We start from the raw sequence: 113,606 nt of genomic DNA, 5'->3' as shown, positions 1-113,606 counted from the left end.
TAATATAAGTAAAAATATCCTTTATTATTTCCCATATAGCCCTATCGTTTGTCTTCATTTATATCTCCTTTAAAGTAAAGTGTACATCGAAACTAGCCTGCCATTTAATTCAACAAGTCCTACTCAATATGGCCCTATTGCTTAATACAGAACATTTATCCAACCACCATCATCTAGAAAGTCATCTCTCGTAAATAAACGATTCGAAATCAATTGTCGGTAAGATGTGATGGTTCCATCATGAGAAACAATATAGACGTTTCCCTTTGATTGTTGTTTACACCAACCAAGAAATCGCTCACCAAGAACTTTGAATTCCCGATCAGGCATAGTATTTATACCATTGGTCCATAATTCGGTGGACCAATGTTCCCCCAAGGCAAAGATGGGGAATTCGTTTCTAATGTCTTCTATCTCCATAATTTCGTCACACGGAAGCGTCAGCCCCTCCGTTTTTTGAGGAAACATCCTAGGTGATACCCTTGGATCTATAATTTTTCTACACTGTGTATCGTTACTCCAAATAAGAGCTGTTTGCAGCGTTCTCCTCGTTGGACTTATAATAATAAAATCGTTTTCCGACAAAGGGAACTGACGCCTTAATAATTTGGCTTGTTCTATGCCTTTCTGTGTTAAGGATGGATTTTTGATACGTAAGCTATCTGGGGGATTCAGTGTATGAATTCCCTGACCATGCCTTATAAATGTTAGATTCAAGTCTCCCACCAACCTTTATTTAAACTCAGCTCTTATTCCATGTAAGCGCCCGAATCGTTATTAGCCAAACATTTATTTTCTAGCTTTTGCTAATGACTTGATAATCAAATCAATCACTATAAGAAATAAATATGCAACAACAGCGACTATTATATTTTGAATCCATCTAATCTCTGGATCAAATATCCATTGCGTAATAGTTATAAGTACTAAGAAAATTAAACAAGTGGTTAGCCAATACTTAACAACCTTTTTTAACATACCCCAATCCCCTTAACTTTTCTCATTGATCTGGCCCATTCATTGAAGGAACCATCCCTTTGTAATCTACTTTATCATAAAATACTTTCTTGCCTTCAACGTTTTCATTTATTTCAAAACTACTTACGAAAAAAATCATTCCAACCTTCAATTAACAGGCTGACCGCCAGCACTATTGCATACACAATTCATCAATCTGGAGAATGAAAATATTGATTCAACGACAAAAACGAGGACGCAAATTCACCTGTGAATTGCGTCCTCATTTGCCATGTTTTTTAACGTTTCCTTCACATGTTCCGAATCCGTTAGATTAAGCACTAACGATTTTCAGTGAACACGCATTACTTATTCAAATCAATAATGCGTCCTTCAATCTCAGGCTTAACTGTTCCAAGCTTAACCATATGATCGCGCAAGTTGACCCAATCATCTAATCCCAGATCCACTACGCGACCTTTTTCATACGCTTCCCCAAGTAACTCGAAGCCATCTCCGCCCCTAGCTGTAAAGGCATTCGTTGACACAACATACTCTTGATCCATCTCAATATTTACATACTCACCATTCATTTTCACTTGCATTGTCTGAACGCGTTCACCAGGTTTTTTACTGCTGTCAAATGTCATTTTCATTCCAGACATATGCAAGAAACCGCCCTCTTCATTAGGAGAGTTACGCACACTATGCTCAAGTGTATTTTTAATTTCTGCACCTGTCAGCGTGACAAGAGATAATGTATTACCAAATGGTAGTACTTCAATTACAGCGCCCACTGTAACGGGCCCTTTATTCAAGTGATTGCGAATACCTCCACCATTTTGTAGAGCAATTACCGTTTTTGCATCATATTCTTTCGCTTTTTCGAGCATTCCGTCTGTTACTAAGTTACCAAGTGCTGTTTCATTGGCACGGACACTGTCAGTCGGACCTTCTTCTCCGCGACTTCTTGGATTTGGTAGATCTACTTCTAACGTTGCACCGATTTCTTTACCAAACGTTTCATCGATTTTACCTGAATACTTCAGAAGTGCTTTCGCTGCTTCAGCGTCATCCGCTTTATCTTTTAAGCTGATTAATTTACCCGCTTGTCCTGTAATTACACCGTTTTTATCAAATTCTACATCCAATGTTCCTAGATGAGTCAAGTACTGATCTGCTTGAACAATGACTGTAGGGTCCTTCTGATCTCCATTTGCTTTTTTATCGACAATAACAGGTTCAGATAGTTTCGTATGTGAATGCCCACCTACGATAATATCGATACCCTCAACCGCTTGAGCGAGAAGTAAATCATTCCCTACAGACGGATCACTGTCAAAGCCTAGATGATTTACGGAAATAATTTTATTGACACCTTGGCTCTCAAAATAAGCTACAGCTTTTTCAGCAGACTCCTTATAATCCAAGAACTCTACAGCACCTGGACTAGCAACGAACGCTGTGCTTTCAGTCGTCAATCCGAAGATTCCAACCTTTTCTCCGTTCACTTCCTTAATCAAGCCTTTATGAATTTCTCCCAATGCCGGTGTGCTTGTAAAGTCTGTTTTGCTTACAAGGCTTTTCAAATGAGCATCTTTAGAGAAATCTATATTACTACTGATTACAGGGAAATTAGCGCCTTTCACAAAATTCGCCAATGATTCGTGACCGTTTACACTATTCCCTAAATCAAATTCATGATTACCAAATACCATTGCATCTAGACCCATTAAATTCATCAGTTCTAGATCGGCTTGTCCTTCAAACTCTGAGAAATATAATGTTCCTGAGAATACATCTCCGCCGTGAAGAAGCAATGCATCTGGCTTTTCGTTTCGAACTTCTTTAATAGCGGTAATCGCTTTCGGCATTTCCGCTACACGCGCATGCGTATCATTCATATGCATCAATGACAATGTAAAGTCGCCTGACTCTGGTTGCAGTTGCTGCGCTCGGTGAATGAATGATGAAAATGCGCCGCGCGTGACAGGCTCATTCGGTCTAAAGTTATTTAGCTGATCTGTCAAACCAAGGTTCGCCATGATTTGTACACCTTTTTTATGTGATTCTCCTACATTCGATAAGTTGATTTGAACTTTTTCACCCGTATCATATTTTTCCAAATTAAGCGCTTTCACAAGTACGTTAGCCATTTGCTGACGCGTAAGCGCTGCTGTCGGATTGAAGTTACCTTTTTCATCACCATTGAACACATTTGCATTCGTCAGTGTAGCCATCTCTTTTGCATAATAACTAGTACCGGATACGTCTTTATACTTTTTTAATACTTCCCCTACATTAGTTGGTTCTTCAAAGTCGCCTAGCTTGGCTAAAATCAATGCCGCATGCCGACGCTCAATTGAATTACCTGGCTTAAACAGATTTTCAGAATACCCCTGGATAATGTTTTGATCTGTCAAAGCTTTAATTGCAGCATAATGTGTATTTTCCTTTGACACATCACTATACCACTGCTCCGCTGCACCAACTGATGCCCCTGCTACTACTACTGCACTAGCGACAACAAACGTCGCGCCAAACTTCCGGAATGTTCTTTCCTTCATTGGTCTTTACCCCCTATTATTTAGTAGTTTAATAGCTCTACATACTCATAATAGCAGAATATAGTTTGATATAGTAAATGGCTTTATAATTATTACTAAAAATAGTTGAAATTTCTATTTACTCGAATGGATGTTTTATAAAAAAAGAGTCGAAGCCAAAAGCTCCAACTCTCCTCAATCATTTCGCCAACTCCGCCAGCAAACTATGCGCTCGATGTTTGTTGTCCTTCTGCCCTGCTTCCTGTGCCCCGATACATACTGGGCATCCATACTCACATGGACACTCCGCCACGTGATCTGCAGATAGCATCAATAATTCTCGCCAACGACTGTAAATATTCTCGCTTAATCCAATTCCACCTGGATAACTATCATAAATAAAGAATGTAGGACGTTCCATATGAATCGCTTTCACTTGTGGAACTACGTGAATATCGTTGCGATCACATTTAATAAATAACGGTACTAACGACTGAATAACGTATGCTGCAGCAGTCATGGCATCCGTCAAGTCCGATTTCTCCCAGTCCTCTGGTACATCGAATGTTAGCCAAGTACCTGACGTATGCATTTCTTCTGCAGGTAACGAAATTGGACCTGAGCCGATATTATCATGTGTATCGAATTTTATTTTCTTGAAGATTGTCGGAATCGCTAGCACGGCTAAATCCCCATATGCTAGTGTTCGATCTCCGTCTTCCATGCGTTTGTCTTCACTTATAACTTTCAATTCCACTGCGAGATTTGCATCAGTGAAATAATCAACATCAACAACCGTTACATAGGCCTTCTTTTCTTCCCAGTCGAGCATCTCCACTTGATACTGCGTCCCTTGATGTAAATAAATGGCTTCTTCATGCAATAAAGTCATCGCGCTGAAACGATCCATTTCTCCAATTACGCGCGTCTCTTTTGGAAATGTTTGATCAATGATGATGACATTTTCTTGCGATGCGGAACGTAAACTGATTTCGCCTGCTGGAAAACGATCCGTCATCCAATGCCATTTATCAGACGTTTGTAATAAAACTCCTTCGCTCTGTAGAAATGCTAATAATTCCTGCACTTCAAACTCACCGTATGTTTCAGTGGAACTAAAAGGCAATTCAAATGAAGCACATTTTAAATGATCCATCAAAATCAACATATTATCCGGATGAATATGGATTTCTTCAGGCTGCCGTCCGAGCAAGTATTGCGGGTGTTGAATAATATACTGATCAAGCGGCATTGATTGCGCTACATAAATAATTAACGCGTCTTCCTGACGTCTACCCGCACGACCTGCTTGTTGCAAGGCACTCGCAATATTTCCCGGGTAACCTGTCATAATACAAGCTTGTAATTGTCCAATATCAATACCGAGTTCTAGCGCATTCGTACTTACTACTGTACGAATATCGCCGTTCTTTAAGCCACTTTCAATCGTTCTCCGTTCTGACGGAAGATAGCCGCCACGATAACCCATGACCGTTTTATCAAACAACTTTTTCTTCGTCAGTTCTTTCATATACGTAACAAGCATTTCTACACGCACCCGACTTCGTGCAAAAATGATCGTCTGAATATGGCGCTGGTATAAAAACGCACCTAAATCACGTACTTCAAGCACGGCACTTCTACGTATACCAAACACGTCATGGACGATGGGTGGATTGTAGAAAACAAAATGCTTCTTGCCGCGTGGTGCTCCGTTTTGATCGATCAATACCATGTCTTTGTTCGTTAAATTATCTGCCAGTTCCTTTGCATTCGAAATCGTCGCAGACGTACAAATGAAAATCGGATCACTGCCGTAAAAGTTACAAATGCGCTGCAACCTTCTTAAAACATGCGCCACATGACTACCGAATACACCTTTATACGTATGAAGTTCATCTACGACAATATATTTCAAGTTCTCGAACAATGAAATCCATTTCGTATGATGGGGTAATATGGCTGAATGCAACATGTCGGGGTTCGTCAAAATAATATGACCCGATTTTCTGACTTTCGTTCGTAAACCTGGAGCGGTATCGCCGTCATACGTGTGACTTAAAATCGTTTCTCCACTCGCTTCAATCAAGTCATGTAAATCAGCTAGTTGATCTTGTGCCAAGGCTTTCGTTGGAAACAAGTACAGTGCACGTGAAGATGGATCATCCAAAATCGACTGCAATACAGGCAAATGATAACAAAGTGATTTTCCTGATGCAGTCGGTGTAATGGCAGTAATAGAGTTCCCTTCGCTAACTGAGTCAAACGCTTGTCTCTGGTGACTGTATAACTGTGTAATACCTTTCATCGCCAAAGCTTTCCGAATGGAAGGATGCAACTTCGGAGGAAACTCCGCGATGACCGCCTCTTGCTCTTTTACTGTTTCTATATAGGCGATATTAGGACCAAAGCGAGAATCCGCAAATAGCTCTTGAATGGTATCCGGTATACTCTGTTTATTCATTCACGTGGTCCACTCCTTTATCTGCGTTCATCGCATCTAAAACCGTCTGTAATGTGTAGCGTGCTGCACGTATCGATAAGATAAAGCGCTTTTTACCGGTCGCTTTGTAAAAAGATTGTACGACGAATTGTGTCATCGAATCTTTCAATGAATCGATTTGGACCTCATGTACATAAAGAGGTTTTTCTTTCTTAATCCATACTTTCATTTCATCTGCCCAATCGGCAATGGCCTTGTGGCTACGATCCGCATATGGTTTTACTTCACCAAAGAAATCGGGTTCATGATCAGTTTCTCTCATTCTGTAAAAACGTTGCTCACATTCATCACAAATCGTAAGTAATAATTTTGTATCTGTTATCTTGTTCATCTATAGAAAACTCCTTTAGTGTCTATCATTAAAAACGTACTTCTATTCATTTTATCAGATATAGGAACACACCTCCACTTTCTGCGAACAAACATTCCAAGCTGTCACGAAATCGACTACTTTTAGTTCTCCTGAAACCTTCCTTTCGGTAACTCGTCCAGTAGTGGGTATGGTATGATGTAGAGTACGAGGTGGTCACAATGGCGATACGTTATCCAAACGGAAAAAAGTTTACTCCTCCCGTATCTTCTTCAAAAAAGAAAAAGTTTGACTACTCTTTTAGTAATCGGGGTAAGTCATTAGAGGACGAACTAAATGATACAAATGAATACTATTTAGCGCATGGTTTGGCTGTCATCCATAAAAAGCCTGTTCCTATACAAATTGTGAACGTGCGGTATCCCGCAAGAAGTGCTGCGGTCATTACAGAAGCCTACTTCCGTACTCCTTCTACGACTGACTATAATGGCATTTGGAACGGTTATTATGTGGATTTTGAAGCAAAAGAAACGAAAAATAAAACTTCGTTGCCATTGCAAAACATTCATTTGCATCAAGTGCAACATATGAAGCAAGTGATTGACCAATCAGGACTGGCTTTTTTTATCGTCAACTTTACTTTATTGGATCGATATTTCTTACTACCGTTTCAAGAATTCTATCCTCTTTGGCAACGAATGGAAAAGGGTGGAAGAAAGTCTATTACGTTAGTAGAAATCGAACAACGATCCATCGAGATCAATGCGGGTTATCAACCCCGGTTGGATTATATACAAGCTGTAGCGGATTGGATCAAGAGCAAGACAGATTAACGAGAGCGAAAGGCAGGAACTATTATGAGTGATAACATAAACTCGAGAACGGAAAGACGAAAGAAACAAGTAACAGTTAAAACAGAACGACAAGAACAGCCCCAAAGAAAGTTCCCAAAAGAGTTGTGGAAGAAAATTCTCCTGGGGATTGCTGCACTTTTCCTTATAGTATTAGTTGGCGGCGTTTCCTTATTTGCTTATTATGCAAGTACAGCGCCCGATCTAGATGAGGAACTGTTAAAAGATCCTTTGACGTCAAACTTCCTTACAAAAGATGGCGATATTTTCATGAAGTTCGGAGCTGAAAAACGGGAATTTGTACCATACGATGAAATCCCGGATCAGTTGAAAGACGCAATTCTAGCAACGGAAGATGTTCGTTTCTTCAAACACGGTGGTATAGACTTCTATCGTCTTGGCGGAGCCGTAGTTGCCAACTTCCGCAGTGGATTTGGAGCACAAGGTGCCTCTACTTTGACGCAACAAGTCATTAAAAACTCTTTCTTAAAAAACGAAAAAACGTTGAAACGTAAAGCACAAGAAGCATGGCTTGCGCACAAATTGGAAAAAGAATATACAAAAGAAGAAATTTTTGAAATGTATTTTAATAAAGTTTTAATGTCAGGTACACGTTATGGCATCGGTACAGGTGCAAACTTCTTCTACGGAAAAAAAGTAGGCGAACTGGAATTACCTGAAATGGCTTTGCTTGCAGGTATGCCGCAGTCTCCAAACGGCTATAATCCGTTTAAACATCCTGAACGTGCAGAAAAACGCCGTAATATCGTATTGACTCTTATGGAACGTCACGGCAAGATTACCACCGCTGAAATGAATGAAGCAAAGAAAGTACCGGTAACTTCTACTTTATTAGCAGAAGAAGACCGTGAAGTATTCGGTAAATATCCTGCTTACGTGGATGCGGTACTTGATGAAATTGAAGCTGCTGGCTATGCTGATCTTCTATCTGAAGGTGTGACAGTGCAGACAGCGCTTGATACAAAAGTACAAGAAACAGTAGAAGCGGCCATCAATGATCCGAGTTATTATGAATCGGATGAAATGGAAGCAGGTATGACGGTACTGGATACGAAAACTAGCGCTATCGTTGCAATTGGTGGCGGACGAAACTATTCAGGTCGAAATTTGAATTTCGCCGAAGTAAAACGTGCACCGGGCTCCAGTATAAAGCCAATTTTGTCTTACGGTCCCGCAATTGAAGAGCTAGACTGGTCTACAGGACAAAAAGTAGTTGATGAACCATACAGTTATAAAGGATCGGGTGATAAGATCCGTAACGCAGATGGTAAATTCCTTGGTACATTAACTATGCGACAAGCACTGTATTGGTCTAGAAACGTACCGGCAGTCAAGGCATTTGAAAAAGTAGGAACTAAGAAAGCAGAAGCCTTCGCGAATAAACTTGGGTTTACGTATGACAATATAGATTCATCTAATGCCCTAGGTGGCGGAGCTGAATTCTCTACAGTCCAAATGGCAGGCGCATATGCTGCTTTCGGTAATGGCGGTATTTACACAAAACCCCATGCCGTAACTAAACTAGTATTGCGTGACGGGAAAACAGAAAAGAATTTACGTCCGGATCCTGTAACTGCAATGAAAGATTCTACTGCCTATATGATTACAGATGTATTGCGTGATGTCCTTACCGAGTATGAAGCAACAGGTACTCGAGCAAATATCAGTAATATGGATATTGCGGGAAAAACTGGTACAACAAATTTTGATGCTAAAAAAATGCAAAAAGACAATATGAAGAGTCATTACGTGCCTGATACGTGGTTTACAGGTTATACAACCGAATATACAATTTCAACATGGGGCGGGTATGGTAAGTATCTACCTATCACGACATATGAGCACGGACGTTACGTTCCACAATATCTTTTCCGTGATGTCATGAGCAAAATCGCAAAAGATCCAGGTACATTCGCTCAACCCGACTCTGTAGAAGAGGCGGATATCGTCAAAGGCAGTGACCCTATCATGCTGGCGAGTTCATTTACGTATCGCAATCAGATTAGTACTGAATTATTTGTCAGGGGAACACTGCCCGACAGATCTGCAGTACCTGAAAAAATATCCATCCCAAGTCCGGAAGGTTTAACCGCACAATTCGATGCAAATTCCAACACCGTTCAATTGAATTGGAATTATGATGTATCGAATACGTATGATAGCCTAGGTAGTCCTACGTTCAACGTAAGCGTCTCTGTTGATGGTGGGGCAGCACAAAGTATTACCACTACTTCTGATCAGCAGACGACCTATTCAGGTGTAGAATACGGCAAGAGCTATACATTCTACGTGAGTGCCAATATGGGCGGCTATACGAGCGGATCAGCAACGGCTAGCCTATCGATAAAAGACGCAAATGAACCAGTAATTGAAGACGAGCCAATCATTGTGCCTGACGATAACGGGGATGATCAAAATAATCCGGACGATGATCCATCAGATCCTGATTCGAATTCAGATAATGAATCCGATAATGAAGATCAAAACCAATCGGATCAAAATAACCCCAATAATCCAGATGGCAACAATTCGAACAATAATGAGAACGACAATAACCAAAACAACCAAGATCAAAATCAAGGTCAAGGTCAAGGTCAGAACAATCAAGGACAAGGAAACCAAGGGAATCAAGGAGAACAAGGTCAAAATCAAAATGAACCCAACATCAACCCCTCTGATTAACCGATCAACTAAAAAAGAGCGAACCGACATGATGTCGATTCGCTCTTTTTATTTACTGTTGAACACGTATACGTGCCGCCTTCTTCTTCATCTCATCATACAGCATCGTCAGTTGAATCATCGCATAATGACTATTTTTTTGAAGTTTAATAAATTCGATTCGTTCCTCGTAATTATTCGGCTCAAGTGCATGGTGCACCTTACCTGTATGAGAATTCTCTGCTAGTTCACTCTGGCCGATCAACCATTCTAACTGCTCGATTGCTGGCTGTATTAATAGCAATTTACGTTCGTCGTTGACAGCATACGCTTCTTCTAATTCCGGCTTTTGCTGTTCCCACCGAGCAAGTACTTGTTGGACATGTTCTTTTAACTGTTCAGGTGTCATTTCGCTTCATCCTTTTCTGGCCTTCACGGCATAAATCCAACAGTGGACATTCTGGGCAGTTGGGATTTTGTGCTTTGCAGTGATAACGACCGAAGAAAATCATTTGATGATGAGTTTGAGTCCATTTTTCCATTGGTGTCCAACGCATGATTTTTTCTTCTACATCAAGCGGACGATCTTTCCAGCGATTCATGCCAAGCCTTTTCGCAACGCGCTCCACATGTGTATCAACAGCTAGAGCTGGAACACCGAATGCGTTTGATACAACGACATTGGCTGTCTTCCTACCCACACCCGGTAACGTCATCATCTCATCACGGTTTGGAGGTACTTCTCCACCAAACTCGTCAAGCAGTTGGAGACTAAGTGCCTGTATATTCTTTGATTTATTACGGAACAAGCCGATTGAACGTATATCGTCCTGCAATTCTTCAATAGGTACAGCAAGATAATCTTCTGGTGTTTGATATTTCTTAAACAACTCTGCTGTGACGCGATTGACTAGTACGTCTGTACATTGCGCTGATAAAAGAGTTGCGATTAGTAATTCAAAAGGATTCTTATGAACGAGTTCACAATGCGCTTCTGGAAACATCTCTTCGAACTTTTGCAGGCATATGTTCCATTGTGTTTTTGTCAGCATCGTTTCACCTACTCCCGTTCTTCAAGCCAATTATAGAAAGGTACATCTTTAATTGCTGTTTTTGCTTGCGGAGCTGTTGCTACAGTTGTCGGACGGAACGCTTTCGTCTGCTTTTCAACATCTCGCATAGTCTTGACATTTTTCTTTTTCCACTCAAATAAAATCCGGTCAATATAACGCAAGCTCATCTTTTGTGCCAAAACAGCTTCTCGTAATGCTGCACGGATAATTTCCGTAGAATGACCATCTTTATCAATCCACATACCGATTGTTTCAAATTCCATCGGTGATAAGAAGCGACCGAATTCTTGCTCAAATAACGAGAAGATTTCTCCCTCATCCTGCTTGACCACTTCTTCTTCTGACTGCATCTTCTGTTTTTCAACTTCTTCTATCAATCGTTTCCATAAAGGATAAAATGAAAACTTTTCATGCAATACTTTATTTTCATCGGTACTCTGTTCTATAGAAAATAATCCTTTTTGCATCATGCGCTGTAAGCAATTCGTAACATCTTTCTCTTGTTGTTGCATACGATTCGCGATATCGGTCGGCGTAGGAAAATAGTTCCCCGCTTCCTGAAATGCAATCATATGGAGTAATACCATGGCATCATTATCTGAAATCAATAGTTTTTTATAATGTTGAAAAAAGAGCTGGGAAATAGAAACATTCCCCTGCTCAATCCAGATTTCCAGCCGCTCATCTTGCTGCATATTTGAAACTTCCTCTCATCAGCAACTAATGGGTTGCTTCTGTTTTACGCTTTCCAGTGATCTCTTACAAATTGATCAATACGTGCAATTCCTTCTTCCAATTGATCGATTGACGTTGCATACGAAAGTCGAATCGTCGAATCAGAACCGAAGCCAGTACCTGGAATGACTGCTACTTTCGCTTCTGTCAATAACGCTTGTGCGAACACATCGACATTTGCAAAGCCAGTATTCTTCAATGCTTCTTGGACATCGGGCAAGAAATAGAATGCTCCTTGTGGCTTTAACACGTGGAAACCTGGGATAGCTGCAAGCTTAGGATACGCTTGATTCAAACGGGATTCGAAATCTTTTCGCATCACTTCCACAGCATCTTGCGGTCCGTTATAAGCTTCGATCGCAGCGTATTGTGAAGTCGTTGTCGGGTTAGACGTCGAATGGCTAGCGAGGTTCGTCATCGCACCTACTACTTCCGCGTCACCTGCAATATAACCAATTCTCCAACCTGTCATCGAATGGGATTTCGATACTCCATTTATAACGAATGTACGCTCTTTTGCATCTTCTGAAAGTTGCGCAATGGATACATGGTGTTGTCCATCATAAACGAGTTTTTCATATATTTCATCCGAAATGATCCACACGTCTTTTTCACGGCAAACTTCAGCAATTTCTTCCAGTTCTTCCTTGGAATAAATCATTCCCGTCGGATTACCTGGCGAGTTAATGATCACGGCTTTCGTTTGATCAGTAATTGCCTCGTTGATTTGCTTCGCAGATACTTTGAATTGATTGGCAGCCGTGCCTTCAATAAATACTGGCGTGCCTTCCGCTAATTTCACCTGTTCCGGATAACTCACCCAGAATGGGGAAGGAATGATGACTTCATCACCTTTATTCAGTAGGACTTGGAATAGTGTAAAGAGTACGTGCTTCGCTCCGATACCGACCAACACTTCCTTACGTGTATAGTCCAAGCCTTGATCTCTTTTCAATTTGTCAATTATGGCGTCTTTTAATTCTGGAAGACCGCCCGCAGGAGTATATTTTGTCTTTCCATCTTTCATTGATTGATACGCTGCTGCCAAAATGTTTTCAGGTGTATTAAAATCCGGTTCGCCTGCTCCGAGCCCAACAATATCGATGCCGGCTGCTTTCATTTCTTTTGCTTTTGCAGTAATCGCTAATGTTGTAGATGGTGTTAAAGTACTTACTCTGGACGCTAATTGCTTTCTCAAATTGACCGCTCCCTTTTAGTTCTAATTCCAACTCACTCTATAATTTTGTAATATGCTTAAGCCGCTTTCCATCCGTGAAGTTTAGATACGCATAGTTTAACGTATCCTCGCTATCGAGATAACCAACTTCCCAAAATGGTGTGTCATTTTCCAGACCTAATGATGCGTTCAGTATTTTCTTCACATCATCATCTCTTTTGACGTTAGCAATGGCTTTTTGCTCTGTAATACCATCTTTAATCGAAACGGCTTTTAGTATTTTCGTCGTTTGTTCTTCAACGAAAACTATTTTTTCATGTCCATTCTTATCTATTCCATAGACCGTGATCCATGATGTCTTTCCATGATAATGATTCGTCTTATTTACCTTTTCAAGAACATTATTTTCCAATACAGCTTTTTCCGCTACCTTACTCGATGCAGCGAACGGTTTCTCTGCTTGGTAGAAAACGATCAGTGTAATCGTGATTCCAAGTGTGAGTAAAAATAGAAATAGAAACTTAATCCAATTAAGCATAAGCGACTCTTCCTATCGAATGAACCGTTGATTTTTTTCGATTCATTTTACAACCTACTTTCTTTTGCTACATCCATCATTATAACAATTTTCGATCTCGTTAACTAGACCTTCAAGGGATACTTTTTTCACAAATGACTTTGGTAATGCCTCTAAAAAGGATTTACCATAGGATTTGGTATCGATACGGCGATCTAATATGATAAAGAACCCCTGCTGATCAGATGAGCGAATCAATCTGCCGAATCCTTGTCGGAAACGCAGTATAGCTTCAGGTAAACCTAGATGCATGAATGCGTTTTTACGCTCTGCGACCAATGCTTCAGAACGCGCTTTAAAGAGAGGTTCATCCGGTGAAGTAAACGGCAGACGAACAACAACTACCGCAGATAATTGTTCACTCGGTACATCGACGCCTTCCCAGAAGCTCGTCGTGCCGAACAACACCGCTTTCTCCTGCTGTTTAAATGTCTTTAACAGCTTGTGACGACTTCCGGAACTAACACCTTGTGCAATCAATACATAATCTTCTTGCAATGATTCACTGTCGATTACCGCTTGATGAGTCTTCTTCAACATGTCATGCGATAAGAACAATGCAAATACTCGTCCTTCAATCGCAACGGCCGTTTGAATTAGTGCATCCGCCACCGCTTCGATATACTCATCATTCGATACTTGCTGAATATCCGGCATATCTTCCACAATTAACGTATGTGCGCCTTCGTAAAAGTTAGCAGGTGCTTTAAATGTATATAATGGGACAGAAGGCGGCAGTCCCGCTTGATCCAGCACGAAGCGATCTTGCTGTCCGGCTGTTAGCGTTCCAGATGTCCAGACGATACCTGCCTCACCTTCGAGTGTATCAATGAAATCCCGGATGACTTCAGAACCGTTAACTGGGCTTTTCTTGATCTGTAAACTACCTGGCAAACTGCGGCTGTCTTTTTCCATCCAAACCGTCGAGCTCATTTTCGGCTTTTCCAAAAATAGTTCAACCCATTCTCCTGCTTTGACTTTCATTTCATTGACCCAATAAGACCATTCATTCAGTACAGCAAGCTCATGAACAGTTAATTCATTCGAGAGGTTTTTTAGTGGTGCAGCATATTTTTCAGACACGCTAATATATTCATTCATCTTACGCAAAACTTTAGTGAAAATTTCATTCGTCCTCAAACGCTTAGATAGTGGCTGTATCGTTTTTGTCACCTGTTTATCCCCGTTATTTGAGTTCGAGTTGATCAGTACGAGCATCGATTCATCGAATGCCAACATGAATTCGTCAAACGCGTGTTGTAAGCGTTCGGTGGAAGTTTTATGATTAAAATGAAATCGTATCAAGACATCTTGCATATCAAACAGCAACTGACAATTACTTAAGCCGTTCAACTGACTCATTACATACTTCCAATTTGTATAGGAAAACACTTGCTGATGCGTGCGAATAGCTGCTTGATTCATTTGATGCGCTTCATCCACCACCAAACCACTAATGGAATGGAATAACGGATCATAGCGCTGTTTGTCATTTAGTAACATCGAGTGATTCGTCAACAACACCATCGACTGCTGGCAGTTTTTTAATGTATGTGTATAGAAATCGGCTATTCGTTCATCTTTCTTCACGCGCATCGAACGCTTACGGATACGGTCGACAAACAGCTGACCGCCTCCCGATACATTCACCTCATCTAAATCTCCAGTAGTCGTTTCTGTCAACCAGACCAATAACTGCATGATCGTGATGGAGTCATCATACACTTCATCATTAAAATGCATAAGTTCTTCAAACTTTCCCAATGAAATATAATTTGACATACCTTTGATCACAGTCGTTGGAATCGTTATGTGCAAAGCCTTTTCAAGTTTTGCGACTTCCTCGGCTAGTGTATCGACCAAATGGTTTGTATACGTACTAATAACAACCGGTTGTTTCGTTTCAAATGCACGAATTAATGCCGGTACTAAATAACCGATCGTCTTGCCTGCACCCGTAGGAATCTCAACAGCCACTTGTTTCTTTTCAATGAATGATTGCCACGTCAAATCCATCAACTGTGCTTGACCTTCTCTAATATGATAAGACGGATGAATTTTCTGCATCACATGTTCTTTCGCCATCTCGTCTGCTGGAAATGCTATAGGCTGCGGCCATGCCATAGTACGGAGCTTCGATTTTACATACGGAATCCCTCGGAACAAAGCGTAGTCACTAGATGTTTCATGTCCTCGAGAGCGCTTAAGTGCTTCATAGAATAACGTCGAGATTTCAGATTTCATCGCAAATGAACGCTCATGCATACGACTTAATGTTTCTTTAGGTAACGTTTCAATTTTCTCAAGTGCCTTCAACAAGAACAACGCAGTCGCTTCCGCATCATCATCCGCACGGTGAGCTTGCTGTAAAGGGATCCCCAGAGATTCGGCTATATCCTGCAATCGATAACTTGGCAATGTAGGATACATAATCTTCGCTAGTTCTACTGTATCAATCGTCTTGCCATACCATTGTGACATGCCACATCGTATGAATTCTTTTTGTAGAAATGATACGTCAAAGTCTGTATTATGCGCGACAAAAATACACCCAGCAAGCAAATCTGCCACCTCTTCAGCGATCTCTTCAAAAGGAGCGGCGTCTGCAACGTCTTCATCTCCGATTGATGTCAATTGATGAATAAAGGGCGGAATCGAGCGCTGCGGATGCACATAGCGCATATATGTATCAATTATTTGATTGTTCTCAATAAAGACAATTGCTATTTGAATAATCCGATCTCCCTTTGAAGGCGAATGACCAGTCGTTTCCAAATCGACAACTGCATATTTGCTTGTAGACATACCATCATCAACTTCCTATTTGGTTTCTAAAGCAAATTGTATCACACTTACCACAGCGACTCACGTCTTGCATCGGAGTCAATGACAAGAAAAAATTAAAAGGAACATTGGGTAGTAGTTTCGGATTAAAGCTCTAGTTCGGAACGCAGATCAACGCTTCTTTCTCCTTCCCAACTCTCAAATTCTACAAACTAAACCCCCATTCAAATAACTCTCAAATGGGGGTTTAGTACTCTTTAGAATATAGCGACGCCAGGCTTTTCCGTAATAACTTCTTTCACACGATTATTCTCATCCATAATCAACACAGTCGGTCGATGCGTGCGTGCCTCTTCCTCGGACACATACACGTAGGATAAGATGATGACGATGTCGCCTGGCTGCACAAGACGCGCAGCAGCCCCGTTCACACAAATCACGCCGCTACCTGGCTCTCCTTCGATAATATACGTTTCGAAGCGCGCACCGTTATTATTATTGACGATCTGCACTTTTTCATTCGGCAACATACCCGCAGCTTCTAATAAAGCTCCGTCAATTGTAATGCTGCCTACGTAATTCAAGTCAGCTTCTGTGACAGTAGCGCGATGTAATTTTCCATTCATCATCATTCTAAACATTCTATTCATCCTTTATAGTTGACATAATAATATTATCTATCAATCTTGCGGAAGTAAACTGCACCGCTGCGGCTATGATCACTTCTGCCGCGTCGTTGATATTTTCATCCAATGATGGATAAGCCAGTACTTCGACATAATCAATCGTTCCTGACGTTTCCTCTTCAATCGTTCTGCGCACGATCTTCGCTACCTCTTGCAATGGAATGCCTTCATAATAACTGCGTCTTCCCAAGCTCAGTGCACGATAAATCGCGCTCGCTTCATTTCGTTCATGTTCAAGTAATCGGACATTACGAGAGCTTTTCGCAAGACCGTCTTCTTCACGCACAGTAGGTACACGAGTAATTGACGTACGCAAGTTGAAATCACGTACGAATGTTTCAATAATCGCAAGTTGCTGTGCATCTTTCATACCAAAATAGGATTCATCTGGATCAACGATATTGAATAATTTCAATACCACTTTCAATACACCATCGAAATGTCCTGGTCTAGAAGCACCACATAGTCGGGATGCCTGTTCACCTGGCAAAATACTGATTCCGCTTTTACGAGGATACATCTCTTCAGCAGATGGAATGAATAGATAATCCACTCCTGCAGTGGATGCAAGTTCCGCGTCATGCTGTTCATCCCGTGGATAGGCATCATAATCTTCACCGGGTCCGAACTGTGCAGGGTTAACGAAAATACTCATCACTACGATGTCATGATCTCTCCGCGCTTCCTTCGCTAATACCATATGTCCTTCATGAAGGAAACCCATTGTCGGTACGAAACCAACTGTGCGTCCGTTTCGTTGTCTTGGATTAAGAATATTTTTCAGTTCAGCGATTGAACGAACTATTTGCATAGTAGCACTGGCATTCATAGTGTCTTCCCCCCGTACAACGCATCCAGTTCTTCTTCCTTCATAGTGAAGCGGTGGCTCTCAGAGGGGAATGAACCGTTTTTCACTGCCGAGTTATATAACTTCATGGCGCCTTCGATATCTTTACCAACTTCCGCATAACTTTCAACGAATTTTGGTAATTTATGATTACCATAGCGAACCATGTCATGAAAAACAAGTACTTGTCCATCTGTTTCTGCGCCTGCACCAATTCCGATGATAGGAATAGAAACGGCCATAGAAACTTCTTTCGCTAATTGGAAAGGAATACACTCGAGCACGATCATGAATGCTCCTGCTGCTTCACAAGCTTTAGCATCATCAATCAGCTGTTTAGCTGCCGCTGCTGTTTTACCTTGTACTTTATATCCACCGGTGACTCCAGCAGACTGCGGAAGCAATCCTAAATGTGCACATACTGGCATACCCGCTGTCGTCAACAACTTGATTTTATCGATGACTGCACCACTGCCTTCTACTTTAAGCGCATTCGCAGAAGTTTCCTGGAATAACCGTAAAGCATTCTGTAAGGTTATGTCAGCTGAACCATGATACGTACCAAACGGCATATCTACGATGACAAATGTATCTTTTGCACCTCGGCGAACTGCTTTGCCGTGATGCGACATCTCGTCAAGCGTCACATGCGATGTCGAATCATAACCGAGTACGACCATACCAAGTGAATCGCCTACAAGAAGTACATCAATCCCCGCTTGTTCTGCAATTTGTGCTGTCGGATAATCATACGCTGTCAGCATACTGATTTTCTCACCGTTTGTTTTCATTTTCGAAAAATCTGTTGTCGATTTCACTGTTAATCTTCTCCTTTACGTCTGATTTCAGCAGGCGTTTGGTAGGCAAAATAACCAAAAATAAAACCCTACTGATCCAAATTTGGACAGAAGGGTTGCGTAAGCGTTTGATTTAGCTTCCTCCGTCCCTGTCTATAAAGATCAAGGCAGATTTCTTATATAATTCATTTGCCAAGCAGGTGCAGCTCCATAATTGATACCGCCCTATGCGTATACTATATCAAAACAGTCAGATTCTGTATAGTTTTAATTCTTAATCTCGATATCTGCGGAATAAATTCCGCGAATCGTTCCGTCTGCAAGTTGTAGTTCTAGCATGCCTTCATGTGATATACCAAGTGCGACTCCTTCAACTGTTTCATGGACCATGCTCGCTTTAATTTTCTTGCCTGTAATGGCGGCATAACTTTCCCATAAAATTTTAATTGGAGGAAATCCTTTTTCGACATATAAGTCCGTATATTGCTCAAGATACTTCAGGATGGCCGCCACTAATTGCGCTCGGTCAATCATTTCGCCTTTTTCGATACGTAATGATGTGGCAATCGTCTGTAATTCTTCAGGGAAATCGGATGGCTGTTGATTAGCATTGATGCCCATTCCCAAAATAACCGCTTTGACACGATCGGGATCCGACTGAAGCTCCGTCAAAATACCTGTAACCTTTTTACCGTTGATCAAAATATCATTTGGCCACTTGATGATAGGTTGAATATCTGCCACTTCCTCAATTGCACGAACAATGGCTACTGCCGCTACCAGTGTCAATTGAGGAGCATATTGCGGTGCCAGTTCGGGACGAATAATCAAACTCATCCAAATGCCTCGATTTGCTTTTGACGTCCAAGGTCTAGCCAAACGTCCTTTTCCAGCTGTCTGTTCTTCAGAAATAATCAACGTGCCATCTTCCGCTCCATTTTGTGCGTCTTCATGTGCAATCGTCTGCGTAGTAGGGACTGTTGTAAAATATTTAATAGTCCTTCCGTAGCGTTCTGTCGTCAAATACTCCGTGATGTTTCCTTGGTTGACCAAATCTGGGGCTTCAATTAAGTAATAGCCTTTCTTTCGTTGTGACCCAATTTCATAGCCTTCTTCTTCAAGCTCTTTAATGTATTTCCAAATAGCTGTGCGTGAGAGACCGAATTCATCGGCAATATCTTGACCCGATATAGGTTCACCTTGCGCCGCAAATAATCGTTTCAATAATTCACTTTTCACGGGTGATTTCATTTATAAACCAGTCCTTTATCGCCTGTGCGTCATTTTCAATTCGTCCGAAGACAATTGCTCGTTCGATTTTCTTGATCCAATCACTCGTCCATTTTCCACCACTTTTGCCTGACCACTTCAACAAGTCCGTTCCAGTAAATGCGAGATCTGCACGTGTTCTAATCGGTAATTGCTCTTTATATTGTTCAATTTGCTGTGTCATTAATTCATTATCTTCATGATTCACATGATACGCTTTTTCTACAACTTCTAAAACGTCGGTTGAATAGCTATAGAATTCCCATGGACCAAATACATGATTTCTACGGCTAGCAAATGCTTCCTCAAATTGTTTCAAAAAGCGTTTTTCCTCGTTCGACAATTTGAACTGTCTTGAGAGATTTGCGGCTTCTGTGTCCGTTACGGCAAGCATTGCTGCGAAGCCATGACGCGCGTGAAGAAACGGAGTGTAGCGATCCAGTGTATCAAATGCCGCAAGTAACTCCGGAAAAAGTTCGGGTAAGCTAATTTGACGTCCGTAATGAAATGCACGGGAAGGATTCTCTCCTAGAAACAGTTTATCCATTTCGGTTTTGATCCGTTCAATTGCGACATGCCGTAATGAAGGAGCTAGTTTTTTCATCGAATCCAATGTTTTTTCTTCAATTTCAAAATCCAAAACAGAGGAAAAACGCAAAGCGCGGAAAATACGTAGCGGGTCTTCCCCAAAGCGTTCTTCAGGATTCCCCACGCAACGAATGATCTTTTGCTTCAAATCCTTCAGTCCATCAAATAAATCTATGAGTTCACCATCCACTGTCATCGCAAGCGCATTGATCGTAAAGTCACGTCGTTGTAAATCTTCTTTCAATGAATTCACATAGATTACTTCATCAGGATGACGCTGGTCGCTATATGTAGATTCGGTACGGTACGTCGTCACTTCAATCGGCTCGCCGTGCATCATCACCAGAATCGTACCGTGTTCAATACCGATATCGATAGTATGCCTAAATACTTCTTTGACTTGGTGAGGTGTAGCAGACGTTGCTATATCGATATCGAGCGGCTTTTTGCCGAGTTCAGCATCACGTACTGCACCGCCGACAAAGACTGCTTCGTAGCCTGCTGTACTTAATTCTAGAATGACTTGCCGGCTCGCTGCGGAACCAAATGTAGACGTCATTTCATCGCCGCCACTTCATAATATAATTCCTCATATTGTTCTACAATCGAATCAGAACTAAATTCTTCTTGCACTGTTTGAATCGCATGTTTTTTCATTTGTTGATATAAAGCCGAATCGCTCAGCAACTGTGTGACACGATCTGCAACAGCTTGTACATCGCCTAGTTGCACTAAGAATCCGTTAACGCCATCCTGAACAACCTCCGGGATACCGCCGATTGCATTGGCTACGGCAGGCACACCGCACGCAAAAGCTTCGAGTAAGACGAGACCGAATGCTTCTTTCTCAGAAAGTAACAACATCACATCACTGATTGATAATAATTCAGGTAGATCATCCCGTTTCCCTAAGAACAGAATATCGTCTTGCAATCCAATACGTTCTACATACTCTTCCAAATCAAACTTTTCAGGACCTTCACCAACTAATAGCAATTTTGCTTTATGTTGCTTATCGATTAAACGGAAGCTTTCGATAATATCGGGAATGCGCTTCACTTTTCGGAAATTAGATATATGGATCAGTACTTTTTCATCTTCTGCAATACCTAGTTCTTCACGCAGATGCGCTACTTCACGTGGGTAATACTTTTCCTCGTCGATAAAGTTGTAAATCGTTCGTATTTCCGTCTTCGGTTGTAGCAACTCAATCGTTTCATTGCGTAATGAACGTGAAACAGCTGTTACACGATCAGATTTATTAATACCATAAGACAATGTATTTCGTAATGCAGGGTCGTGGCCAAGAATCGTCACATCGGTACCATGTAAGGTCGTTATAATACCGATAGAGGATTCCGCCATATCTTTTGCCAGAATAGCCGAGATCGCGTGTGGCACCGCATAGTGTACGTGGAGCAAATCCAGCTGTTCCGATTCGATGACTTGCGCAATACGGTTCGCAAGGGCAATGTCATAAGGAGGGTACTTGAATACCGCATATCCTTCGATCGTCACTTCATGAAACTGGATATTTGGATGAACATCTAAAAAACGAAAAGGTTTACTCGATGTAATATAATGCATCTCATGACCTTTACTCGCCATTTTCAGTCCTAATTCCGTTGCCACTACGCCTGATCCTCCAAGCGAAGGATAACAAATGACACCTACTTTTAATTTTCTATGTTGCATACATTAACCGCCTCACCGCAAAAGTTTAATCTATAATTTTTTCAAGCCCGTATACGAATCGTGGTGTGGAAACTGATTCACGAATCGCCAGTAATATCCCTGGCATAAAGGACTTACGATCGAATGAGTCATGACGGATTTTGAGTAACTCTCCTTCACCGCCAAGGAGCACTTCTTGATGTGCAAGCAATCCAGGTAACCGAATGCTGTGAATCTTCATTCCCTCCACATCTGCACCGCGTGCGCCTTTTAGCGTTTCTTGTTCTTCAGGATGACCTTGAATATGAGCTGCACGGACTTCACGAATCATTTCTGCAGTTTTAACAGCAGTTCCTGACGGTGCATCGAGTTTCCGATCATGGTGCATTTCAAGTATTTCAACGTCTCCCAAATAACGTGCAGCTTGTTGGGCAAATTTCATCATCAACACAGCGCCTATCGAGAAGTTCGGTGCGATAATACAGCTCTTTTGCTGTTCATTGGAAAGGCTCTCCAAGTCCTCTAGCATTTCAGCAGTCAATCCTGATGTTCCGATCACTACGTCCATACCAAGAGATAATGCTTCGCTTGCGTTAGCGAATACCGCATCAGGATCCGTCACATCAAGTAATACATCTGGATGGTGCGCCGCATGTAACGCTGCAAGAGATGTATATATTGGAATTCCATCTTTCGCATCTGTTACTGAACCATTATGTAAATATTCTCCATCATGTTTGTAATCTAGTGCCGCCACGATTTCAATGTCTGCTGCTTCCGTACCTGCCACTACCGCAGTTCCACCCATTCTTCCACGTGCACCTGCTATCGCTAATTTAATCGTCATTCCATTTCCTCCTTTTTAGTCCAGCGGTCTTTATCTCTTGTGTTGAATTTTGTCAGGACGGTCTCAAGTGCTGTAGATAAATCGATTTGTTGTGAATTGGCGAAACAGATGAGGACGAATAATAGATCGCCTGTTTCTTCCTCCAAAGTCCCCACAGCTTCAGTAGATTTTTTCTTCTTCATACCATAGCGATCTTGTACTTCCCGTGATAATTCCCCTAACTCTTCTGTCAATCGTGCGATGAGTTCCATAGGAGGAAAATATCCTTCTTTAAAGCCTGTTATGTATGTGTCAACTTCCTGTTGCAGTTGTTCCATCGTTTTAGTCATCGCAATCAACTCCCCTTCCTATCGTATGCATTCTTCTGGCTATTGTCAAAATATAATATTTAGCACATACTATGTATAATGTACGAATTGTGACATGAAAATACGTGCGTTGAATGGACAAGCTATCTAGAAATAAAAGCTTGATGACATCAAGAGTGCATCTAACAAAGGAGTGTTGTATTTGTTCGCTGGAATTCGTGTACGCAATATCTTATTAATTATCTTGGGTGCAGCATTATTTAGTTTCGGACTCGTAAACTTTACGATCCAACATGAACTGGCGGAAGGCGGATTCACAGGAATTACGTTGATCTTACTGTTCGCCTTCAATTGGGATCCCGCATTGATGAACTTGTTGCTGAATATTCCCATGTTCATTATAGGATGGAAAATGCTTGGTAGACGTTCCTTCATTTATACCGTCATTGGTACAGTAGCCGTCTCCGTATTCATTAAATTGTTTATGAAATATGAAGTCAATATCCATATGGAAGGCGATCTATTCTTAGTTTCATTATTTGCGGGTGTTTTCATCGGTGTTGGGCTCGGTATTATATTTAGAAGCGGTGGTACGACAGGCGGTTCGGATATCATAGCAAGGCTTGCGCATAAGAAATTCGGCATTACAATGGGCAAAACGATGTTCACATTTGATGCAGCAATCATCTTATTGTCATGGGCTGTGTATTTAGACTACCGTTCGATGATGTACACTTTAGTTGCGTTATTCGTCGGTGCGCGGGTCATTGATTTCGTCCAAGAAGGTGCATATTCCGCAAGAGGTGCTTTCATCGTAACGAACTTCCCCGATGAAATCGCTAGTAAAATCGCCGATTCCATGGAACGTGGCGTGACCGTGTTCAAAGGATACGGACATTTTTCAAAGGAAGATCGTGAAATACTCTATTGTGTAGTCGGTAAAAATGAAATGATTCGATTGAAGAATCTGATCGTCTCAGTCGATCCTGAAGCGTTTGTCTCCATGATGGAAGTACATGATGTCATGGGTGAAGGTTTCACACTGGATGAACAAAAACGGCCAATTGCCGATTAAAAAAATCCTTCTGCTATATCAGCAGAAGGATTTTTCTGTTTATTAGTCGCGGCTTGTAAAGATTAGTACTAAACGTACTAATTCTAGAACAGCTACTGCAGTTGCGGCAACATATGTCATCGCTGCTGCGCTTAATACCTTTTTCGCCTGTGGTTCTTCATCGTTACGGATAATTCCAAGTTGAACGATTTGATCCATCGCACGTGAGGATGCGTTAAACTCTACTGGCAATGTGACAATTTGGAATAGTACCCCAACTGCCATCAACAGAATCCCGATCCCTAGCAAAGAATTCATGCTTGAGAAGATAATTCCGATCATGATGAATACCCAAGATGCGTTAGAAGTTATACTTGCGACTGGCGCCAATCTGTGGCGGAAGCGCAAGAAAGAGTAAGCCTCTTTGTCTTGAATAGCGTGACCAACTTCGTGCGCAGCTACTGCTGTACCTGCAACAGATGATTCGTGATAGTTACTCGTAGACAATGCCACGATTTTTGTCAATGGATTATAGTGATCCGTTAAGAACCCCTGGCTCTCCACAACTTTCACATCATGTAAACCATTTTGATCCAGGATAAGTCTCGCTACTTGAGCACCGGTCATCCCAGAAGTAGAACGGATCTTCGAATACTTTTTATATGTGCTTTTCACTTTAAATTGCGCGTAAATCGGTAGCAATAAAATGACGGCAAAGTAAATCCAGAACACGTCGATCTCTCCCCTTTCTCTTTCTCTCTATCCTACATTTTATAATGTTTGCTTGGTTACTGCAACTATTAGCTACGCTTTCAAAGCCCGTGCTTTCAATCTTGATCTATAATCCCATATTGCAATTACAATACAAGCGATCGATAACCAAAATGTGAAATAACCGATTTGCGGACTGAATTGCGTCAAGTCACGGTAAATGGGCATTTGCCCAAACACATAATCAATTACATCGTTATGAAGTGTCCAAATTGCGGCAATGGCAATATGCCACCCAGTGAATCTATATTTCGGTAAATACAGAATGCCTTGCAATGCCATTGCGAAGTGAGAACCAATCAGCATCCAACCAACCCAGCCGATCGAACCCGTTACGACAAGTGTCAGCAAGTTCATTGCCACTGCCCATAATCCATATTTGATCAGCGTAATGAGTGCGAGAGCTTCCATCAGTTTGAAGTTTCGATTGAGTAGCCAGCCGATGATAGCGAAACAAAAGAATAATGTAGCGGTCGGACTATCCGGTACGAAAATCCAAAACTTTGGCTCGGTAATTTCCAGCTGCCACATATACCAATCATATCCGTACACAGACCCTAATATATTAATGAAAAGAAGAATCCATAAGAATGATTTATGTGAAAGAATCATCCAGATTTGTGCCCATAACATTCGCAAAAACATCACCACTTCCATTGGAATATACTACTTCTATGTATAATTTGGTTACGTATAAATAGATAGAAAAAAAGAGCCAGTTTCCTGACTCTTTTTTCTTACTTCGTTTCTAGCTCAGATATAAATTCAGCAAGTACTTGAAGATCTTCATCTGAACCTTCCCATGTACCAGGAGGCATTGAACCTCGGCCATCATGAGCGATTTCGATGATTTCTTCAGGTGTCATACCTGTGTTAGTTAACGGCAAGCCCAATCCACCTTGGAAAGAGTCACCGTGACAGCCAATACAGGAAGAGCCCTGATAAATCTCATACCCTTCTGCTGTTTCATCATATTCTACTTCATCAACGATTGCACCTTGAACTTTTGCTGCTTCCCAGTCGTGGTTTTCGACTGATTCCCAAGTCAAGTAGAAGATCGCCAAGAATGAAAGAATCATGAAGCCTGTTGGCAACGGACGCTTAAATGGACGTCTCTCTTTCGTTGTATCCATGAATGGAACTAGCATTAATGCCATAAATGCCAATCCTGGAATGACGATCGCACCGATCACGTTATAAGGACCGGAAGCGAATTCATATTTCAATAGCTGATACATGAATAGGAAATACCAGTCTGGTATCGGTATATACATTGTATCCGTCGGGTCCGCTTGACGCTCAAGCGGTGACGGGTGTGCAAGAGTAACGATTAGATAGCCGATTAAGAAAACCGCTCCAACCATCCACTCTTTCAATAGAAAGTTTGGCCAGAATGCTTCGGTTTTACCCGGATATTCTGAGTAGTCTTTTGGTGTATTCGCCATCTTGCCTGAAGCCTTGATGCGCGAATCCCCAACAAATTTCATCCCTTTTCCGCGGTGCATGTTATTCCCTCCTTCTTAAATTTCAGATGACCCTAACCATAAAACTGGTTCTTATAGTGGTCCGGAAATACCTTGTCTTCTGATCATGATAAAGTGTGCTGCAAGCAACCCAAGCAAAGCAGCTGGTAGGAAAAATACATGAATCGCGAAGAATCTTGTTAACGTCTGTGCACCTAGAATCGTGGAATCACCCGCGAGAAGAATTTTAATCTGTTCTCCGATGAAAGGTACTGACGCGGCAATCTCAATCCCAACTTTTGTTGCAAATAGAGCTTTCATATCCCAAGGCAATAGATAGCCTGTGAAACCTAGACCTAGCATGACGCCGAAGATTAACACTCCGACGATCCAGTTCAATTCACGAGGTTTCTTATAAGACCCTGTAAAGAATACACGCAAAGTATGTAGGAACATCATTACGATAACTAACGAAGCTCCCCAGTGGTGCATCCCTCGCACAAGTTCACCGAATGCAACATCATTTTGAAGGTAGAAAACTGATTTCCATGCGTTTTCAATATCCGGTGTGTAATACATTGTCAGGAACATACCAGACAAGATTTGGATAACCGTTACGAAAAACGTCAAACCTCCGAAACAATAGATGAATGCAGAAAAATGATGTGCAGGGTTTACGTGCTCAGGTACTTCGTGGTCAGCGATATCTCGCCAAATTGGTGTGATATCTAACCGTTCATCCACCCAATCATAAATTTTATTTAACACTGCGGTCGTACCCCCTTACCCTTTAGACTAATGTGTTCGGTATTACTCCACCAAGATAGACAAATCCGTCGATGACTTCTACTTCAAACTCATCAAGCGGTCCAAGTGGCGGTGTTCCTGGAATGTTATCACCATTTTTCTTGTAACGTCCAGCGTGACAAGGGCAGAAAAACTCGTTTTTATGCTCGTCGCCTTCCCAGTTTACAGTACACCCTAAGTGTTTACAGACTGGAGAAAGTGCTATGACTTTGTCGCCTTCTTTGTAGACCCAAGCCGTGTTAGATTCGTCAGAAGTATACCATGCATCTTGTCGATCTTTGATTGTATAGTCTACACGAACCGGTACTTCTGAAAGATCGGCTTCTTTTTGCGGTGTTGGAATCATGTCGGAACCGCCGGCACTAGCCAGAACGGGATCAATTGCGAAACGAATCATCGGCATCAGCATTGCAGAGGCCATGAACCCACCAGTTCCCATTAATGTATAACTTAGGAACGTGCGTCTTGACACTTTATTGCTCATCAGTAATTTCCCTCCTCTTACTCCAAAGTCAGTCCCACGGACATTCTTTTGCTAATTGTAATACTAGGACATATCTATGATATATCAATATGAAACTAAATTCAATAATGCTTTTAGTAGGTGCTTAAGTTTGTGGACAAATATTAAGATTTGGTGACAAACCGACATAGTTCTTTAAATAAGTACAAAATAGTGCTTGCATCCTCTTGGTAGCGGTATTTCTGAATGATTACTTTGTGTTAATTAGCGTTGTCTTCGGACTTACTTTTAATACGTATACAGATTAAAGTTTAACATAGTTCAAATTCAATTTCCAAATCGATTACTGCCTCAGCTTGAATCGACCACAAGAAATACCTTCCACTTTTATTTCAACGATTAAAGGTTCGCCTCCAAAGCACAAATTCTCCCCAAACTCAGAAAGTATTCACTAATCGCAACCAGCTTCTCACTGGACGTTCCAACTCTCCATGAAGTGTGTCAGAACTTGCCGTAGCTGGTCTTCCATGATGGTCTGACGTAGATGGTTATCCATTGTCTCTAGTGGGATAGACGGCAGCCAGACAATCTTACCCTCCACCGTGACGCTTGTCCACTTCGGATCCGTCGTGAGATAGAAAACATGCGTAAAGGAAGACTTCTTTAAGTCCTCTGACAGCGTATCTGCCATTTGCTGCAAGTCTGTCGACTGTGTATAGGACACAGGCGGCATGAACATCATACGCCCCTTGAACTGCTTCTCGATGAACATGGAAAGATTCATCAAGAATTCGGAAGAGGAAGCGCTGTTTTTCATAGTTTCAGGTCGCGTATCTATGGCAATCAAAGGCACAACGATTGTATCGATATATTCTTTCTGATTTATGTAGGTATCTACATCCTTCGGAACCCAGTTCATTGTCATTCCTCCTTACATTACTTAGTAAAGTTTAGCGCATATGTTCCCTCAACGCAAACCAATGATTCCACCGCGAAGGGCGAAATCATTGGTGAATGTCTTTATCTTTTTTCATTTCATTCAGCATAGCCGTTAAGCTGATGAATAGCTCACGGTCGCCTTTGTCTAGCGCTTCGTCGATTTTCTTCAGCAACATTTCATTGGTCGTCAAGGTGAAGCTCTCTTCGAGAAGTTTTTCCGCTATTTGCTGGTCCTTCTTTTTCTTCAAGAGATCTTCAGGCAAATAAGGATTCTCTTCCGCCACACTCGCATACTCCGGACACTTATTGCTGTTTTTGAAATTCAGTTGGATGAACATATCTTCATCTGGATGCAGCCTAAGGTCGTGAAATGATTTTTCTGCGTCTGCTGTCATCAAACTCCCCTTGTAGAAACGGAAGGGAATACTATCCACTTCTGTTGTGGAAATGATCATAGCACGCGGACAGTGATGAGCTTCATCTGTGAAGTGAACATTCGTCAATAAATGTTCGTTGCTGAGAAGATAATTTAAAATCCATACACATTCCCGTCGCTTTAATCGATAGCGCTTTAAAAACCACCTTAAAAATTCTTTCTTGGCAGCTACAGGAACCATGGCATTCATCTTACCCCTCCTCTTCAGATTGCGCGATATATGCTGTCCATTCTTCTTCATGCGGTGCAATTCTAACTAGCTGCTGAATAATCGGCAATGCTTCTTCGCGTTTGCCTTCCTCTAGCAAGAATCGTGCATATTGATCTAAGAAAGCAGCATCTTCGTTCATCCCATCATATGCTTTCAAATACATTTCATTCGCTTTTTTATAATCTTCCTTACGCTCATAGGCATATGCAAGAAAAGCATCGAGTAAAGGAATCTCCAATTGATCTGCTTCTGCGTACAGTAGCAATTCAATTAATGCCTCGTCCTCTTCCTGATTTTCGTAGACTGCAGCAAGCGTTACGAGAGCATCGATATATTCCGGATCCAGTACGAGTGCTTCTTTTAAATGCATTTCTGCTTGTTCAGGCATTTGCAGTTTTAAAGCAGATTTACCTGCAGCGAGTTGTAATTCTTTATCAAATTCATCACGCTCAATACCTTTTTGGAACAGTTCATAGGCTTTGTCATCTTCATTTTGCTGGGCATAACTTTGACCTGCTAGCATATAGGCCGAGAAATAATCTGGATCCATTTCAATTAATTGCTCGAGACGCGTTACGGCTTCCGAATAGCGTGCAGTTTGGTAGTAAGCCAATGCCAATCCGAATAATTCTTCAGGATTTGATGCATTCTCAAGTAATTCCTCATAGAAAGGTATGGCTTCTTCATACGCAGCACCTGCGCTGTAAGCTTCGGCAAGACGTGAAGACAGACGTACGCCCGCAACCTCGTCAGATGACTCGTGAAGCTTCTGATAAATTCTCACCGATTCACTGTATCTTCCTGAGTCCAATAGAAGCTCCGCTTGCGCTAGCTGGATTACCGGTTCATGAGGAGCCAGTTCTGCAGCTTCCCGTACTTTAGCTAATGCTGTTTCGGCAAGGCCAAGCATTTGATAATAATCCGCCTGCGCGAGCAATGCTTGAACATATTCTTCCTCGTCTGGTGAGATATCCGTTAGCAATAATAGCGCTTCATCCTCTTCACTGAGTTCAAGCAAAGCAGCAGCTCGATCTATTTTCAGCTGCGCTTCATCCGGGAACACTACTAGTAGCTCTGAGAATATCCCGTCTGCTTGTCCGACGAATCCATATTCGACTAACATATTCGCGACATCATATAGAGCATCATATTCATTCGCCGCTTGCAGTTTCTGTATTTTATCTTGTAGAGCATCTAAATCTCCGTCGAGTAAAATTTGCTCCAATTCCTGCAGTACATTCATTTCTTCACCTGAGCTTTCTATTCTACTTTATTGATTCACTAGCTCCGATAGATCTTCGAAAAAGTGTGGATAGGAAATAGCAATACAAGATGGATTATCGATTTGAACAGGACTAGACGTAATCAATCCTGCAACGGCTGCCATCATTCCAAGACGGTGGTCACCGTATGATTGCAGTGTAGCTCCCGTTAAAGGTGTCGGTCCTTGTATAATCATTCCATCCGGTGTGGTCTCGATATTCGCTCCGAGTTTCCGCAATTCTGTAGCAACTGCTTCAATACGGTCCGTCTCTTTAACACGAAGTTCTTCCGCGTCTTTGATCACGGTCTTTCCTTCCGCTTGTGTTGCCAACAATGCAAGTACGGGAAGTTCATCGATCAGTCTTGGAATCAATTCGCCACCAATTTCCGTCCCTCGCAGTTTAGAATGTCGGATACGCACAGTACCGTAGCGCTCACCTGTAAACCCTTGTTCATCCGATAGTTCGATCTCTACACCCATCGATTCCAGTACGTCTAGTATACCTGTCCGAGTAGGGTTCAATCCAACTTTTAGAAACGAAACATCACTATTTTCTACTACTGCTGTTGCTACCATGAAAAATGCTGCAGATGAAATATCCCCTGGCACTACAACATCAGTCCCCGTCAGTTGCTGTCCACCTTCTATACGAATCACTTTATCTTGTTGTTCAAGCTCCGCACCAAATTGGACTAGCATACGCTCTGTATGATCACGAGAGACAGCAATTTCAGTAACAGAAGTCGTGCCCTGTGCTTGAAGACCCGCCAGTAAAATGGCAGACTTCACTTGCGCACTGGCAACAGGCATTAAATAGTCGATGGCTTGCAACGTTTTTCCAGTGATAGTCAGAGGCAAATAATCCGCCTTACCTTCACTCGTAATAGTAGCACCCATTTGTTCTAAAGGATCTGTTACACGCTTCATTGGTCGCTTAGACAAATATTGATCTCCACACATTTCAGAAGTAACCGAAGATCCTGATAAAATACCTAGCATTAAACGAGCAGTCGTTCCCGAGTTGCCTGCATCCAATGCCTTAGCAGGTGTCTGCCAATTCGCGATGCCAGGACTTTCAACAGTGACATCTGTTCCGTTACGAGTAATCTTCACACCAAGCTGTTTGAACATTTCAATCGTACTCAGACAATCTTCACCATCCAAAAATCCACTGATAGTCGTTTTGCCTTTTGCAATTGACCCCAACATCACGGCACGGTGGGAAATAGATTTATCTCCAGGTACTTGCAAAGTGCCGCGAAGGACCGGTTTTTCAAATGAAACGGTTTGTTGTTCTGACATTGCGCTCTCCTCCTCTTAAAGTACGTGCATGGAATAATCCGTTTCTGACGTCAACACTTGACGAGCTCGCTTACGTTCAGAAGCTGATTGAAAGCTAATAACCAAAATACCGTACACATCTGTACGTGTTTCGACGATACGTATATTAGTCAAACTAATAGTAGAATCTGCTAGAATTTTAGTGATTTCGGAAATGATACCAGGATGATCGGGTATGTCGATGTGTAAATCAAATGGCATATAAAGCGCCCCTTGAGTTGCACCTTGACTTGTGGAAGGCAATTGATCGCGGTACGTTTTTGCCTGTGCAAAGAAATCAAAAATATGCTCTGGATTATTCTCTTCTAGCATATCGCGGATCGAGTTCATCTCATGAAGCCAACCATCCACTTGTGACAATAATTCTTCTCTATTTTGAATGGTAATATCTCGCCACATGACAGGATCTGCCGAAGCGATACGTGTTAAATCTCTGAAACCACCTGCAGCCAATTTTTTTACGAATGGTTGACCTTCTTCTTGTGCAGCTAAACGGCCGACTAAAGAAGATGCCACAATATGCGGAAAATGGCTAATAATTGCCGTCATGCGATCATGCTCTTCTGCTTGTAGTACAATCAATTTCGCTTTAGTTGAAGACAGCAAATTTTCTATATGCATGATTTGTTCTTCAGTTGTTGTTTCATTAGGGGTGAGAATATAATACGCATTCTCAAAGAGATGCTCCATCGCAGCAGATACACCGCTCTTATGAGAACCCGCCATCGGATGACCACCAATGAAGGTAATTCCTTTATTTTGCAATGCTTTAGCTGCATCCATAATAGGTTTTTTCGTACTGCCTGTATCACTGACAATTGCATGTTCTTTAAAGTCCCACTCTACCGCTTCTTCAAAAAGAGCCACTGTCGTGTTAACAGGCGTCGCAAAAACAACAAAGTCAGCCTGTTCACAGGCTGATTTTGCGGAAGGTGCAACCGTATCGATGATTCCTCTTCGAAATGCTTCATCAGCAGTAGCGTAAGAACGGTCAAAACCTATAATATGAACTTCTGGATTTCGCTTTAATGCTAGACCAAGGGATCCACCGATCAACCCGAGTCCGATAATACTTACAGTCGTTTTCATTGTCATCTATCCTTACTAGTTAGTTAATAATTGATCAAATGCTTTGAATAAACCTGTATTTTGCTCATGCGTTCCAATTGTCACGCGAACAAATCCTGGTGTGCCCAGCAGATTTCCGCTGCGGACAATATATCCGTTTTGTAATAACACTTCGCATGCTTCATCTGCATCTCCAGGTACAGCGATTAATACAAAATTAGTAGCCGAAGGATAGATTGCTAATGAATGCTGTTTTGCATACTCCTCATAACGTTTTCGTTCTTCCGCATTGTGGGTCACGCAATGTTGAAGAAACTCCTGATCTTCAAGCGCAACTTCCGCTACCGCGAGCGCCAATGAGCTGTTGTTGAAAGGATTTCGTACTTTATTGAGTTCTGATACTACATCCGCGTTCGTCACACCGTATCCAATGCGGAAACTTGCTAGTCCATATGCTTTAGAGAAAGTACGAAGAATAATTAAGTTATCGTAGTCATGAATCCACTTCATTGCGTCTTCCTGTGAAGAATCCGTAACAAATTCAAAGTACGCTTCATCAAGAACGATAAGAGCTGTCTTAGGCGCTTGATCCAAGAAATTTTTCACCGCTGTACTCGACAAAAGATTTCCTGTCGGGTTGTTTGGGTTACAAATCCAGATGACTGCTGTTTCTTCATCCGCAACTTTTAAAAAGCCTTCTAGATCGTGGTCGCCATTTTCAAGCATGGCCACTTCACGAATTTCCGCTCCCTCAATTTTTGCATTATGTGCATATTGAGGAAACGTTATGGAAGCCATCACTGTATTCGTACCCGGTTGCAGTAAGGCACGTGAAATGATAGTAACAATTTCATCTGAACCGTTTCCGAAAAGAATTTCATTCGATTCAACTTGATGGAATTCCGCTAGCTTTCCACGTAAACCTGCTGTGTATACATCTGGGTATATTTCAAATTGGGCTGCTTTTGAACGTAAATACTCTGCGACTTTCGGTGATGAACCATAAGGGTTTTCATTTGAAGCGAGCTTATTTACTTCTTGCAAGCCGTATGTATGTTTTACACCTTCTAGTGAACGGCCTGGGGTATAAGGTTTCATCGTACGTAAAATTGGTTTCCACTTCATGGGATGGCTCCTCCTTTACTTTCGTTGATTTATTTTTGTAGATCAGGTCGTAATTGAATTGCCTTATTTTGATAGATATGTTGTATTTCATTTTGTTTTTTTGATGTATTTACATTCATCATGACGCGTATACACATACGCATAGAGCCTGGTACATCGATCTCATGTGTACACATAACCGGCACATACGTCCAGCCTTCAATTGAGCGGATTGCTTTTGCTGGGAATGCTGCTTTGACATCCACTGTCGTTGAAACAATGACCGAAACGATATCTTCGGGTTTAAATTGATTCGCCTCTGCCATTTCGAGTACAAGAGACTCTGTCGCTTGTAACACTTCTTGCGCGTTATCAGTTTCCACAGTTGTGGCGCCTCTAATTCCTCTTACACTCATACGATCCCCTCGCTTTCCAATTTCTCTTTGAACTCCATAAATGCTTTCTGACACTCTTCTGCACTAATTTCCTTCACAAACGGTTCACCAATCTTTTGCAGTAACACAAAATTCATCTTACCAAATGAAGCTTTTTTATCCTTTTGCATATAGGATAATAACTCTTCGAAACTATAAGAGAATACCGGTCCGAATGTATAACCGTTACGGTTAGCAAAGTGAAGATAACGATTAGTAAACCCTTCAGGAATATCACCATATTTTTCACTTAGCAAGAAAGCATATCCCATACCGATCATGACACATTCTCCATGACTGAGAGCGCCGAATCCTGATGCCGCTTCTACTGCATGACCAAATGTATGACCGAAATTTAGAAACTTACGAGTAGAACCTTCAAACTCGTCTTGTCCTACAATAACGGCTTTCACTTGGATGCCTTGTAATAATTCTTTTTCAAGCCACTCGATGGATGGAGTAGAGAACTCCTTCTTTTCCAATAATTGCTCTGTCCAATGCGCATCCGAAATAAAGGCGTGTTTGACTAATTCCGCTAGTCCTGAACGCATTTCGGAAGCCGGCAACGTGTTAAATACATCCGTATCAAATAATACCGCTGAAGGCTGGTGGAATGAACCGACCATGTTCTTCCCTTCCGGCATATTGATGGCTGTCTTGCCACCGACTGCACTATCATGCGCAAGAACAGTTGTAGGGCATTGAATGAAGCGAATTCCACGCATAAATGTAGCTGCCACAAATCCTGTCAGATCTCCGCATGCTCCACCGCCGAAAGCGATGAGAAGTGAATTACGTGTAAAACCTTCAGTCAGTAAGAAAGACTGACACTCTACGTAAACTTCTGGCATTTTACACTTCTCGCCGCCAGGCACAATTTTCACCGATACCTCGCGACCGGAACGTAGTAGAGCTTCTTGTAATAAAGGAAGATGTAACTCCGCAACATGCGCATCGGCAATGATACCAATTTTATCTGTCGAACTAAGTAACTCTGCATATTCAGTCGAAAATAAATCATATGTTTTCGAACCTATATAGACGTCGTATCGATGATCGCGGACGGAAACCGTTAACTTATCCATCTTAAAACTCCTTTACATATTGTCTATATTGTTCAATATCCTTCTGTAGACCGTCCATTGTATCCGAACGGAATTCCTCCATGATAGCTTTTGCCATTTCAGTTGCGATGACATGCTCAGCTACAACGGATGCGGCAGGAACCGCACAAGGATCAGATCGCTCAATTGTCGCAACGAAGGCTTCTTTCGTATCGATATCTACGCTTTCGAGTGGCTTATAAAGCGTCGGAATTGGTTTCATTACACCGCGAACTACGATTGGCATACCTGTCGTCATTCCACCTTCAAGTCCACCTAAACGATTGGATTTACGGTAATAGCCTTGATCTGCATTCCATGCGATTTCATCATGCACTTCACTGCCTGGCATTTTCGCCATATCAAATCCAAGACCTACTTCCACACCTTTAAATGCGTTGATGCTCATCATAGCTCCAGCAAGTTTGCCGTCCATTTTACGATCAAACTGTACATAACTACCGATTCCTGGAGGGCATCCTTCGATGATCACTTCCACTACGCCGCCCAGTGTATCGCCGCGTTTTTTAATCGCATCTATCGCTTCTGTCATTTTGGCTGACGCATCTTGATCCGCACAGTATACTGCATCTTCTTCTACGATGGCACGAAGTTCATCTATGGATAAATCTGCATAAGCAGCAGGATTTGTTTGAACGCCACCAATTTCTGTTACATGCGCTACAGTTTCGATACCGAGCTGACGCAAGAATTGCTTCGCAACTGCTCCGATTGCTACACGCATCGTTGTCTCACGTGCCGACGAACGTTCAAGGACATTTCGCAAATCACGGTGACCATATTTCATGCCACCTACAAGATCTGCGTGCCCAGGACGTGGACGAGTGATCTGACGCTTCACATCTTCAGGATTCATATCTTCGGGAAGTGGTTCTACGCCCATAATACCAGTCCAATGCTTCCAATCATCGTTAACAACCGTCAGCGTGACCGGTGAGCCTATTGTTTTACCATGGCGTACACCAGAAGAGATTTCCACAAGGTCCTTCTCTATTTGCATTCTACGACCTCTACCGTGTCCACCTTGTCTTCTCTTTAATTCTTTATTGATCATTTCAGCCGTTAGTTCCATCTGTGCAGGTAATCCTTCAATGATGGCTGTAAGTTTTGGGCCGTGTGATTCTCCAGCTGTTATAAAGCGCATATTCGATTCCTCCGTAACGTGGATTATTGTTTTTTTCTATAAAAGAATGTATCTACTGATTCAAAATTGTATTTTTCAGGATTGAAGATCTGTTCTGTACTTCCGACGAACAGAATCCCCCCTGGCTTTAATGCTTTGGAGAAGTTGGAATAGATTTGGTCTTTCGCCTCTTCCGTGAAATAGATCATCACATTACGGCATACGATCAAGTCATAGTTTGTATCATAGCGATCTTCAAGCAAGTTTTGTTGTTTGAACGTAACTGTTTTCTTAATATCATCTACAACTTGATAAGATGCGCCTTCTTTTATGAAATATTTATCAATGATTGGCTTGGGGACTTCTTTTAATGCACGTTCATTGTATAGGCCAACTTTCGCACGATTCAACACGCCCAGATCAAGATCCGTCGCGTGGATGGAGATATCACGCAATGGAACATGTGAGGACAGAACCATCGCAAGTGAATAAGGCTCTTCTCCCGTAGAACAAGCGGCACTCCAAATTTTCAAGCGCTTATTTTTCTCTAATAATTGCGGGAAAATCTTCTTCTCTAAGACATTCCAACGAACGGCATTGCGGTAAAATTCTGACACATTAATCGTCATTCGGTCAAGGAATTCTTCCAATAAGTCTTTGTCTGTTTGAATAGCTTGAGAGTAATCTTTAAAATTACGGAAGCCTTTTTTTTCATACAAAGAAGTGAGTCTTCTCTTCATTTGAGCTTCTTTATATAAAGATAAATCGATCCCGGTCTTCTTCTTTACGCCTTGAATTAATATCGAATAATCAGACATCTCATGACCCCCTGTTGCCTTTTCTTTCTATGTACGTTCTCATTATAGCGGAAAAAGTATATCGTATGTATAAGAAAAACAGCCACGCGAAATTCGCTCGGCTGTTTTTGGCAATTAATTAATCCAGTTGTTCACTGTTTTGTCATAAGTCACAAGCTCTTCTTCTTTAAAGAACAAGTTGATCTCGCGGCTTGCTGACTCAGTTGAGTCTGAACCATGAATGATATTCTTGCCTACTGTTACAGCGAAATCTCCGCGGATCGTTCCTGGAGCTGATTCTTTCGGATTTGTAGCACCCGTCATTAAGCGTGAAGTAGAGATTACGTTCTCGCCTTCCCATACCATTGCGAAAACTGGTCCAGAAGTGATGAATTCTACAAGCTCTCCGAAGAATGGACGTTCTTTGTGCTCTCCGTAATGCTGTTCAGCAAGTTCTTGAGAAATGTTCATTAATTTCCCGCCAACTAATTGGAATCCTTTACTTTCGAAACGACCAACAATTTCACCAATTAGGTTACGTTGTACGCCGTCAGGCTTTACCATTAAAAATGTTCTTTCCATCTCTAAAACACTCCTTCAATCATGTATAGGGAATATCCCTTTTAAATCGTAACATTGACGCCTTTTTCTTTCAACTATTAACAAACATCGTCAATATTTTCGTTGTCCGATGAAATCAGCGATTTGAATCAATGCTTTCTTCGATTTGCTATTCGGTAGACTTTCCAATTCCTTCAACGCTTTGATCAAATACAAATCACTCACATGCTGTGCTTTGTCGATCGCACCACTTTGTCGAATATAACGAAGCATCGCTTGTCTATCTGACTCTTCCATCTCACCGGTAAACGCACGTTCCATAAAGGGTTTGAATTGTTCATCATCTTTTATGTATAAAACCGGCAAAGTAATATGACCATTCAATAAATCGCTTCCGGCTGGTTTTCCAAGCTCCGCATCTGTTGAAGTAATGTCCAGGATATCATCAATAATTTGAAATGCCATCCCTGTGAAATAGCCATAACGCTTCAATTTCCGAACAGTTTCTGCATCTGCATCCGAACTTAATGCGCCAAGTTCACAGCTTGAAGAAAGCAATAAAGCCGTCTTACGCTTAATACGCTTTAAATAATCACGTAATCCTTGATCGGTTTGTTGCTGGAAATCAATTTGAATGATTTCCCCTTTGCATATCTCAAGCATTGTCTCTGCCAAAATTTGATGGACAGAAGCTTTTTCGATATTGCCTATAGATGTCAGCGCACGTGAAAAGATGAAATCGCCTGCATACATCGCTACCCTGTTGTTCCACTTCGCTTTAACAGTTTCTAATCCGCGCCGCATATCAGAATCATCGATTACGTCATCATGGACAAGAGACGCCATGTGAATTAATTCTAGTGATACAGCGACCTTTGCAGCATTTTCCATCGAATAGTTACCAGACTGTGCAGCCAAAATCACAAAAATCGGCCGAATCCTCTTTCCACCCGCTTTCAATAAATGCAAAGAAGCTTGACGAACAATGGGAGAAGAAGATTGCACGGAACGCTCAAGTTCTTTTTCAATATAGGACATGTCTTTGCGGAAATCCGTATAAAGCGACATCAACTTAATTTTCTCCAAACCCATTACCTTCTCCCGTGTACTCATTATTTGTAACCGATATGGCCCGCCGCCGCACCGCCACTGTAAGACTTATAAGAAACCTCTTGATATCCTGCATCGACAAAAAGTTGCGCCAACTCTTTCATGCCTGGGAAATCATTTGCAGATTCTTGTAGCCAAGAATATTCTTTATAGCTCTTCGCGAAGAGTTTACCGAATAACGGCATAATATATTTGAAATAGAAACGGAAACCTTGACGATAGACAGGTATTTTGGGTTGAGATGTTTCCAAACATACTGCCATACCACCCGGTTTTAAAACACGTCGCATTTCTTTTAATACAGTTAAGTAATCCGGAACGTTTCGTAGACCAAAACCTATAGTCACATAATCGAATGAATGATCCGGGAAAGGAAGAGACATGGCATTACCTTGAATCAATGTTAGATTCGGATAAGGTGCTACTTTATCTCTACCGGAATCCAGCATGTTCGCACTGAAGTCCAATCCAACAATTTCGCCAGTAGGTCCAGCCGCCTCGGCTAATGCTACGGTCCAGTCTGCTGTACCGCAACAAACGTCAAGTGCTTTCGCTCCAGGCTGTACATTCATGCGCACCATGATATCATTTCGCCACTTAATATGTTGATTGAAACTGATCACGGAATTCATTTTATCATAGTCTGTCGAAATTTTTTCAAAGACGTTATGAACTTTTTCTTCTTTTGAGACCGCCACAGTTCGTCCCTTCTTTCTTCACTTCAGTTTACTTTCTTGTTCGTTCGTCATTTTTTGCAACTCTTCCACTAATTCAGTATGTAAATAAAAACTGTTTTCTAATCTATCCTTCAGCTGTTGCTGCAATTGATCGATCCAGTCTTGCGTGTCACTCGTATTTGGCACTAAATGCGGAAATTTCATCCGATTTAAATCATGCTGTTTACTGTCAAGCAACCATAGGAATGGAACAAGCGTCTCGATGATGTGTGTGTACCGCGTAAAGCCAAATGTGTCGAAGAATTCTACAATACACGCGCTTTCCACTTCAGTAATTAACTGTAATCGCTCTTCGAGTGTTGTTGGCGGAGTTTGTAACAATGTCGTCTTGCATTCATTGACTCTACCGATTGCTGCAGACAAGGAACGAATGAGATGGAAATTCGGAATCGATGCCAATAGCTTGTAATGGATACCACTGAAGTGATCACCGGCGAGAACCATCAATTGCTGTTCTTTGGATGATGCATCTGCGATATCAATTTGGTCATGAACGTCAAATGCCGTATGGATGGCACCAATCGCCAAAGCTGCGGTCTGCATCTCGTCCGTCCACTGCTCTCCATTGAGCAAAGGCAATAGGAGCAACGCTGCTTTTCGCCTGTCAATCGATGCACGCCCTGCATCTCGTTCGACCACTGGCTGGTAAATAGCGCGTCGCAAATCATATATATAATTGTCGACTTGGTCAGTGAATCCTTTTGTCTCCATCAGTAAGCTCCATTCCCGTAAACTATACGGTCATTCTTTTTCTTCGCTTGAAACTACGCCATGAGCTGTATGAATTTCAGCTTCTCCCCGAATCTTTATAGCGGATGTATGCTCGGTAAACTGCGCGATCATGACTTCTCCTCTATCTAATTTTTCGGTATGGTGAAACTTTGTGTCATTGCCTCTAGTGAGTCCAATGACATTCACTCCATCTTTTTTAGCTTTAATAATTAGATAATCCGGTTGTGTCATGTTCGCATCTCCAGTCTATATATAATTCTAATGATAGCATATACAGCAAGTGCTCGGCAAAGACCTTAGTTTGTTCTAATAAGAGATAAAATTTCAGCCCGTTTGACGTCATCGTGTTCATAGATTCCTCTAGCGACTGTCGTGATAGTTTTCGCTCCAGGCTTCTTGATTCCTCTCATTGTCATGCACATATGTTCCGCTTCAATAATGATATAGACACCATGCGGATTCAGTTTTTCCATCATAGCATCTGCCACGCTCGATGTAATGCGTTCTTGCAATTGCGGACGACGTGCTGCCGTTTCAACCGCTCTAGCTAATTTACTTAAGCCAGCGACCACTCCATTACGTGGAATATATGCTACATGGGCTACACCGAAAAATGGCACTAAGTGATGCTCGCACATAGAATAAAATGGTATATCTTTCACTAATACGACTTCATCATGATTTTCATGAAATACCGTATCAAAATAATCTCTTGGATCTTTATTTAGACCTTCAAAAACTTCTTGGTACATTTTCGCTACACGTTTCGGCGTTTCAACTAATCCTTCACGAGCCGGATCTTCACCGATCGCTTCCAAGATCATCGTAACTGCCTGCTCTAATTTATTTACATCTTGCTCTTTCATAACAGCATGTCCTCCTTGTAGGAACAAAACCTATTTCACCAAAATACTAGCACATTCCAATCATTCCGTATAGTGACTTGTACTTCCTTATGTATTCCATAAAAAAATGGAAAGGAGTCCATCCATAGCCATCTGATTGACAGATTTGCTGGACGGACTCCTATGTAAAATCTCGAATTATTTTACTGCGTCTTTTAGTGCTTTACCTGCTTTGAAAGCTGGAACTTTACTTGCAGCGATTTCGATTTCTTCACCTGATTGTGGGTTACGTCCTTTACGTGCAGCACGTTCGCGCACTTCAAAGTTTCCGAAACCAATCAATTGAACTTTATCACCGTTAGCAAGAGTTGATTGAATTGTATCGAATACAGCTTCAACAGCTTTAGTTGCGTCTTTTTTTGTTAGACCTGCCGCTTCTGCTACAGAGTTAATTAATTCTGTTTTATTCACACCGTTCACCTCCTCTCAAAGGGGATGCTATTGCTGTTAACACTGTAAAAAGAGTAACATAAGAAAAACTGAGGTGCAACAATATTATCGCGCTTTTCCTTTATTCTCGGCATTTCAAGCGATTTTCATGGAAAAGCATAGAAAAAAGACCCGTTTTTGACGGATCTTTCTTCACTTCACACTATACTATTTATGCTTTTTTTCAGCTATTTTAGCTTAAACAATAAAAGTAATCATACCTTTATTTCCATCATTAACCATTTGTTCAATTGTTTCACGCAATCTTTTTCTCGCTCGATCTGGAACCGCTGCAGTCTTATATCGGATACTTTCTTTCATAACTTCATGAAGTGGTGTACCGAATAACTGCGTTTCCCACAGCGCTTCTCGATCATGTAAAAAGGCATTTTTTAATTCTTTTAACAAGTGATGACTGTGGAATTCAGAACCGATCAATGGAGCAAATTCTGCTTCCATATCGATTCGAATAATATGAAGCGACGGTGCTTTTGCTTTCATCTTTACACCATAAAACGTATCTTGTTTAATTAATTCAGGAGCAGTCGGCTGGAAATCTTCGATCGATGGCAACGCAACACCATACCCCGACTTTTTCGCTGTATCGATCGCTTCAGCATACATATCATAAGATTTTTTCGCTTTCACGGCTTCTTGAATAAATACGAGCCAATCTTTCTTAGAACGCATTTCTGTCCCCATAAACTCTTCACAGACATTAACGAAGGCTTGCTCATCCATATCAATTTTCACGATCGCTCGGCCTTTACCCGCATCCACTTCTATTACTTCTGCTTGCCTAATAAACTCCTCTTCTTGCAATAACTCTGCAATCTCCTGGACTTTACGAATCTTCGAGACGCCGAGGAACCCGTCTGTGATCAACTGATCGATACGTGAATTCAGTTTATGACTATCTCCTAGCTCTTCCATCCAATCCGGGCGTTGTAGTTCGATATCCGTAATCGGGAATTCATACAGCGCCTCTTTAAGAATTAACTGGATCTCTGCTGCATTGAGCTGATCCGCACTGATTGCAATGACTGGAACTCCATACTTTTCATGCAATTGATGTTTTAGTTCCAATGCTTTTTCATGAGCAGGCATTTTAGAGTTCAACACAATGACAAATGGTTTACCGATCTCTTGTAGTTTTGCAACAATTTCTTTCTCCGCCACTTCAGCAGCAGCCCGTGAAATATTATTCACCGTACCGTCTGTTGTCAGCAAGATACCAATTGTTGAATGATCACGAATGACCTTGTCCGTTCCGATCCGTGCTGCTTCTTGGAACGGGATGGGTTCGTTATGCCAAGGTGTATGGACATATTTCGGTCCGTCCTCGTCTTCATATCCTTTCACGCCATCAATGACGTAACCTACACAGTCTGCTAGGCGAATTTGGAATTCTAGTTCGCCATCCCCGATTGAAACACTTGTTCCTTGGGCAGGTACGAATTTAGGTTCTGCAGTCATAATTACGGGACCTGGTGAACTTTGGGGAAGTTCGTCTTGTGCTCGTATTCGATCATTGGCATCCGTCATGTTAGGAATTACGACTTCCTCCATGACTCGTTTGACAAAAGTGGATTTCCCTACTCGAACAGGGCCTACCACACCTATATAAATGTCGCCGTCTGTTCTTCTAGCTAAGTTTTCGTATAGTTCTTCTTTCATCATTAGCCCTCCTTTTTCTCCGCATTGTAGCTTATGAAATAGAAAACCGTTTCATGCATGATTGCATGAAACGGTTTTTAGGTAATGGTGCTAATTTAGTTAATAAACTTTGTAACGGTTCGGGATTGGTACTCCAGATGGGAACGCTTTCCGGAGGGCGTGGCTTGAGCCTCCTCGTCCGCTTCGCTCCCTGCGGGGTCTCAAGGCGCACGCTGATCCTCCCGGAGTCGTCCCATCTTCCGTACCAATCCTAGTTATATTTTGGTGACAGATTGTATTACTCCCTGAATATGTAAAGTTCAAAAGCGAATACATGAGATCACCTGCAAGTTAGAGTAGGTTATTTCTTCATAAACACAGGTTCGTTGTTTTCGTCTACTGTGTAGGGCAAGGAGTATGCCGGGAGGACTAGGGAGTCTTCGTATAGTAGATAACGGATGTCTGTGCCTGGTTCTATTTTCGGCTTTTTCTCCATCAAGATCTTGTTAAGGTCGATGGAGTAGTCTACGTAGAAGTTTCCGTCACCGCCTACTACGATGGGTAGGTGCGCATCGGAGTACGGACTTTGGACTGTTAGTGGTTCTTTGAAGCCCATTTTCTTAAAGTCTACTGCATAGACATTGTCCCCGACTGGATCCAAGAATGGTAGTTCTCCACTGATAAATTTGCGCAAATTTATGTCGCGCAGTTTTTCAGTAGTCCGCAAGTCGACTAGTTTAACAGTCGGATTTTCTTCTACATCCATGAGAACGTATTGGAAAATGCCACCGTTTTCGAATGCGTTGGACGGAATCTTTTCAGTGAAGTCTGGAACGATTTTCGAGAACTCGATAGGATATTTGATAAATTGATCGGTTTCTTGATCGCGTGTTTTGATGGGTAATAGACCACCCGTTTGTTCTTGGTAGCGCTCAACAGCCTTCTGGATTGTTTCTTGCTGATCAGGGTACGGTGTTTCGCTTGCTTGCTTCTCTTCTGGTGGACGACCGCCACAAGCCGACAGTAATAATCCACAGATCATAACTGACAGTATAAGTAATCGTTTATTCATACGTTACGCCCCTCCAGTCGGTCCGTTGAATACCAAATAGACCATTGCGAAGAACGATGTAATTAATAGTGTATAGGCAATAATCGCAAATAAGATTTGTAGTGCACGGTTTTTTATTTTATAACGACTTAAATAGATCAAGCCCATTGAAACAACCATGAATCCCATTGCGTAAAAAGATAGCCACATTTTATCTAACGAGGACAAAATTGTCACCCTCCTACTGTTTAGATACCGAAAAATGTATCGATTTCTTGTTTCTTTCCACGGTTCATTAATTCATCTACTGCTTGTTTAGGTGGGATGTTGCCGAATAATATAGAATACAGTGCTTCAGTTAGCGGCATATTGACGCCAAACTGTTCAGCCAACTGATAGGCAGCCTTCGTAGTACGAACGCCTTCTATGACCATTCCCATTTCTTCAGTCACTCTTTCAAGAGTTTGACCTTTTCCAAGTAAGTTTCCGGCTCTCCAGTTCCTTGAGTGTACGCTTGTACATGTAACGACCAAGTCCCCAAGTCCCGTTAAACCTGAAAACGTTTGTTGATCTGCGCCCATTTTGACGCCAAGCCGTGTAATTTCTGCTAGACCTCTCGTAATCAGTGCCGCTTTTGCATTATCACCGTAACCTAGACCATCAGAAATACCGGCAGCCAAAGCGATGACATTTTTCAATGCACCACCAAGCTCCACGCCGATGACATCTTTATTCGTATAGACACGGAAATAATTGCTCATGAATAAATCCTGCACCCGCTCTGCTGCTTCCATGTTGCTCGAAGCCGCTGCTACGGTTGTAGGGTGTCGAAGTACTACTTCTTCCGCGTGGCTAGGTCCAGACAACACGACAATGGCCTCACGCAGCTCTTCGTCTATTTCATCCGCAATGATTTCGGAAATCCGTTCCAATGTATTGGGATCGATTCCTTTGGAGACATGAACAAACACAGCCGGTTCGGTCAGTGATTCTTGTATACGACGGCACGTCTCACGCATCGCAACTGTCGGTACAGCCAGCACAATGGTTTGCGCATGCTGTACCGCCGTTTGTAGGTCACTAGTAGAGTTAAGGTTTTCGGGCAGATTCACCTGAGGTAAGTATTGGTTGTTTGTATGCTGACTATTGATTTCATCCGCTTGCTCTGCACGTCTTGTCCAAATTAAGCTGTCATGTCCATTTTCAGCCAGCACAAAAGCAAGTGCCGTTCCCCAACTGCCTGCACCGATTATAGAGACTTTTTCCATTACCTCCGCCCTTTCTGTTTGTGTATTTAGCTTCTTGCTCTTGTAATTAAGCGGATTGGTGTTCCTTCAAATCCAAAGGCTTCACGCAATCTGTTCTGTAAAAAGCGTTGATAAGAAAAGTGCATTAGTTCCGGTTCGTTGACAAAGACGACAAACGTTGGCGGCTTGACAGCAACTTGAGTTGCATAGTAAATCCGTAAACGACGTCCTTTATCTGAAGGTGCAGGATTTCTAGCTACCGCATCTTCCACTACCTCATTCAGAACACTTGACTGAATACGCAACGCATGATTTTCACTAATCATTAAAATATTAGAGAACAATGTATGCACACGTTGCTTCGTTTTAGCTGAAACGAAGAATATAGGTGCATAATCAAGGAATCTAAACTGATCACGAATATCATCGATAAAGTTATTCATTGTCTTGTCATCTTTTTCAAGTGTATCCCATTTGTTGACAACAAACATGACACCTTTACCTGCTTCTTCAGCAAAGCCGGCTACACGTTTGTCTTGCTCACGAATACCTTCTTCTGCGTTCATAACGATTAAGACAACATCTGAACGGTCAATGGCTTTTAAGGCACGTAGAACACTGTACTTCTCCGTGTTTTCGTATACTTTCCCTTTTTTACGCATTCCCGCAGTGTCGATAATTCTAAACTCTTGTCCATCCACTACTTTCGTGGAGTCAATTGCGTCTGTTGTTGTACCTGCTATATCACTTACGATGACGCGATCTTCTCCGAGTAACGCGTTCACAAGTGACGACTTTCCAACATTCGGACGTCCAATCAAACAGAATTTGATGGAATCGTCTTCCTCTTCTTCTAAATCCATATCTTTAAAGCTCTCCGCCATCGCATCCAATAAATCACCAAGTCCTAGACCGTGTGATCCTGAAATTGGATATGGTTCTCCAAATCCTAGTGAGTAGAAGTCATAAACCATATCTCTCATCTCTGGATTATCAACTTTATTCACTGCCAATACAACTGGCTTATTCGTTTTATACAACATCCGTGCTACATGTTCATCCGAATCTGTCACGCCATCTCTACCATTTGTCAAGAAGATGATGACATCAGCTTCTTCAATGGCAATTTCAGCCTGTAAACGAATTTGATCGAGTAACGGCTCATCACGAAGTTCAATACCGCCCGTGTCGATTAAGTTAAATTCATAATTCAACCACTCTGCTGCACTGTATATACGATCTCGCGTTACACCGGCAACGTCTTCTACGATAGAAATACGTTCGCCTACGATCCGGTTAAAGATTGTCGACTTACCGACGTTTGGTCTTCCTACGATTGCTACTGTTGGTTTTTTCATTTTCTTTCATTACACCCTTCCGACCTATCTTTGAATATTATACACAAAAAGAATGATGATGCATATGAAAGCATCATCATTCCAGTTACGCTTATTCATCATTTGTGGCTAGTTTATCACATTCCCAAGATTATTCTTGGAATTTCTTTAGTTGGTCACCAATTACATCCGCAAGTGAGAAGCCAGTCGTTTCTTCAGGCATTTCATAGCTGAAGTTTTCTTCACGTGCTTCTTTTGGCTTTTCTGTAAGATCTTTGATGCTCAATGAGATACGCTTTTCCTGTGGATTGACGTCCAATACTTTGACTTGTACAGACTGCCCTTCCTCAAGCACTTCTTGTGGTGTACCGATATGCTCATGTGCAATACGTGAGATGTGTACGAGTCCTTCTACACCAGGCAAGATTTCAACGAATGCGCCGTATGCTACAAGTCGTTTCACTGTGCCGTCCAGTACAGAGCCGACTTCCGCTTTTTCTTCGATGTTTTCCCATGGACCAGGCAATGTATCTTTAATGGATAAAGATACGCGTTCCGCATCACGGTCAACAGACAATACTTTGACTTGGATTTCGTCTCCTTCTTTCAACACGTCTGACACACTTTCGATATGTCCGTGTGAAATTTGGGAAATATGAACCAAACCATCTACGCCGCCAATATCAACAAATGCCCCGAAAGAAGCGATGCGTTGTACTGTACCGTTTAAAACGTCACCATCTTGAATTTCAGAAAGTGCAGCCTCTTTTTTCTTGTCATTTTCTGCTTGAACAACCGCACGGTGAGACAAGATCAAACGATTCTTCTCTTTATCCATTTCAACGATTTTGAAAGTCATCGTACGACCTTGATAATCATCAAATGATTCTACAAAGTGATCTTCTACTAAAGAAGCTGGGATAAATCCACGAACGCCAAGGTCAACAACAAGTCCACCCTTTACTACGTCCTTTACTTCCGTTTCGATGATTTCACCATTTTCAAATTTCTCTTCCAATGAACCCCATGCATTCTCTGCATCCACTTGGCGTTTGGACAAGACGTATGTCTCATCTTCCACTTTGGTAATCGCCAATTCTAATTCGTCACCGACTGAGACTGCATCTGCTGCTTTTTCAATATGCAAGCTGGAAAGTTCACTGATCGGAATCACGCCGTCAAAAGGAGCGCCTGCAATTTCAACAGTCACCGATTTCTCTTCAACCTTCGTCACTACACCCGTTACGTGTGCACCTTCACCGTATTCTTTAACTTCATCCATATTCATCTCTTCAGTCATATGTAGTCCTCCTCCATAATGAATCTTACATCTATATTATGCGAATCGAGACTTAAAAACAAAAAATTGCACTTATTCTTTTATTTGTACTGTTCAATCAACTTAGCAATCTCTGCCATAATTGCATCTGTTACCTCTTCGGCAGATGCTTTTCTTTCACGATAAGGCGTCATGTCCATCGCTTCGCCATACACGACTTTCAGTTGCGAGAAGGCTTTGTACGGTCCAATGATCGCACAAGGGACCACTTTCGCATCTCCTCCTTTTAGCGCGAAGAAACCTGCACCTGCTAACCCCTTTCCGATTTCCCCGGTTTTACTTCTTGTTCCTTCAGGAAAAAGGCCGACTACTTTATTGTCTCGTAATAGTTTTATCGTTTTCCGGAACGCCTCACGGTCACTCATACCACGTTTTACGGGATATGCTTGTACTTGCGGCAATAACGTTTTAAGAATAGGCTTATCAAAAAGCTCCTCTTTGGCCATAAAATGAACGGTTCTAGGACATGTGATTCCAACTACAGGCGGATCCAAATTGTCTATATGATTGGTACATAAAAGTACGCCGCCCTCTTTAGGGAAATTTTCTTTGCCGATTACTTTAATTCGATACAGTGGATAACAAACAGTACTAATCAAAAATTTGCCGAGTGGATATAAATTCATCATGCTAACCTCTTTTCGGCATATTTGATAATACTATTCGTCACTTCTTCTATTGTCTTCCCTGTTGTGTCAATTGTAATCGCATCTTCCGCTTTTTTTAATGGCGAAATCTTACGTTCGCTATCTGCTTGGTCTCTTTCGCTAATTTCTCTTTTCAATGTTTCATAATCTGACGTCATGCCACGCTGTTGTTCCTCTAGCAAACGACGCTCTGCACGTTCTTCTACAGAGGCTGTCATGAAGATTTTCAACTCCGCTTCAGGTAAAACAGCAGTCCCGATATCTCTACCATCCATTACAACGGATGATTGCGCAGCAAGATCTTGTTGTTTAGCAACCAATAATTCACGAACAGATGTCAATGCTGCGATCGCTGAAACGTTTGTGGTCACTTCATGAGAACGTATCGCATCCGTCACTTCAATACCGTCTAGCAAAACTTTTTGCATCCCTTCGTCTGGTTGCAATTCAATTTCAGTTTGTGCAATTAATTTAGTAATTTCTTCTTCATCACGCGGATCAATGGCACTTTGTAGTACTTTGTAAGTAATAGCACGATACATAGCTCCTGTATCGATATACGTGTATCCTAATTTCTTAGCTACTAATTTAGCAATTGTACTTTTACCTGCTGCTGCAGGGCCGTCAATTGCGATTCTCATTCCACTATTCATGCTGAAAACCCCTCCATTTACGCCTTTATTGTACCATATGAAAAAAAGAAAAGTCTGCTGTAGACAGACTTTCCTGTTAGTTATTTCGTAATTCAAGCTGTCGTTCAAAACAATAGCGAATAATATGTTGTCGGTCTTTCTCATCTACTTCATCAAATTTGAAAGAAGTCAGTCTGCGTTTCTCGCTTTCCCAATTCCTTACTACTCTTGCTTTACATGAAACATATTTGATTTCTGTTTTTGAGAAATATAACACAATGATCAACTTTACTTCTTCATTTTGTGCAAAATAATCATGATCTTTCATATTGACCGCTAAGCCGCCAGCACTCAGATCCATTGAAACTAACTGTAGTGAGGTGGCATCAGCCTGCAATGCTACGTCGAGCGAAGTATCTACGCGAACGAATTCTCTTCTCTGGATTTTAATCAGTTGCTTATCTCCAGGATACTCCAGTTTAAGCATAGGAATTGTTCGATTGATACGGCTATGCACTTCGGTACGAAATGCGTAAGACATCTTATAGTCATCCACGAACGTTACTAATAATTGTGTGCCATCTATGAAGAACGCCGTTTTTCCTGTTGCCATATTGATAGGATAATCCATCATAAAGTGATCATCACCTTCAATATCAACTACACGACACTTGAATTTCTCCGATTCTTCCGTGTAATCCTTTTCTATTGTTAATACCGTTCCGATAGTTAATTTCATTTCTCCACCTGCCATTCGTCCTATACATTCATTATGTCATGTGGAGTACATTTTTCCAATCCTTTTCTTATTGTTTTTCTGTCGTAATGACTTCTAATGTATCAGTGTCGACAAGAATTTTGTATGTCTCTACGTTCTCTTCGCCTGAAACAACCGTGAGATAGTGCGCAAGACGCTGTTGCATTTGACTATTTTCTACATATGCGAGCTCTTGCTTCATGACCGTAACTTCAGGTCTGAAGAATGTGTGCCACTCGGCTGTACGAATAGGTTGCGGTTTTGGTTGCTCTTTACGAATATATTCGGACGCATTGAGACCGATCACTTCTCCGTTATCTTTTGCTAATTTGATATGAATCGGGTCCGAGAATACTTTAGCCCCATTTTCAGGATACACGCGGACATAAACAAAGTGCCAAGCCGTATCGTTCTCTCTCGCTTCTTCGAGAACCAAATCTTTATAATCAGCCTTCTTTAAAAACTCGTCAGCTAACTTCTCCAATTCTTCATACGATACTGCAGGTTTACCCATACGACGCTCCACAAGATAGGACAATACATGACCGCCTTTTTCAGTTAGATCAATATAGCCGATTGAAGAGTTTTCCGCAAAACGGATATGATAAAACGGATAGGGAGCACCTTTCCTACTTCTTTCCGCTGCAATGATATCATTTGACACGGCGGGCAAAAGCTTTTTGAATTTCTGAATCGCCTCGTCCTCGCTTATTTTCTTTTCTTTTATATCGCGCAACTCTTTTTTCTTCTGAGCATCAGACTCACTTGCCGTTAAAGGGAATACCGATTCTGTATATTGCATGACAGACTCTCCCATTTTCGACCAATTCGCTTTACCATCTGGTGAGTCGCGCAACTTCTTTTCCCAGTTACTCATCGACATTCTTCTTGAAAACATGTCTTTTGTTGCCAATTGCCATTCACTCGTTAATTCATTAAGATTTTCTGAAGCGCGTTGCATGACACCATAATATTCGTCAGGTTCACCATTTTCCGTAGATTCCTTTGCAAAATTCCCTAACCGTCCTAAGTAATTCATCCAGGAAGTAGAGAAACTTTCATCGACAGGTAGAGAGGAAATGGACGATTTGATGTCCGAAGACAAACGCCAAATATCTTCTCTCTCTTTTGCGGAACTTTTTTGATCTTCAAAGAGCAACGACTTGTTTACGGCCTCTTCCAACTCCCCAAGTTTTTGCGAGGCATCTGTCATACTTTTCGAATACTGGCCATTTAGTGCAATCGATAACTCTTCATTTTCACGCACTGTCCCAAACGTATAGATTCCTAACACAATAAATGAATAGGTCAAAATGAAAATCATGCTTCTCATAATAAGCTAGGTCCTCCTTTCTATTAGTCACAAAATATGTGTAAACCGATTTTCTTAATTTGTGGTCTCGACCAAATCCATTTGCTAGTTGCGGTAATTGGATTGAAATAGTAAATAGCGTTCTCTGAAGGATCCCAGCCGTTGATTGCATCGATGACCGCTTCTTTCGCGCGCTCGTTCGGTGTCAGCCAAATCTGTCCATCCGCAACCGCAGTAAACGCGCCTGGTTGAAATATGACCCCACCAATTGAATCAGGAAAGTCTGCATGTTCAACACGATTTAAAATAACTGCTGCCACGGCCACTTGCCCCTCGTATGGCTCTCCACGCGATTCACCATAAACCGCATTCGCTAATAAATTAATATCTTGGTCAGTGTATTTAGGCGGTGCTTGCATTTGAGTTTGCGACTGTTTATGTGGCGCGCCGCCCTTTTTCACCTGCGATTCCAGCGACTGACCACCATAATAGGTAAATTGGTTGCCCTTAGCAATCTGTCCCTTTACATACTTTTCATCGTAATCCGTAATTCCTTGCAACTTCTTCTGGGTTCCTTTCCCAGCAATCCCGTCAAGCGGCAAACCGTATTGCTCTTGGAAATTGCGCAATGCCCAGTAAGTCCCAAATCCAAAATTGCCATCAATCTCTCCGTGATAGAAACCGATATATTGAAGTCTCGCTTGTAACTCAATGACATCATCTCCTTTTGCACCTTTTGCCAAGTCACGTCCACTGAATGCTTCACTATGACTCGCAAAGAAAGAAAACATCATGATGCCTGCCAGTAATAAAAATAGGAAGCGTTTTGTAATTCGCTTCATAGACATCCACCTCCAAAAAATTGTGCTTCCTTGTAGTTTGTCCAATATGCAGTATTTTATAAGGCAAAAAATCCGTCTGATTAATTCAGACGGATTTCTAAAAGTTTGATTGATTTTTTTTTCTGAATTGCTGCATCGCAAAAGTGTGTGCGTACTTTACTCGTGTCAGGCCAAACCACCAAAGGAACAGCATGAAAGGGATCATTAAATATAACCAATAATCATAGGTAAATAAAATCGAATTATAAAGTACATGAAGCAAAAATGGCGCCAAAAATGCAACGGCTATCCACTTCGCTTTTTCTGACACTATAGAAAACTTAGCTTTACCAAAATAATAGCCCATGACCACACCAAATAACGCGTGACTTGAGACGGGTAGCAATGCTCGAATAAAAGCTGTGTCCAAACCGAAGGACAGTAAATATAAAATATTTTCTACTGTAGCGAATCCAAGTGATACACTTGCTCCATACAATATTCCATCATAGGCATCTTCAAATTCAATTGTTTTATATACGAGAATAAAAATAATAATCCATTTAAAAAATTCTTCTAAACTGCTTGTAAATAAAACATTGCGGAAAAATTCACTATCAAATACACGCTCTTCCTCAAAAACATGTTGAATAAACAAAATTGGGAATGTCATGATCGCACCGTAAATGAATGCATGGAATAGCGACTTGGATGGCTCCTTGGCAATTTGTTTACGTAAATACAAATAACTGAAAAGTGCCAGCGCCGGCGCTATTGCGACTGTCAGTAAGATAAACATAAGCGCCTCCTCATGTCGATAGTATACCACACACTAAACGACAAAAGTCGCCTGACCTATAAGGCAAGCGACTTTTCGATTCACTTCCGTTGTTGGATAGATTGCGCAATCATTCCACCATGGAAACGACCATTTTCGATGAAAATCTCATTGGCATTATTGCCTGCTGCAATGACACCTGCTATAAATAAATTCTCCACGTTTGTTTCCATTGACTCTTCATTGAAAATAGGACGGCCCGACGTCTCATCCACCTCGATACCTATTTTACGTAAAAATGCATGGTCCGGATGATAGCCAATCATCGCAAAGACATAATCACTTTCGAGATCAAACGATTCACCTTGCTGATTAACAGTGACAGCTTTTTCATTAATTTTGGTAACGTCCGCATTGAAGTACATATCGATTTGACCATTCCGCACTAAACTATCAAAGCCAGGCAAAATCCAAGGTTTGACACTTTTTGAATACGTATCATTACGGTAAACGACCGTAACATGCGCTCCAGCACGCTGTAATTCCAATGCCGCATCGACTGCAGAATTTTTGCCACCAATGACTGTTACTTTTTTATTGAAATACGGATGTGCTTCTTTAAAGTAATGGAAAACAGTTGGCAAATCTTCTCCTTCTACATGTAAACGATTAGGCTGATCATAATAACCTGTTGCCACTACAACATACTTTGCACTATAGACCGCTTTATCCGTTTTTACGGTGAATTGATCACCGTTTTTAACTACATCTTCCACTCGCTCATGGCTATTAATTTGCAGCTCTTCAATTTGTGCAACGGTTCTATAATAGACCAATGCATCATTACGTTTCGGCTTATCCATCGCCGTAATAAATGGCGTCTTGCCAATTGATAACTTCAAGCTTGAACTAAAAAAGGTTTGGTGAGTCGGATAATTATAAATGGAATGCACGATATTTCCTTTTTCAATTACTACTACCGACAAACCGATATTTTGTAGTTCAATTGCCGCTGACAAGCCACATGGACCGCCACCGACAATTACTGCATCTACAGAATTCATGACATCTACTCTCCTGACTTCTTACTGCCTAATAGCGAACTTCCACTACATGACATTCGGGTTTTGCACCGAGTCGTAACGGTAATTTGGTCGTTCCATAACCGTTACTGATTAATTTCGCACCGTATTTCGTTATCTGGAAACACCCTAGATCCTGCAATCCCCATGGCCCAAATCTAATTTGCCCACCATGCGTATGCCCAGCAAGCGACAATTTAGGTTGCAGTTGTTTCTCTACCTTTTTAAACAAAGAAGGGTTGTGCACAGCGAGAATTAAATACTCATATCCACTTGCTGAGTCGATTGCTTTATTGATATCGACGGTACCATTATTCCGATCCTGCAGTCCACACAATCCGAAGCGCGGATGATTTGGTACGGTTGCTGTACTATCTACGAGTACCGTTGCGCCTACTTCATCCATCACTTGTAAAATGTTTTTTCTACCAACTTCTTTATCATTATTACCGAAAATATAAAATAGCGGTCCGACTGAAGACAGCAATCGCATGTTATGCAAAATCCGCTCCATAGGTACACCTTTTTCTGCTACATCTCCGCCTACTATGACCGCATCAATTGCACGCGTACGTAATTCATCGATTAATCGAGGCGAGATAGTACGTCTGTGTATATCCGAAATAAAGAATATATTCAGCTGTTTAGTAGGATTTGGATCAATCGACAAAGTATGCGTTAGCAAACGATTTCGATTGGCCAACGTATACATATACGTCAACGTAGTTATTGCTGATAAAAGAACTGATATTCCTGCTGTTTCTGCCTTTTTCATTTGTCAGCTCCCATAGAAAAAAGCAAAGTATCCACTTTGCTTTTGTAGTAATAAATTTCATTAGTAGTATAGCAAGATTCCGATAATACCCTCAACCATTTTACTTTCCTTATGAAACTGCACCCAAGTATTCTGTCATGGTTGGATGAAACCCAACCGATAACTCCACTTTTTCCACTGGCACTTGATCGGGAACGTCAGGGGAATAGAGATCGGATAATACGTAGAGTAAAATAATAATAGGAATTAGCGTAAAGATTGCTAGAAAAATATTAATGATCTTCACGCGACCGTATTTTTCCTCTTTCTTCTTTCCATGTACTTCTGCACGGGAAGGAAGTTTATCGGAAGGCACTTTATCTTTAATCTCTTTTCGCTGCCGTTCAAAATCCATCTTATATTGATCGTTTAACATGTCTAATTTCTCCTTCACACCGCATAATGTCTGTTGCTATTATATGATGCAATTCGTTTATTCATCCGTGAAAAGTACGTCCGCTCATAAACTCATCTGTTTCTATTATGCCGAATTTTGTCTTAAAAGTAAATACAGACAGTTAGGATCAACCTAATAATTGATGCAGTCGTTCACGCCATTGTAACGGCTTAGCGACCCTTTCAGGTAAAGATTCTGATTTCATTAGCCAGCTATCGTCAAGATTCTGGCAGTTTGAACAGCAATCCATTTCTGCTGGTGAGGTGTTTTCGTCAAAAAACTGCACTAATTTTCTCCGTAAGCAACTATCACATTTTATATAACTTTCCATTTCCTCAATTTGTTTCTCTTTTACATGATAAATCTGCTGGATTTGTCGAACGACATTTTCCACATCAAATTGTTCCAAATAATAATCAAGTAGACGGGATGAGACTTCAGACAATCCTGCTTGTTCTGCAGCCAATTGCTCTCCAGTTCCCGCTTGCAATAAAGAAGAATAATAAAGTGTTTGCTGTTCATCGGGCAAATCTTCATAGACAATGAATTTTACTTTCTGAATATCTCGATCATTATACAAAAGAGTGGCGGCTGCTTTTCCTCCGTCACGCCCTGCACGCCCGACTTCTTGTATATACGCACTGGGAGTGGCAGGGATATGTTCATGAATAATTTGTCGAATATCATCTTTATGAATTCCCATACCGAATGCATTAGTCGCGCAGATCCACTCAAGTTCTCCTTGGACAAATTGTTCTTGAATGATTGACCGTTCGTCCTGTTCTTTGCCCCCGTGGTAACTAGCAGTCGCGATGCCTCTTTCTCTGATGATTGCAGAAAGTTCATCGGCTCGCTTTCGTGAAGCTACATAAATTATACCAGGACCGATTGTCGTAGAAAGCCTGTCGATAATCCATTCTGTCTTTGCTAATTCATTGTCCATCTTCAATACACGATACGAAATAGCCGTTCGATCCATTGGCTGACGTTCAATATACGGGTTATTCATTTGCAAATACGTAGTGATATCCCCCACTACTTTTTTATTCGCAGTAGCCGTTAATGCCAAAACCGGTGCTCTTCTTGAAACTGCAAATAGTTCCTTTAAGCGCAAATAGTCTGGACGAAAGTCAAATCCCCACTCTGAAATACAATGCGCTTCATCTACTACGAAAAAAGCAATATGTAATTGGTTGACGAGTTGTTGAACAGGTTTTTGCATCATCATTTCAGGAGATAAAAAAATAAATTTATATTGAGATAAAGTAGACAGCGCTAATTCTTTCTCTTGTCTGGACAAGAATGAATTAATGGCCACAACACGTTTCTCTTTATGTTTACGTAAATTAGCAACTTGATCTTCCATTAACGCAACGAGCGGAGAGATAATGACGACTGCACCATTGAGCATATACGCAGGTAACTGATAGCAAAGGGATTTTCCCATGCCTGTAGGAAAAATCGCTACCGCATCTCTTCCTGCGAGAATTTCTGTAATGACTTCTTGTTGTCCTGGACGAAATGATTCATACCCAAATTTTTGATGCAAAACTTCCTGTAGCTCCATTAGCTCTCCCTCCTTCCAATAATGATTATTAATCGTAGTTGAAAATACGTCAATTCTGGACACTGTTCTTTTAATACACGTAATCGCTTTGTTTGGATCTGTTCTACATGACGCCAAACTTGATCAATTTGTTCGTTTGTCACAAACTCTTCATATGGAAAACTTTCTACATTCGCAGCCATTTCAATAAAATGATCTTCTATTGTACTTAATTTCAAATTCCGCAAAGAAGAAATTTGTTCAACGGTATAACCACGCTCGAATAGCTTCCTCGTTCTCTCAGCGGATTGTGTCAAATACGTGTCCACTCTACAACCTGCAGCTAATTCTTTTAGCAATGGAGTATTTCGTTGTTGGTGAATAAAATCGAGCAACATATGCAATGCTTCTAGATAATAAAGTTGGATCGAACGGATCGGCATGTTGAGACTTTCTGCCATCTGCTCCCAAGTAAAGGCGGTAAGCCGGTTTCCTGATAATCGACCAATCACAATTGTACATTGCAACTCGGGTACTTGAGCGTCTGTTAGTGCGTGTTCCAATTCTTTCTGCAGCGATATAGATAGTGTATTCATCGGTTTTGATTGATTACGCAGAAATCCTTTTACAAATTGCTGAGTAGGCAATTCTTTCTGAATCGGCATGAACATAGTTTCACCTCTTCGTAAATTAGACAAGGTTTGAACTATCAATGCCAATCGCCTACCGAATTCTCTTTCACGTCCACGATAGTCCCAGCCATTAAATCGCCACATTTCACTCCCTGTCGCCATTTGACCTTTTGCTGTGACATAAACAAGTTTATCTATATAGATAAGACCGTCCGCCACCATCCGCTCGAGCGCCTGCTGGAATTCGCTTGAGGACAACTGTGGCAACAGTGCGTAGTATGATTTGACTTGATAATATTCGACGTCTTGCAATGTCTGTCCCGATCGTTTCCCACGAAGTATGTGGTAAACACCTTGCGCCGAACGCTCACCATGAAGGCGTTGAAAGATCGTTAGTAAGATGGAATCAAAACTCATTTGCGCTCCCTCCTGAAGAAATAACGTTTTTTTGTTGAAAAGTGATGAAAACAGCTTTAGAATGGAGTAGATACAAAATAGGTTGAGTGAATGGAAGAAGGGAGAAAGACAAATGTCTAGCAAAAAATATACGATTGTCGATCAGGATACGTGTATAGCTTGCGGGGCCTGCGGGGCTGCTGCACCAGATATATATGATTATGACGATGAGGGGATTGCATTTGTTATTTTAGATGATAACACGGGAAACACTGAAGTTCCAGAAGAACTGATGGAGGATCTCGAGGATGCGTTTGATGGCTGCCCTACTGATTCAATTAAAATTGCGGATGAAGCCTTTGAAGGCGATCCATTAAAATATGAAGATTGATTCAATCCCGACAACACTTCCTACTATTGGATGTGTTGTTTTTTTGTTTAGGTTAGGAAGAAAGGTCGGCATTAGGATTTGCGAGTTCGAGACACTGCAGGAACGTAGTGACGAGTCGAGTCGCCTCTCCTACACTCCAATCCCATGCAAAAACAACGCCAGCCTTCCTTTTCGGAAAGACTAGCGTTGTTATGATTAAAATGATAATTTCTTTTGTTGCTGAAGAATCCACTTCTCCATACTTCTATATAACATCAATGTGATGACCAATAAAATGACACCCTTGACTAGGTTGAACGGCAAGATTCCTAAGATAATCATCTGATACAATGAGTCGCCAGTAACTGCTGGCATACCAAGGAAGTATGTGTACATCGGCAAGAACACTAAGTAATTCAACAAGCTCATACCTACTGCCATTGCTACTGTCCCTGCGAACAAACCTGTCATCAGACCTTTAGCTGAACGATACTTCATGAAGATCCAGTAGATCGGCATAATGAATAATACACCTGTCGCAAAGTTTGCGATTTCTCCTACCGGTACTCCTGTCGGGCTGCCTGATAAGAACCAGTGCATGACGTTTTTCAATAACTCCACGCCAATACCTGCTACAGGTCCCATTGTCATGATTGCCATAACAGCAGGAATCTCACTGAAGTCGATTTTTAAAAATCCGGGCATAGCCGGGATGGGGAAGTTAAACTGCATCAACACCGTTGAAATACTTCCCAATATTGCCACCAAAATTAACTTACGTAACTTCTTGTTATTCACTTGTTCCTCTCTCCTTTTGCGATTCACTTCAAAAGAGGAAAGGCTTGCACATCTGCTGTTCCGCGAAAAATCCCTAAAGCAAAATATGCCTTAGGGAGAGTAAAATGCACTGTTAAGAGCAGATAAATTCAATGAATTTATCCGTCAGAAAACAAGCACCACTTTTGCGTACACAAAAAGATGGCTGCACCTTCACCTTCTCCCATCCAGACTATACTGTCGGCTCCGGAATCACACCAGAATCAGCTGTTAAGCTCGCGGGCTAAAAGTAGAAAACTACTCCATTTCCGCCGGTCGGGAATTACACCCTGCCCCGAAGATGAATCAATATTTAATTATGACTCTATTGTAGCGTAAAAAAACTGTTTTGTAAACTTTACGAGTTTACAAAACAGAATTATTCGTTAATCAGAAACTTAGGGTTTGCACCAATCGGTTTTTCGATTGCTTGTGTAAAATCAAAGCGCCCCCATTGATCTTGTTTAATTTGATCAAACTCTACTTGCTTATCAAAGCTAGCCGCTGTTAGTAAAATCCCCTCAATCAGTTGCATAGCTTCTTCATATGGTAGATTATTTAAGTCCAGTATCTCACTAAATTTCACGCGCACTTTATTTTTTTCATCCGTAACCGTGAAGTTTACTCCATCAGGAACAACAGACGAGTAGATATCGTTTGGTGTCTCTTTCATCGCATTCAATGCTTCTTCTACTGTAGCGTAAGCCTTACCAAAATTCGTCGAAAGAAATACTTCTCCATCCGATTTCTCAAATCGATAGTATGCCTGACGCGAGTTATTACCTGTTATGATAAGAGGTTCTTCAACTTTCCCTACTCCGTCAAACGTAACGGGTGATGCGTCTTCTTGTAGAAATCGGATTTCATCAAAACCGTAGAATGTATCTTGTACAGACAGATTAAGCATCTCAAGCGTCGCACTCGATCGATCATAAGAATGGTCAGCTGAAAACTTCATTTGAACTTGTTTTCCAACTGATGAAATCGTCGCCATATAAGGGTGATACTCTGTGAAGCCAAGTGACCCTTCATCTATTGTATTCGCATACTCATTATAGAGTGCCACTGCGTCTGGAGATGACCCTAGACCTTCAGGAAGTCGTTCATTCGGGATCAAGAACGTCACAGGGACAATTGTCGCCTGATCGGTAGCCAGCCCAATACGGAAAGCTGTGTGATCGATGAGATCATCAGGATAAGCAGCATTGGTAAGTGGCGCTGCAGTCTGTTTCGTAAAGACAGATGTATCACTTGAATCTTCGGACTGCATTTCTTCACTATTTTCCATCTCGATAGTGCTTGCCGATTCACTCGTTGTTGCTTTATCCATTGATACTTCATTGTTCTGTTGAAGGAAAGTTGGTATGAGTATAGTGAGCAACAGGACCGCTGCTACAGCTGCAATAATTGATGGCCATTTAGATTTTGACGGAATGTTCTTTGGCTCTTCAAGTTCTGTAAGTCTGGCATCGTTTTTCAATCGTTGCAAGATCTCTTCTTTGGACCGCCGATCTTCCACGACTGGCATATGACGTAATCGTTTCTCCATATCGTCTTCATTCCACTTATCGTTACTCATCTCATCCCCCCTCCTTCACAGAACGTACGTCAAGTTTCGTTTTCAATGCTTTTATTGCACGATGCTGTGTTGTTTTCACTTTGCTTTCGGTCCAATCCAAAACTTCTGCAGTTTCAGCAACCGAAAGATCTTGGAAAAACCGCATGAGGATGACCATCTTTTGATCCCCCGTACAAGTGTGCAATACTTCCAGCAATTGTTTCTGTTGTTCATCCGCTTCAATGAAATGCTCAGGTAGTTTATCAGTTGCGGTCAATTGCTGTGTTTCCCAATCAAAATGAATATTAGTATGCTTTTTGATAGTTGATTGTTTTCGGAAATAATCAATAGACACATTTTTCGCTATCGCAAACAGCCATGTTTTCTCGGAGCTTTTTCCTTCGAAACGGCCGAAGGATTTAAGAACACGCACATAGACTTCATGCATTAGATCTTCCGCTACCTCCCGATGGCGAGTTAGATAAATCAGGAAGTTAAATACATCGCGGTTATAATCTTCATACAAACGTTGGAAAACAGAGTCATCCATCCAATCCCCTCGCTCTGTAATAGTAGTCGTTTCAGTACAGGAAAAGTTTCATTTATTTATTGCGTCAAATGGGAGCGAACAAATAAAGATCGTTCCTTTTTCATCACCACGTGTCGCTAAAATCGACCCATCGTGTGCTTCCATAATATTTTTTGCAATAGCTAAACCAAGTCCCGTTCCGCCTTTCCCTCTAGTTCTTGCTTTATCGGCTTTATAGAAACGTTCAAAGACGAACGGCAAGTCTTTTTCGGGAATACCGACGCCTGTATCGGCTACTGTAATATCGAGCATACCAGCAGATTTGTAGACGCCTAACGTCACAGCTCCACCATCCGGGGTGTGACGGATAGCATTGTCAATCAAATTGGTGAATACTTGTTCTAGACGGTCTTCGTCAGCTGTCACAAGTAGAGTATTCATTTCCTCAGTTTCTAGCGACAAATCTACCTCCGCATCTTTTGCAACTTGTGAAAACTTTGTAACCATGCGGTCCAAAAACTCTACAATGGATAAAGGTTCTTTATGAAGTTGAATGTAGCCAGACTCCATCCTTGCTAAATTCAGCAAATCTGTGACTAGACGACTCATACGTTTTGACTCATCATGAATGATCTGTACCATTTCCATACGCTCTTCTTCGCTGCTCACTACGTCATCAATGATCGCTTCACTGTACCCTTGCAACATCGAAATCGGTGTCCGTAGTTCATGCGATACGTTAGCAATGAAATCCGAACGTAACTTATCCAATTTATGCTGTTCAGTCATATCCCGGAATACCGCCACAGCACCTCGTATACTGTTTTCACTGTACAATGGGCTAATAGAAATCACATAAAACTGCCCGCCTAATTCCAATTCATCTTCTACTTCCTCAGCAAACGAAATAGCATGCTCCAACATATGAAAGACTTCTTTAGGCAACGGATGATTCTTTTTCTCATTGAAGCCATACCACTTTTTCAACAGTAATTCAGCTTGAGGATTTTTCAGCAGGATAGAGTAATCTTGATTAAACGTTACCACTGCGTCTGTCATTGAGGTGAGAATGCTCGAAAGCTGTTCTTTCTCTTGCTTAATCAATTCGATATTATACTTCAATTGACGTCCCATCTGATTAAAAGCCGTAGCCAACTGACCAATTTCATCTTTTTGCGCAACCGGTAAATGCGTATCAAAATTGCCTTTAGACAATTCAAACGCCGCTTGCTTCATTTTACGTAATGGCAACGTGATTCGCGTAGATAGGAAAAATGCAAAAAATGTAGTCAAAAGAAAGGCAATAAATGCAGACAAGAATACGATATTCGTTGTACTTTTTGTTGTACGGTGCACAGCATCTAGACTTTGATACATCAGTACACTCGCTTCCTCACCACTTTCTTGTTTAAATGGATAGGATAAAATTAAAAATTGCTCCATGACATCTTTTTCTGTCAATGAAGGCAATATCATTTCTTTCATTTTTTGCTTACCTGATTCAGGTGACTCGAATAAAACGCTTTCAGAAAGAAGCTTTTCTTCAATTTCATCTTTACTTGAGGATGTATGGAATGAATATAAAATATCACCTTGTCGATCAACTACAATTGCGTTCGTCTCCAAGTCGAGGATATCTTCTATAATCTGGTGAATGGAATCATTCGTTTGTCCATTGCGATCGTTCACAATCTTGCTGATGGTGGCAGCTTCCCTCTGCAAGGACTCTTCTGCTTGTTTCGTATGGAAGTTATCCAGAAACTCAAGCAAGAACAGTGTGACAATAAACAGGACAAACGAAACGAGAAGCAATATGGTTGCCCATAGCTTCCCGACAATTGAATTCCATATTCGCATCACTCGTTCGGAACCTCGAACTTATAACCGACACCCCAAACAGTGACAATCATTTTTGCTGCCCGCTCTGAAACCCGGCTCAATTTTTCACGGAGCCTTTTGACGTGTGTATCCACTGTACGTAAATCTCCAAAGAATTCGTAATGCCATACTTCCTTCAGCAATTGTTCACGATCAAATACTTTGTCTGGTGATTTCGCTAGGAAATATAATAATTCATATTCTTTCGGCGTTAAATTTACTTCTTTCCCTTCAGCTGTCACACGATGCGCGTCATGGTCAATCGTTAGTTGTGGGTAAACCACTAAATCTTTAGACGTCGTGTTAGATGAAACGTTCGGGAATGCTACCGAACGTCGGAGCATAGCCTTGACGCGTAAAACTACTTCTCTTGGACTGAATGGCTTGACGATGTAATCATCTGCACCACTTTCAAACCCGCTTACACGATCTGCTTCTTCACCTTTTGCTGTCAATAAAATAACAGGTGTCATAATTTTATTTTCACGCAGTTCAGCTAATACTTCCATGCCATCTTTTTCAGGCATCATCACGTCAAGCAATATACAGTCATATTGTCCAGCAAACACTTTCTCTAATGCATCTGCTCCATCGACTGCTTCTTCAATTTCATAACCTTCTCTAGATAAATACATATTCAATAGGCGACGAATGCGATCCTCATCATCCACCACTAAGAGCTTCACTGTTTCTTCCACAATTCATTACCCCTTTCGACAACCTTCTATCTCCATTGTACAATTACTAACCTATAAAAAGAAATAAAAAGACTGCATGACAATTATTGTCATACAGTCTGATTTTATGCATAGGAGTGTAAACCTGCAATAATTAAGTTTACGGCAATCAGGTTGAACATGATGATAACAAATCCGATGACAGCAAGCCATGCAGACTTTTTACCTTCCCAACCTTTTGATAAACGCAAGTGAAGGAATGCAGCGTAGAACAACCATGTAATGAGTGCCCACACTTCTTTCGGATCCCAACCCCAGAATCGTGACCAGGCTTCATGTGCCCAAATCATGGCGAAAATCAACGCACCGAGCGTGAAGACCGGGAAACCAATCAATACAGCACGATAGCCGATTTCATCCATCAGTTGAGAATTCGCCTTCCGCGCTAGCGGTTGGAAGACCGCAGCGAGTGGTTTGCGTGCAATTAAGCGTAATAGTACGTAAAGCACTGAACCTATGGCAATAGACCAAACTAGAGAAGACATTTTTTGAGCATTGATGATCGGAGGTAACTCCACCCAAGGTGTCATTTTATCCGGTGTCATGGCTTCATACTCATTCATTCCGAATAGCGGAGGAACATGATATGTGATTTCAGCTGGTACTTGATCTTTATTGATGTATGTGAACTCAGCTTGATAATCCATTACCTTAAATGTTGTAGATGCCACAACAAATCCAAGTACTAAAACTAGCGTATACATAACTGCTTCAATCCAAAAACGCGATTTGGATTTCTTTGTCATGTCGATATTTTTCACCAAATACACAAGACCTGCTATCGCACTGATTGCAAGGATAGATTCACCAATAACCGTCGTGATTACGTGGATGAACAACCATTTACTCTGCAAAGCAGGGATTAGCGGAGTTACGTCAGTCGGGAACATAGTTGCATACGAGATAATAATAATCGCAATAGGTAATGCAAACAATCCGAGTGACGGTGTTCGGTATATTAGATACAACATGATGAATGCACCAACAAGCATCATACCGAACGCAGTCGTAAATTCAAACATATTACTTAATGGAGCGTGACCTGATGCAGCCCATCTAGTAAAGAAATAGCCTAGGTGAGTAAGGAAACCGATGATTGTAATGACAATACCGATTGTTCCCCACTTACTATTATGATAAGCCTTTTCAGATTTCGATTTTTTAATTGCCCCACCAAAGAACATTGTTGCCACTAAATACGCAACAAACGAAACTAATAATAAATTACTACTAATGGTAACTAAGTCCATATTTCCTCGTCCCCTTCCTGTTCTGGCTTGTCCAACTCAGGATCCTGACGATCTATATAAGCAGGCAAGTCTGCAGTTTCTCGTAATGTATCTAGCTCTTTACGTAAAGAGAACCAGTTTTTATTCGTATGTGCAGCAATCAATAGATGTCCTTCTGTATCTTCTTGGATCCATACTCTGCGGTGTTGCCAGTACATACCTTGAATAACACCAATCATAAATACTAAACCACCGAATAAGAGGATATATAATGTCTTATCTTTACGGATTGTTAAACCAGAAATATTTCGAGTCTCGGCAGCTGCGAACTTAATCGCGTAATCGTTCTCTTCTACTTCAAGTGTTTGACGAATAGCAACGAAACTCTTTTCACCTTCTGGCTTATCAGGTGTGTTCATTTGGAAAATGAATGCTGGGTTATTTGGAACAGGTGACTTCGAGAACGGTTCCCCATCTTTAATTCCATCATAGTCGGGATAAAAACCAAGCATATTTACGCTTGAGCCGTTTCCAAGATCATATTCCTTCTCGGGGTCACTTAAATCTACAGTGAATTCCCCTAGTGAATCTTCAGTAGATTTATTTACCAAATTAAATGTCATGCTTTTAAGCTCATCCAGTTTATAATCCATCTGGAATACATTATATCCATCAAATTTCAATGGCTTGTTAACATTGATAGAGTAATCCTCTACTTTTTTCAAACTTTCACTACCAGGTAATGCTCCCTCTTCTTGTTTATACAAAGCAACGTCGGTTGTATACGATTTAGCAATGGCGCCATTTTTCTCCAACGCCTTACCAAATACTTCTTCCGCTTCTTCTTTTGTATAATTCTCAAGAGTGAATTTTTTATTCTCAAGTACATAACCTGGTGCTCCAACGATATTACGTGTTTCTCCTTCTCGGAGCCACATCGCCTCGTCCACATAAAAACCAGGTATTCCTCTAAGCAGAACGCCTGAAATGAAAATAATTAATCCAACGTGATTGACATATGGGCCCCAGCGTGAAAACCGATACTTTTCAGCTAAAATGGCACCGTCTTCTGTTTTCACATTGTAGCGCATAGCTTTTAGTTTCTCAGCTGCTTTTGCAAGTGACTCTTCGGTATTTTGGACATCGCCTTCTCCGAAAATCCGCTGACGCTTCATAAAGGATGGGTGACGACGTGTACGTTGCTTTTTAAGTGATTTATAAAGCGGAATAACACGGTCGATACTTGCGATAATAATAGAAGTTGCGAGCATACCGACTAATACTTTAAACCACCAGCTATTATACATATCATAAAAACCAAGTTGGTAATACAGTTTTCCTACCGTACCATACAGACGCTCATAGTATTCCAAATAGCCTTCAGGCGTAGTAGCAGGTACATAAAACTTCTGTGGAAAGATTGTTCCAATTGCTGAAGCGATTAATACCGCTGCAATAATACTGACACCAATCTTGACACTGGAGAAGAAGTTCCATATTTTATCAACAATGGAACTCTTATAGGTTTGAGATCTTCTAGAAGATCCCTCGTAACGCATATCTACAACATCACTTTTTTTTGCTTTTTCAGATAAGGGACGACCACACTTCTCACAAAGCTCTGTACCATAAGGATTTTCATGCCCACATTGGCATTTGATTTTGCTCATTGAGTAACAATCTCCTTACTTTGGTTGAATGCTTTCCAAATACTCGTAAATTTGTTGATCTGTCATTCCCTGTTTAATGACTTTCGTTATCTTTCCTTCTGGATTGATGAGGAAAGTTGTAGGTAATGGTTTGATATTATACAAATCCATCACAGTTTTATTCTTATCCCATAACATTGGGAATGAAAGGTTCATGTCGTCTCTAAAAAGTTCTATTTTCACTTTTGGTTCTCCTACGTTGACAGTAAGGATATGTACACCTTTCGCTTCAAAGTCTTTATAGAGATCCTCCATGTGAGGCATTTCCTTTTTACAAGGTGGACACCATGTTCCCCAGAAATTCAGGAATACGCCTTGTCCTTTGTAATCCGATAACCGATGTTCATTTCCTTCTAAATCTACAAGCTCGAAATCAGGAGCTGTATCACCTTCCGCCAAGACTTTCACTTTATCTTTTGAAGTAATTGCGTAGATCAAAATTGCAGCTAAAATTAATAGAAGGGCTGCTCTGCTAATTAGCCTGATAGTCTTTTTGTTTTTCTTTTTGGCCAATCATGTAACCTCCTGTCTAATTTGCGTTCCAATTGCTATTATAGCAAAACGTAAAATCAGTTGGGACTGCACTAGTGATAGGTTTGTGAACATTCCACGCTTTCTTAGCCGATCTTACCTGTTTCTGCCAAGACGCGTAATTGTTTCAATTCGTGTCTAGTTAACTCACGTGCTTCTCCGGCATTTAATCCACGAGTAGTCAAGTTCGCAAACTCTTCACGCTTCAATTTTTGCACAGGGCAATTAATTGCGTCGAACATTCTTCGTACTTGACGGTTACGCCCTTCATGGATTGTGATCTCGACAATCGCTGAATTGGTTTTCTTATCCGAACTTGTCATTTTCACACGAGCAGGAGCAGTACTACCGTCATCTAATTCGATTCCTGTCTCCAGCTTTTTAAGATCATCGCGGGAAGGAATTCCTTTTACTTTTGCTACATATTTCTTTTTGATTTCAAACTTCGGATGAGTCATTAAGTAAGAGAAGTCCCCGTCGTTCGTCATCAACAATACGCCCGATGTATCATAATCCAATCTGCCAACCGGGAAAATACGCTGGCTGACTTCTGGCACTAAATCCATAACGGTTTTGCGACCCTTTTCGTCATCTACTGTTGAGATATAACCACGTGGTTTATAAAGCAGATAATAGACAGGAGTTTCTTTTGTTAATTGAACTCCTTCTACCTCAATTGTGTCCATTCTAGTAACTTTAGTGCCTAATTCTGTCACGACTTTACCATTTACTTTAACCAAGCCATCCAATATAAGTTTTTCTGACTTTCTTCTTGACGCTACGCCGGCTTGTGCCAATACCTTTTGTAATCTTTCCATGGGTTCCTCCTTGATGTTACATACTGAAAAAATTATGTCATACTTTCAGCTAAATGAAAAGAAGACTGACCTATGTAGGTCAATCTTCGAAATAGTATGTTTTCTATTCATTTTTCGGACTCGATCTCGACTGCTACTGTCTTAATTGGTTCTGTACCTAAATAAATAGACCAATAGCCTTTTTTCTGTAGTTCATCTGCTTGTGGAATCTGTAACACATTGGACAACATTTTCTTCTCTTCTTTCGTTACAAGCAACTTTACAGATTGATCTAGCTTTGCGACCATATGTGGAAATACTTGATACTTCCCTTTTTTCACTGCAGTATACGATTGATATTCAGAGAACACCCGCTCTGATAACTGTTTATGAACTTGCCAATCATCTCCGTTATTTAATGTAACGACAATGACGGACTTTCCATCCTTTTCGAAATAAGTAGCCAATGTACGTCCTGCTGCTTTTGTGAAGCCTGTTTTACCTGCGACAGCAGTTGGTTCAGATATCACTAGTCGATGTTTGTTTTGCCAACTATTTTTTCCATGTTCAGTTTCAAAAGGATAGTTTTTTGTAGAAGCTATTTTACGAAACTCTGGATTCTTCATGGCAAAATATAACATTCTCGCTGTATCATACGCAGAAGATAGGTGATGCTCGCCGTGCAAACCGGATGGATTCATAAAATGCGTTTGCTCCAAGCCATGACTTTGCGCTACTTCATTCATCAAGTAGACGAACCCTTCAAGTGAGCCACCCGCATGTTCCGCGAGCGCCTGGGCTGCATCATTACCTGAACGAAGCATTAAGCCATACAGTAAATCTTTCGTCTTCATTACTTGACCTGTTTCTAGATAAATGGATGACCCTTCTGCCGTCGCGGCTTGTGAGGAAATGACTGTTTCCTCTTCACTTGGATTTAACTCCAAAAACGTATAAGCCGTCCACATTTTAGTCAAACTTGCTATTGGTAGCGGTTCATGCTCATTTGACCCCATCAGCAATCTTCCGTTATTCCCGTCTATCACTGCATATGACGCGCCTGCCGCTTGACTACTTGCAGGATTCATCACTAATCCGACTACCAGTAGAACGATGAACGAAATCTTTCTCAAGCATCATGTCCTCCTTCTTCTGTATTGGAAAACGCTTCTTGGAATTTTGTCATGAATAAATCTGTCTCTTCGGATGTTTCTTGTTCTTCATCAATTGACAGTGGTGGCATATCTTCGAGTGAAGCCAGTCCAAAACGATCTAAGAAGAAAGCTGTCGTGCCATATAAAATCGGCCTACCAGGACCATCCATGCGCCCTACTTCCTCTACAAAGCCTTTAGCGGCTAACGAAGACAAGGCACGCTCAGACTTCACTCCACGCAAATCATCGATCTCTACGCGCGTCACAGGCTGCTTGTAGGCGATGATCGCCAACACTTCAAGTGCAGCTTGTGTAAATGTTGATGGCTTCGGATCTTCCAGCATTCTCTTAATATCGTTTGCCCATTCGCTCTTTGTCACTAAGCGGTAACTTCCACCATAACTTTTTAGCGTAATACCCCGTGTATCATCCTCGTCATATGCAGCTTGCAACGAAATCAGCACTTGTTCTGCTTTTTGCTCATCGCATTCCAATAATGTGGCTAACTGCGCAAGGGTTAATCCTTCTTCACCTGCTACGAATAAAAAGCTTTCCGTCATACCGATGAAACCTGTTTCAAAATCCATACCCCTCACCCCTTCACATCAACGAGATTCGTAATTCTTCAAAGTTATTGCTTTGTCGTACTTTAACTTCTTGTAATTTCATCAGTTCGAGCAACGATAAAAATGTCAAAACGAGTTCAGTCACTGTCGCCGTTTCAAAAAGAGCTTGAAAATCACATTCTCCGCCACATAGTTCAAGTTTACTCATAATCGAAGACATCTTATCCCCGACAGATTGCTCTGACTTTGTTATACTCGCTGTAAGAGGCAGTTTCAGCTTTTTTCTGTGTAACATTTTTTGAAACGCACCGATTAAATCAAAGACATTCAGTTGCTCTTCCGTTTCCGCTACAAGTGGGACACCGTAGACCGTTAAGTCTTCAGGCTCTTTTGTGAAGTGTTCATCACGATTCGCTGCGGATTCACGTAGCGAATGTGCCGCTTCCTTAAATTTCCGATACTCCATCAAACGGGCAATCAATTCTTCACGCGGATCCTCCTCATAACCGAATTCTTCGATGAACGCTTCTTCTTCATTGACTGGCAACAGCATTTTACTTTTCACTTCTAGAAGTGTCGCTGCCAGCACGAGGTATTCGCTTAATTCATCCAACCGAAGAACACGCATGGCGTGCAAATGTTCTATGTACTGCTGTGTCAGCTCCGCCATGGGAATGTCGTAAATATCAATTTCGAGCCGATTGATCAAATGTAGTAATAGATCAAGTGGACCTTCGAAAACTTCGAGTTTTACACTATAACTCATTTTACCAACCTACCTAACTAGAAAGGAATGATTTAGATGCACCCTTACTATCATCCTCTTTTTCTACAGTTTATTGTGTATTTCAATGACAATCAAGATTATTTCGAATGCCATGAAGTGCTAGAAGAATATTGGAAGGAACAAGAGAACTTTTCAAAAGACCATCCACTAACAGGCTATATTCTCATGGCTACAGGATTATACCACTGGCGCAGAGGCAATACAGCAGGCGCTTCCCGCACTTTGAACAAAGCCATCACACGTTTTAGACAAATGCCTGTACAATTTGGCGACTATCTGGAAGAAGTGGCCATTGATGATATCATTAGCAAGCTAGAGCACTGTTTGGAGAGTATTAAATCTAATGATGAATTCTGTGCATTCCAACTCCCCATCTCACCACGCTTGCAAGTTGCCGCGGATCAAACTAAGCCCTCGATTGCATTATTGCCAAAAAATAGCGCGTCAGTTATTCATAAGCATATGCAGCGGGACAGGTCGGATATTCTTTTACAACGTGAAGAAAAGAAGAAGGGCAGTCATTAAAGATCTGCGCCTTCTTCTTTTCGTAAGCAACTTTGTATAAAGGGTTTGGTAAAATCAGTGCCTTCACAGCTGTATCCCGGATAAATCTCCTGCAATTCCTTCATCATCTTGTACGCTATTCCTTCTCCACGAAACGATGGATTAACCGAAATATGCTGGACAGTATACGTCTTAGCCTCATCATTTATTTCTACACCTATTAAACCAATGTAATCCTCTGCTTCTTTATAAAGAAATAACTGCCACTGTTCTTCGCAAATATACTGCTGAACAGTTTCTTGTAATTTACATAACATTTTCTCACTAGGGATATATGATAAAAAACCCATAGCAATTTTCTCTTGTGCTTTCTTAAAGCGAATAAGATTCAATAGTAACCCCTTCTTTTCAGAAATCCTCTGTATAGTTTACACCAATACACCGTTTTCTTCAACTTACGCATTATTTATAGCTCGGATCGATCACCGGAACAACTAAATACCAATAGATGACACCCCAAACAATCGCCATTACAACAATGGAAAGGAAGAGAATGATGTTTTTCTTTTTCATCAGAAATTCTCCTTCTCATTTGATTGTAACGGAAGATCCAATTTAATAATGTCTTCGTAGGTTTCGCGTCTTACTACTAACTGATGCTGGCCATTTTCAGCAAACACAACAGCGGGTCGTGGTAAACGATTATAGTTGCTGGCCATGGAGTACGTGTAGGCTCCTGTACAAAAGACAGCTAGTAGATCGCCTGTTTCCACTTTCGGTAAAGCGGCTTGTTCTATTAATTTATCGCCTGACTCACAGCATTTACCTGCTACAGTCCATTGCTGATCATGTGGTTCGTTCATTCGATTGGCGATCGCACTAGAATAATGTGCATCATATAAAGCAGGACGTATATTATCAGACATTCCGCCATCTACTGCTACGTATGTACGGACACCCGGCACAACTTTTGTGCTGCCTGTGGAATAAATGGTCGTTCCTGCATCTCCAACAAGCGAGCGGCCGGGTTCTATCCAGATTTCAGGAATGGGATACTGACATTCCTCCGCCATCTTCTTCACTACATCTGCCATTTCTTCTACATATACGGCTGGTTCTAGCGGCGTATCTTCTTCTGTATAACGAATACCAAATCCACCGCCTAGATTTAAGACCGGACAGATAAACTGGTAGTTCTTCCGCCATTCCACCATTCTTTCCATCAGCACTTCTGCTGCAAACTTGAATGCATCCGTTTCAAAAATCTGCGACCCAATATGGCAATGCATACCGAGAAAATGAATATATTCATGATCATACAGCGAACGGAATGCTTCATCAGTTTGACCATTTTTCAAATCAAAGCCAAATTTCGAATCTTCCTGTCCCGTCGTAATATAGTCATGTGTATGTGCTTCAACACCTGGTGTTACGCGAATCAGAACATTCATTATTTGCTTGCGCTCTTCCGCAACCTTTTTAATCATGTCGATTTCCAAGAAGTTATCGACTACGATACAGCCAATTCCCTCTTCAAATGCATACAAGATTTCTTCTCTACTTTTATTATTTCCGTGGAAATGAATACGTTCACGGGGAAAACCTGCTGCTACAGCTGTATACAATTCTCCACCCGAAACTACGTCAAGAGACAATCCTTCTTGTTCTGCCAACTGATAGATCGCAATGGATGAGAAAGCTTTACTCGCATAAGCAACCTGAGCGTTAATATTTTTGCGTTCAAACGTTTCTTTAAATGCTCGCGCACGCTTTTTGAATAACTCCGTGTCGTACACCATGACCGGCGTTCCATATTGTGAAGCTAATTCTGAAACGTCTACTCCACCGATTGTCAGATGACCACTTTCATTCACTGCCTGTGTTCCATAAAGATGCATGTCCCATACCCCTCCCGAATTCTCTCAGATAACTTTATCACAAGAAGACGGAAAGTAGCAACGAACGATAGAAGGTCTACTTATCTTTACGACATTCTGTCACGGTTTGGTGATTTTGTGATAAACGGCCGTGGGTCATCGATTGTCATAGGGAAGCGAATCAATACACGTAGCAAAGCTTTCGGGAAGAAAGGTGTGAACGGCCACAAATATGGCACATTCATCGGCTTCAATGAACATAAGTAATAATAAATGACAGCAAGCGCTATGAAGAAGCCTGGTGCGCCTAACAAGGCAACAGAGACCAATAAGAAAATCCGGAATACCTTAGTCGTAATACTTAATTCGAATGAAGGTATCGCAAATGTCAAGATGGCACTTACTGCCACATATAGCACAACTTCCGAAGAGAATAAGCCTACGTCAATCGCCACTTGTCCAATCACAATAGCAGCAACGAGCCCCATGGCGGTCGAAAGTGGCGTTGGAGTATGGATTGCGGCCATACGTAATACCTCAATACCTACATCCGCAATCATCAACTGAACAAATAGGGGCACTTCTCCCCATTCATTCGGACCGATGTACTTGATCGCTTCTGGAACGAATTGTTTTTCTACTGACATCAAATACCAGAATGGCAGGATCACTAAACTTAAAAACGTCCCAGCGAAGCGTACCATCCGGATGAATGTACCGATTAAAGGCGCTTGCCTGTATTCTTCGGCGTGTTGTAAGTGATGCACTAGCGTTACAGGAACTAAAATGACAGATGGAGACGTATCTACAATAATCGCGATATGTCCCTCAAGTAAATGCGCTGCACAAATATCAGCGCGTTCCGTATACCGAACGAACGGCATCGGATGAAACCCTTGTTTAAAAAGGAATTCCTCAAGAGATTTATCGGTCATCGTCAAGCCATCTGTTTCTAAAGCATCCAGTCGTTCCCTTACGAAATTTAAATGTCCCTCATTTGCGGCGCCCTTCAAAAAGGTGATCGCAATATCCGTCTTACCTTTTACTGACGTTTCATGCATTTCAAAACGTAGATCCGTTGTACGTAAACGTCTTCGGATTAACGCTGTATTTGTCAAAATGTTTTCTGTAAACCCGTCCCTTGAGCCACGTATGACTTTTTCAGTATCCGGTTCTTCGGGACTTCTGCCTGGATAGGATCGCACATCAAGTGCAAATGTGAAACCATCTTTCATGACGAATACAGCTAACCCACTTAAGATCGCTTTCGCGAGTTGATCTTCATCCTTCACAACTTCCAGGGAATGATACGGAAAATAATCGACCATGGCGCGATCCATATTCTCAACAGCTTCACTTGTAAATAATTCATTACGGTCCTGCATTTCGGTCATTAAGGTAGTTAAGACCTCACCATCCACTAACCCGTTCATATACAGAAGAAGTATTTCTTTATCCCATAGGTGGATCAACCGTTTAGTCGCATCGAATGTTTCATCTTCGCCAAACTGATTGATGAACCACCTTTCCCCTTCTCTTATGGACGTAAATAGTGTATCGGTCAAATTATGGTCTCCTCGCCTTTTCGAGCGCATCTTCGGCATCTGCGCCCATCCATGTTTTCATTTGTGTCAGAATCTTTTTCTCCAACCGTGATACTTGCACCTGTGATATACCGATTCGTTTCGCAATATCACTTTGTGTGTAATCCAAATAATAGCGCATATAAATGATCGTCTGATCCCGCTTGTTCAAACGGGTAATGACATCTCGTAACGGAATATGATCGAATACTCTCTCCGACCTATCGTCGCGAAGCTGGTCCATCAGCGTCAAACTGTCACCTTCACTCTCATATAATTGTTCATGTAAGGAAGCCGGATCTCTGAGCGCATCAGAAGCCAGAATAATATCTTCCTGCTTCACTTCCAATATTTCTGCCATTTCTGAAATGGAAGGTGAACGTCCATGCTTCTTGAAAAAGTCATCGGTTGCGTGACGAATTTTATAACTCAATTCCCGAATCGTACGCCCGACTTTCACCATTCCATCGTCACGTAGATAGCGTTGAATTTCTCCCACGATCATCGGCACTGCATACGTTGAAAACTTTACCTCGTATGTTAGATCGAACTTATCTATAGATTTCATCAAGCCAATACAGCCAATTTGAAATAAATCCTCTAAATCCGCACCACGCGAAGCAAAGCGTTGAACGATAGACCATACGAGTCTTGTATTGCCTTCTACCATCATTCGTCTAGCTTCTTTGTCACCCGCTTGTGATTCTTTGATGAGTTCTCGCATTTTTTCTTGTGACAATAGAGCGTGTTGCTTCTCAACAGATGCTTCCATACGTCACCTCATTCTACTTACTTCTGTGACCGGAGAAAAACTTTTCTCAAATGTCACGATTGTCCCATTTCCAAGGGTAGAATCTACACGGATACCGTCCGAGAAACTTTCCATGATAGTAAAGCCCATACCGGAGCGTTCCATTTGTGGTTTGGTCGTGAACATCGGCTCCATTGCTTGCTCTATGTCGAAGATCCCCATTCCTTCATCTGAAACCGTCATTTTTACCGAACGGTCATCTATCGTGGCGTGGATCTTCACCATACTTTTACCATCGCATTCGTAGCCGTGGATGATGGCATTAGTGACAGCTTCCGAAACAATTGTTTTAAATTCCGAAAGTTCTTCCAGTGTCGGATCTAGCGGTGCGATAAAACATGTCAGTGCCATTCTGGCAAGTGCTTCATTTTGTTCTATCGCCAGAAACGACAAGGTCAATTCATTTTTCATGTACAACCCCTCCGATTTCGTCGATTGCTTCTTCGACTGTACAAATTCTGACGACATCTCCGAGACCTGAAAATTGGAATAGCTTTTCCATTGTTGGAGATGGATTCAATATAAGTGTTTCTCCATTAACAGGGACTAGATCACGCATTCTTCCGAGTATAAGTCCAATCCCTGCGCTGTCCATGAATCCTAGATTGAAAAGATCCCAGATGATTGCGCGTGTTTTTCCTGTGAATATAGCAGTAGATACTTCTTCTCTAATTTGGTTGGCTTCATGGTTGTCAAGTTCTCCTGCTAGCGTGATCAGGACTATGCCGTTTTCCAGTTGTGTAATAGTTGCCATGTGTAGCTACGCCTCCTTCATGAAGGCATTGTCGCACATTTAGAACCGGTATCCTTTAGTTTTGACAAAACTAGTCAGCCATCCCCAAAACTTCTTACGTAGTGACAGAAATTAATAGAAATAGGAAAGCAACTTTGATTTGCTTTCTGGTCGGACGATTTCCTGCGAGAGTCGCCATTGTGTATTAAATGATGTCACTTCTTCACTCTTCACGAGCTACAACAGAGTCTGTACAGTTGGAAGCACTTTTACACATGAACGACAAAAAAACCATGTACTCTGAAGGAGTCCAATTTCTGGAGTCCTTCAGGTACATGGTTTTTATGGATTATAAAGGGTGAATGAGTGATGGTGCTTGAATTTTTTCTTTCGAGATATGCATATGAGATTGCAGCAGTTTGATTGAATCATCTACTTGTTCGGTGTTTGTATGGAGTACCGCGAGCGCTTCGCCTATTTCTACAAAGTCACCTATTTTCTTGCGTAGCACAATTCCAACCGCGAGATCGATGATGTCTTCTTTTGTTGCACGGCCTGCGCCGAGAAGCATCGCAGCTACGCCTATTTCATCAGCGTCGATCATGGATACATAGCCGCTTTTGGTTGCAGGCACTTCTATTTGATACTGTGCTTGTGGCAATAGATTTGTATCCTCTATGACCTTTTCGTTGCCACCTTGCGCTTTGATTAACTGTCCAAATAAGCGTAGCGCATCGCCGTTCTCCATGACAGTTTGTAATTGTTTGCTCGCGTCTTCTTGCGTTGTGGCTTGTTTCGCTGCGAGCAACATCTCGCTTCCAAGTACTAAACATAGCTCAGTTAAATCAGCCGGTCCTCTTCCTTGTAGCGTGTCGATCGCTTCTTTTACTTCTAGCGCATTGCCAATCGCAAGTCCAAGCGGCTGGCTCATGTCTGAAATAACGGCACTTGTGTTTCGCCCTACTTCATTTCCAATAGCTGTCATGGCATCCGCCAATTGCTTGGAATCTTCCAATGTCTTCATGAAAGCTCCTGCACCTGTCTTAACGTCCAATACGATGGCATCTGCACCCGCTGCCAGCTTCTTACTCATGATAGAACTTGCGATCAACGGAATGCTGTTAACAGTCGCTGTAACGTCTCGGAGCGCATAAAGCTTTTTATCAGCCGGGGTCAAATTCCCGCTTTGACCAATGACAGCGATCTTCAAGTCATTAACTTGCTGAATGAATTGATCCGTGGAGATTTCCACGTGGAAGCCATCAATCGCTTCAAGTTTATCTAGCGTACCTCCTGTATGACCTAGGCCACGACCGCTCATCTTCGCGACCGGCACACCGCATGCAGCAACCAATGGAGCTAGAATGAGTGTTGTCGTGTCCCCCACTCCACCTGTTGAGTGTTTATCCACTTTTATACCTTCAATAGCCGATAAATCGATTTGATCACCAGAGTTTGCCATAGCCATTGTTAAATAGCCTTGCTCCTCCGTCGTCATACCTTGAAAGTAAATCGCCATAAGAAAAGCACTGGCTTGATAATCAGGAATCGAGTCATTCGTGTAACCTGTCACAAAAAACTCAATTTCTTCTTTAGTCAGCTCTTCCCCGTCTCGCTTGCTTTCAATAATATCTACCATACGCAACATAAGCTTAATCCTCCTTTGTTAATGAAGACAAGAAACTTTCACCATGCTCAGGCATATCTACTTGGAAGTTCTCGGCAATTGTCGCACCGACATCAGAGAAAGTTTTACGGATTGGCAGTTGGCCAGCTCCTGTGTTTGAAGGTGAATAAACGAGTAACGGTACATATTCTCTAGTATGATCCGTCCCTTCATGAATCGGGTCATTGCCGTGATCTGCTGTGATAATCAATAAATCATCCGGTCGTAGCGCATCCATAATCTCAGGCATGCGTGCATCAAACTCTTCAAGTGCATTACCGTAGCCTATCGGATCGCGTCGGTGACCATATAACGCATCAAAATCTACTAAATTGACGAAGCTAAGCCCTTCAAATTCTTTTTGCATGACCGTGACGAGCTTATCCACGCCATCCATGTTACTTGTTGTGCGGACTGCTTCCGTTACACCTTCGCCATTATATATATCAGCGATTTTGCCAATTGCAATGACGTCATAGCCTTTATCCTGTAACTCGTTCATGACGGTTTTACCAAATGGCTTAAGGGCATAATCATGACGATTTGTTGTGCGTGAAAACGCTCCCGGTTCTCCAACAAACGGACGTGCAATAACGCGTCCAACTAAAAATTCAGGTTGCAGCGTTAGTTCTCTTGCGATTTCACAAATACGATATTGCTCTTCAATTGGAATAATTTCCTCGTGCGCTGCAATTTGTAGCACTGGATCGCCAGATGTGTAAACGATGAGAGCACCTGTCTTCATATGCTCTTCGCCAAGTTCTTCGATAATCTCCGTACCACTTGCCGGTTTGTTTCCGATAACTTTTCTGCCTGTTTTTAATTCTAGCTCATCAATTAATTCTTTTGGAAAGCCATTTGGGTACACTTTAAATGCATCATCGATTCGTAAGCCCATGATTTCCCAATGTCCTGTCATCGTATCTTTACCGACAGACGCTTCTTGCATTTTTGTATAATATCCTTGTGCTTCTTTTTGTGGCACTAGACCTTTGATCGGTGCAATGTTTGCAAGACCTAAGCGTTCCAAGTTCGGTAGTTTCAGCCCATCCATCTCTTCACCAATATGTCCAAGTGTATTGGAGCCAACGTCACCAAATGCTTTAGCATCCGGCGCTTCACCGATTCCTACAGAGTCGAGCACGATTAAATGAATGCGATTATAACGAAATTCTTTCATGTGAAAACCTCCAGTAATAATAATTTACGCTCTCGGATGAAATTGACTATAGACATCTTTCAAGCGTTTTTTGCTGACATGCGTGTAAAGTTGCGTTGTGGAAATATCGGCATGACCAAGCATTTCCTGAACCGCACGCAAATCGGCTCCGTTTTCGATTAAATGTGTTGCAAATGAATGGCGTAGTAAATGAGGCGAAATAACTTTCTGAATTCCCGCCTTCACTCCAGTATCTTTCAGGATTTTCCAACATCCCTGCCTCGTCAGCCTTCTGCCGTGCATATTTAAAAACACAGCTTCCGTATCACGAATGAACTGCGGACGCCCTTCATTCAAATACTTTGTACAAGCATCGATTGCGGAACGTCCTAGCGGTACAATCCGTTCTTTACTGCCTTTTCCGAACACGCGCACAAAGCCCATTGTCAAATGAAGGTCAGCTAAATCGATCGCTATCAATTCACTTACCCTCATTCCGGTTCCATATAACAATTCAAGCAATGCAATATCACGCATACCTTGTGAAGTGTTGCCATCCGCTGCATTAATCAGCCGCTCTATTTCAGGAATAGAGAGCACATCTGGCAATTTTTGTTCGATTTTAGGTAATTCAATATGTACCGTACAATCATGTGTCGTCACTTGCTCTCTTACTAAAAATTGATGAAATGAACGAATGGAGGAAATATGACGGGAAAGCGTTCGACTGGATTTACCACTATCTTTTAACTTCTGCAAATATTGTAGAACGGTTGCACGTTCGATCGAATTAAGTGTTTCCAATGACAAGTTTTCAATGAAATGCAAATAGGCCACCAGATCTCGTTGGTAAGACTTGACCGTATTTTGCGATAGCTGCCTTTCAACTACTAAGAAATGCACATAATCTTCTAATGCAAACTGCGCATCTTTCATAGACCTTCCTCCTTTCTAACATGAAAGTAAAAAAGGATAGCGCTTAGGCCATCCCATTGTCTTCTTGCTCTTTCTCTTCGTCCTTCACTTTGCAACGTTTACAAATTCCATGAAACGTCAGCCAGTGATCTTTGACTGTAAAACCATAACGACCTTCTACGACTTTTTCAACTTCGCCAAGTAGGTCTTCTTGAATTTCATCAACCGTTCCACATTCTAAACAAATTAAGTGATGGTGGAATCGAGCAGCGCCTTCTTCTCGCAAATCATAACGTGCTACACCATCGCCAAAGTTAATTTTATCGACAACTTTAAGTTCAGTTAATAATTCTAATGTACGATATACAGTCGCTAGACCAATATCTGGTGCTTTTTCTTTTACTAGTAAAAATACATCTTCTGCACTTAAATGGTCTTCTTCATTTTCCAGAAGAACTGCTACAGTCGCTTCACGCTGAGGCGTCAACTTGTAGCTGGCCCCGTGCAATTGCTTCTTGATTCGTTCAATTCGGCTTTCCATACGACGCCCCCCTCAAATTGTTTCCATTATACCAAACTGTCGTTCCAGATGACAATAGAAAGGAAAGGTTCAGTTCATTATAGTGTGTAGTGGACATTACTTTATAAAATGAAAGATCGATAGTTCCAATATTTGCGTGATCAACAATAAAGCAATTAATGGTGGCACGGCAGTTAGTGGGCGATCTTTCTTATTTGCTGGTGCAGCGAAAAACGGCGGGTTCAACACCGAGCATAAAATCAAGAACAACAAACAGCTGATTAATTGAAATGGGAACCACCAAATCGTATAGGATACCAATTTTAAGCCTGTCGATAATAAGTAGGTAGATGACAAACCAAAAAGAGCACATTTAATTGCACCAAGAAACATAGTGATAAAACGGAGTCTTTTATACTTAGACAGAATGATGGCTACTAGAATAAAGCTCAATGTCACCACAACAGGCGACCACAAAGCTGCTTCAGATCCATTCACTACGCGCTGATCATATAAACCGATGATCTGCTCTAGCGACGTGACCGGCCACTCCCTGAATAATAAAGCCCCTCCTATATAACTGATTGCGAGTATAACGAATAAATACACAAAAGACAATGATCGAGCCATAAATAGGACACCTCCGCATCGTTTCTATAACATATGCTTGTCCGTCCAGAAATAGCTCAATCCTTTATAGGTTTTTTACATACCAGACAGCAGCAACCGTCTTGGCATCATAAATCCTTTCATTTGCAATGAATTCCTCTGCCTCTTCAACAGTTACTTCTAGTACTTCAATGAATTCATCTTCATCCCCTACAGCAGGCTGTTCCACTTTCTCGAGCTCTTTAGCTACATATAAGTGAATGATTTCATCCGCGAAGCCAGGTGAAGTGGAAAAAGTCTGCAAATATTCGAATGAATTCGCACGGTACCCGGTCTCTTCCTCAAGCTCACGAATTGCCGTCAATTTAGGTTCTTCACCAAGCTCAATCTTGCCAGCAGGTATTTCTAGCATCGTTCGTTCCAAAGGCTTTCTGTACTGTTCAACTAACACGATTTTTTTATCTTCAGTTAAGGCGATAACCGCCACGGCACCTGGATGTTTTACTAATTCTCTTTTCGCTATTTTTCCATCAGGCAATTCTACTTCGTCTACTTGCACCGAAATGATTTTACCTGTAAAGATGTGCTCTGTTGAGAGGGTTCTTTCTTCAAACTTCATGCAGCACTCAACCCTTTCCATTGGTTTTATATCCCGCATTCATTGTACCATGAAACGAAAGGAGTGAGGCACATGAAGAAGCGTACAATTGGTTCTAGTAATTTATTAGTTTCTGAACTCGGATTGGGCTGTATGTCATTACCAACTGAACTCGAAGCGGCTCGTTCTGTACTCGATGAAGCAGTAAATCACGGCATCAACTACTTCGATACAGCAGATCTTTATGATAAAGGAACAAATGAAGAACTCGTAGGAAAAGTGTTGAAAGAAAAACGTCAAGATTTGATCATCGCGACGAAAGCCGGTAACAAGTGGGTTTCAGGAGAAGAGTCTTGGACTTGGGATCCTTCAAAAGCACATATCATGGACGCTGTTAAACAAAGTTTACGACGTTTACAACTCGATTATATCGACTTGTATCAACTTCACGGCGGGACGATGGAAGATGATGCTGAAGAAACAATCGAGGCATTTGAAACATTAAAAAAAGAAGGCATCATACGTGAATACGGCATCTCAAGTATTCGACCTACTGTAATTGACCGTTTTCTGAGTACTAGCAACGCCGTTTCTGTCATGATGCAGTATAACTTGCTAGATCGACGTCCTGAAGAATACTTTTCTATGATTGTAGAAAAAGGGGCATCGGTTGTCACTAGAGGGACGCTAGCAAAAGGCTTGCTCACACATGAAAGTATGGTGCGCGTCAAGAAAGCAAATGGTTTCGTATCCTATCCACAATCCGAGCTGCAGCAGACAGTTCAAGCTCTTTCAAAGGAAACAAACGACTTACAGGCGTACGCTCTTGCTTTCGTCCTTAAAGAGCCTGCTGTCGCGTCGGCTTTGATAGGTTCCAGAACACAAGCACAACTTCGTGAATCATTAACAGCTTATGACACGCAAATAGATCCACATATACTAAAGAAATTAGTAAACATAACAAAACAACATCAATATGAACAGCATCGACTGTGAAATACAAAAAGAGCAACTGCATTTTGGCAGTCGCTCTTTTCTTATTTATGATCCGCTGTACTTACTAAGACCGAAGAAGGTCCTTCTTTTATGCTAAGCGGCATAGCTTTTGCTTCATTTACCAGTTTAGCCATTTGTTTTTTCTTTGAAGGAATCATATTAAAAATGATATTCAAGAATATAGCCATGATACTTCCTAGCACAATTCCATTATTCGTTAAGATTTGCACGTTTTTAGGCAGTTGTTGGAATAGGTCAGGCACTGCTGCAACTCCTAGACCGAGTCCGACTGAACATGCAACGATCATTGCATTATCCTGAGTTTTTGAGATAACAGGAATTAACATTTTAATACCTTGTGAAACAACCATTCCGAACATTGCTACCATTGCTCCACCAAGAACGGCTGGTGGAATGATCGTTGCTAAAGCTGCTACTTTCGGCAAGAAGCCTAAGGAAATCAACATAATTGCAGTAACGAATACTACTCGACGTGATTTCACACCTGATAACTGCATTAAGCCAACATTTTGAGAAAATGTCGTGTATGGAAATGCGTTAAAGATACCGCCTATAACAGAAGCCAATCCTTCTGCACGATATCCTTTTTCTAACATCTTCTGATCGATTTCTTGCTCACAAATGTCACCAAGCGCGAAGTATACCCCCGTTGATTCTACAAGTGAAACCATCGCAACCAAAGTCATGATCACAATCGGCAACAAGTGGAAAGTAGGTGTCGCTAAAAAGAATGGTGTAACAATATGAACGTACGATGCTTCTTGGACATTTGAAAAGTCTACCATACCAAGCATTACAGCAGCCACTGTACCTACAACCAATCCCATTAGAATGGCTATAGATTGTAAGAATCCTGTAGTGAAGCGGAACATCAAAATAATGAACAATAATGTTCCAAATGATAAACCAATATTGATCATTGAGCCAAAATCTTCAACCCCTTGTCCGCCACCCATATTCGTGATAGCGACCGGAATTAGCGTAAGGCCAATGATTGTCACAACAGAACCCGTGACGATTGGAGGGAAGAACTTCACAAGACTTCCAAAGAAACGACTGATGAAGAAAATAATTGCACCCGATGCAATGACTGCACCGTAAATAGCTGAAATACCGTAATCATTACCTATCAAAATCATCGGACCTACTGCTGTGAACGTACAACCAAGAACTACAGGTAGACCGATACCGAAATATTTATTACGTGAAATCTGTAATATTGTCGCGATCCCGCACATTAGAATGTCAATTGAAACTAGATACGTCAATTGTGTCGGAGTTAAACCAATCGCATTTCCGACAATGAGTGGAACCAATACTGCGCCTGCATACATAGCTAGTAAATGCTGAAAACCTAGCAGCGTAGTTTTCATCGTTCCGTTTCCTCCCCAACAAACTGGACTTGACCATTTTGTAATGACTGAAGCTCAGCCAACGACTCTAAACGCACGCCTTCTTTTCGGATTAAATCTCCACCCGGTTGGAAGCATTTTTCAATGACAATTCCAACACCTGCGATCGTTGCATCTGCCTGTTTTGCGATATCTATTAATCCAAGCGCGGCTTGTCCGTTTGCAAGGAAATCGTCAATTAGCAATACCGTATCTTCACTTGATATAAAATCTTTCGAAACTGAAATATCATTCGATTCCTTCTTCGTGAAAGAATACACTTCCGCGGAGTAGAGGTGATCCGTCAATGTAAGAGATTTACGTTTTCTGGCAAATACTACCGGAACGCCTAATATCATTCCTGCCATCGTCGCTGGAGCAATACCTGAAGATTCAATCGTGATGATTTTTGTGATGTTTTGATCGCTAAATCGGCTTACAAACTCTTTCCCGATTTCCTGCATCAATAATGGATCGATTTGATGATTCAAAAACGAATCCACTTTCAATACCTCTTCTGATAATACTTTACCTTCTTGTCGAATCTTGTTTTTTAGCAACTCCACGCTGTTATGCTCCCTTCATTTTTCCGAATAAAAAAAGCGTATATGCCATACTCCCATATAACAACTATGAGAGAGCGGCATGTACGCTTTTAAAAATGAAAAAGCAATTTCTTGTCGAACGACAAAGAAAGCTGCTTTTCATTCTCCCCATAGGCGGTCTATTTTCGGTAGACCGGTAGAAACTTACGGGCCATATCCCCGTGATTATATGAGTCTTATTTAACTGAATGCTAACAGTATAGCACGATTCGACATTTTTTCAATACGAATATTTGACGATTTGCTTGCTAGCTTTCACCTCACAAGCATGTGGACATATTCTTGACAAGAAGTTGGATTTATTTGGAATAAACGTTATTTGCAAAGTGAGTTAATAGTGAGTACAAGGGGATGGAAGGACCAAGAACACTTACTGTCGATGGTGTGTGAATTATTGTTTTGTCTTTACTTATTTTAATTAAGTACTGAAGTTCAAATATGTATTACAACATTTACTTTACTGAGCAACAAAAATTATCTTCCACTCACACTGCAAGGGATTGGTGCGTAGGAGGGGCGACTCCGAGAGGGTCAGCGGGACAGGTGAAACACCCAGCGAGCGAAGCGAAGGGGTGTGGTTCACCGCCCGCCCTCCGGAAAGCGTCCCCTCCGAAGTACCAATCCCCACCCAAATACAATGACCATTCTCTCATACGTTGATTAAAACAAAATAGATGATAGATAAATTACTACGCCTACTGTGAAGCTGCTGGCTACGGTGTTGAATAGGACGATTTGGGCTGCTAGCTCGGACTCTACGTCGTATTCCAATGCTAGTGTTGAGCTATTTCTCGATGTTGGAAACGAACTGGCGATCCACAGTGACTGAGCTGTGACCCCGTCTATTTTTAACAGTAAGATCAACAGCAACGCAACGGCTGGGGAGATGATGAGTCGGCCGATAGCGCTAAGGTAGATCAAACGATTCCAAAGTGTCTTCACTTTAATCTGTGCTAACTGTGCGCCAAGTGTGATGAGTGCGATGGCGATAAAAGCATCCGATAAATGACCGATCGGTAGCTCGATAAACTGCGGCAACTGGATATCGGCCAAGTTAAGCAAAGCACCTAGCCACAAAGCATGGATAATCGGCATGCGAAGAAACTGTTTTGCAATGTCTCTTCCCGACTGCGTGGAAGATACGAGATTATACAATCCATATGAATACGTCAGTAAGTTCTGATAGACGATCAAAACGATCTGAATCGATACACCAAGCGGATTCGCATGAAAGACTAGCTGACTGACAGGTAATCCATAGTTTCCTGAGTTGATTAGCACGATACTATTCTTCATTACGGCGGTTTGCTGGCGATTTAGACGCAATATTTTACTGAATAAATGACCAGTAATTATTAAAGTGGTCGTGAATAATACAACAAACATTAATACGTCAAGTAAGATTTCTACATCAATAACGGTATGATATAAGTTCATGAATACGGCGGCAGGTATCAAACAATATGTCAGAATATTGCCTAATGCCTTAACATTAAAAGTAAACTTTATTTGTAAAACAACACCAATTCCTAATAAAATCAGCATCGGTGTGATAACATTTACAAAGACTATGAGTAAGTACTCCACAAAGGAATCTCTTTTCTGCTGCTACGACTACATACTTCTCAGAACAATCTTCAAGGAATACAGGAGGCTTCACAATGGAAAAAGAACGACCAAGTAAACATTTACATTTCCCTAAGAGTCAGTGGGTATTATTAGCAGGTATTTTATTTTTAGCCGCTACTATCCGTTCCCCACTAACATCTGTAGGGCCTATTATCAGTAACATTCGTGATCAACTGCAAATTTCTAACTCGTTAGCAGGATTTCTAACAACCATACCGCTACTGGCATTTGCTATTGTATCACCTTTTACACCAAGGATTGCAAAACGATTTGGCATGTCTAGAACGCTTTTCTATGCAATGATTATTTTATTACTAGGGATCATCATGCGTTCGGTCGGTACTAGCACATTGCTACTAATCGGTACATTTTTAATTGGAGTAGGAATCGCATTTGCAAACGTCCTATTGCCAAGTCTTCTTAAACTGAGCTTCCCTTTACATATCGGATTGATGACGGGATTGTACTCCGTGTCTATGAGTATATCTGCAACACTTGCTTCTGGTATCGCTTCTCCCATTGCCAATGAAACAGTGTATGGTTGGCAAGGCGCACTTGGGATTTGGGGAGTCATTACATTACTAGCGATTATAGTATGGATTCCACAAATTCGAAAAAAGAAAGAAGTCATCAAAACAGTTCAGAAAAACACAAAGTCGAAACCAGCTCTTCCTATTTGGCGCTCACCACTAGCTTGGAGCATCACGATTTTCATGGGACTGCAGTCGTTCTTATTTTATACGACAGCATCATGGATTCCCGTTGTGTTGCAAACGAATGGTATGACCGCTGATGCTGCTGGATGGATGTTAGCGCTTGTCCAGCTCGCACAATTGCCTATGATGTTTATCATACCGGTGGTTGCTGATAAAGTACGTGATCAACGTATCCTTGTCGTAGCTGTTTTCGCTTGTTATTTAATTGGCTACGGTGGTGTACAGTTCGGAAGCGAAAGCCTGACTGCACTTTGGATGATTTTCATTGGTCTTGGAGGCGGTTCGGCATTTGGACTCGCTATGATGTTCTTCACTTTACGTACCAACACACCAGACCAAGCGGCTTCAATTTCCGGAATGGCGCAGTCGATCGGATACTTACTCGCGTCCGTAGGTCCTGTACTGTTTGGTATGCTTCATGACTTTACAGGTTCATGGACGGCACCACTTTATACCTTCATAGTTGTTGCAACTATACTATTTATCAGTGGTATGTACGCAGGTAAGAAACGTTATATTTCGCTTGAACCAAAACAGAATGCATCATAAAAAAGTGAGAATACATTTGGGGTTACGCTCTTTAGTTCACTATTATAAAAACGCATTTCAATAATTAAACGAAGAACCCCAATTCATACGAATTGGGGTTCTTCGTTTAACCAGTGTATAAACCTAGAGTATAAAAAGCCAGCAGTTTTAAATAGCTTGTTAGCAATCCAAATAACAGGCAGTTGTTTGCTGTTTTTGCACTGCCAATGTATAACTAAAACTCATTAATAAATTATGTTAACTCATAAATAGATGATCCAATAATAATGTGCACTCTACAAGCTAGAGTGATATCTAACTTTTCGTGTATTTTATTATGGCAAATCCTACAGATTAACAAGGTACATATTGGAGCAGATTCATACTTTATCATGTTGAGTGCACGTGATACTTATGAAGCAATTCGTTAGCATGGAAAAGTGCTTATATCGATCAGGAATGGTGACTATGTCAATAGAACAGAACCACGAAATATGTACATGAAATTAGTGGAACTTCAGCTATTACACCGTTTTAGAAAGAATAACTGGAACGAATTTACACGGTTAATTGAATTTTATTTCCTGATGGATCTTCTATGACAAACAATCCATCTTCAACTACATACGAAGCGCCTAGATACTGTAATTGTTCAATAACCTTTGCTATTGCTTCTTCATTTGGAAAAGTAAGAGTATACCAATTTATACCGACGCTATTTTCTCGTGGCTTCGAAGCACCTACTCCTTGCCATGTATTCAAGGCGATATGATGATGATAGTCACCGGTTGAAATGAAAACAGCTTGAGGATAATGACTCACAACTGTAAAACCAAGTCCCTTCGTGTAAAACTCCTCTGCTTTCTGAAGATCGGCCACATGCATATGAACATGCCCCATAACCGTGTCAGCAGGCAACCCATCCCAATCCATATCACTTACTGCTAATAGACTTTCTACATCTAATGGGTCAGAAACCATCTTGACTTCCCCATTAGACCAGGTCCATTCGATAGCTGGCCGATCTATATACACTTCAATGCCATTTCCGTCTGGATCTGTAATGTATAGAGCTTCACTTACAAGATGATCTGATGCTGCGAATCGAAAGCCTGTCTCAGATAAATGGCGTAAAAAGACAGATAAGTCAGCCCGTGTTGGTAATAAAAGTGCAAAGTGAAATAAACCGGTTTTCCCTTTTTCCTTTGGTAGTACATCAACCGGTTGTTCAATTGTTAATAATCCTATTTTACCATCCGCTGTTAAAACGGCTTTTCGATCTGTTTGCTCCAATATTTGAAATCCTATAACCTTTTGGTAAAATTCAAGCGATGAATTAAGATTTGTTACATTTATATTAACCTGTCCAACAAATATATTAGGACTTTGATGAAAGTTTTTCATTTTTGCAATCAGCCTCTCTTCTATCTAGTATTGTTTCTTACTGTTCGTGATATGAATTTTTCTTTTTTCTATTAAATATAGCTTGATCAACTGCCCAAATCTTACTTCCATTTATGGTTAAAAATATGGCGATTACTAAAAGCACAAGATCTAGTTCATAGCCAACCTTTTCCCCCGTGCCTAAGAATCCAGCGGTAAGTTTAACCTTTAGAATTGCACCAACCATGATTATAGCTAGCAATGCAGAAACAACTCTCGTCCCTACGCCTAAAATGAGTGCCATTCCACCTATTAGTTCCACAGCTCCTACAAAGTATGCTAAAAACCCTGGAATTCCTATACTATCAAACCATCCTGCCGTATTTCCTATTCCATCTTGAAATTTAACGAACCCATGTAAAAAAAACTAATCCCTAACATTATTCTTAATAAAAATATGCTTATCTCTAATTTCTTCATCTTCATTTCCTCCTAAATTTTATTACTTAATTCAGTTACATTATTTCACAACGTGTTCACATCAATATAATTCCCATTAGAAATGTGACCACCTGATAATCTTCAATTGAGCTTACTAATGCCTTTGTAGCTCTGTCATCCATATCCCAATGAGGCTTAGCGTATCCTACGATCATAAATAAGCTGCTATTCTAATGATCTTCTTAGACTTATAACAAACAGATCGTTTCCTGTTAGTGGATAAGAAGAAAATATACTCTGTGTATTAAGAAAATCAATGCATTATTCATTCCAAAGTCATTGTGTTCCGGGCTTCGAAGCGCATAAAAATCCGTTGTGTCATCATCCCAAATTTTATGTACCAAAAGATTATTATTTCTATATAGGTGAACACTGTTTGTAAAAATAATTAACCTTCGCTTTCAATTGATTTCCAGTAGAAATTACAGTTTACAGAACCTAAGAAACCAAAACATAGCTAGAGTCCCAATGGAATGTTCAAATATTTTAACAGCTCTTTCAATCCGCATAGCTAAATATCTGACTAATAAACTTCTCCTCCTTTCTCAAATATTACTATATTCCTAGGATTATTTTACTTTTTAAAACTGCATATATGTTCGTGAAAAACATCAATAGTTTTATTATTAGTATATAATCCAATAATAAGTATCACTAGGTGAATATTAATTCTCTATAGGATAACATCATGCGAAAGTTCGCGTCAATTTATGTGTGTTATCATATAGTCAAACAACAATATTCTTGGAGGGATTAGAGTGAAAATCGGCTCGAAAATACGAGATATACGGAAGAGAAAGAAAATAACAATTGCCCAGATGAGCGAACAAATTGGACTCTCAAAAGGGTTCATAAGCAACATCGAAAACGATAACGCATCCCCCTCCCTAAATACGTTGCAAGAAATCGCCAGCTTCCTGGACGTTCCTCTACCCTATTTGCTGCTAGAAAAAAAGAAGCATATGAAAGTCATTAGGAAAGCCGATCGGGTATATACAACGTTTAACGGCATAAAAATTGAACATATTTCTACTCAAAGCGGCCTTCGCATGATGCACGTTGAATTACCCCCCGGTACATCGACTGGTCAAGCGATTGCCCACGAAGGTGAAGAAAGCCATGTCGTACTTAAAGGCACGGTCCTTGCTGAACAAGGCGAAGATTCTGTCATTGCAAAAGAAGGCGATTCATTCAGTTGGAATGCTAGTGTGCCTCACTTTGTAAAAAACATCGGAGAAGATGTAGCTGTCTTACTTATCGCTGTCTACTCCGAGGATAAAATCATATGACACTCTTTTCATTTAATTTTTTCCAAGCAACTAGAATTGATTTAATCAAAAAATCGCAACACAAGTTTGACTTGTGTTGCGATTTTTATTTTACAGCTTCAGTATCCTCCAACTAAACAGGTTAATTTCAGATGCACTGGCTCTAATTAGTATATTTCTAACTCTGCAGAAATTGGACAATGATCACTGCCCATGATTTCTGAATGAATGGCTGTCGCTTCTAAAGCTGACTGAAGGCGTTCTGAAATGATAATATAATCAATCCGCCAGCCGATATTTCGTGCACGTACGTCGCGCATATAAGACCACCACGTATAACTTCCTTCGAGATCCGGATTCATAAAGCGAAATGTATCAATGAATCCCGTATCTAATAGCCGTGTCATTTTTCCACGTTCTTCATTCGTGAACCCTGAATTACCAATGTTTGATTTCACGTTACGAATATCAATTTCTTCATGCGCTACGTTTAAATCTCCGCAATAGATGACTGGCTTGATGGCATCAAGCGACTGTAAATGCTCGAGTAATTCATCTTCCCATGCCAATCGAAATGATAATCGTGCCAAGTCCCGTTGCGAATTAGGTGTATAACAATTGACGAGAAAGAACTCTTCAAATTCTAGCGTCAGCACTCGTCCTTCTGCTTCGTGATCTAGATCATTCAATCCATAGCGTACAGATAGAGGCGTTTTTTTCGTAAACACCGCTGTACCGGAATATCCTTTTTTCTCTGCATAGTTCCAGTAAGATTCATAGCCATCGAAAGAAAGATCGATTTGTCCTTCTTGGCATTTGATCTCCTGGACACAAAATATATCTGCTTGTGCATGTTCAAAAAAGTCACTGAATCCTTTTTTCACACATGCTCTAATACCATTCACGTTCCAAGATACTACTTTCAATGCTACACAACCTATCCCTATTAATTACCGTTAAAACTCACTGCCAATTTTGCAGCTAGTTCTGCGTTTGACTTCACCAACGCGATATTGGCTTCGAGGCTTTTACCGCCTGTCATTTCCTGAACTCTTTTTAACATATGTGGTGTGAGATTTTTCCCGCTAATGCCCAATTCTCCAGCTTCTTTAAGCGCATCTGAAACCAATCCATCCATATACTCTTGATCCATCGCATATTCTTCAGGAATAGGATTGGCGATAATCGCACTTCCTTCCAAGCCTAGATTCCATTTAACACGTAACATCTCTGCCATCATATCGATTTCATCCACTCGATAGTCTACATGATGTGCACTGCTTCTTGTATAGAATGCAGGGAAAATATCCGTTTGATATCCCATCACAGGTACACCTTTCGTTTCCAAGTATTCAAGTGTCTTGCCAAGATCCAAAATGGATTTTGCTCCAGAACAAACAACCGCAACACTGGTACGTGCGAATTCTTCTAGATCAGCAGATATATCCATCGTTTGTTCTACGTTTCTATGCACGCCACCAATTGCTCCCGTCGTGAACACGCGGATTCGCGCCAAGTCCGCAAAAAACATTGATGCAGCAACCGTTGTTGCCCCCGGCTTTTTAGTCGCAATCAAATAACTAATATCGCGTCTGGACGCTTTAACTACACCTTTGCTATCACCGAAACGTTCCAGTTCTTCATCGGTTAGCCCTATTTTTATTTTCCCGTCCATAATGGCAATAGTTGCCGGAACCGCTCCGTGATCACGCACAATCTGCTGAACTTCACGTGCAGCTTTTACATTTTCCGGATATGGCATACCATACGTAATTATTGTGGATTCCAATGCGACTAACGGCTTGCCGTATTTCATCGCTTCTTTTACTTCCTCCGAATATGAAACATATCTTCTCATAAGAATCTTCCCCCTGACCGATCAATCGCTATATATTCATAATAGTCATTATACGCACTTTATTCAATGATCTTCGGAAATTATTTGGTTGATGGAGTAGCTTTCTAAATCCCATCCTGTTTCTTGATTTAGTACTAGCTGGGATAAAAGCTTGCCAAGAAGTGGGCCGACTGTTAATCCAGATGATCCAAGACCATTAGCAATCCAAATTTGTGGGTGGTCTGGCAGTTGGCCAATCACCGGCATAAAATTCGGTGTATGCGGACGGATACCTACTCGGACTTCAGTTAATTCTGCTTCGCCTAGTGCAGGTGCAATGGGTAAAATATTCGTTAACACTTCAAGTATACCGCCAGCTGTCTGCTGTATATTAAAGTCGTCTGTATCTTCGTGTGTCGCACCTGCTATGAATTTTCCGTCTTGAAATGGTACAAGGTACTGAGTGTTTGGTGGCATAATGACTGGCCATTCGCCGGACATGTTTTGATTGGATTGTAAATGAAGGATTTGCGCTTTCTGTCCAGCTACTTGTAAATTCTTGCCTAAAGGTTTTATAAATTCACTTGCCCATGCACCTGCTGCCAAGATGATTTGATCGCCTTCTATAATTTCTCCATTCACTCTGACACCACAGACTTTCCCTTCTTTTATATAAGGTGTGGCGGAGCCTTTTATACTTTGTACACCATGTTTGACTGAAATACGTTCCAATGCATCGCGAAGTTTATCCCCTTCTACTTTGGCTGCGCCTGAAATACGAACTGCTGAATACTCTCTAGACAGAACGGGAAAATAATTTGCTGTCTGCTCTGCGTCTAGTAATTCCACATCACCAATCTCGGGGGAGAGTTCTTTTCTTTTATTCAGTAATTCGACTTTCTTCTCTAAACGCTTTATATCTGTGTGAATCGCCAAAGCCCCTACTTTCTTATACCCTGTATCGGTCTCACCATGGTTTTCCAATGAACGAATGAATTCAGGATAATACGCAGCACCAGCTGATGCCAATGCATACCATGCTTTATTTCGCCGCTGGGATGCCCAAGGACAAATAATTCCTGCCGCGGCTTTCGTCGCCTGTCCTGGCTCTTGTCTATCGATCAATACAACTTCTGCTTGTCGACCAGATAAGTGATACGCAGCAGAAATACCGACGATTCCAGAGCCGATAATCAATACTTTTTTCATAAGATCATGTTCCTTTCTTAAATTGTTTTACTATTCGTCAAACTTTTTACTTTATTTTTCTTGAAAAAGCAGTATAATTACATTATTCGGACTTAAATATTCGGAATATTCTACATCTTAAGGAGATTTGATGATTATGACAAGATTACCAATGCAAATTCAACTTGCACAAAATAAAAAAGAAAAGCCAGACCCTAGCACCTTAGTTTTCGGTAAGACATTTACGGACCACATGCTTATTATAGACTATGAGGAAGGCAAAGGTTGGCATAATCATCGCATTACTCCTTACGCTCCATTAGCACTTGATCCTGCTGCAATCGTGCTGCATTACGGACAAACGGTTTTTGAAGGAATGAAAGCATATCGTTCCAAGGAAGGAACTATTCGTTTATTCCGTCCTGATCAAAACTTTAAGCGCTTGAATTACTCACTTGACCGTTTATGCATGCCGCGGATCGATGAAGAAAACGCATTATACGCCCTTAATCAGTTATTGCAAATCGAGCAGGATTGGATTCCTACACTAGAAGGAACGTCTTTGTACATCCGTCCATTCGTCATTGCAACTGAAGCTTTCCTAGGCGTAGCACCAGCAAAGAAATATCAATTTTACATGATTTTGTCTCCTGTTGGTTCTTACTACAAAGAAGGAATTCACCCAGTCAAAATCCTTGTGGAAAATGAATTCGTGCGAGCTTCAAAAGGTGGAACTGGCAGCGCCAAAACAGCAGGTAATTATGCATCCGCTTTAAAGGCGCAGGAGACAGCAGATAAACAAGGTTACTCACAAGTTTTATGGCTCGATAGCACAGAGCGTAAATACGTTGAAGAAGTAGGAAGCATGAATATCTTCTTCAAAATAAATGGTGAAGTTGTAACACCCGCAATCAACGGCAGCATCCTCGAGGGCATTACACGAAAATCAATCTTGCAATTGCTACGACACTGGGATGTACCCGTAGCAGAGCGCAAAATCTCGATGGATGAAATCCGATCTGCTTACGAAAGCGGTGAACTAGAAGAAGTCTTCGGTACAGGTACAGCTGCTGTTATTTCGCCTGTCGGTGAACTGAATTGGGACGGTTATAAAATGATCATCGGTAACGGTGAAACGGGTGAACTTTCCACTCGACTATATAACACATTAACGAATATCCAAACCGGTAAAGAAAAAGATCCGTTTGATTGGGTATATGAAATCAAGAAACATATTGCACAGCTTGCCTAATACAAAAATGGCCCCTGTTTCCAAACCGGAAACAGGGGCTTTCTTTTATACAGAAAGTAGTGCAGCATCACTAGTAAGTTGTTCTCCACGTATGCGCTGAAATTCATCCATCAATTTTGCAATCGTTAAGTGCTTCTTCTGTTCTTCTTCCACTTCTAGGATGATCTGTCCCTTATCCATCATAATCAAACGATTTCCAAGGTCAAGCGCCTGCTGCATATTATGTGTTACCATCAAAGTCGTTAGTTGATCTTTCTCAACCAATCTCTTCGTTAAGTCCGTAATAAGCTCCGCACGCGATGGATCGAGTGCAGCCGTGTGCTCGTCGAGTAAGAGAATAGATGGTTGCGTGAAGGTCGCCATAAGCAAAGACAACGCTTGACGCTCACCGCCTGACAGCAATCCTACATTAGCCGTCATTCGATCTTCAAGATTCAAGTGCAACGTCTCCAGGGACGTCCGGAATAAATCCTTCCGTTTCTTATCCACTCCTCGATGCAAAGAACGCCGTCTATTACGTGAATAGGCCATTGCCAGATTTTCTTCGATCGTCATAGTAGGTGCTGTACCTGACATTGGATCTTGGAATACTCGTCCAATCATTTTGGAACGTTTATATTCCGCCAAACGTGTAACATCTTTATTATCGATATAAATAGAACCGAAATCCGGTGATAGTGCACCTGAGATCATATTCATCATCGTTGACTTGCCCGCACCGTTACTGCCTATTACTGTAACGAAATCACCAGGCTTTAGATGCAGATTAATCTGGTCCAGCGCTACTTTTTCATCCGGAGTCGACTCATTAAACACTTTATTGATGTGATCCAGTTTCAACAACGCTATGACCTCCTCGTAACGATTTCTTCGCTATCCGTTCAGCTTGCCTTTTCGCTTTACGCTTCTTTTCCCGTCTTTTCTCAAGAACTTGTGGAATAATCAATGCGGCAATTACGATAACGGCTGTGATCAATTTCATATCACCAGAATCTAGAATTTTCACACGCAGTGATAATCCTAGTACAATACGGTAAATCACGGCACCGATCACTACCGCTAACGTTGTACGGAAGATGGTTTTTGTTCCGAAGATTGCCTCACCGATAATAACAGATGCCAATCCGATGATAATCATACCAATTCCCATTCCGTTATCGGCAAATTTCCCGTATTGTGCAATCAATGAACCCGAGAAAGCTACTAATGCGTTAGAAATTCCTAATCCGAGAATAACGAGTGTATCAGTATTTGCAGAGAAACTGCGAATCATCTTTTTGTTGTCGCCCGTCGCACGGATTGCCAAACCAACTTCGGTTTGCAAGAACCAGTCCGCAATAAACTTAATAATAATCACAACTAAAATCATCAAAATCAATGTTCCCCAAGTTGAAGGTAAATGTTCAATACCAAGTCCCGCCAAGAAGCCGTTGATTGCTTCATCAACTCCAAGACCACTCCAGAAAACTTGGAACTTGCTAAAAATCGTTTCTGAATTTAAAAGCGGAATATTTGGGCGGCCTACTGAATTTTCGGTAGTCAGTCCCATTATCCGAAGGTTTATCGAGTAAAGAGCTATCATCATGAGAATTCCGGATAAAAGTGGATTAATTTTTCCTTTGGTATGTAATAAACCGGTTATACATCCAGCAAAAAAGCCGACCACAATCGCGGTAAGTGTTGCAACAAGTGGATGATAGTCAAAAACGATCATCGTAGCTGCTACTGCTGCACCTGTTACAAAACTTCCGTCCACTGTTAAATCTGGAAAATCAAGCACCCGAAATGTTAGATACACTCCGAGTGCCATGATCGCATAGATGATACCCTGCTCAACTGAGCCAAATACAGCTGAAAACATGCAAGATCATCTCCTAGTTGAATTTATTCTACAACTTCTGCATTCCAATCTTCTTGAATCTTCAAGCCGATTGCATTTGCTGTTTCTTCATTCATTACCAATTTCAAATTTTGGGGTAACTGGACAGGCATTGAATCAGGAGTTTCTTCTCCCTTTAGAATCTTAACTGCCATTTCACCAGCTTCATAACCAATATCATAGTATTCAAAGCCGTACGCTCCAAGCCCGCCACGTTTCACTGAATCGAATTCACCAACCATCATTGGAATCTTATTGTCATTCGCAACAGAAATAACTGATTCAAGAGCTGATACCACGGTGTTATCCGTAATGATATAAAACGAGTCTACTGAACCAATCAAAGATTCAGCTGCTTGTTTTACGTCTGCTGAAGTTGCAACAGATGCTTCTACAACTTCCATATCCATATCTTTAAGAATTTCTTTCACGTGGTCCACTTGCAAACGGGAATTTTGTTCTCCTGAGTTGAAGATCATTCCTACTTTTTTTGCACTTAAATTTTCTTTCAAGAATTTCATTGTGTTTGGAATTGCATCCGGATGATTATCCGTTGTACCCGTAACATTACCACCGGGTTCTCCATTAGATGCAACAAGTTCTGCAGCTACTGCATCAGTTACAGATGTGAAGATGATCGGAATATCTTGAGTCGCGCTAGCTGCTGCTTGAGCACTTGGTGTAGAGTTAGCAAAAATCAAGTCCACTCCTGCACCCGCTAAGTTATTTGCAATCGTTGAGTTGGAACTATTATCATTTTGTGCATTTTGTTTGTCATACTCGACATTCAATCCTGCATCTTCAATTGCTTTTTGGAACCCCTCAAATGCAGCATCCAAAGATGGGTGTTCTACAATTTGTGTAACACCAATTGTGTATTTTTCTTCAGTACTTGCTTTGTCATCATTTTTATCATCTGCTGCTGAATCAGATGACTCCTCTTTTCCACCACATGCAGCCAAAATGAGCACAATACTGAATAGTGCTGCTGCATAAGTCATCCAACGTTTCTTCATTTAAATCCCCCTATACTATGATCTATCACTTTTTCGATATATTCAGAAAAGGTAATAATTATACGTAATCGTACCCTTTACTACGTTATTCGTCAATGGATTATTCAATATTTTGTGTGAATTCACATAAGTTTATGAACGATCCATCCAAATTTTTCATATACTACAATAATTCCAAGAGAAATAATAAATTAGACATAAAAAAGTCATGCGGTTATTTTAATCGCATGACTTTTTGTTATTCACTTAATTCATGATTCAAAAATAGTTTCGTACGAAGTTCTTTTGGGGATTTGATGACTTCATCGGGAGTACCTGATTCAATGATCCTTCCATCGTCCATGAAGATCACATGATTCGCGACATTGCTTGCAAATTCCATTTCATGCGTCACCACAATCATGGTCATATGTTCTTCTGCTAGATTTTTCATAACCTCTAGTACTTCTTTCGTCAATTGAGGATCCAGTGCGGATGTCGGTTCATCGAATAATAATATATCGGGATCCATCATTAACGCCCTCGCAATCGCAACGCGCTGTTTCTGGCCACCTGAAAGTCTAGAAGGTAGTTCGTTAGCTTTTGAAGCCAATCCAACTTTTTCAAGTAACTCGATACTTCTATCACCATAATCTTTGGCTTTCTCTTTCTTCACAAGTTTAGGTGCAAGCTCCAAGTTCTGTTTAACCGTTAAATGCGGAAAAAGGTTGAACTGTTGAAAAACCATACCCATTTTCGAGTTGATTACCTTACTATCAGAAGGGTTTGCATAAACGCCATCTTTAACTAAGTAATCCCCGTCAACAGCAATACTGCCGCCACCTACTTGCTCTAACTGAATCAAACTTCTTAGCATCGTACTTTTTCCAGATCCCGACGGTCCGATAATGGCCATTACATCATTCTTTTGAACATCAAACGATATATCTTTCAATACTTCCAATGGCCCGAATGATTTCTGTAAGTTGCGTACTTCAATGAAAGACATAGTTTTCTCTCCTCATTCGTATTGCAGCTTTCTCTCTAAATACTTGAATACTACAGTTAACCCAAAAGCAATCAACAGGTAAATACCCGCCGCAATAAAGAACGGAATGATGGTGAAATCTCTGTTGACGACTGTTTGAGCATAGTGGAGCAGTTCAGGAACGGCTACCGCGTATAAAAGGGCTGTATCCTTTACTAAAGACACCGATTCATTCGCAATGGGTGGCAATGTTACACGGAACATCTGTGGTAAAATCACACGCACCGTTGTCTGCCATTTCGATAATCCTAGTACTTGTGAAGCTTCATATTGTCCTTTATCGATGGAGAGTAATCCACCACGGAATATTTCAGCAAAGTACGCTGAATAGTTCAAAATAAACGCAAGTGTAGCCGCCACAAAACGGTCAAACACTAAATACTCACCAATTACCGGCAGAAGTGGTAAACCAAAAACAAAGAACAATAGCTGTAATAACAAAGGGGTCCCACGCATGACGTATATAAAAGTCTGCGCCAAATAAGAAATTGGTTTAATACTACTTCTTACGGCAAGTGTCAGCAGGAATCCGAGTGGAATAGATAGGACAATCGCTATTACGAATAATAAGACAGTCGCTTTAGCTCCTTCCAGCATAGGAATCAGCATGGACATAAAATATTCATAGCTCATTAGTTAATTCCTCCAAAAAACCATTCAAGGTTTTATGTACTTCTCTTACTATATTAATACTAACGGAAGTCACTACTGCAACTTCCGTTAGTATTCCTTATTCTACATCTCAACGAAGAACTTTGTCTTCTCCGAACCATTCTGTGGAGATTTCAGCTGCAGTACCATCTTCATTCATAGTGTCTAACGCTTTTTGAAGATTTTCAAGTAATTCTTCATTGCCTTTTTTCACACCCACACCGTATTCTTCCACGGCTAATGATCCCTCTACTTTTGCAAAGACGCCTTCTTCTGTTGTCATATAATAATCAATAACGACTTCATCAATTACAACCGCATCGAGACGGCCAGTTTTTAAATCAGTCAATGCCAGAACATTGTCCGAGAACTCCGTGACATTCTTCACTTTTTCATGGATTGGATGACTCTCGAGAGCTGGACCAGCAGAAGATAATGCCTGCACGCCCACAATTTTACCATCCAAGTCTTCAATCGCATTTACTTCAGAATCAGCTAATGTGACTACGACTTGGTTATTATCTAAATAAGGCTTCGTAAATAATACTTTTTCTTCTCTTTCTTTAGTGATCGTATAACCATTCCAAATCAAATCGATACGTCCACTACTAAGTTCAGTTTCTTTAGTTTTCCAGTCAATAGGTTGGAACTTCGCCGTAGCTCCCATATGTTCAGCCGCAGCCGTTGCCATGTCAATATCGAAACCGACTAAATTATTTTTGTCATCACGGAACCCCATTGGTGCAAATTTATCATCAACACCGATGATGATTTCTTTTGTTCCTTCTTTACCTGTGTCCGATGTCGATTTATCTTCTTCAGAAGACTTGCCCGAACAGCCCGCCAGCACTAAGAATAATGCAGCGAATAATAAAGCAAGAGTGGTCTTTTTCATGTATTTTCCTCTTTTCTCAACTCTTTAGTACGTTAATGAGTTAGTATACTATAAAAATAACATTAGATGCACAAAATGAAAAGTAGCAAAATAAAAAACTGAAGGCAATCTCCATATTACTGGAGTTGTCTTCAGCCTTAAAATAAGCTATTGGCCTTACTCTTTCCGTTATTTACTTCTTCTAAACACTTTGTGACCATCGTATGAAAAAACAAGAGGTTTATTTTCAAGTATAGTCTCAATGTGCACGATGCGCCCCCAGAGTTGATGGATATGTGGCAGGACGTGCTCTAAATAAGGTAGATCCAGTTCTGTTTCTTCGTATCGATGAACTAGGTAGAGCTCGCCATTCCTCATATAATCACCGTCTTCAACTACTATATAGGGGAATCCGCCATTCACCCGTTGTCCAATTAGTTGATTCCGGACAGCTTCAGTCTGTTTATCAGAGACTTTGTATTGATTATCCTCCTTTTGGAAAACGTATAAATCTTCTTGTTTGATTAGGTCATCGGTCAAGTAATTACGAATGAATGATGTGTCATTTTCTATTTCACGTGCTTCAAATATTTTTTCGCGTCCTGACATCGCCTCCTCACCACGTGCATTAGCTTCTTTAGCCAATAGATCGTAGCGCTTTTCAATGTCTTCATACATTTTAACACCTAGATAGTATGGATTGATCGAGGTCTTAGAAGGTTGCAGTACACTTGCGTTCAGTTTTGCAAATTCGATGGTCTCGGATGGTGTTAAATCCATTTGGCGCAGGATTGTTTGATGCCAATAAGATGCCCAGCCTTCATTCATGATTTTCGTTTCTAATTGTGGCCAGAAATAGAGCATTTCTTCTCTTAACATGGTTAGGATATCTGCTTGCCATTCTGTAAGATTGCGACTATTTTCAAGTATAAATAATAAAATATCTTTTTGTTGTTCTTTCGGATTCTTTTTATGCATCTCAATTGCTTGCTGACCAGGAATAGTTCGTTGATCCAGACCCCATAAATCTTCATAAACAGACCTTCGGGGCGGTTTCACAATTGAAGGAGACGGAATAATGTCGCGCATAATACTAGGGTCAACGTGTTCTTGAATGGCTAATACCGCATCAAGAAATGTCTCTACACGTTTCTTACCATAGCGTACCTCGTAGTCTGCAATCCGTTCCGCTGTAGCTGACATACTTTCGACCATGTCTTTACGCGTCTTTGAGAAATAGATATTATTCTTAAAAAAATCACAATGTGCTAATACGTGCGCGATGATCAATTTATTTTGAATTAAACTATTCGTATTTAATAAGAATGCATAACATGGATTTGAATTAATAACTAACTCATAGATCTTGCTCAAACCAATGTCATACTGCAATTTCATCTTATGGAATTGCTTACCGAAACTCCAATGTGTGAAACGTGTTGGCATTCCGTAAGCGCCAAATGTATATAGTATATCTGCCGGGCAGATTTCGTAGCGCATCGGGTAAAAGTCAAGTCCAAAACCACTGGCAATCTCCGTGATTTCATCAATTGCATAATATAGTGCCTGTTGATCGGTCAGCGTAATCCCTCCGTTCGCTTTTCGAAAAACTTCTTAAGTGCATAGTAAACGTCACGGTTTTTCTGTAAAATATAGTAATTAAATTTAGGATGTTCAATGGATTTATACGCAGACATTAATGTGGACATTCTTCGATGTTCATTGACCTCTGCGTAGCCGAACATATTGGATATTGCTAATAATTCATCCACGTGTTCCAGACACTTCTTATTATCACTCGTCATATTCTCCCCATCTGAAAAATGCACGGAGTATATATTATAACTTGCAGGGGGATAAGACTCCCTGATGACTTCCAGTGCTTTACTATAGGCAGATGAACATCTCGTACCGCCACTTTCTCCTTTATTAAAAAAGTTTTCTTCTGTCACTACCTTCGCTTCTGTATGATGCGCAATGAATTCGATTTCTACAGTTTCATACTTTGTCCGTAAAAACTTCGTCATCCAAAAAAAGAAACTACGTGCCATATATTTCTCAAATTTCCCCATTGAACCACTAGTATCCATCATGGCAATGACTACCGCTTTAGATTGTGGTTTTTCCACGGGATTCCATGTTTTAAATCGTAGATCATCTTCCAAAATCGGTGCAACTTCTGCTTTTCCATTCATTGCATTACGTTTAATAGCCGATAATAATGTTCTTTTTTTATCAATATTTCCGATTAAACCTTTTTTACGAATATCCGTGAAATCGATATCTTCAATGGTTGTGACAGACTGTTCTTTTTGTTCCAAGTCTGGTAATTCCAGCTCTTTAAAGAACATCTCTTCTAATTCTTCAATCGAAACTTCGGTTTCATAGATATCTTCGCCTGGCTGATCACCAGCTTCTTTCCCATCGCCAGGTTGTGCTTGTTTTTCTCCTTGTGCTACGACATCTCCTACTGCACTATCCCCTTTACCTTGGCCAACGTGCTTGGACTTATCATGGTTGTATCTAATTTTAAATTCATCCAATGAGCGAATCGGTATTTTCACCATGTCATTTCCGTTTGAAAGGATAATGTTCTCTTCACTGATTAAGTCAGGTAGATTACTTTTTAATACTTCGTTTATTTTATCCAGATGGCGTTGCTGATCCTGGTGACCTTTGCGATGGAGAGACCAATTTTCTTCAGTGACAACGAATCGACTTTTCTGATTTTCTTCCACTCGTATCCCCGCCTATCTCTCGAACAATTTGTTTCCTTATCATATGCGGTGGCCATTTGAATATTGACAAAATAAAAGAGACCTCTTGAATTGAGGTCTCTCGTTTCACATTACATAGGCTGACAATATCGTATAGGTAGGAATTACAAACGTACTTATCTATTCAATAAACTTCCCACGTACCGCAACAGTTCATTTGCCGAGACGGAGTTGTAGCCGTGTTCATCTACTAAACGCGCTACTACTTCATTCATTTTCTTCAGCTGCGTTTCATCTGGTGTGGCAGAAGTCGTAGTGATCTTCACAACGTCCTTTAGATCAGCGAAAAGCTTTTTCTGAATTGCTTCACGCAAGCGATCGTGGGAGCGATAATCAAAGCGCTGGTGTTTCCTCGCGTATGCGGAGATACGGATTAAAATCTCTTCTCTGAATGCTTTTTTTGCATTCTCCGAAATACCTATTTGCTCTTCTAGGGAACGCATCAACTTTTCATCTGGATTAATTTCTTCACCTGTAAGTGGATCGCGTAATTTGTTTTTATTGCAATATGCTTCGACGTTATCCAAATAATTATCCATCAATGTTTTAGCGGACTCTTCATAGGAATACACGAAAGCTTTCTGGACTTCTTTTTTCGCAATTTCATCATACTCTTTACGCGCCATAGAAATATAGTTCATATAGGTGTCACGATCCTCGGACGAAATAGAGGCATGCTGATCAAAGCCGTCTTTTAATGAACGCAATACATCCAGCGCGTTAATGCTAGGGACTTCTTTTCGAATGATAGCAGAAGAAATACGGTTGATGACGTAGCGTGGATCAATTCCGTCCATACCTTCATCGATAAATTCGTTCTTTAGTTCTTCTGCGTCTGCATCGTTGAAGCCTTCGACATTCTGACCATCATACAAACGTAGCTTTTTCAAACGATCAATACCTTGTTTCTTCGATGCTTTCAAACGCGTAAGAACAGAAAAAATAGCAGCTACGCGCAGCGCATGTGGTGCGATGTGCACGTGAGCTATATCACTATCACGTATCATTTTTTCATAGATTTTTTCTTCAGCACTCACTTTCAGATTGTACGGAACTGGAATGACAATCATTCTAGAGTGAAGCGCTTCGTTCTTTTTATTGCTGATGAATGAACGATATTCCGTCTCATTCGTATGTGCGACAATTAGTTCATCTGCACTAATCAGCGCAAAGCGGCCTGCCTTGAAATTCCCTTCCTGGGTTAAGGACAATAAATGCCAAAGAAACTTTTCATCAAGCTTCAGCATTTCTTGGAATTCCATCATGCCACGATTTGCTATATTCAATTCCCCATCAAATCGATATGCACGCGGATCCGATTCGGAACCAAATTCAGCAATAGTCGAGAAGTCTATGCTCCCAGTCAAATCGGCAATATCCTGTGACTTTGGATCGGAAGGTGTGAATGTTCCAATTCCTACTCGACGATCCTCTGAAAATAAGATACGTTCTACTATCACATTTTCAATCTTACCTCCAAATTCTTCGTCAACACGCAATTGATTCAGAGGCGATAAACTACCTTCAATTCGTATACCATATTCTTCAAAGAATGACTTCCTTAAAGATTCGGGAATCAAATGCAATGGATCCTCATGCATTGGACATCCTTTGATAGCATATACCGCCCCTTCGTCTGTACGTGAAAAGGCTTCGAGTCCGCGTTTTAACATCGAAACGATAGTAGATTTACCACCACTGACAGGTCCCATTAGTAACAATACGCGTTTTTTAACATCTAAACGCTTTGCTGCCGGATGAAAATACTCTTCTACTAATCGTTCGATGGACTCTTCTAAACCATATAACTCTTGATCAAAGAAATTATAGACTTTCTTGCCGTCCTTCTTTTCAATACCTGCACTTTTTATCATTTCATAAATACGGGAATGAGCAGTTTGTGCCACTTCTTTACGCTCTTTTATTAAATTTAAATACTCTAGGAATGTACCTTCCCATTTTAACTGATTTTCTTCTTTGCGATAATTATGCAACTGACGAATAATATCCAACATATCTCCTCCAATTAGGCTATGATGTATTATCTTATGTCCACGAAGTGTAAAACATTCATCACGTACTTTGGAGAAAAATATAAAACCTAATATTTACACTACTTTCTTTCTTTATATTCCGTTAAGATAGAAAGTAACAGTTTTGGAAAAGAGGCATTTCATGAGAAAACAACATAAAAAAGAAACAGTAGGTCATTTACTCAGACGCTATTTATTCATTTCGATTGGTGTTGTGGTCACGGCAATAGCACTAGACTTATTTTTAATTCCTAACTCTGTAATAGATGGGGGCATTATTGGAATTGCTCTTATATTAAACTTCATTACCGGTATTCCATTCGGGATTTTAATATTAATTCTGAATTTACCGTTCTTGTTTTTTGGCTATAAACATATCGGGAAAAACTTCTTTATCTCTTCATCTTATGCGATCGCGTTACTGGCAATTGTAGAGTTTCCACTTAAAAATGTAGGTCCTTTCGTTACCGATTCTTTACTTGCGACAGTTTTTGGAGGTTTATTACTAGGTGCGGGTGTCGGAACCATTATACGTAATGGCGGTGCGTTGGATGGAACGGAGATTCTTGGAATTCTACTGACTAAAAAGATTCCATACAGTGTCGGAGAATTCGTCATGTTCTTCAACCTCTTCATCTTCGGTTGGGCTGGCTTTGTTCTTGGACCAGAAAAAGCTATGTATTCAATCATTACATATTATATCGCTTCTAAAGCGATCGACATTGTCATACAAGGGCTGGATGAAACGAAAGCGGTCTTTATTATCTCGGATGAATATGAAGAACTTGGGGAAGCGATTCGTCTCCGACTTGGTCGTAGCATCACGAAGTTGCACGGTCGTGGTGGCTATACAGATAATGAAAAAGATGTCATCTATGTCGTAGTGACTAGGCTAGAGATATCAAAGCTGAAGCAAATCACTACCGATATAGACCCTTCCGCATTCCTGACCATTATGAATACACAGGAAACGCATGGAGCGACTTTCAAGTCACCCATACATTAAAAAAACCGCCACTCATTTGAGTGGCGGTTTCGTGTCTTTTATTGGAAGACAATGGTTTTATTATTCTCTACTATCACTCGATCTTCAAGATGCCACTTCACTGCACGCGCCAGCACACGTCGCTCAATTGTACGGCCAATCTTCTTCAATTGCACGATATCATCACGGTGATCTACACGCTCGATGTCTTGCTCAATGATTGGACCTTCGTCCAAATCATTCGTCACATAGTGAGAAGTTGCACCGATTAATTTCACACCACGTCCAAAGGCTCTCTCGTAAGGTCGCGCGCCGATAAATGCTGGTAAGAATGAATGGTGAATATTGATGATTTGATTCGGGAAGTGACTGACAAACTCTGGAGTTAGAATTTGCATATATCGTGCTAGTACCAAAACATCTACTTTGTATTCTTCCATCAGCTGTACTTGCTGCCGCTCAACATCTTTGCGAATATCTTTATTCGCTGGAATGTAGTGGAACGGAATTCCATATGACTCGACCATAGCGCGTGCATCTTCATGATTACTAATGACAACAACGATGTCCGTATTCAAATCGCCATTGTACCATTCCCACAGCAACTCCATTAAGCAGTAAGGTTCTTTTGATACGAAAATAGCGGTGCGCTTTAGTTCCACTGCATAGGAAAAGCTGTAGTCGAGCTCGTGCTGATTTGCGATTTTCTTAAAATCTGCTTCAAATTCTTCTTTTTTATCCAATAAATTATCTAAGTGGAATTCGATACGCAGATAGAACATGCCGCCTTCAGGATCGGTTGAATATTGGCTAGACTCTACGATATTTGCTTTATGTTTCAACAAAAATGTTGAAACAGCAGATACAATTCCTGGTTTATCGGAGCATTTCACTAACAGTCTGCCGATATTTTTTAATGCTGCGGATTGTTCTACTAAATGTGTTGTAATTTTACTTTGGGTTGACATTTTTTCATCTCCTACATATAAAGTTGCTTAATGAATAAGTTCCCCAGCCAGAATGGCTAGGGAACGCATGAACTCTTCTATTACAGTATGAAGCAACTTAGCCTATTTCGCAAAAATCTTACTCTGATTTATTTTCTAAACCTTTACCCATTCCTTTTAGGAAGTTCATACCGTATGTTAACGCACGGTTAATATCTGGATCATTGATGGATTTCATCAATTGAAGAACACCTGTTTTCTGTCCTTCTTCATTTCCTTGCTCAGCTTCAGATACTCCCTTTTGTATACTTTTAGAAAGTTGCTGAATAGTTACTGGATCTAATGCGGTTAATACTCCAGCTCCCGCCATCAGATTATTTAACATATTCGTAACTGGCTCCCTTGAAACTTGCCCTAAAGCGATACCCGTGATTTTTTCTTTCGAATGAAGCATGGCTTGCAATGCGTCTAACGCGCCAATCTTATGCAGTTCTCCTGCAATTTCCATGATCTTCTGCAAAGACTCTTCCTGTTCTGCAATCTGTTTCTGCAGTTCGGCCAATTTTTCCTGCTGAATTTCTAGTTCAGATCGTTCTTCTCTTTTAATAGAAGTAATTGGTGCCGCCATTGACATTCACCTCACTGTTTATTGATCTGTTAATTGGACGTATCCTGGTCGATTCCATTTACGCTGTACTTCCACGCCATTTTGCGGATGACGCTTCTTATCGCGGTGATTACTCTTTGGCAGAGGATTCTCGCCTTGTTTTTCAAGCACTTCCATGCGAACTTTCGTCTGCTTGTACGCCGGAGTATTTGTGCGTTCATCTGTAGCCGGTCCTGTTAAGAAGTTAATCGCTGATTCCTTATCAACTGAGTTCATCGGTAAGAACAATTCATTTTTCCGCACCCTATCTGTGACGACTGCTGGCAATTTTACAGCTCCATATGGTGAGATCAGCCTTACATAAGTACCTGTTACTACCCCGCGTTCTTTTGCCAGTTCAGGAGAAACTTCCACAAATATATTAGGAACCTTCTCTTGGATTCCTTCAGATTTATTCGTCATATTCCCTTCATGGAAATGTTCCAACATTCGCCCATTGTTAATATGAAGATCAAATTCTTCAGGGAATTTAACTGGTTCAATCCAATCAGATAATGCAAAGCGTGCTTTCTTATCTGCGAAATTAAATCCATCCGTATAAAGAAGTGGTGTGCTTTCGCCTTGTAGACTGCCCCAAAGGAAACTGCCCCAATCTTCCAACATGTCGTAAGAAGCGCCTGAGAACATAGGACTTAAACTAGTCATCTCAGCAAAAATGTCGCCTGGATGCGTATAATTCCAGTTTGCCCCTAAACGATTCGCAACTTCTTGGATGATCCACCAATCCTGACGGGAGTCTCCTTTATTCGGCAATGCTTTATATAGTCGTTGGACGCGACGTTCCGTATTGGTGAACGTACCATCTTTTTCAAGGGACGGCACTGCAGGCAAAATGACGTTTGCATACTGTGCTGTACGTGAGAAGAAAATGTCTTGTACAACTAGGAAGTCGAGTTTGGATAATACATCGTGAACATAGTTCGCATTGGAATCTACGAGGGCCATATCTTCTCCTACAATGTACATACCTTTCATAACGCCCTCATCAATCGAATGAAGCATTTGAATATTGTCTAGACCAGGTTTGTTATCTATTTCTACACCATAAGCTTGTTCAAATTTCTGTCGTGCTGCATCGTCTGTAATATGCTGATAGCCAGGCAACCAACCAGGTAAGCTTCCCATATCACATGCACCTTGTACGTTATTGTGTCCACGTAAAGGATATGCGCCTGCACCTGGACGACGGTAATTTCCTGTTGCCAGCAATAAATTCGAAATTGCGGCGGATGTATCAGAACCACCTGTATTTTGTGTAACACCCATTCCCCATAAGATACATGTACCATCAGCATCGCGAATCATTTCTGCAGTATGAATCAAAACTTCTTTTGAAATACCTGTTACTTTTTCTGCATATTCGAGTGTATAGCGATTCAAGACATCAGTAAATTCATCGAAATGATGCACATTTTCTTCAATGAATTGCTGATCATGCCAACCTTGATCAATTAAATATTTCGTGACTGCCATCAGCCATACTTGATCAGTACCTTGTTGAGGTGTCATGAAGATATCAGCACGCTCCGCCATTTCATGCTTTCTAAGATCGGCTACGATTAACTTTTGGCCGTGTAGCTTATGCGCACGCTTTACACGTGTCGCAAGAACGGGATGTCCTTCTGCAGGGTTTGCTCCCACAATAATAACTAAGCCTGCTTCAGCAATATCTTTAATAGTTCCAGCGTCGCCACCCATTCCTACTGTACGGAACAATCCGTCCGTTGCAGGTGATTGGCAATAACGCGAACAGTTATCTACGTTATTAGTACCGAATACTTGGCGCGCGAACTTTTGAATGACATAATTCTCTTCGTTAGTAATTTTAGATGAAGATATGACGCCAATTCCGTCACTTCCATGCTCGTCACGGATCTCGCCAAGGTTTTTCGCGACCAAATCCAATGCTTCTTCCCATGAGGCTTCTACAAATTCATCCCCTTTACGAATAAGGGGTGTGGTAATGCGTTCTTCACTATTTACAAAATCCCAGCCGAATTTTCCCTTGACACACGTTGAAATCTGGTTGACCGGTGCATCGGAAACAGGTTGTATTTTTAATATTGTACGATCTTTCGTCCATACTTCAAATGAACAGCCAACTCCACAGAATGTACATACTGTTTTCGTTTTATCAATTTTTGATTCACGCATCGCTGCTTCAACATCGGAAATGGCCATAATACTGCTGTACCCAGGCTCTACATCCTTTATTAGATCCACCATAGGCTCCATCAAATCGTCGCCCATCTTCGTCATAAACCCTGCTTCTCCAAGCATAGTTTTTTCCATCAGAGCATTACATGGACAAACCGTAATACAATGGCCGCACCCTACGCAAGACGAATCATTGATCTTGGCGCCGCCATCCCATAGAACAATCGGTCGGTCGCGTTCCCAGTCGATAGAAAGTGTCTCGTTCACTTGCAAGTTTTGACAGACTTCTACGCACTGACCACAAGCAATACATTGATTCGGGTCGTAGCGATAAAAAGGATGAGTTAAATCCACTTCGTCTTTTGAACATTTTGGTTCGTACGGATATTTTTGTTCTTCCACTTCCATAAGTGCCACAGTATTATGTACTTTACAGTTCCCATTATTGTTGTCACAAACAGTACAATAGAGTAAATGGTTTTCTAAAATCCGATCCATTGCTTCCGTTTGTGCTTCTTTTGCACGTGGAGACGCTAATTTAACATCCATGCCATCGACTGCTTGTGTCGAGCAAGCGCGTGTTAATTCACCATTCACTTCGACTATGCACGTATCACATGTCTGGATCGGGTCAACTTCAGGCAAATAACAGATTTGAGGGTGCTCTATTTTATTTGCATTGATGATCTGAATGAGTGTTGCCCCTGGTTGGAAGTCAAAAATTTTATCATTGATTGAAATAGACATACAGGCATCCTCCTCTTTCTAAAATAAAAAATCCACCATAAAAAAACCGTCATCGCGGAAATTTTTATGGTGGAATAGTTTCTTAACAGGTCTTGCTAAAGAACCAATCCATACTTACTATTACATGTAGTTGATGAACTTCTAGCAATCACATACTAGATTTACATCTGTTGTGTATTTAGTATAAAGTAATAAAGCGTATAACACAATGACAATTCTCAAATAGTTAGATTATTCTGTGATATAGAAAGGTGGACATTCCATGAAAAAAGTTCATGAATTTAACGATATTATCCGCAAACTACGGAAAGATTTATTTGGCAAAGGCCCAGAACGTATTCATACTATATTTATTGATAATATGGCAGTTTCTACGCTCTACGGTAATTTGACTCCGACGGAAAAGTTCATCGCTGGAACACAAGACGGGAAAGAAATGGTGCACCGCGCACGGACTAGCATGATTCAAGAAGTCTATAAAAAAGAACCACCTGCTGGATTGGAAGAATTGGTTGAAGCAAAATTTGTACATTTATTTAGCGATTTTAAAATTGATGATGATATTGCCGTATCAGTTTTTTTATTTGATCGTTCGATTGATTGAGAGGAGGCCGGACTATGGAGCAGCAACAACAACGATCCGTTATTCGATTCCAAAATGGAAATGTATTTGAAAAAGAAGATCAAGTAGCCGTAGAATATGCTGTTACAATAAAACTAAATAACCAAGAATTCGCTACGATTGTTTGTACACCGGAATATATCGAGGATATGACAGTAGGTTTTCTAGCTTCAGAAGGTGTCGTTCCAAAATGGGAGCAAATTAAAGACATTCGCTTGGATTTAGAAAACGGATTTATTCATGTCGATACGGATAAAGTGTATCCATTCTTTGAGCAGTTACAAAATAAGCGTTATATTACTTCCTGTTGTGGAATGAGTAGACAAGGATTTATTTTCGCAAGTGATGCGCTAACGGCAAAAAAGATGGATAGAATTTCTGTCCAACTTACACCGGTGCAAATATTTTCCTTGATGAATGACATGGAAGAACAAGCTGATATGTTCCGTCATACTGGCGGCGTACACAATGCTGCTTTGTGCGCACCTGATCAATTACTGCTTTCACGAATGGATATCGGAAGGCATAATGCACTGGATAAAATTTATGGACACTGTCTGAAGAACGATATTACTGTTCGCGATAAGATTATTGTCTTCAGTGGACGAATCTCCTCTGAAATTTTACTAAAAGTAGCTAAGATTGGATGTGAAATTGTATTATCCAAGTCTGCACCTACCGAATTAGCCTTGACTTTGGCAGAAGATTTAGGAATAACGACAGTAGGATTCATACGTGGGGAATCATTTAACGTATACACACACGCCGAACGAATTTGTATGGATATCTCTTAAAAAATTTCCAGCCTCAGGAAAAAGTAATATTGACAATCCTGTGAATTGATAATATTATACTCCTTAATCCTTTCTCGCATTCCAGTTTATGTTTATTTAGTTCCATTTCTTGTCATCTTTCAACTGGGTAACATGTCAAATATTCTTTTATACAAGCAGTTAGGGAACTTTGTAGACTAATAATATTTTCACTGGAATACAGATTGTGAAAAAATGAATGTAAAGGAGGACTACGAATGAAAAAAACGAAGAACAGATGGCTTATTGCGTTATCTGCTGTAGGTATCCATATTTCCATCGGATCTGTTTATGCCTGGAGCAACTTCACCAACCCGCTTATTGAGGAGTTTGGTTGGACTACAAGTCAAGTTCAGTTAACGTTCAGTATCGCTATTTTATTTCTTGGTTTATCTGCCGCATTTTTAGGCCATTTTGTAGAGAAATACGGTCCTAGAAAAGCGGGGCTACTTGCTGCCTTATTCTTTGGTGTAGGAGTAACTGGTTCAGGATTGGCGGTAGGTATGTCTTCATTACCATTGCTCTATGTCTTTTACGGAATGCTAGGCGGAATTGGATTAGGTGTAGGATATATTGCACCTGTTTCAACACTCGTCAAATGGTTCCCAGATCGTAGAGGACTCGCCACAGGGCTCGCTATCATGGGCTTTGGATTTGCGGCAGCTGTCAGTAGTCCGATTATGGAGTATTTGATTGTTAACGTTGGAATTCAAAACACTTTCTACATTCTCGGGATTTCGTATTTCCTGATCATGCTTCTTTCTTCTTTATATCTTGAGAAGCCTGAAGAAGGATGGGCACCGCCAGGATTCATTGAAAAAGTACGTTCAGGTAAAACAGAAATCAGAGAAGATCTTGCCCAATTAACAGCAAATCAAGCAGTTAAAACTAAACGTTTTTATTACTTATGGCTAATGCTTTTCATTAACGTTA

The 113,606-nt window shown here is 41.0% G+C and carries 115 protein-coding genes and 2 riboswitches (1 of these 117 only partly in view); of the genes, 13 read left to right on the top strand and 102 right to left on the bottom strand.

The genetic code is table 11. The features are described 5' to 3' along the window. Nucleotides 1-141: 141 nt before the first annotated feature. The 5 genes from CSV76_RS02015 to CSV76_RS01995 form a co-directional block, all read right to left on the bottom strand. Nucleotides 142-726, bottom strand: coding sequence for a histidine phosphatase family protein (locus CSV76_RS02015; RefSeq protein WP_233192357.1), 585 nt, complete (start codon nt 724-726; stop codon nt 142-144). Between the two features lie 63 nt (nt 727-789). After that, on the bottom strand, nt 790-978 hold the full coding sequence (locus CSV76_RS02010; RefSeq protein ID WP_085428836.1) for a hypothetical protein: 189 nt from the start codon (nt 976-978) through the stop codon (nt 790-792). A gap of 344 nt (nt 979-1,322) precedes the next feature. Then, entirely contained in the window at nt 1,323-3,524 is a 2,202-nt protein-coding gene (locus CSV76_RS02005; protein ID WP_099624592.1) for a 5'-nucleotidase C-terminal domain-containing protein, read from the bottom strand. A gap of 178 nt (nt 3,525-3,702) precedes the next feature. Continuing rightward, complete coding sequence (locus CSV76_RS02000; protein ID WP_099624591.1) at nt 3,703-5,967, bottom strand: DEAD/DEAH box helicase; 2,265 nt, start codon at nt 5,965-5,967, stop codon at nt 3,703-3,705. Then, a complete protein-coding gene (locus CSV76_RS01995; RefSeq protein WP_099624590.1) occupies nt 5,960-6,337 on the bottom strand; it encodes a YppE family protein in 378 nt (125 codons plus the stop codon). Before CSV76_RS01995 ends, CSV76_RS02000 begins: the two co-directional genes overlap by 8 nt. 200 nt (nt 6,338-6,537) lie before the next feature. Between CSV76_RS01995 and recU the strand changes: the two genes are divergently transcribed. After that, the gene (gene recU / locus CSV76_RS01990; RefSeq protein WP_085428833.1) at nt 6,538-7,149 is read left to right on the top strand and encodes a Holliday junction resolvase RecU; all 612 of its coding nucleotides are present in this window, start codon (nt 6,538-6,540) and stop codon (nt 7,147-7,149) included. A 24-nt stretch (nt 7,150-7,173) separates the two neighbouring features. After that, the gene (locus CSV76_RS01985) at nt 7,174-9,870 is read left to right on the top strand and encodes a transglycosylase domain-containing protein (protein ID WP_099624589.1); all 2,697 of its coding nucleotides are present in this window, start codon (nt 7,174-7,176) and stop codon (nt 9,868-9,870) included. Between the two features lie 52 nt (nt 9,871-9,922). On the opposite strand, the gene CSV76_RS01980 is transcribed toward CSV76_RS01985, so the two are convergent. From CSV76_RS01980 to CSV76_RS01915, 14 genes are all read right to left on the bottom strand, one after another. Continuing rightward, on the bottom strand, nt 9,923-10,258 hold the full coding sequence (locus CSV76_RS01980; RefSeq protein WP_099624588.1) for a YpoC family protein: 336 nt from the start codon (nt 10,256-10,258) through the stop codon (nt 9,923-9,925). Next, nucleotides 10,248-10,901 carry an endonuclease III gene (nth, locus tag CSV76_RS01975; protein ID WP_099624587.1) on the bottom strand — a complete coding sequence of 218 codons (654 nt, stop codon included), beginning with the start codon at nt 10,899-10,901 and terminating at the stop codon, nt 10,248-10,250. Before nth ends, CSV76_RS01980 begins: the two co-directional genes overlap by 11 nt. Nucleotides 10,902-10,909: 8 nt before the next feature. Then, the gene (locus CSV76_RS01970; RefSeq protein WP_099624586.1) at nt 10,910-11,617 is read right to left on the bottom strand and encodes a DnaD domain-containing protein; all 708 of its coding nucleotides are present in this window, start codon (nt 11,615-11,617) and stop codon (nt 10,910-10,912) included. Nucleotides 11,618-11,661: 44 nt separating this feature from the next. Continuing rightward, nucleotides 11,662-12,855 carry a pyridoxal phosphate-dependent aminotransferase gene (locus CSV76_RS01965; protein WP_085428828.1) on the bottom strand — a complete coding sequence of 398 codons (1,194 nt, stop codon included), beginning with the start codon at nt 12,853-12,855 and terminating at the stop codon, nt 11,662-11,664. Nucleotides 12,856-12,892: 37 nt separating this feature from the next. Further along, nucleotides 12,893-13,372 (bottom strand): cell wall elongation regulator TseB-like domain-containing protein, encoded by a 480-nt coding sequence (locus tag CSV76_RS01960; RefSeq protein WP_085428827.1) that lies wholly within the window; start codon nt 13,370-13,372, stop codon nt 12,893-12,895. A 54-nt stretch (nt 13,373-13,426) separates the two neighbouring features. Then, the gene (gene dinG, locus CSV76_RS01955) at nt 13,427-16,216 is read right to left on the bottom strand and encodes an ATP-dependent DNA helicase DinG (protein ID WP_099624585.1); all 2,790 of its coding nucleotides are present in this window, start codon (nt 16,214-16,216) and stop codon (nt 13,427-13,429) included. 236 nt (nt 16,217-16,452) lie between these two features. Beyond that, nucleotides 16,453-16,836, bottom strand: coding sequence for an aspartate 1-decarboxylase (gene panD, locus CSV76_RS01950; RefSeq protein WP_085428825.1), 384 nt, complete (start codon nt 16,834-16,836; stop codon nt 16,453-16,455). 1 nt (nt 16,837) lies between these two features. Further along, the gene (gene panC, locus CSV76_RS01945; RefSeq protein WP_369823270.1) at nt 16,838-17,710 is read right to left on the bottom strand and encodes a pantoate--beta-alanine ligase; all 873 of its coding nucleotides are present in this window, start codon (nt 17,708-17,710) and stop codon (nt 16,838-16,840) included. Further along, the gene (panB, locus tag CSV76_RS01940) at nt 17,707-18,546 is read right to left on the bottom strand and encodes a 3-methyl-2-oxobutanoate hydroxymethyltransferase (RefSeq protein ID WP_099624584.1); all 840 of its coding nucleotides are present in this window, start codon (nt 18,544-18,546) and stop codon (nt 17,707-17,709) included. The genes panC and panB overlap by 4 nt, the downstream gene beginning before the upstream one ends. Before the next feature lie 246 nt (nt 18,547-18,792). After that, a complete protein-coding gene (locus tag CSV76_RS01935) occupies nt 18,793-19,776 on the bottom strand; it encodes a biotin--[acetyl-CoA-carboxylase] ligase (protein WP_085428823.1) in 984 nt (327 codons plus the stop codon). Beyond that, nucleotides 19,754-20,941: a CCA tRNA nucleotidyltransferase gene (locus CSV76_RS01930; protein ID WP_099624583.1), complete on the bottom strand. Its 1,188-nt coding sequence runs from the start codon at nt 20,939-20,941 to the stop codon at nt 19,754-19,756. Before CSV76_RS01930 ends, CSV76_RS01935 begins: the two co-directional genes overlap by 23 nt. Next, on the bottom strand, nt 20,938-22,077 hold the full coding sequence (gene bshA, locus CSV76_RS01925; protein ID WP_099624582.1) for an N-acetyl-alpha-D-glucosaminyl L-malate synthase BshA: 1,140 nt from the start codon (nt 22,075-22,077) through the stop codon (nt 20,938-20,940). The genes CSV76_RS01930 and bshA overlap by 4 nt, the downstream gene beginning before the upstream one ends. A gap of 25 nt (nt 22,078-22,102) precedes the next feature. Further along, a complete protein-coding gene (gene dapB, locus CSV76_RS01920) occupies nt 22,103-22,903 on the bottom strand; it encodes a 4-hydroxy-tetrahydrodipicolinate reductase (RefSeq protein WP_085428820.1) in 801 nt (266 codons plus the stop codon). Continuing rightward, a complete protein-coding gene (locus CSV76_RS01915; protein WP_099624581.1) occupies nt 22,900-23,232 on the bottom strand; it encodes a nucleotide pyrophosphohydrolase in 333 nt (110 codons plus the stop codon). The genes dapB and CSV76_RS01915 overlap by 4 nt, the downstream gene beginning before the upstream one ends. A gap of 181 nt (nt 23,233-23,413) precedes the next feature. Here CSV76_RS01915 and CSV76_RS01910 point away from each other — a divergent pair, with 181 nt between their 5' ends. After that, nucleotides 23,414-24,286: a YitT family protein gene (locus tag CSV76_RS01910; protein WP_085428819.1), complete on the top strand. Its 873-nt coding sequence runs from the start codon at nt 23,414-23,416 to the stop codon at nt 24,284-24,286. Nucleotides 24,287-24,328: 42 nt separating this feature from the next. Here the strand turns inward: CSV76_RS01910 and CSV76_RS01905 are convergent, their stop codons facing one another. The 39 genes from CSV76_RS01905 to CSV76_RS01715 all read right to left on the bottom strand — a co-directional run bounded on the left by CSV76_RS01905 (nt 24,329) and on the right by CSV76_RS01715 (nt 58,549). Then, nucleotides 24,329-25,003 carry a zinc metallopeptidase gene (locus CSV76_RS01905; protein ID WP_099624580.1) on the bottom strand — a complete coding sequence of 225 codons (675 nt, stop codon included), beginning with the start codon at nt 25,001-25,003 and terminating at the stop codon, nt 24,329-24,331. A 66-nt stretch (nt 25,004-25,069) separates the two neighbouring features. Further along, complete coding sequence (gene lhaT, locus CSV76_RS01900) at nt 25,070-25,669, bottom strand: lipoprotein heptaprenylglyceryl N-acetyltransferase LhaT (protein WP_233204381.1); 600 nt, start codon at nt 25,667-25,669, stop codon at nt 25,070-25,072. A gap of 104 nt (nt 25,670-25,773) precedes the next feature. Then, nucleotides 25,774-26,541, bottom strand: coding sequence for a menaquinol-cytochrome c reductase cytochrome b/c subunit (locus tag CSV76_RS01895; RefSeq protein WP_085428817.1), 768 nt, complete (start codon nt 26,539-26,541; stop codon nt 25,774-25,776). A 51-nt stretch (nt 26,542-26,592) separates the two neighbouring features. After that, complete coding sequence (gene qcrB / locus CSV76_RS01890; protein ID WP_029053030.1) at nt 26,593-27,267, bottom strand: menaquinol-cytochrome c reductase cytochrome b subunit; 675 nt, start codon at nt 27,265-27,267, stop codon at nt 26,593-26,595. Nucleotides 27,268-27,289: 22 nt separating this feature from the next. Beyond that, nucleotides 27,290-27,793, bottom strand: coding sequence for a QcrA and Rieske domain-containing protein (locus CSV76_RS01885; RefSeq protein WP_085428816.1), 504 nt, complete (start codon nt 27,791-27,793; stop codon nt 27,290-27,292). A gap of 445 nt (nt 27,794-28,238) precedes the next feature. Continuing rightward, nucleotides 28,239-28,688, bottom strand: a complete 450-nt coding sequence (locus tag CSV76_RS01880; protein WP_158232727.1) for a DUF2487 family protein — start codon at nt 28,686-28,688, stop codon at nt 28,239-28,241. A gap of 85 nt (nt 28,689-28,773) precedes the next feature. Then, the gene (locus tag CSV76_RS01875; protein ID WP_085428814.1) at nt 28,774-29,334 is read right to left on the bottom strand and encodes a ReoY family proteolytic degradation factor; all 561 of its coding nucleotides are present in this window, start codon (nt 29,332-29,334) and stop codon (nt 28,774-28,776) included. 1 nt (nt 29,335) lies between these two features. After that, nucleotides 29,336-30,598 carry a tetratricopeptide repeat protein gene (locus CSV76_RS01870; protein WP_099624578.1) on the bottom strand — a complete coding sequence of 421 codons (1,263 nt, stop codon included), beginning with the start codon at nt 30,596-30,598 and terminating at the stop codon, nt 29,336-29,338. A 27-nt stretch (nt 30,599-30,625) separates the two neighbouring features. Further along, a complete protein-coding gene (gene aroA, locus CSV76_RS01865) occupies nt 30,626-31,921 on the bottom strand; it encodes a 3-phosphoshikimate 1-carboxyvinyltransferase (protein WP_085428812.1) in 1,296 nt (431 codons plus the stop codon). A 15-nt stretch (nt 31,922-31,936) separates the two neighbouring features. After that, nucleotides 31,937-33,049, bottom strand: coding sequence for a prephenate dehydrogenase (locus tag CSV76_RS01860; RefSeq protein WP_099624577.1), 1,113 nt, complete (start codon nt 33,047-33,049; stop codon nt 31,937-31,939). Between the two features lie 15 nt (nt 33,050-33,064). Beyond that, nucleotides 33,065-34,153 (bottom strand): histidinol-phosphate transaminase, encoded by a 1,089-nt coding sequence (hisC, locus tag CSV76_RS01855; protein WP_085428810.1) that lies wholly within the window; start codon nt 34,151-34,153, stop codon nt 33,065-33,067. A gap of 29 nt (nt 34,154-34,182) precedes the next feature. Continuing rightward, on the bottom strand, nt 34,183-34,548 hold the full coding sequence (gene aroH, locus CSV76_RS01850) for a chorismate mutase (protein ID WP_085428809.1): 366 nt from the start codon (nt 34,546-34,548) through the stop codon (nt 34,183-34,185). After that, nucleotides 34,545-35,651, bottom strand: coding sequence for a 3-dehydroquinate synthase (aroB, locus tag CSV76_RS01845; protein WP_099624576.1), 1,107 nt, complete (start codon nt 35,649-35,651; stop codon nt 34,545-34,547). The genes aroH and aroB overlap by 4 nt, the downstream gene beginning before the upstream one ends. A gap of 1 nt (nt 35,652) precedes the next feature. After that, nucleotides 35,653-36,834: a chorismate synthase gene (gene aroC, locus CSV76_RS01840; protein WP_099624575.1), complete on the bottom strand. Its 1,182-nt coding sequence runs from the start codon at nt 36,832-36,834 to the stop codon at nt 35,653-35,655. Nucleotides 36,835-36,857: 23 nt separating this feature from the next. Then, nucleotides 36,858-37,631: a CheR family methyltransferase gene (locus CSV76_RS01835; protein WP_085428806.1), complete on the bottom strand. Its 774-nt coding sequence runs from the start codon at nt 37,629-37,631 to the stop codon at nt 36,858-36,860. A 114-nt stretch (nt 37,632-37,745) separates the two neighbouring features. Continuing rightward, on the bottom strand, nt 37,746-38,192 hold the full coding sequence (ndk, locus tag CSV76_RS01830) for a nucleoside-diphosphate kinase (protein ID WP_085428805.1): 447 nt from the start codon (nt 38,190-38,192) through the stop codon (nt 37,746-37,748). A 90-nt stretch (nt 38,193-38,282) separates the two neighbouring features. Next, nucleotides 38,283-39,257: a polyprenyl synthetase family protein gene (locus CSV76_RS01825; RefSeq protein WP_085429114.1), complete on the bottom strand. Its 975-nt coding sequence runs from the start codon at nt 39,255-39,257 to the stop codon at nt 38,283-38,285. Between the two features lie 26 nt (nt 39,258-39,283). After that, a complete protein-coding gene (locus CSV76_RS01820) occupies nt 39,284-39,979 on the bottom strand; it encodes a demethylmenaquinone methyltransferase (RefSeq protein WP_085428804.1) in 696 nt (231 codons plus the stop codon). A gap of 18 nt (nt 39,980-39,997) precedes the next feature. Next, nucleotides 39,998-40,729, bottom strand: a complete 732-nt coding sequence (locus CSV76_RS01815; RefSeq protein WP_085428803.1) for a heptaprenyl diphosphate synthase component 1 — start codon at nt 40,727-40,729, stop codon at nt 39,998-40,000. A gap of 30 nt (nt 40,730-40,759) precedes the next feature. Beyond that, nucleotides 40,760-40,981: a trp RNA-binding attenuation protein MtrB gene (gene mtrB, locus CSV76_RS01810; RefSeq protein WP_085428802.1), complete on the bottom strand. Its 222-nt coding sequence runs from the start codon at nt 40,979-40,981 to the stop codon at nt 40,760-40,762. Between the two features lie 65 nt (nt 40,982-41,046). Beyond that, nucleotides 41,047-41,616, bottom strand: coding sequence for a GTP cyclohydrolase I FolE (gene folE, locus CSV76_RS01805; protein WP_085428801.1), 570 nt, complete (start codon nt 41,614-41,616; stop codon nt 41,047-41,049). A gap of 177 nt (nt 41,617-41,793) precedes the next feature. Then, on the bottom strand, nt 41,794-42,066 hold the full coding sequence (locus tag CSV76_RS01800; RefSeq protein ID WP_037561579.1) for an HU family DNA-binding protein: 273 nt from the start codon (nt 42,064-42,066) through the stop codon (nt 41,794-41,796). 216 nt (nt 42,067-42,282) lie between these two features. Beyond that, complete coding sequence (gene spoIVA / locus CSV76_RS01795) at nt 42,283-43,761, bottom strand: stage IV sporulation protein A (protein WP_085428800.1); 1,479 nt, start codon at nt 43,759-43,761, stop codon at nt 42,283-42,285. 340 nt (nt 43,762-44,101) lie between these two features. Further along, a complete protein-coding gene (locus CSV76_RS01790) occupies nt 44,102-44,812 on the bottom strand; it encodes a hypothetical protein (protein WP_099624574.1) in 711 nt (236 codons plus the stop codon). A 3-nt stretch (nt 44,813-44,815) separates the two neighbouring features. After that, nucleotides 44,816-45,028, bottom strand: a complete 213-nt coding sequence (locus tag CSV76_RS01785; RefSeq protein ID WP_369823268.1) for a DUF2768 domain-containing protein — start codon at nt 45,026-45,028, stop codon at nt 44,816-44,818. An 11-nt stretch (nt 45,029-45,039) separates the two neighbouring features. After that, nucleotides 45,040-46,059, bottom strand: a complete 1,020-nt coding sequence (locus CSV76_RS01780) for an NAD(P)H-dependent glycerol-3-phosphate dehydrogenase (protein WP_085428797.1) — start codon at nt 46,057-46,059, stop codon at nt 45,040-45,042. 26 nt (nt 46,060-46,085) lie between these two features. Then, the gene (der, locus tag CSV76_RS01775) at nt 46,086-47,396 is read right to left on the bottom strand and encodes a ribosome biogenesis GTPase Der (protein ID WP_085428796.1); all 1,311 of its coding nucleotides are present in this window, start codon (nt 47,394-47,396) and stop codon (nt 46,086-46,088) included. Nucleotides 47,397-47,526: 130 nt separating this feature from the next. Then, nucleotides 47,527-48,675, bottom strand: coding sequence for a 30S ribosomal protein S1 (rpsA, locus tag CSV76_RS01770; RefSeq protein WP_085428795.1), 1,149 nt, complete (start codon nt 48,673-48,675; stop codon nt 47,527-47,529). An 80-nt stretch (nt 48,676-48,755) separates the two neighbouring features. Beyond that, on the bottom strand, nt 48,756-49,340 hold the full coding sequence (locus CSV76_RS01765) for a lysophospholipid acyltransferase family protein (protein ID WP_085428794.1): 585 nt from the start codon (nt 49,338-49,340) through the stop codon (nt 48,756-48,758). Then, nucleotides 49,340-50,014, bottom strand: a complete 675-nt coding sequence (gene cmk, locus CSV76_RS01760; RefSeq protein ID WP_085428793.1) for a (d)CMP kinase — start codon at nt 50,012-50,014, stop codon at nt 49,340-49,342. The genes CSV76_RS01765 and cmk overlap by 1 nt, the downstream gene beginning before the upstream one ends. A gap of 76 nt (nt 50,015-50,090) precedes the next feature. Further along, nucleotides 50,091-50,732 carry a flagellar brake protein gene (locus CSV76_RS01755; RefSeq protein ID WP_158232600.1) on the bottom strand — a complete coding sequence of 214 codons (642 nt, stop codon included), beginning with the start codon at nt 50,730-50,732 and terminating at the stop codon, nt 50,091-50,093. 67 nt (nt 50,733-50,799) lie between these two features. After that, nucleotides 50,800-52,083, bottom strand: coding sequence for a PepSY1/2 domain-containing protein (locus tag CSV76_RS01750; RefSeq protein ID WP_085428791.1), 1,284 nt, complete (start codon nt 52,081-52,083; stop codon nt 50,800-50,802). A gap of 23 nt (nt 52,084-52,106) precedes the next feature. Next, nucleotides 52,107-52,904, bottom strand: a complete 798-nt coding sequence (sleB, locus tag CSV76_RS01745) for a spore cortex-lytic enzyme (protein WP_085428790.1) — start codon at nt 52,902-52,904, stop codon at nt 52,107-52,109. Nucleotides 52,905-53,001: 97 nt separating this feature from the next. Then, the gene (prsW, locus tag CSV76_RS01740) at nt 53,002-53,682 is read right to left on the bottom strand and encodes a glutamic-type intramembrane protease PrsW (RefSeq protein WP_085428789.1); all 681 of its coding nucleotides are present in this window, start codon (nt 53,680-53,682) and stop codon (nt 53,002-53,004) included. Nucleotides 53,683-53,762: 80 nt separating this feature from the next. Beyond that, on the bottom strand, nt 53,763-54,725 hold the full coding sequence (locus tag CSV76_RS01735) for a YpdA family putative bacillithiol disulfide reductase (RefSeq protein WP_099624573.1): 963 nt from the start codon (nt 54,723-54,725) through the stop codon (nt 53,763-53,765). A gap of 28 nt (nt 54,726-54,753) precedes the next feature. After that, on the bottom strand, nt 54,754-55,518 hold the full coding sequence (locus CSV76_RS01730; RefSeq protein WP_099624572.1) for a metallophosphoesterase: 765 nt from the start codon (nt 55,516-55,518) through the stop codon (nt 54,754-54,756). A 109-nt stretch (nt 55,519-55,627) separates the two neighbouring features. Continuing rightward, on the bottom strand, nt 55,628-55,933 hold the full coding sequence (locus CSV76_RS01725; protein WP_085428786.1) for a hypothetical protein: 306 nt from the start codon (nt 55,931-55,933) through the stop codon (nt 55,628-55,630). A gap of 148 nt (nt 55,934-56,081) precedes the next feature. After that, a complete protein-coding gene (locus CSV76_RS01720) occupies nt 56,082-57,521 on the bottom strand; it encodes a RecQ family ATP-dependent DNA helicase (protein ID WP_099624571.1) in 1,440 nt (479 codons plus the stop codon). Beyond that, nucleotides 57,521-58,549, bottom strand: coding sequence for a YpbB family protein (locus CSV76_RS01715; protein WP_099624570.1), 1,029 nt, complete (start codon nt 58,547-58,549; stop codon nt 57,521-57,523). The genes CSV76_RS01720 and CSV76_RS01715 overlap by 1 nt, the downstream gene beginning before the upstream one ends. A gap of 112 nt (nt 58,550-58,661) precedes the next feature. Here CSV76_RS01715 and CSV76_RS01710 point away from each other — a divergent pair, with 112 nt between their 5' ends. After that, entirely contained in the window at nt 58,662-58,919 is a 258-nt protein-coding gene (locus CSV76_RS01710) for a ferredoxin (protein WP_085428783.1), read from the top strand. A 195-nt stretch (nt 58,920-59,114) separates the two neighbouring features. Here CSV76_RS01710 and CSV76_RS01705 read toward each other — a convergent pair whose 3' ends face one another. The 12 genes from CSV76_RS01705 to CSV76_RS01650 all read right to left on the bottom strand — a co-directional run bounded on the left by CSV76_RS01705 (nt 59,115) and on the right by CSV76_RS01650 (nt 71,168). Continuing rightward, nucleotides 59,115-59,696, bottom strand: coding sequence for an ECF transporter S component (locus CSV76_RS01705; protein WP_085428782.1), 582 nt, complete (start codon nt 59,694-59,696; stop codon nt 59,115-59,117). A gap of 190 nt (nt 59,697-59,886) precedes the next feature. Next, a riboswitch (FMN riboswitch) is annotated at nt 59,887-60,021 on the bottom strand. 72 nt (nt 60,022-60,093) lie between these two features. After that, the gene (locus CSV76_RS01700; RefSeq protein WP_099624569.1) at nt 60,094-61,293 is read right to left on the bottom strand and encodes a hypothetical protein; all 1,200 of its coding nucleotides are present in this window, start codon (nt 61,291-61,293) and stop codon (nt 60,094-60,096) included. Nucleotide 61,294: 1 nt separating this feature from the next. Then, nucleotides 61,295-61,822 carry a sigma-70 family RNA polymerase sigma factor gene (locus tag CSV76_RS01695; RefSeq protein ID WP_099624568.1) on the bottom strand — a complete coding sequence of 176 codons (528 nt, stop codon included), beginning with the start codon at nt 61,820-61,822 and terminating at the stop codon, nt 61,295-61,297. A 48-nt stretch (nt 61,823-61,870) separates the two neighbouring features. Further along, nucleotides 61,871-63,661 carry an ATP-binding protein gene (locus CSV76_RS01690; protein ID WP_099624567.1) on the bottom strand — a complete coding sequence of 597 codons (1,791 nt, stop codon included), beginning with the start codon at nt 63,659-63,661 and terminating at the stop codon, nt 61,871-61,873. After that, nucleotides 63,658-64,377, bottom strand: coding sequence for a response regulator transcription factor (locus tag CSV76_RS01685; RefSeq protein WP_085428778.1), 720 nt, complete (start codon nt 64,375-64,377; stop codon nt 63,658-63,660). Before CSV76_RS01685 ends, CSV76_RS01690 begins: the two co-directional genes overlap by 4 nt. Before the next feature lie 104 nt (nt 64,378-64,481). Beyond that, a complete protein-coding gene (gene ccsB / locus CSV76_RS01680; RefSeq protein WP_099624566.1) occupies nt 64,482-65,666 on the bottom strand; it encodes a c-type cytochrome biogenesis protein CcsB in 1,185 nt (394 codons plus the stop codon). Further along, nucleotides 65,657-67,315, bottom strand: coding sequence for a cytochrome c biogenesis protein ResB (gene resB, locus CSV76_RS01675; RefSeq protein ID WP_099624565.1), 1,659 nt, complete (start codon nt 67,313-67,315; stop codon nt 65,657-65,659). The genes ccsB and resB overlap by 10 nt, the downstream gene beginning before the upstream one ends. Before the next feature lie 15 nt (nt 67,316-67,330). Further along, nucleotides 67,331-67,867, bottom strand: a complete 537-nt coding sequence (resA, locus tag CSV76_RS01670) for a thiol-disulfide oxidoreductase ResA (protein ID WP_099624564.1) — start codon at nt 67,865-67,867, stop codon at nt 67,331-67,333. 104 nt (nt 67,868-67,971) lie between these two features. Then, nucleotides 67,972-68,703, bottom strand: coding sequence for a pseudouridine synthase (locus CSV76_RS01665; RefSeq protein WP_085428774.1), 732 nt, complete (start codon nt 68,701-68,703; stop codon nt 67,972-67,974). A 107-nt stretch (nt 68,704-68,810) separates the two neighbouring features. Further along, complete coding sequence (locus CSV76_RS01660; protein WP_233192317.1) at nt 68,811-69,815, bottom strand: D-alanyl-D-alanine carboxypeptidase family protein; 1,005 nt, start codon at nt 69,813-69,815, stop codon at nt 68,811-68,813. Next, nucleotides 69,812-70,423 (bottom strand): SMC-Scp complex subunit ScpB, encoded by a 612-nt coding sequence (scpB, locus tag CSV76_RS01655; protein ID WP_099624563.1) that lies wholly within the window; start codon nt 70,421-70,423, stop codon nt 69,812-69,814. The genes CSV76_RS01660 and scpB overlap by 4 nt, the downstream gene beginning before the upstream one ends. 13 nt (nt 70,424-70,436) lie before the next feature. Further along, on the bottom strand, nt 70,437-71,168 hold the full coding sequence (locus CSV76_RS01650) for a segregation/condensation protein A (protein ID WP_085428772.1): 732 nt from the start codon (nt 71,166-71,168) through the stop codon (nt 70,437-70,439). A gap of 36 nt (nt 71,169-71,204) precedes the next feature. Between CSV76_RS01650 and CSV76_RS01645 the strand changes: the two genes are divergently transcribed. Next, nucleotides 71,205-71,714: a DUF309 domain-containing protein gene (locus tag CSV76_RS01645; RefSeq protein WP_085428771.1), complete on the top strand. Its 510-nt coding sequence runs from the start codon at nt 71,205-71,207 to the stop codon at nt 71,712-71,714. Here the strand turns inward: CSV76_RS01645 and CSV76_RS01640 are convergent. The 12 genes from CSV76_RS01640 to CSV76_RS01585 all read right to left on the bottom strand — a co-directional run bounded on the left by CSV76_RS01640 (nt 71,711) and on the right by CSV76_RS01585 (nt 82,185). Then, complete coding sequence (locus tag CSV76_RS01640) at nt 71,711-72,085, bottom strand: GNAT family N-acetyltransferase (RefSeq protein ID WP_085428770.1); 375 nt, start codon at nt 72,083-72,085, stop codon at nt 71,711-71,713. The two genes, CSV76_RS01645 and CSV76_RS01640, sit on opposite strands and share 4 nt — an antisense overlap. Before the next feature lie 180 nt (nt 72,086-72,265). Then, a complete protein-coding gene (gene lysA / locus CSV76_RS01635) occupies nt 72,266-73,591 on the bottom strand; it encodes a diaminopimelate decarboxylase (protein WP_099624562.1) in 1,326 nt (441 codons plus the stop codon). 86 nt (nt 73,592-73,677) lie between these two features. Then, nucleotides 73,678-75,135, bottom strand: coding sequence for a spore germination protein (locus tag CSV76_RS01630; protein ID WP_099624561.1), 1,458 nt, complete (start codon nt 75,133-75,135; stop codon nt 73,678-73,680). Between the two features lies 1 nt (nt 75,136). Continuing rightward, nucleotides 75,137-75,925 carry a SigF/SigG family RNA polymerase sporulation sigma factor gene (locus tag CSV76_RS01625; RefSeq protein ID WP_085428767.1) on the bottom strand — a complete coding sequence of 263 codons (789 nt, stop codon included), beginning with the start codon at nt 75,923-75,925 and terminating at the stop codon, nt 75,137-75,139. Between the two features lie 3 nt (nt 75,926-75,928). Continuing rightward, a complete protein-coding gene (gene spoIIAB, locus CSV76_RS01620; RefSeq protein WP_085428766.1) occupies nt 75,929-76,375 on the bottom strand; it encodes an anti-sigma F factor in 447 nt (148 codons plus the stop codon). Next, nucleotides 76,365-76,718 carry an STAS domain-containing protein gene (locus CSV76_RS01615; RefSeq protein WP_085428765.1) on the bottom strand — a complete coding sequence of 118 codons (354 nt, stop codon included), beginning with the start codon at nt 76,716-76,718 and terminating at the stop codon, nt 76,365-76,367. The genes spoIIAB and CSV76_RS01615 overlap by 11 nt, the downstream gene beginning before the upstream one ends. Before the next feature lie 328 nt (nt 76,719-77,046). After that, nucleotides 77,047-78,342 carry a pyrimidine-nucleoside phosphorylase gene (locus tag CSV76_RS01610; protein WP_099624606.1) on the bottom strand — a complete coding sequence of 432 codons (1,296 nt, stop codon included), beginning with the start codon at nt 78,340-78,342 and terminating at the stop codon, nt 77,047-77,049. A gap of 7 nt (nt 78,343-78,349) precedes the next feature. Then, nucleotides 78,350-79,543 carry a phosphopentomutase gene (gene deoB / locus CSV76_RS01605; RefSeq protein ID WP_099624560.1) on the bottom strand — a complete coding sequence of 398 codons (1,194 nt, stop codon included), beginning with the start codon at nt 79,541-79,543 and terminating at the stop codon, nt 78,350-78,352. 24 nt (nt 79,544-79,567) lie between these two features. Beyond that, nucleotides 79,568-80,458, bottom strand: a complete 891-nt coding sequence (gene xerD, locus CSV76_RS01600) for a site-specific tyrosine recombinase XerD (RefSeq protein WP_099624559.1) — start codon at nt 80,456-80,458, stop codon at nt 79,568-79,570. A 43-nt stretch (nt 80,459-80,501) separates the two neighbouring features. Further along, nucleotides 80,502-80,978 carry a ferric iron uptake transcriptional regulator gene (gene fur, locus CSV76_RS01595; RefSeq protein ID WP_085428762.1) on the bottom strand — a complete coding sequence of 159 codons (477 nt, stop codon included), beginning with the start codon at nt 80,976-80,978 and terminating at the stop codon, nt 80,502-80,504. A 96-nt stretch (nt 80,979-81,074) separates the two neighbouring features. Then, nucleotides 81,075-81,587, bottom strand: a complete 513-nt coding sequence (locus tag CSV76_RS01590; RefSeq protein WP_099624558.1) for a hypothetical protein — start codon at nt 81,585-81,587, stop codon at nt 81,075-81,077. A gap of 64 nt (nt 81,588-81,651) precedes the next feature. Continuing rightward, entirely contained in the window at nt 81,652-82,185 is a 534-nt protein-coding gene (locus CSV76_RS01585; RefSeq protein WP_099624557.1) for an NUDIX hydrolase, read from the bottom strand. A gap of 72 nt (nt 82,186-82,257) precedes the next feature. Here CSV76_RS01585 and CSV76_RS01580 point away from each other — a divergent pair, with 72 nt between their 5' ends. After that, nucleotides 82,258-83,160: an aldo/keto reductase gene (locus CSV76_RS01580; RefSeq protein WP_099624556.1), complete on the top strand. Its 903-nt coding sequence runs from the start codon at nt 82,258-82,260 to the stop codon at nt 83,158-83,160. Between the two features lie 41 nt (nt 83,161-83,201). Here CSV76_RS01580 and CSV76_RS01575 read toward each other — a convergent pair whose 3' ends face one another. The 3 genes from CSV76_RS01575 to CSV76_RS01565 all read right to left on the bottom strand — a co-directional run bounded on the left by CSV76_RS01575 (nt 83,202) and on the right by CSV76_RS01565 (nt 86,764). Next, nucleotides 83,202-84,554 carry a nucleobase:cation symporter-2 family protein gene (locus tag CSV76_RS01575; protein WP_099624555.1) on the bottom strand — a complete coding sequence of 451 codons (1,353 nt, stop codon included), beginning with the start codon at nt 84,552-84,554 and terminating at the stop codon, nt 83,202-83,204. Continuing rightward, nucleotides 84,551-85,138 carry a xanthine phosphoribosyltransferase gene (locus CSV76_RS01570; RefSeq protein ID WP_099624554.1) on the bottom strand — a complete coding sequence of 196 codons (588 nt, stop codon included), beginning with the start codon at nt 85,136-85,138 and terminating at the stop codon, nt 84,551-84,553. Before CSV76_RS01570 ends, CSV76_RS01575 begins: the two co-directional genes overlap by 4 nt. Nucleotides 85,139-85,268: 130 nt before the next feature. Continuing rightward, a riboswitch (purine riboswitch) is annotated at nt 85,269-85,370 on the bottom strand. Nucleotides 85,371-85,837: 467 nt separating this feature from the next. After that, nucleotides 85,838-86,764, bottom strand: coding sequence for an AEC family transporter (locus tag CSV76_RS01565; RefSeq protein WP_085428756.1), 927 nt, complete (start codon nt 86,762-86,764; stop codon nt 85,838-85,840). Between the two features lie 74 nt (nt 86,765-86,838). Between CSV76_RS01565 and CSV76_RS01560 the strand changes: the two genes are divergently transcribed. Then, nucleotides 86,839-88,071: a CynX/NimT family MFS transporter gene (locus tag CSV76_RS01560; protein WP_099624553.1), complete on the top strand. Its 1,233-nt coding sequence runs from the start codon at nt 86,839-86,841 to the stop codon at nt 88,069-88,071. 537 nt (nt 88,072-88,608) lie between these two features. On the opposite strand, the gene CSV76_RS01555 is transcribed toward CSV76_RS01560, so the two are convergent. Next, nucleotides 88,609-89,454 carry a VOC family protein gene (locus CSV76_RS01555; protein ID WP_085428754.1) on the bottom strand — a complete coding sequence of 282 codons (846 nt, stop codon included), beginning with the start codon at nt 89,452-89,454 and terminating at the stop codon, nt 88,609-88,611. A gap of 37 nt (nt 89,455-89,491) precedes the next feature. Beyond that, complete coding sequence (locus CSV76_RS01550) at nt 89,492-89,824, bottom strand: DoxX family protein (RefSeq protein ID WP_369823272.1); 333 nt, start codon at nt 89,822-89,824, stop codon at nt 89,492-89,494. Between the two features lie 868 nt (nt 89,825-90,692). On the opposite strand from CSV76_RS01550, the gene CSV76_RS01545 reads away from it, so the two are divergent. Further along, nucleotides 90,693-91,223 carry a helix-turn-helix domain-containing protein gene (locus CSV76_RS01545; RefSeq protein WP_085428752.1) on the top strand — a complete coding sequence of 177 codons (531 nt, stop codon included), beginning with the start codon at nt 90,693-90,695 and terminating at the stop codon, nt 91,221-91,223. A gap of 146 nt (nt 91,224-91,369) precedes the next feature. Here CSV76_RS01545 and CSV76_RS01540 read toward each other — a convergent pair whose 3' ends face one another. The 3 genes from CSV76_RS01540 to CSV76_RS01530 all read right to left on the bottom strand — a co-directional run bounded on the left by CSV76_RS01540 (nt 91,370) and on the right by CSV76_RS01530 (nt 94,248). Next, a complete protein-coding gene (locus tag CSV76_RS01540) occupies nt 91,370-92,128 on the bottom strand; it encodes an exodeoxyribonuclease III (protein WP_099624552.1) in 759 nt (252 codons plus the stop codon). 20 nt (nt 92,129-92,148) lie between these two features. Next, entirely contained in the window at nt 92,149-93,060 is a 912-nt protein-coding gene (locus CSV76_RS01535) for a pseudouridine-5'-phosphate glycosidase (RefSeq protein ID WP_085428750.1), read from the bottom strand. Nucleotides 93,061-93,123: 63 nt separating this feature from the next. After that, on the bottom strand, nt 93,124-94,248 hold the full coding sequence (locus CSV76_RS01530; protein ID WP_099624551.1) for an NAD(P)/FAD-dependent oxidoreductase: 1,125 nt from the start codon (nt 94,246-94,248) through the stop codon (nt 93,124-93,126). A gap of 130 nt (nt 94,249-94,378) precedes the next feature. Between CSV76_RS01530 and CSV76_RS01525 the strand changes: the two genes are divergently transcribed. After that, on the top strand, nt 94,379-95,479 hold the full coding sequence (locus tag CSV76_RS01525) for a branched-chain amino acid aminotransferase (RefSeq protein WP_369823266.1): 1,101 nt from the start codon (nt 94,379-94,381) through the stop codon (nt 95,477-95,479). Between the two features lie 45 nt (nt 95,480-95,524). On the opposite strand, the gene CSV76_RS01520 is transcribed toward CSV76_RS01525, so the two are convergent. From CSV76_RS01520 to CSV76_RS01480, 9 genes are all read right to left on the bottom strand, one after another. Continuing rightward, a complete protein-coding gene (locus CSV76_RS01520) occupies nt 95,525-96,322 on the bottom strand; it encodes an ABC transporter ATP-binding protein (protein ID WP_085428747.1) in 798 nt (265 codons plus the stop codon). Beyond that, nucleotides 96,297-97,340, bottom strand: coding sequence for an ABC transporter permease (locus tag CSV76_RS01515; RefSeq protein ID WP_085428746.1), 1,044 nt, complete (start codon nt 97,338-97,340; stop codon nt 96,297-96,299). The genes CSV76_RS01520 and CSV76_RS01515 overlap by 26 nt, the downstream gene beginning before the upstream one ends. A 23-nt stretch (nt 97,341-97,363) precedes the next feature. Then, on the bottom strand, nt 97,364-98,374 hold the full coding sequence (locus CSV76_RS01510) for an ABC transporter substrate-binding protein (protein ID WP_099624550.1): 1,011 nt from the start codon (nt 98,372-98,374) through the stop codon (nt 97,364-97,366). A gap of 238 nt (nt 98,375-98,612) precedes the next feature. After that, nucleotides 98,613-99,362, bottom strand: a complete 750-nt coding sequence (locus CSV76_RS01505; protein ID WP_085428744.1) for an amino acid ABC transporter ATP-binding protein — start codon at nt 99,360-99,362, stop codon at nt 98,613-98,615. A 12-nt stretch (nt 99,363-99,374) separates the two neighbouring features. Continuing rightward, nucleotides 99,375-100,034 (bottom strand): amino acid ABC transporter permease, encoded by a 660-nt coding sequence (locus CSV76_RS01500; protein WP_085428743.1) that lies wholly within the window; start codon nt 100,032-100,034, stop codon nt 99,375-99,377. A 109-nt stretch (nt 100,035-100,143) separates the two neighbouring features. Beyond that, entirely contained in the window at nt 100,144-100,947 is an 804-nt protein-coding gene (locus tag CSV76_RS01495; RefSeq protein WP_085428742.1) for an amino acid ABC transporter substrate-binding protein, read from the bottom strand. Between the two features lie 168 nt (nt 100,948-101,115). After that, nucleotides 101,116-102,507, bottom strand: coding sequence for a SpoVR family protein (locus CSV76_RS01490; RefSeq protein ID WP_369823271.1), 1,392 nt, complete (start codon nt 102,505-102,507; stop codon nt 101,116-101,118). Continuing rightward, a complete protein-coding gene (gene yhbH / locus CSV76_RS01485) occupies nt 102,504-103,664 on the bottom strand; it encodes a sporulation protein YhbH (protein WP_085428740.1) in 1,161 nt (386 codons plus the stop codon). Before yhbH ends, CSV76_RS01490 begins: the two co-directional genes overlap by 4 nt. A gap of 155 nt (nt 103,665-103,819) precedes the next feature. Continuing rightward, on the bottom strand, nt 103,820-105,718 hold the full coding sequence (locus CSV76_RS01480) for a PrkA family serine protein kinase (protein ID WP_369823264.1): 1,899 nt from the start codon (nt 105,716-105,718) through the stop codon (nt 103,820-103,822). Between the two features lie 160 nt (nt 105,719-105,878). Between CSV76_RS01480 and CSV76_RS01475 the strand changes: the two genes are divergently transcribed. Beyond that, nucleotides 105,879-106,742: a YitT family protein gene (locus tag CSV76_RS01475; protein WP_099624548.1), complete on the top strand. Its 864-nt coding sequence runs from the start codon at nt 105,879-105,881 to the stop codon at nt 106,740-106,742. A gap of 38 nt (nt 106,743-106,780) precedes the next feature. Here the strand turns inward: CSV76_RS01475 and purU are convergent, their stop codons facing one another. The 3 genes from purU to fdhF form a co-directional block, all read right to left on the bottom strand. After that, nucleotides 106,781-107,689, bottom strand: coding sequence for a formyltetrahydrofolate deformylase (gene purU / locus CSV76_RS01470; RefSeq protein WP_099624547.1), 909 nt, complete (start codon nt 107,687-107,689; stop codon nt 106,781-106,783). A 118-nt stretch (nt 107,690-107,807) separates the two neighbouring features. Further along, nucleotides 107,808-108,296 carry a helical membrane plugin domain-containing protein gene (locus CSV76_RS01465; protein WP_233204380.1) on the bottom strand — a complete coding sequence of 163 codons (489 nt, stop codon included), beginning with the start codon at nt 108,294-108,296 and terminating at the stop codon, nt 107,808-107,810. Between the two features lie 18 nt (nt 108,297-108,314). After that, nucleotides 108,315-111,239 carry a formate dehydrogenase subunit alpha gene (fdhF, locus tag CSV76_RS01460; RefSeq protein WP_099624545.1) on the bottom strand — a complete coding sequence of 975 codons (2,925 nt, stop codon included), beginning with the start codon at nt 111,237-111,239 and terminating at the stop codon, nt 108,315-108,317. 262 nt (nt 111,240-111,501) lie between these two features. Here fdhF and CSV76_RS01455 point away from each other — a divergent pair, with 262 nt between their 5' ends. From CSV76_RS01455 to CSV76_RS01445, 3 genes are all read left to right on the top strand, one after another. Further along, entirely contained in the window at nt 111,502-111,843 is a 342-nt protein-coding gene (locus CSV76_RS01455) for a Na-translocating system protein MpsC family protein (RefSeq protein ID WP_085428734.1), read from the top strand. A gap of 14 nt (nt 111,844-111,857) precedes the next feature. Further along, nucleotides 111,858-112,655, top strand: coding sequence for a formate dehydrogenase accessory sulfurtransferase FdhD (gene fdhD / locus CSV76_RS01450; protein WP_099624544.1), 798 nt, complete (start codon nt 111,858-111,860; stop codon nt 112,653-112,655). A 236-nt stretch (nt 112,656-112,891) separates the two neighbouring features. Further along, a protein-coding gene (locus tag CSV76_RS01445; protein WP_099624543.1) for an L-lactate MFS transporter crosses the window boundary here: on the top strand, nt 112,892-113,606 show its 5' portion. Its footprint extends 566 nt past the window's final position; the window shows 715 of its 1,281 coding nt (coding positions 1-715); the start codon lies at nt 112,892-112,894; its stop codon lies off the right edge, out of view.

Origin of the sequence: Sporosarcina sp. P17b (genome assembly GCF_002743115.1) — a bacterium.
Classification (GTDB): Bacteria; Bacillota; Bacilli; order Bacillales_A; family Planococcaceae; genus Sporosarcina; species Sporosarcina ureae_C.
This window is presented reverse-complemented; position numbering and strand designations above follow the sequence as displayed.

Excerpts from the sequence above, each read along its gene's own strand:
- CSV76_RS02010 (WP_085428836.1), bottom strand. The coding sequence starts at position 978 with ATGTTAAAAAAGGTTGTTAAGTATTGGCTAACCACTTGTTTAATTTTC.
- CSV76_RS02005 (WP_099624592.1), bottom strand. The coding sequence starts at position 3,524 with ATGAAGGAAAGAACATTCCGGAAGTTTGGCGCGACGTTTGTTGTCGCT.
- CSV76_RS02000 (WP_099624591.1), bottom strand. The coding sequence starts at position 5,967 with ATGAATAAACAGAGTATACCGGATACCATTCAAGAGCTATTTGCGGAT.
- CSV76_RS01995 (WP_099624590.1), bottom strand. The coding sequence starts at position 6,337 with ATGAACAAGATAACAGATACAAAATTATTACTTACGATTTGTGATGAA.
- recU (WP_085428833.1), top strand. The coding sequence starts at position 6,538 with ATGGCGATACGTTATCCAAACGGAAAAAAGTTTACTCCTCCCGTATCT.
- CSV76_RS01985 (WP_099624589.1), top strand. The coding sequence starts at position 7,174 with ATGAGTGATAACATAAACTCGAGAACGGAAAGACGAAAGAAACAAGTA.
- CSV76_RS01980 (WP_099624588.1), bottom strand. The coding sequence starts at position 10,258 with ATGACACCTGAACAGTTAAAAGAACATGTCCAACAAGTACTTGCTCGG.
- nth (WP_099624587.1), bottom strand. The coding sequence starts at position 10,901 with ATGCTGACAAAAACACAATGGAACATATGCCTGCAAAAGTTCGAAGAG.
- CSV76_RS01970 (WP_099624586.1), bottom strand. The coding sequence starts at position 11,617 with ATGCAGCAAGATGAGCGGCTGGAAATCTGGATTGAGCAGGGGAATGTT.
- CSV76_RS01960 (WP_085428827.1), bottom strand. The coding sequence starts at position 13,372 with ATGCTTAATTGGATTAAGTTTCTATTTCTATTTTTACTCACACTTGGA.
- dinG (WP_099624585.1), bottom strand. The coding sequence starts at position 16,216 with ATGTCTACAAGCAAATATGCAGTTGTCGATTTGGAAACGACTGGTCAT.
- panD (WP_085428825.1), bottom strand. The coding sequence starts at position 16,836 with ATGTTTAGAATGATGATGAATGGAAAATTACATCGCGCTACTGTCACA.
- panC (WP_369823270.1), bottom strand. The coding sequence starts at position 17,710 with ATGAATGCCAGTGCTACTATGCAAATAGTTCGTTCAATCGCTGAACTG.
- CSV76_RS01935 (WP_085428823.1), bottom strand. The coding sequence starts at position 19,776 with ATGAAATCACCCGTGAAAAGTGAATTATTGAAACGATTATTTGCGGCG.
- CSV76_RS01930 (WP_099624583.1), bottom strand. The coding sequence starts at position 20,941 with ATGACGTCTACATTTGGTTCCGCAGCGAGCCGGCAAGTCATTCTAGAA.
- bshA (WP_099624582.1), bottom strand. The coding sequence starts at position 22,077 with ATGCAACATAGAAAATTAAAAGTAGGTGTCATTTGTTATCCTTCGCTT.
- dapB (WP_085428820.1), bottom strand. The coding sequence starts at position 22,903 with ATGACGATTAAATTAGCGATAGCAGGTGCACGTGGAAGAATGGGTGGA.
- CSV76_RS01915 (WP_099624581.1), bottom strand. The coding sequence starts at position 23,232 with ATGACTAAAACGATGGAACAACTGCAACAGGAAGTTGACACATACATA.
- lhaT (WP_233204381.1), bottom strand. The coding sequence starts at position 25,669 with ATGTTATGGGCACAAATCTGGATGATTCTTTCACATAAATCATTCTTA.
- CSV76_RS01895 (WP_085428817.1), bottom strand. The coding sequence starts at position 26,541 with ATGCACCGCGGAAAAGGGATGAAATTTGTTGGGGATTCGCGCATCAAG.
- CSV76_RS01880 (WP_158232727.1), bottom strand. The coding sequence starts at position 28,688 with ATGAACTGGGTTCCGAAGGATGTAGATACCTACATAAATCAGAAAGAA.
- CSV76_RS01875 (WP_085428814.1), bottom strand. The coding sequence starts at position 29,334 with ATGAATGCCATGGTTCCTGTAGCTGCCAAGAAAGAATTTTTAAGGTGG.
- CSV76_RS01870 (WP_099624578.1), bottom strand. The coding sequence starts at position 30,598 with ATGAATGTACTGCAGGAATTGGAGCAAATTTTACTCGACGGAGATTTA.
- aroA (WP_085428812.1), bottom strand. The coding sequence starts at position 31,921 with ATGTCAGAACAACAAACCGTTTCATTTGAAAAACCGGTCCTTCGCGGC.
- CSV76_RS01860 (WP_099624577.1), bottom strand. The coding sequence starts at position 33,049 with ATGAAAACGACTGTAAGTATTATCGGACTCGGGTTGATCGGTGGATCC.
- hisC (WP_085428810.1), bottom strand. The coding sequence starts at position 34,153 with ATGAAGTGGAAACCAATTTTACGTACGATGAAACCTTATACCCCAGGC.
- aroH (WP_085428809.1), bottom strand. The coding sequence starts at position 34,548 with ATGAGTGTAAGAGGAATTAGAGGCGCCACAACTGTGGAAACTGATAAC.
- aroB (WP_099624576.1), bottom strand. The coding sequence starts at position 35,651 with ATGGATAAGTTAACGGTTTCCGTCCGCGATCATCGATACGACGTCTAT.
- aroC (WP_099624575.1), bottom strand. The coding sequence starts at position 36,834 with ATGCGCTTTATAACAGCTGGAGAATCACACGGCCCAAAACTTACAGCC.
- CSV76_RS01835 (WP_085428806.1), bottom strand. The coding sequence starts at position 37,631 with ATGTCTGATTATTCGATATTAATTCAAGGCGTAAAGAAGAAGACCGGG.
- ndk (WP_085428805.1), bottom strand. The coding sequence starts at position 38,192 with ATGGAAAGAACATTTTTAATGGTAAAGCCTGACGGCGTACAACGTAAC.
- CSV76_RS01815 (WP_085428803.1), bottom strand. The coding sequence starts at position 40,729 with ATGGAGACAAAAGGATTCACTGACCAAGTCGACAATTATATATATGAT.
- mtrB (WP_085428802.1), bottom strand. The coding sequence starts at position 40,981 with ATGACACAACCGGATTATCTAATTATTAAAGCTAAAAAAGATGGAGTG.
- folE (WP_085428801.1), bottom strand. The coding sequence starts at position 41,616 with ATGAAAGAGCAAGATGTAAATAAATTAGAGCAGGCAGTTACGATGATC.
- spoIVA (WP_085428800.1), bottom strand. The coding sequence starts at position 43,761 with ATGAAAGAAGAACTATACGAAAACTTAGCTAGAAGAACAGACGGCGAC.
- CSV76_RS01790 (WP_099624574.1), bottom strand. The coding sequence starts at position 44,812 with ATGAATAAACGATTACTTATACTGTCAGTTATGATCTGTGGATTATTA.
- CSV76_RS01780 (WP_085428797.1), bottom strand. The coding sequence starts at position 46,059 with ATGGAAAAAGTCTCTATAATCGGTGCAGGCAGTTGGGGAACGGCACTT.
- der (WP_085428796.1), bottom strand. The coding sequence starts at position 47,396 with ATGAAAAAACCAACAGTAGCAATCGTAGGAAGACCAAACGTCGGTAAG.
- rpsA (WP_085428795.1), bottom strand. The coding sequence starts at position 48,675 with ATGACTGAAGAGATGAATATGGATGAAGTTAAAGAATACGGTGAAGGT.
- CSV76_RS01765 (WP_085428794.1), bottom strand. The coding sequence starts at position 49,340 with ATGAATTTATATCCACTCGGCAAATTTTTGATTAGTACTGTTTGTTAT.
- cmk (WP_085428793.1), bottom strand. The coding sequence starts at position 50,014 with ATGAATAGTGGAATGAGAATCGCAATTGACGGCCCTGCAGCAGCAGGT.
- CSV76_RS01755 (WP_158232600.1), bottom strand. The coding sequence starts at position 50,732 with ATGAAATTAACTATCGGAACGGTATTAACAATAGAAAAGGATTACACG.
- CSV76_RS01750 (WP_085428791.1), bottom strand. The coding sequence starts at position 52,083 with ATGAGAAGCATGATTTTCATTTTGACCTATTCATTTATTGTGTTAGGA.
- sleB (WP_085428790.1), bottom strand. The coding sequence starts at position 52,904 with ATGAAGCGAATTACAAAACGCTTCCTATTTTTATTACTGGCAGGCATC.
- prsW (WP_085428789.1), bottom strand. The coding sequence starts at position 53,682 with ATGTTTATCTTACTGACAGTCGCAATAGCGCCGGCGCTGGCACTTTTC.
- CSV76_RS01735 (WP_099624573.1), bottom strand. The coding sequence starts at position 54,725 with ATGAATTCTGTAGATGCAGTAATTGTCGGTGGCGGTCCATGTGGCTTG.
- CSV76_RS01730 (WP_099624572.1), bottom strand. The coding sequence starts at position 55,518 with ATGAAAAAGGCAGAAACAGCAGGAATATCAGTTCTTTTATCAGCAATA.
- CSV76_RS01725 (WP_085428786.1), bottom strand. The coding sequence starts at position 55,933 with ATGTTAAACGATCAATATAAGATGGATTTTGAACGGCAGCGAAAAGAG.
- CSV76_RS01720 (WP_099624571.1), bottom strand. The coding sequence starts at position 57,521 with ATGGAGCTACAGGAAGTTTTGCATCAAAAATTTGGGTATGAATCATTT.
- CSV76_RS01715 (WP_099624570.1), bottom strand. The coding sequence starts at position 58,549 with ATGAGTTTTGATTCCATCTTACTAACGATCTTTCAACGCCTTCATGGT.
- CSV76_RS01710 (WP_085428783.1), top strand. The coding sequence starts at position 58,662 with ATGTCTAGCAAAAAATATACGATTGTCGATCAGGATACGTGTATAGCT.
- CSV76_RS01700 (WP_099624569.1), bottom strand. The coding sequence starts at position 61,293 with ATGAGTAACGATAAGTGGAATGAAGACGATATGGAGAAACGATTACGT.
- CSV76_RS01695 (WP_099624568.1), bottom strand. The coding sequence starts at position 61,822 with ATGGATGACTCTGTTTTCCAACGTTTGTATGAAGATTATAACCGCGAT.
- ccsB (WP_099624566.1), bottom strand. The coding sequence starts at position 65,666 with ATGGACTTAGTTACCATTAGTAGTAATTTATTATTAGTTTCGTTTGTT.
- resB (WP_099624565.1), bottom strand. The coding sequence starts at position 67,315 with ATGAGCAAAATCAAATGCCAATGTGGGCATGAAAATCCTTATGGTACA.
- CSV76_RS01665 (WP_085428774.1), bottom strand. The coding sequence starts at position 68,703 with ATGGAAAGATTACAAAAGGTATTGGCACAAGCCGGCGTAGCGTCAAGA.
- scpB (WP_099624563.1), bottom strand. The coding sequence starts at position 70,423 with ATGGATTTTGAAACAGGTTTCATCGGTATGACGGAAAGCTTTTTATTC.
- CSV76_RS01650 (WP_085428772.1), bottom strand. The coding sequence starts at position 71,168 with ATGAGTTATAGTGTAAAACTCGAAGTTTTCGAAGGTCCACTTGATCTA.
- CSV76_RS01645 (WP_085428771.1), top strand. The coding sequence starts at position 71,205 with ATGCACCCTTACTATCATCCTCTTTTTCTACAGTTTATTGTGTATTTC.
- lysA (WP_099624562.1), bottom strand. The coding sequence starts at position 73,591 with ATGCATCTTTATGGAACACAGGCAGTGAATGAAAGTGGTCATCTGACA.
- CSV76_RS01625 (WP_085428767.1), bottom strand. The coding sequence starts at position 75,925 with ATGGAAGCATCTGTTGAGAAGCAACACGCTCTATTGTCACAAGAAAAA.
- spoIIAB (WP_085428766.1), bottom strand. The coding sequence starts at position 76,375 with ATGAAAAATGAATTGACCTTGTCGTTTCTGGCGATAGAACAAAATGAA.
- CSV76_RS01615 (WP_085428765.1), bottom strand. The coding sequence starts at position 76,718 with ATGGCAACTATTACACAACTGGAAAACGGCATAGTCCTGATCACGCTA.
- deoB (WP_099624560.1), bottom strand. The coding sequence starts at position 79,543 with ATGAAAGAATTTCGTTATAATCGCATTCATTTAATCGTGCTCGACTCT.
- xerD (WP_099624559.1), bottom strand. The coding sequence starts at position 80,458 with ATGAAAGATGCGCAGTTTGCATTAGAAGATTATGTGCATTTCTTAGTA.
- fur (WP_085428762.1), bottom strand. The coding sequence starts at position 80,978 with ATGGAAAGCCGAATTGAACGAATCAAGAAGCAATTGCACGGGGCCAGC.
- CSV76_RS01590 (WP_099624558.1), bottom strand. The coding sequence starts at position 81,587 with ATGGCTCGATCATTGTCTTTTGTGTATTTATTCGTTATACTCGCAATC.
- CSV76_RS01585 (WP_099624557.1), bottom strand. The coding sequence starts at position 82,185 with ATGAAGTTTGAAGAAAGAACCCTCTCAACAGAGCACATCTTTACAGGT.
- CSV76_RS01580 (WP_099624556.1), top strand. The coding sequence starts at position 82,258 with ATGAAGAAGCGTACAATTGGTTCTAGTAATTTATTAGTTTCTGAACTC.
- CSV76_RS01575 (WP_099624555.1), bottom strand. The coding sequence starts at position 84,554 with ATGAAAACTACGCTGCTAGGTTTTCAGCATTTACTAGCTATGTATGCA.
- CSV76_RS01560 (WP_099624553.1), top strand. The coding sequence starts at position 86,839 with ATGGAAAAAGAACGACCAAGTAAACATTTACATTTCCCTAAGAGTCAG.
- CSV76_RS01555 (WP_085428754.1), bottom strand. The coding sequence starts at position 89,454 with ATGAAAAACTTTCATCAAAGTCCTAATATATTTGTTGGACAGGTTAAT.
- CSV76_RS01535 (WP_085428750.1), bottom strand. The coding sequence starts at position 93,060 with ATGAGAAGATATGTTTCATATTCGGAGGAAGTAAAAGAAGCGATGAAA.
- CSV76_RS01530 (WP_099624551.1), bottom strand. The coding sequence starts at position 94,248 with ATGAAAAAAGTATTGATTATCGGCTCTGGAATCGTCGGTATTTCTGCT.
- CSV76_RS01525 (WP_369823266.1), top strand. The coding sequence starts at position 94,379 with ATGATTATGACAAGATTACCAATGCAAATTCAACTTGCACAAAATAAA.
- CSV76_RS01515 (WP_085428746.1), bottom strand. The coding sequence starts at position 97,340 with ATGTTTTCAGCTGTATTTGGCTCAGTTGAGCAGGGTATCATCTATGCG.
- CSV76_RS01510 (WP_099624550.1), bottom strand. The coding sequence starts at position 98,374 with ATGAAGAAACGTTGGATGACTTATGCAGCAGCACTATTCAGTATTGTG.
- CSV76_RS01505 (WP_085428744.1), bottom strand. The coding sequence starts at position 99,362 with ATGTCTTTCATTGAAGTACGCAACTTACAGAAATCATTCGGGCCATTG.
- CSV76_RS01500 (WP_085428743.1), bottom strand. The coding sequence starts at position 100,034 with ATGAGCTATGAATATTTTATGTCCATGCTGATTCCTATGCTGGAAGGA.
- CSV76_RS01495 (WP_085428742.1), bottom strand. The coding sequence starts at position 100,947 with ATGAAAAAGACCACTCTTGCTTTATTATTCGCTGCATTATTCTTAGTG.
- CSV76_RS01480 (WP_369823264.1), bottom strand. The coding sequence starts at position 105,718 with ATGTTGGATATTATTCGTCAGTTGCATAATTATCGCAAAGAAGAAAAT.
- CSV76_RS01475 (WP_099624548.1), top strand. The coding sequence starts at position 105,879 with ATGAGAAAACAACATAAAAAAGAAACAGTAGGTCATTTACTCAGACGC.
- purU (WP_099624547.1), bottom strand. The coding sequence starts at position 107,689 with ATGTCAACCCAAAGTAAAATTACAACACATTTAGTAGAACAATCCGCA.
- CSV76_RS01465 (WP_233204380.1), bottom strand. The coding sequence starts at position 108,296 with ATGGCGGCACCAATTACTTCTATTAAAAGAGAAGAACGATCTGAACTA.
- fdhF (WP_099624545.1), bottom strand. The coding sequence starts at position 111,239 with ATGTCTATTTCAATCAATGATAAAATTTTTGACTTCCAACCAGGGGCA.
- CSV76_RS01455 (WP_085428734.1), top strand. The coding sequence starts at position 111,502 with ATGAAAAAAGTTCATGAATTTAACGATATTATCCGCAAACTACGGAAA.
- fdhD (WP_099624544.1), top strand. The coding sequence starts at position 111,858 with ATGGAGCAGCAACAACAACGATCCGTTATTCGATTCCAAAATGGAAAT.